This is a genomic window from Streptosporangium heterodermiicola (genome assembly GCF_051390675.1).
GTDB lineage: Bacteria > Actinomycetota > Actinomycetes > Streptosporangiales > Streptosporangiaceae > Streptosporangium.
The window spans coordinates 1-80,843 of the sequence record NZ_JBPJSR010000031.1; the positions used below are offsets into that span (position 1 = coordinate 1).

At 70.8% G+C, this 80,843-nt stretch carries 72 protein-coding genes; 29 read left to right on the forward strand and 43 right to left on the reverse strand.

Annotated elements, in window-relative coordinates; genetic code table 11:
* Together ACSC1Q_RS38665 and ACSC1Q_RS38670 are read left to right on the forward strand one after the other, a co-directional pair.
* The coding region (locus ACSC1Q_RS38665) for a biotin/lipoyl-containing protein (RefSeq protein WP_436763703.1) at positions 1-727 on the forward strand (727 nt) is incomplete at its 5' end.
* Positions 728-944: 217 nt separating this feature from the next.
* Positions 945-2,282, forward strand: coding sequence for a hypothetical protein (locus ACSC1Q_RS38670; protein ID WP_436763704.1), 1,338 nt, complete (start codon positions 945-947; stop codon positions 2,280-2,282).
* A gap of 181 nt (positions 2,283-2,463) precedes the next feature.
* Here ACSC1Q_RS38670 and ACSC1Q_RS38675 read toward each other — a convergent pair whose 3' ends face one another.
* The 3 genes from ACSC1Q_RS38675 to ACSC1Q_RS38685 all read right to left on the reverse strand — a co-directional run bounded on the left by ACSC1Q_RS38675 (position 2,464) and on the right by ACSC1Q_RS38685 (position 7,873).
* Complete coding sequence (locus ACSC1Q_RS38675) at positions 2,464-3,453, reverse strand: LacI family DNA-binding transcriptional regulator (protein ID WP_436763705.1); 990 nt, start codon at positions 3,451-3,453, stop codon at positions 2,464-2,466.
* Between the two features lie 11 nt (positions 3,454-3,464).
* Entirely contained in the window at positions 3,465-6,356 is a 2,892-nt protein-coding gene (locus tag ACSC1Q_RS38680; RefSeq protein WP_436763706.1) for a glycoside hydrolase family 3 C-terminal domain-containing protein, read from the reverse strand.
* 311 nt (positions 6,357-6,667) lie between these two features.
* Positions 6,668-7,873: an ROK family protein gene (locus tag ACSC1Q_RS38685; protein ID WP_436763707.1), complete on the reverse strand. Its 1,206-nt coding sequence runs from the start codon at positions 7,871-7,873 to the stop codon at positions 6,668-6,670.
* A gap of 212 nt (positions 7,874-8,085) precedes the next feature.
* On the opposite strand from ACSC1Q_RS38685, the gene ACSC1Q_RS38690 reads away from it, so the two are divergent.
* The 5 genes from ACSC1Q_RS38690 (at position 8,086) to ACSC1Q_RS38710 (ending at position 14,856) form a co-directional block, all read left to right on the forward strand.
* Positions 8,086-9,780: an extracellular solute-binding protein gene (locus tag ACSC1Q_RS38690; RefSeq protein WP_436763708.1), complete on the forward strand. Its 1,695-nt coding sequence runs from the start codon at positions 8,086-8,088 to the stop codon at positions 9,778-9,780.
* A gap of 112 nt (positions 9,781-9,892) precedes the next feature.
* Positions 9,893-10,876: an ABC transporter permease gene (locus ACSC1Q_RS38695; RefSeq protein ID WP_436763771.1), complete on the forward strand. Its 984-nt coding sequence runs from the start codon at positions 9,893-9,895 to the stop codon at positions 10,874-10,876.
* Positions 10,873-11,772, forward strand: a complete 900-nt coding sequence (locus tag ACSC1Q_RS38700; protein WP_436763709.1) for a carbohydrate ABC transporter permease — start codon at positions 10,873-10,875, stop codon at positions 11,770-11,772. Before ACSC1Q_RS38695 ends, ACSC1Q_RS38700 begins: the two co-directional genes overlap by 4 nt.
* Before the next feature lie 116 nt (positions 11,773-11,888).
* The gene (locus tag ACSC1Q_RS38705; protein ID WP_436763710.1) at positions 11,889-13,622 is read left to right on the forward strand and encodes a GmrSD restriction endonuclease domain-containing protein; all 1,734 of its coding nucleotides are present in this window, start codon (positions 11,889-11,891) and stop codon (positions 13,620-13,622) included.
* Positions 13,609-14,856 carry a type II toxin-antitoxin system HipA family toxin gene (locus ACSC1Q_RS38710; RefSeq protein ID WP_436763711.1) on the forward strand — a complete coding sequence of 416 codons (1,248 nt, stop codon included), beginning with the start codon at positions 13,609-13,611 and terminating at the stop codon, positions 14,854-14,856. The genes ACSC1Q_RS38705 and ACSC1Q_RS38710 overlap by 14 nt, the downstream gene beginning before the upstream one ends.
* 52 nt (positions 14,857-14,908) lie before the next feature.
* Here ACSC1Q_RS38710 and ACSC1Q_RS38715 read toward each other — a convergent pair whose 3' ends face one another.
* A complete protein-coding gene (locus ACSC1Q_RS38715) occupies positions 14,909-15,775 on the reverse strand; it encodes an aldo/keto reductase (RefSeq protein ID WP_436763712.1) in 867 nt (288 codons plus the stop codon).
* A gap of 296 nt (positions 15,776-16,071) precedes the next feature.
* Between ACSC1Q_RS38715 and ACSC1Q_RS38720 the strand changes: the two genes are divergently transcribed.
* Both ACSC1Q_RS38720 and ACSC1Q_RS38725 read left to right on the forward strand, forming a co-directional pair.
* Positions 16,072-17,187, forward strand: a complete 1,116-nt coding sequence (locus ACSC1Q_RS38720; protein WP_436763713.1) for a WD40/YVTN/BNR-like repeat-containing protein — start codon at positions 16,072-16,074, stop codon at positions 17,185-17,187.
* An 8-nt stretch (positions 17,188-17,195) separates the two neighbouring features.
* Positions 17,196-17,480: a MoaD/ThiS family protein gene (locus ACSC1Q_RS38725; protein WP_436763714.1), complete on the forward strand. Its 285-nt coding sequence runs from the start codon at positions 17,196-17,198 to the stop codon at positions 17,478-17,480.
* A gap of 55 nt (positions 17,481-17,535) precedes the next feature.
* On the opposite strand, the gene ACSC1Q_RS38730 is transcribed toward ACSC1Q_RS38725, so the two are convergent.
* The gene (locus ACSC1Q_RS38730) at positions 17,536-18,198 is read right to left on the reverse strand and encodes a TetR/AcrR family transcriptional regulator (protein ID WP_436763715.1); all 663 of its coding nucleotides are present in this window, start codon (positions 18,196-18,198) and stop codon (positions 17,536-17,538) included.
* 126 nt (positions 18,199-18,324) lie between these two features.
* Here ACSC1Q_RS38730 and ACSC1Q_RS38735 point away from each other — a divergent pair, with 126 nt between their 5' ends.
* Positions 18,325-19,446, forward strand: a complete 1,122-nt coding sequence (locus ACSC1Q_RS38735) for an FAD-dependent monooxygenase (RefSeq protein WP_436763716.1) — start codon at positions 18,325-18,327, stop codon at positions 19,444-19,446.
* 491 nt (positions 19,447-19,937) lie between these two features.
* Here ACSC1Q_RS38735 and ACSC1Q_RS38740 read toward each other — a convergent pair whose 3' ends face one another.
* From ACSC1Q_RS38740 to ACSC1Q_RS38750, 3 genes are all read right to left on the reverse strand, one after another.
* Positions 19,938-20,915 carry a 5'-nucleotidase C-terminal domain-containing protein gene (locus ACSC1Q_RS38740; RefSeq protein ID WP_436763717.1) on the reverse strand — a complete coding sequence of 326 codons (978 nt, stop codon included), beginning with the start codon at positions 20,913-20,915 and terminating at the stop codon, positions 19,938-19,940.
* A 319-nt stretch (positions 20,916-21,234) separates the two neighbouring features.
* Positions 21,235-21,705 carry a carbohydrate-binding protein gene (locus ACSC1Q_RS38745; protein WP_436763718.1) on the reverse strand — a complete coding sequence of 157 codons (471 nt, stop codon included), beginning with the start codon at positions 21,703-21,705 and terminating at the stop codon, positions 21,235-21,237.
* A 6-nt stretch (positions 21,706-21,711) separates the two neighbouring features.
* Positions 21,712-24,006 (reverse strand): TIM-barrel domain-containing protein, encoded by a 2,295-nt coding sequence (locus ACSC1Q_RS38750; protein ID WP_436763719.1) that lies wholly within the window; start codon positions 24,004-24,006, stop codon positions 21,712-21,714.
* A 174-nt stretch (positions 24,007-24,180) separates the two neighbouring features.
* Between ACSC1Q_RS38750 and ACSC1Q_RS38755 the strand changes: the two genes are divergently transcribed.
* Positions 24,181-26,166, forward strand: coding sequence for a beta-galactosidase (locus ACSC1Q_RS38755; protein ID WP_436763720.1), 1,986 nt, complete (start codon positions 24,181-24,183; stop codon positions 26,164-26,166).
* Positions 26,167-26,746: 580 nt separating this feature from the next.
* Here ACSC1Q_RS38755 and ACSC1Q_RS38760 read toward each other — a convergent pair.
* From ACSC1Q_RS38760 to ACSC1Q_RS38770, 3 genes are all read right to left on the reverse strand, one after another.
* Positions 26,747-27,052: a hypothetical protein gene (locus ACSC1Q_RS38760; protein WP_436763721.1), complete on the reverse strand. Its 306-nt coding sequence runs from the start codon at positions 27,050-27,052 to the stop codon at positions 26,747-26,749.
* Between the two features lie 378 nt (positions 27,053-27,430).
* Positions 27,431-27,583: a hypothetical protein gene (locus tag ACSC1Q_RS38765; RefSeq protein ID WP_436763722.1), complete on the reverse strand. Its 153-nt coding sequence runs from the start codon at positions 27,581-27,583 to the stop codon at positions 27,431-27,433.
* Positions 27,584-27,595: 12 nt separating this feature from the next.
* Entirely contained in the window at positions 27,596-27,865 is a 270-nt protein-coding gene (locus tag ACSC1Q_RS38770) for a hypothetical protein (RefSeq protein WP_436763723.1), read from the reverse strand.
* Between the two features lie 35 nt (positions 27,866-27,900).
* Here ACSC1Q_RS38770 and ACSC1Q_RS38775 point away from each other — a divergent pair, with 35 nt between their 5' ends.
* Entirely contained in the window at positions 27,901-28,299 is a 399-nt protein-coding gene (locus ACSC1Q_RS38775; protein ID WP_436763724.1) for a hypothetical protein, read from the forward strand.
* 28 nt (positions 28,300-28,327) lie between these two features.
* Positions 28,328-28,636 carry a 4a-hydroxytetrahydrobiopterin dehydratase gene (locus ACSC1Q_RS38780; RefSeq protein WP_436763725.1) on the forward strand — a complete coding sequence of 103 codons (309 nt, stop codon included), beginning with the start codon at positions 28,328-28,330 and terminating at the stop codon, positions 28,634-28,636.
* 199 nt (positions 28,637-28,835) lie between these two features.
* Here the strand turns inward: ACSC1Q_RS38780 and ACSC1Q_RS38785 are convergent, their stop codons facing one another.
* The gene (locus ACSC1Q_RS38785; protein ID WP_436763726.1) at positions 28,836-29,156 is read right to left on the reverse strand and encodes a type II toxin-antitoxin system Phd/YefM family antitoxin; all 321 of its coding nucleotides are present in this window, start codon (positions 29,154-29,156) and stop codon (positions 28,836-28,838) included.
* 169 nt (positions 29,157-29,325) lie between these two features.
* Between ACSC1Q_RS38785 and ACSC1Q_RS38790 the strand changes: the two genes are divergently transcribed.
* The 3 genes from ACSC1Q_RS38790 (at position 29,326) to ACSC1Q_RS38800 (ending at position 31,848) form a co-directional block, all read left to right on the forward strand.
* Positions 29,326-29,724: a VOC family protein gene (locus tag ACSC1Q_RS38790; protein ID WP_436763727.1), complete on the forward strand. Its 399-nt coding sequence runs from the start codon at positions 29,326-29,328 to the stop codon at positions 29,722-29,724.
* Positions 29,725-29,768: 44 nt separating this feature from the next.
* Positions 29,769-30,521, forward strand: a complete 753-nt coding sequence (locus ACSC1Q_RS38795) for a VOC family protein (protein ID WP_436763728.1) — start codon at positions 29,769-29,771, stop codon at positions 30,519-30,521.
* 130 nt (positions 30,522-30,651) lie between these two features.
* Positions 30,652-31,848 (forward strand): pentapeptide repeat-containing protein, encoded by a 1,197-nt coding sequence (locus ACSC1Q_RS38800; RefSeq protein WP_436763729.1) that lies wholly within the window; start codon positions 30,652-30,654, stop codon positions 31,846-31,848.
* Between the two features lie 62 nt (positions 31,849-31,910).
* On the opposite strand, the gene ACSC1Q_RS38805 is transcribed toward ACSC1Q_RS38800, so the two are convergent.
* On the reverse strand, positions 31,911-32,411 hold the full coding sequence (locus ACSC1Q_RS38805; protein ID WP_436763730.1) for a winged helix-turn-helix transcriptional regulator: 501 nt from the start codon (positions 32,409-32,411) through the stop codon (positions 31,911-31,913).
* Between the two features lie 110 nt (positions 32,412-32,521).
* Between ACSC1Q_RS38805 and ACSC1Q_RS38810 the strand changes: the two genes are divergently transcribed.
* Together ACSC1Q_RS38810 and ACSC1Q_RS38815 are read left to right on the forward strand one after the other, a co-directional pair.
* A complete protein-coding gene (locus ACSC1Q_RS38810; RefSeq protein ID WP_436763731.1) occupies positions 32,522-32,803 on the forward strand; it encodes an SDR family oxidoreductase in 282 nt (93 codons plus the stop codon).
* A gap of 141 nt (positions 32,804-32,944) precedes the next feature.
* Entirely contained in the window at positions 32,945-33,277 is a 333-nt protein-coding gene (locus ACSC1Q_RS38815) for a nuclear transport factor 2 family protein (protein WP_436763732.1), read from the forward strand.
* A 25-nt stretch (positions 33,278-33,302) separates the two neighbouring features.
* On the opposite strand, the gene ACSC1Q_RS38820 is transcribed toward ACSC1Q_RS38815, so the two are convergent.
* Entirely contained in the window at positions 33,303-34,697 is a 1,395-nt protein-coding gene (locus ACSC1Q_RS38820; RefSeq protein ID WP_350975440.1) for an NAD(P)H-quinone dehydrogenase, read from the reverse strand.
* A gap of 153 nt (positions 34,698-34,850) precedes the next feature.
* Here ACSC1Q_RS38820 and ACSC1Q_RS38825 point away from each other — a divergent pair, with 153 nt between their 5' ends.
* The 4 genes from ACSC1Q_RS38825 to ACSC1Q_RS38840 all read left to right on the forward strand — a co-directional run bounded on the left by ACSC1Q_RS38825 (position 34,851) and on the right by ACSC1Q_RS38840 (position 39,323).
* A complete protein-coding gene (locus tag ACSC1Q_RS38825; protein WP_344750057.1) occupies positions 34,851-35,303 on the forward strand; it encodes a gamma-glutamylcyclotransferase family protein in 453 nt (150 codons plus the stop codon).
* A gap of 117 nt (positions 35,304-35,420) precedes the next feature.
* Positions 35,421-36,665, forward strand: a complete 1,245-nt coding sequence (gene chrA / locus ACSC1Q_RS38830) for a chromate efflux transporter (protein WP_436763733.1) — start codon at positions 35,421-35,423, stop codon at positions 36,663-36,665.
* Positions 36,666-36,757: 92 nt separating this feature from the next.
* Entirely contained in the window at positions 36,758-37,561 is an 804-nt protein-coding gene (locus ACSC1Q_RS38835) for a purine-nucleoside phosphorylase (protein WP_436763734.1), read from the forward strand.
* Positions 37,562-37,679: 118 nt separating this feature from the next.
* A complete protein-coding gene (locus ACSC1Q_RS38840) occupies positions 37,680-39,323 on the forward strand; it encodes a phospho-sugar mutase (protein ID WP_436763735.1) in 1,644 nt (547 codons plus the stop codon).
* Positions 39,324-39,354: 31 nt separating this feature from the next.
* Here ACSC1Q_RS38840 and ACSC1Q_RS38845 read toward each other — a convergent pair whose 3' ends face one another.
* The 5 genes from ACSC1Q_RS38845 to ACSC1Q_RS38865 form a co-directional block, all read right to left on the reverse strand.
* Complete coding sequence (locus ACSC1Q_RS38845) at positions 39,355-40,116, reverse strand: hypothetical protein (protein WP_436763736.1); 762 nt, start codon at positions 40,114-40,116, stop codon at positions 39,355-39,357.
* Between the two features lie 39 nt (positions 40,117-40,155).
* Positions 40,156-41,235: an adenosine deaminase gene (locus tag ACSC1Q_RS38850; RefSeq protein ID WP_436763737.1), complete on the reverse strand. Its 1,080-nt coding sequence runs from the start codon at positions 41,233-41,235 to the stop codon at positions 40,156-40,158.
* Between the two features lie 216 nt (positions 41,236-41,451).
* Positions 41,452-41,808: a cupin domain-containing protein gene (locus tag ACSC1Q_RS38855; protein ID WP_436763738.1), complete on the reverse strand. Its 357-nt coding sequence runs from the start codon at positions 41,806-41,808 to the stop codon at positions 41,452-41,454.
* A gap of 78 nt (positions 41,809-41,886) precedes the next feature.
* On the reverse strand, positions 41,887-42,507 hold the full coding sequence (locus ACSC1Q_RS38860) for an AMIN-like domain-containing (lipo)protein (protein WP_436763739.1): 621 nt from the start codon (positions 42,505-42,507) through the stop codon (positions 41,887-41,889).
* Positions 42,508-42,745: 238 nt separating this feature from the next.
* Positions 42,746-44,269: an MFS transporter gene (locus ACSC1Q_RS38865; protein ID WP_436763740.1), complete on the reverse strand. Its 1,524-nt coding sequence runs from the start codon at positions 44,267-44,269 to the stop codon at positions 42,746-42,748.
* Between the two features lie 87 nt (positions 44,270-44,356).
* On the opposite strand from ACSC1Q_RS38865, the gene ACSC1Q_RS38870 reads away from it, so the two are divergent.
* Positions 44,357-44,767, forward strand: a complete 411-nt coding sequence (locus ACSC1Q_RS38870) for a MarR family winged helix-turn-helix transcriptional regulator (protein WP_436763741.1) — start codon at positions 44,357-44,359, stop codon at positions 44,765-44,767.
* Between the two features lie 165 nt (positions 44,768-44,932).
* On the opposite strand, the gene ACSC1Q_RS38875 is transcribed toward ACSC1Q_RS38870, so the two are convergent.
* The 7 genes from ACSC1Q_RS38875 to ACSC1Q_RS38905 all read right to left on the reverse strand — a co-directional run bounded on the left by ACSC1Q_RS38875 (position 44,933) and on the right by ACSC1Q_RS38905 (position 53,626).
* Positions 44,933-46,213, reverse strand: coding sequence for a thymidine phosphorylase (locus tag ACSC1Q_RS38875; protein WP_436763742.1), 1,281 nt, complete (start codon positions 46,211-46,213; stop codon positions 44,933-44,935).
* Between the two features lie 2 nt (positions 46,214-46,215).
* On the reverse strand, positions 46,216-46,635 hold the full coding sequence (locus ACSC1Q_RS38880; RefSeq protein WP_436763743.1) for a cytidine deaminase: 420 nt from the start codon (positions 46,633-46,635) through the stop codon (positions 46,216-46,218).
* Positions 46,636-46,731: 96 nt separating this feature from the next.
* Positions 46,732-48,012 carry an ABC transporter permease gene (locus ACSC1Q_RS38885; protein WP_436763744.1) on the reverse strand — a complete coding sequence of 427 codons (1,281 nt, stop codon included), beginning with the start codon at positions 48,010-48,012 and terminating at the stop codon, positions 46,732-46,734.
* On the reverse strand, positions 48,009-49,157 hold the full coding sequence (locus ACSC1Q_RS38890) for an ABC transporter permease (protein ID WP_436763745.1): 1,149 nt from the start codon (positions 49,155-49,157) through the stop codon (positions 48,009-48,011). The genes ACSC1Q_RS38885 and ACSC1Q_RS38890 overlap by 4 nt, the downstream gene beginning before the upstream one ends.
* A gap of 37 nt (positions 49,158-49,194) precedes the next feature.
* The gene (locus ACSC1Q_RS38895; RefSeq protein ID WP_436763746.1) at positions 49,195-50,808 is read right to left on the reverse strand and encodes an ABC transporter ATP-binding protein; all 1,614 of its coding nucleotides are present in this window, start codon (positions 50,806-50,808) and stop codon (positions 49,195-49,197) included.
* A gap of 12 nt (positions 50,809-50,820) precedes the next feature.
* Positions 50,821-51,900, reverse strand: coding sequence for a BMP family lipoprotein (locus ACSC1Q_RS38900; protein WP_436763747.1), 1,080 nt, complete (start codon positions 51,898-51,900; stop codon positions 50,821-50,823).
* Between the two features lie 484 nt (positions 51,901-52,384).
* On the reverse strand, positions 52,385-53,626 hold the full coding sequence (locus tag ACSC1Q_RS38905; RefSeq protein ID WP_436763748.1) for a M20 family metallopeptidase: 1,242 nt from the start codon (positions 53,624-53,626) through the stop codon (positions 52,385-52,387).
* Positions 53,627-54,162: 536 nt separating this feature from the next.
* Between ACSC1Q_RS38905 and ACSC1Q_RS38910 the strand changes: the two genes are divergently transcribed.
* Positions 54,163-55,596, forward strand: coding sequence for a peptide ligase PGM1-related protein (locus tag ACSC1Q_RS38910; RefSeq protein WP_436763749.1), 1,434 nt, complete (start codon positions 54,163-54,165; stop codon positions 55,594-55,596).
* On the opposite strand, the gene ACSC1Q_RS38915 is transcribed toward ACSC1Q_RS38910, so the two are convergent.
* Positions 55,555-55,755, reverse strand: coding sequence for an SCO4848 family membrane protein (locus ACSC1Q_RS38915; RefSeq protein WP_436763750.1), 201 nt, complete (start codon positions 55,753-55,755; stop codon positions 55,555-55,557). The two genes, ACSC1Q_RS38910 and ACSC1Q_RS38915, sit on opposite strands and share 42 nt — an antisense overlap.
* Before the next feature lie 105 nt (positions 55,756-55,860).
* Here ACSC1Q_RS38915 and ACSC1Q_RS38920 point away from each other — a divergent pair, with 105 nt between their 5' ends.
* Positions 55,861-57,159 (forward strand): D-alanyl-D-alanine carboxypeptidase family protein, encoded by a 1,299-nt coding sequence (locus ACSC1Q_RS38920; RefSeq protein ID WP_436763751.1) that lies wholly within the window; start codon positions 55,861-55,863, stop codon positions 57,157-57,159.
* A 168-nt stretch (positions 57,160-57,327) separates the two neighbouring features.
* On the opposite strand, the gene ACSC1Q_RS38925 is transcribed toward ACSC1Q_RS38920, so the two are convergent.
* The 5 genes from ACSC1Q_RS38925 to ACSC1Q_RS38945 form a co-directional block, all read right to left on the reverse strand.
* A complete protein-coding gene (locus ACSC1Q_RS38925) occupies positions 57,328-58,467 on the reverse strand; it encodes a hypothetical protein (RefSeq protein ID WP_436763752.1) in 1,140 nt (379 codons plus the stop codon).
* 157 nt (positions 58,468-58,624) lie between these two features.
* On the reverse strand, positions 58,625-58,987 hold the full coding sequence (locus ACSC1Q_RS38930; RefSeq protein WP_436763753.1) for a PadR family transcriptional regulator: 363 nt from the start codon (positions 58,985-58,987) through the stop codon (positions 58,625-58,627).
* A gap of 124 nt (positions 58,988-59,111) precedes the next feature.
* A complete protein-coding gene (locus ACSC1Q_RS38935; RefSeq protein ID WP_436763754.1) occupies positions 59,112-59,984 on the reverse strand; it encodes a YihY/virulence factor BrkB family protein in 873 nt (290 codons plus the stop codon).
* A 312-nt stretch (positions 59,985-60,296) separates the two neighbouring features.
* Entirely contained in the window at positions 60,297-61,301 is a 1,005-nt protein-coding gene (gene trpS, locus ACSC1Q_RS38940; RefSeq protein WP_436763755.1) for a tryptophan--tRNA ligase, read from the reverse strand.
* Between the two features lie 103 nt (positions 61,302-61,404).
* Entirely contained in the window at positions 61,405-62,718 is a 1,314-nt protein-coding gene (locus tag ACSC1Q_RS38945) for a hemolysin family protein (RefSeq protein ID WP_436763756.1), read from the reverse strand.
* Between the two features lie 122 nt (positions 62,719-62,840).
* On the opposite strand from ACSC1Q_RS38945, the gene galE reads away from it, so the two are divergent.
* On the forward strand, positions 62,841-63,800 hold the full coding sequence (gene galE, locus ACSC1Q_RS38950; protein WP_436763757.1) for a UDP-glucose 4-epimerase GalE: 960 nt from the start codon (positions 62,841-62,843) through the stop codon (positions 63,798-63,800).
* Positions 63,801-63,887: 87 nt separating this feature from the next.
* On the opposite strand, the gene ACSC1Q_RS38955 is transcribed toward galE, so the two are convergent.
* From ACSC1Q_RS38955 to ACSC1Q_RS38965, 3 genes are all read right to left on the reverse strand, one after another.
* Positions 63,888-64,727, reverse strand: coding sequence for a hypothetical protein (locus tag ACSC1Q_RS38955; RefSeq protein ID WP_436763758.1), 840 nt, complete (start codon positions 64,725-64,727; stop codon positions 63,888-63,890).
* 278 nt (positions 64,728-65,005) lie between these two features.
* A complete protein-coding gene (locus tag ACSC1Q_RS38960; RefSeq protein ID WP_436763772.1) occupies positions 65,006-65,983 on the reverse strand; it encodes a malate dehydrogenase in 978 nt (325 codons plus the stop codon).
* A 609-nt stretch (positions 65,984-66,592) separates the two neighbouring features.
* Positions 66,593-68,965: a bifunctional serine/threonine-protein kinase/glutamate ABC transporter substrate-binding protein gene (locus ACSC1Q_RS38965; RefSeq protein ID WP_436763759.1), complete on the reverse strand. Its 2,373-nt coding sequence runs from the start codon at positions 68,963-68,965 to the stop codon at positions 66,593-66,595.
* Positions 68,966-69,210: 245 nt separating this feature from the next.
* Here ACSC1Q_RS38965 and ACSC1Q_RS38970 point away from each other — a divergent pair, with 245 nt between their 5' ends.
* Positions 69,211-70,821 (forward strand): SigE family RNA polymerase sigma factor, encoded by a 1,611-nt coding sequence (locus ACSC1Q_RS38970; protein ID WP_436763760.1) that lies wholly within the window; start codon positions 69,211-69,213, stop codon positions 70,819-70,821.
* A 222-nt stretch (positions 70,822-71,043) separates the two neighbouring features.
* Here the strand turns inward: ACSC1Q_RS38970 and ACSC1Q_RS38975 are convergent, their stop codons facing one another.
* From ACSC1Q_RS38975 to ACSC1Q_RS38985, 3 genes are all read right to left on the reverse strand, one after another.
* The gene (locus ACSC1Q_RS38975; RefSeq protein ID WP_436763761.1) at positions 71,044-72,258 is read right to left on the reverse strand and encodes an NADP-dependent isocitrate dehydrogenase; all 1,215 of its coding nucleotides are present in this window, start codon (positions 72,256-72,258) and stop codon (positions 71,044-71,046) included.
* Positions 72,259-72,374: 116 nt separating this feature from the next.
* Positions 72,375-72,662, reverse strand: a complete 288-nt coding sequence (locus tag ACSC1Q_RS38980; RefSeq protein WP_436763762.1) for a DUF3017 domain-containing protein — start codon at positions 72,660-72,662, stop codon at positions 72,375-72,377.
* 34 nt (positions 72,663-72,696) lie between these two features.
* Positions 72,697-73,818 carry a citrate/2-methylcitrate synthase gene (locus ACSC1Q_RS38985; RefSeq protein ID WP_436763763.1) on the reverse strand — a complete coding sequence of 374 codons (1,122 nt, stop codon included), beginning with the start codon at positions 73,816-73,818 and terminating at the stop codon, positions 72,697-72,699.
* 181 nt (positions 73,819-73,999) lie between these two features.
* Between ACSC1Q_RS38985 and ACSC1Q_RS38990 the strand changes: the two genes are divergently transcribed.
* Entirely contained in the window at positions 74,000-74,662 is a 663-nt protein-coding gene (locus ACSC1Q_RS38990; RefSeq protein WP_436763764.1) for an FHA domain-containing protein, read from the forward strand.
* A gap of 69 nt (positions 74,663-74,731) precedes the next feature.
* Here ACSC1Q_RS38990 and ACSC1Q_RS38995 read toward each other — a convergent pair whose 3' ends face one another.
* The 4 genes from ACSC1Q_RS38995 to purN all read right to left on the reverse strand — a co-directional run bounded on the left by ACSC1Q_RS38995 (position 74,732) and on the right by purN (position 78,235).
* A complete protein-coding gene (locus tag ACSC1Q_RS38995) occupies positions 74,732-75,592 on the reverse strand; it encodes a bifunctional methylenetetrahydrofolate dehydrogenase/methenyltetrahydrofolate cyclohydrolase (protein WP_436763765.1) in 861 nt (286 codons plus the stop codon).
* Between the two features lie 86 nt (positions 75,593-75,678).
* A complete protein-coding gene (locus tag ACSC1Q_RS39000; RefSeq protein ID WP_436763766.1) occupies positions 75,679-75,861 on the reverse strand; it encodes a hypothetical protein in 183 nt (60 codons plus the stop codon).
* Between the two features lie 162 nt (positions 75,862-76,023).
* Positions 76,024-77,568, reverse strand: a complete 1,545-nt coding sequence (purH, locus tag ACSC1Q_RS39005) for a bifunctional phosphoribosylaminoimidazolecarboxamide formyltransferase/IMP cyclohydrolase (RefSeq protein ID WP_436763767.1) — start codon at positions 77,566-77,568, stop codon at positions 76,024-76,026.
* 46 nt (positions 77,569-77,614) lie between these two features.
* Positions 77,615-78,235 carry a phosphoribosylglycinamide formyltransferase gene (gene purN, locus ACSC1Q_RS39010; RefSeq protein WP_436763768.1) on the reverse strand — a complete coding sequence of 207 codons (621 nt, stop codon included), beginning with the start codon at positions 78,233-78,235 and terminating at the stop codon, positions 77,615-77,617.
* 79 nt (positions 78,236-78,314) lie between these two features.
* On the opposite strand from purN, the gene ACSC1Q_RS39015 reads away from it, so the two are divergent.
* On the forward strand, positions 78,315-78,725 hold the full coding sequence (locus ACSC1Q_RS39015; protein ID WP_436763769.1) for a hypothetical protein: 411 nt from the start codon (positions 78,315-78,317) through the stop codon (positions 78,723-78,725).
* A 74-nt stretch (positions 78,726-78,799) separates the two neighbouring features.
* Here the strand turns inward: ACSC1Q_RS39015 and ACSC1Q_RS39020 are convergent, their stop codons facing one another.
* Complete coding sequence (locus ACSC1Q_RS39020; protein WP_436763770.1) at positions 78,800-80,461, reverse strand: cell division protein PerM; 1,662 nt, start codon at positions 80,459-80,461, stop codon at positions 78,800-78,802.
* Positions 80,462-80,843 lie beyond the last annotated feature (382 nt).

The window sequence follows — 80,843 nt, forward strand, 5'->3', positions numbered from 1 at the left end:
GCGCATGAGCGCGCCCTCGGGGCCCGGGGTGCGCCTGGACGCCGGGTACGAGGCGGGCATGACCGTCCCGCAGTCCTTCGACTCGCTGATCGCCAAGCTGGTGGTGACCGGGGCGACCCGGGCGCAGGCCCTGGAGCGCTCGCGCAGGGCGCTGGCCGAGTTCGAGATCGACGGCATGCCGACCGTGCTGCCCTTCCACCGGGCCGTGGTGTCCGACCCCGCGTTCACCTCCGAACCCTTCACCGTCCACACCCGGTGGATCGAGACCGAGTTCGACAACACGATCACGCCGTACGAGGGAGAGCCCGGCCCGGCCGGGGAGCCGGGCGAGCGGGAGCGGATCACCGTCGAGGTGGGCGGCAAGCGGCTGGAGGTGGTGCTTCCCCCGGGATTCGCCGCCGGGAGCGCCGGAAATGCCGGGAGTGCCGGAAGCCCCGGAGGTACCGGCGCGGGCAGCGCCTCGAAGGCGCCGCGCCGGGGCGGCGGGGTGGCCAGGAAGGCCGCGAGCGGCGACTCCCTGGTCAGCCCGATGCAGGGCACGATCGTCAAGGTCGTGGTCGCCGACGGCGACACCGTCGCGGCCGGTGACACGATCGTCGTGCTGGAGGCGATGAAGATGGAGCAGCCCCTCGCCGCCCACAAGGCGGGCACCGTCACGGGACTGGCCGCGTCGGTCGGCCAGAGCATCACCTCGGGCGCCACGATCTGCGAGATCAAGGACGCCTGAGCGCGCCCGCGGGCCGGTACGAGGCCGGTACGAGGGTCGAGTATCCGGGAGCCCCGGGTCGGGGACGTTCGCGGTCTCCGCGCGGGCTGGCCGGTACGGCGATCGGATACCGGGTGCCGGAGAGGCGCCTGATGCGGGCCGCGAGGGGATACGGTCGAGGGGTAGGGAACTCTGCCGTCCACTCATTCGTCTTTCAGGACGAAGGAGGCTTTCTGCCGTGACCATCACAAAAGCCGCGCCAGGTCGTTTCGGTGCCACGATCATGGCATTGTTCGCCGGGCTACTGGCCATGTTCATGATCGCCCCGGCGGCCCACGCCGCGGCGCCTGATCCCAGCGCGATCGTCTCGGAGCTGAAGGACGGGGACAACTTCTACGTTGATCCCGCGGCGGGGCTGCCCCCCAACGCCGTCGACGCCATGCGCGGCGCGGCCGACCAGACTTCCTCCGTCTACGTGGCGCTGCTGCCCGAGGGCTCGATCAGCAGCCAGTCCCAGGCGAGGACCCTGCTGAGCTCGCTCCTCAAGGGCGTCGGGTCCAAGTCCACCGTCCTGGTGATGAGCGGCAAGACCCCGTTCGGCGTCACCAACATCAGGGGCGTCGACGTCGACGAGCTGCTCGGGCGGGCCAAGACCACCAGCAGCCCGACCGACAACGTGATCAACTTCGTCAAGCTGGCCGACGAGGCGGCCGTCGGCGCCGGTGCCCCGTCCGGCTCCTCCAGTTCCTCCAGCGGCTCCAGCGGAGGCATCCTGGTCGGCATCCTGGTGCTGGCCCTCGCCGGCGGCGCGGGCATCTTCCTCTACTCCCGCAAGAAGAAGAGGCAGCGCGAGGAGCGCGAGGCCGCCGAGCTGGCCGCGGTCAAGCAGACCGTGGACGAGGACGTCACCAAGTTCGGTGAGGAGATCACCGACCTCGACACCGACGTCAAGCTGCTCAACGACGGCGCCGACCACCAGCAGGACTGGCAGCGCGCCCTCGACTCCTACGAGCGGGCCAAGGTGGAACTCGCGGCGGTCAAGCGCCCCGACGAGTTCCGCGGTGTGACCACCGCGCTGGAGGAGGGCCGCTACGCCCTCGCCTGCGTGAAGGCGCGCGTCAACCACCAGCCGCTGCCCGAGCGGCGCTCCCCGTGCTTCTTCAACCCGCAGCACGGCCCCTCCGCCCGCGACGTGCGCTGGGCCCCGCCCGGTGGCGCGCTGCGCGACGTGCCCGCCTGCGCGGCCGACGCCGAGGCCGTCGAGCGCGGCTTCGAGCCGCAGACGCGCGAGGTCATGGTCAACGGCCAGCGCCGCCCGTACTACGACGCGGGACCGGCCTACCAGCCCTACGCCTACGGCTACTACGGCGGCTTCGGCGACGTCATGACCGGCATGCTCGTCGGCACGATGATGGGCAGCATGATGAGCGGTGGCTTCGGTTACGGCGGCTACGGCGGCGGCGGCGAGAGCTCCGGTGACTTCGGCGGCGGAGGCGACTTCGGCGGCGGAGGCTGGGGTGACTTCGGCGGCGGAGGCGACTTCGGCGGCGGAGACTTCGGCGGGGGCGACTGGTAGCCGTTCTCAGCGGGACGACCAGCAAGACAGGCAAGGCGGCCGTAGCCTTCCGCGACCGAACAGCCGGCGGGACAGGCAAGGCCGAACGGAGCGTGACGCCGACGGGCGCGCTTCCCCGGAAAGGGGGGCGCGCCCGTCGGCGTTCCGGACCTCTTCGGGGAACCCGGCGGGAGACTCGCGGTCAGGTGCTGTCGCGGACGGTGAGTCTCGGCTGGAGCAGGGTGCCGTCGGGGACGGCGCGGCCCTCAAGCTTCTCCATGAGCAGCCGGACCGCCTGGCGGCCCACCTCCTCGGCCGGGATCAGCACCGAGGTGAGCGGCGGGCTGGCGCGTTCCGCGATGTCGCCGGGGCAGATGGCCACCACGGCGATGTCGCCGGGCACCCGCCTGCCGTACTGGCGCAGCGCCCCCAGCACGTGGCCGACCGCGGCCTCGTTGTGCACGACCAGCCCGGACAGGCCCGGCCTGGCGTCGAGGAGACCGGCGATCGCGGCGGACACCTGGTCGAAGTTCTCCTCGCACGGCAGGGCCGTCCCGGTCAGTCCGGCCTCGACCACGGCCGCGGCGAAGCCCTCCCTGGTACGGCGGGCGAAGCCGGTGCCCCGCTCGTAGACGACTGAGGGGGCGCCGAGCAGCGCGACCTCCCGGTGCCCGCGCTCGGCCAGGTGTTCCACGCAGAGCGCGCCCGCCCGCGCGAAGTCGAGGTCGACGCAGGTCAGGCCGGACGGGTCGGCGGGGAACCCGATCAGCACGCTGGGCTCGGCGAGCTCCCTGAGCAGCGGTACCCGGCCGTCGTGGAGCTCCACGTCCATCACCACCAGCCCGTCGACCAGCGCGCTCGCCGCCGCCCTGCGGAGCCCGTCGGAGCCCTCGTCGGCGGTGAGCAGCAGCACGTCGTGGTCGTAACGCCGCGCGGCGGTGACCACCGAGGTGGCGAACTGCATCAGCACCGGGACGTGCACCCCGGCCCGCAGGGGCAGGACCAGCGCGATGACGTTGGCGCGCTTGCTGGCCAGGGCCCTCGCCCCGGCGTTGGGGTGGTATCCCAGGACCCGCACGCTGTCGAGCACCCGGCGCCGGGTGTCGGCCGAGATGGCGCGCTTCCCGCTGAGCACGTACGACACCGTGCTCACCGCGACCCCGGCGTGCCGGGCGACCTCGCTGATGGTCACCGCCCGCCCGCTCACCCGGTCTCGCCGAAGCTCGGTGAAGCGCCGACGCCAGGCGAGGCGCCGAAGCCCGGTGAAGCGCCAACGCTCAGTGAAGCGCCAACGCCCGGTGAAGCACCGACGCCAGGTGAGGCGTCGAAGCTCAGGGAGGCGACGGTGATCCCCGCGTTCTCGAACACCACATAAAGATCGTGGACTCCCCTCGCCGCCGCAAGCCCGGTACGCACCTCGGTGAGGTCGTGACGGCCCGCGCGGGGGACGGGAAGGTCGCCGACGACGGGCCCGTAGAGGGGGTCGTCCAGGCGCAGGGTGAGCACCCCGCCCTCCTCCCCGGTGGCGACGGCGGCGCAGGAGGCGGCCCCGTCCCCCAGGTCGACCGAGCGGAACACGATCCAGGCCCCCTCGGCGGTGGAGCGCACGGCGTCGCCGGAGACCCTGGCCGCGTCCACGAACGTCACCGAGTCGTACTCGTCGTGGTCCACGGCGGCGATCGGGCCCGCGAGGGCGTCGCGCGGCGGGACCCGCTCGCCGTCGACGTGGAAGGGGGCGCACAGCCGGATGTCCCGCGAGGAGCCGCCGACCATGAGCTTGTGGGGCGCGTCCTCGACGACGAACCGGCTCCTGGTGACGTCCCAGAAGGCCAGTTCCGCGACGTCGAGGCCCCAGTCGACCCGGGTGCTCTCGCCGGGGGCGAGGCGCACCTTGACGAAGCCGCGCAGGCGGCGCAGCGCCTGCTTGACCCGGGAGCTCCGCTGGCGGGTGTAGATCTGGACGACCTCCACCCCCTCGCGGGAACCGGTGTTGGTGACGGTGACCGAGGCGGTGAGCGTGCCGCCTTGCACCGAGACGGCCAGGTCGGCGTAGTCGAAGGTGGTGTAGCCGAGGCCGTGGCCGAAGGGGTAGAGCGGGGTTCCCCTGAAGTACTGGTAGGTCGCGTCCGAGGCGATGATGTCGTAGTCGAGCAGGTCGGGCAGCTCGCACGCCGAGCGGTACCAGGTCTGGGTGAGCCTCCCCTCGGGGTCGGCGTCGCCGAACAGCACCTCGGCCAGCGCGTGCCCGTACTCCTGGCCCCCGTGCGAGGACCACAGCACCGCGGGCGGGTCGTCGCCGTCCCAGGTCACCGGGTAGCCGCTGCTGATCACCATCACGGTTCTCCGGTTGGCCTCGCGCACCGCCCTGACCACGGCCTGCTGCGCGGCGGGCAGCGCGAGGTCGAGGCGGTCCTCGGTCTCCCTGCCGTTGACCAGCGGGTGGTCGCCGACGACCACCACGGCCACGTCCGCGGTCGCGGCGAGCGTGGCGGCGGCCTCGGCTCCGCTCACCACCCGCTCCACGGTGAGCCAGGCGGCGGCGTCGGCGTCGTCGGCCAGGCGGAAGACCTCGCCGTCCAGGGCGAGGTAGCGGCCGGTGGAGATGTGCCGGAGCGCGAGCGCGCCACGGGGCCGGTCCTCGGTACGGAAGGTCTGGCGCACCTCCCAGCCGTTGGGGCCCGGCTGGTCGTTGACCAGCACCCCGTCGTCGTCGACGGACAGGTGGCGCCCGGTCGCCACGGCCCGCAGGGCGTAGCAGCCGCCGCCCCAGTCGAACAGGTCGAACAGGCCGGGCTCGTCGCCGACCCCGAGCGGCCCCCCGTCGGGGTCGGCGACGACGTGACGGCCGTCCAGTCCCTCCACGGAGAGAGTGATCCGGTCCACGGCCTCGCAGAAGACGGTCTCGCACCGCTCGGCGAGCCCGGCGCGGGCGGTGACGGCGTACGGGAGGGTGCCGGAGTACCAGTCCTCCATGAGCGTGTCGCCGAGCTGGCCGATGACCGCGATCCTGCGCACCGAGGCGTCCAGCGGCAGGACGCCGTCGTTGCGCAGCAGCACGATCGAGCGCCGGGCGGCCTCGCGGGCCAGGCTCTGGTGCTCCGGGCAGTTGACGACCGCCTCGGTGATGTCGTCGTACGGGGTGGCGGGGTCGAACTCGCCCAGCCGGAAGCGGACGGACAGCGTGTGCCTTACGGCGGCGTCGACGTCCGCCTCGGTGAGCAGGCCGCGCTCCAGCGCGGCGCGGAGGTGGCCGAGGGTGGCCTCGGGCCGGTCGTCGTCCTGGGTGAAGCTGTCGAGCCCGGCCCTGACCGCGTGGGCGTACGCCTCGGGGAGGTCGTCGTGGTAGCCCTGCAGGCCGGTGAGGTTGGCGGGCGCGTACGCGTCGCTGACCACGAGGAGGTCGTCGGGCGCCCAGGCTCGCAGCACCTCGGCGATGAGCGGGCTGAGGTGGGCCGGGCGGCCGTTGACCAGGTTGTAGGAGGGCATCACCGCGACCGCCGCGCCGCTCTCCAGGGCGGGCCGGTAGGCCGGGAGCTCGTACTCGCGCAGCACCCGGGGCGGCAGGTCGCTGGAGGTGACGCAGCGGTCGGTCTCGTTGTTGTAGCCGAGGAAGTGCTTGAGGGTGGGCGCGGTCTTCAGCACCGTGGGATCGCTCCCACGAAGGCCGGAGGCGTACGCCGTCGCCATGACACCGGTCAGCCACGGGTCCTCGGAGTAGCCCTCCTCGTTGCGGCCCCAGCGCGGGTCGCGCAGCGGGTTGACGACCGGGGCCCAGACGTTGAGCCCCGCCCCCGACGGGTCCTTGTGGTGGAAGGCGAGGACCTCGTCGCTCGTGGCCTCGCCGACCCGCCGGACGAGGTCGGGGTCCCAGGTGCTGGCCAGCCCGACCGCCTGCGGGAACACCGTCGCCGGGCCGAGCCAGGCGAGGCCGTGCAGCGCCTCGGTGCCGGTACGGAACGGGCCGAGCCCGAGGCGCTCCACCGGCCGCTGGTACTGGTGCAGCAGCCCGATCTTCTCCTCCAGGGTGAGCCGGTCCCGCAGGTCCGCGACGCGCCGCGCGAGGGGGAGTTCCGGGTCACGGAACGGTTCGTTCATCGGGGACCATCCCTTTGAGAGCCCTTTGGGAGCGTCGAAGCGCTTCGATGAAGGGTGCACTCCCGTGCGGTCAAGGTCAAGAGGCGGGCGGCAAACGATTGCGCTCCGCCCGGGGCCCGGAACGGAAGCTCCCTGCGAGTGCCCCGGACGGCCCGGGATCCGGACGGGAGATCCGCCGCGAACGCCGTGAATCTAGCTGAAAACAACGTGAATCCAGGGCGATGACCACGGAACCGTTCACCCGGACGGCGTCCCCAGCGCGGATCACAGGACTCGCGACAGGCGTCCGGAGGCGAGCACCCGAGCGCGGATCACGAGACCCGTGGCAGGCGCCCGGAGTCGATGGAGTCGAGCACCCGGGCGGCGCCCCCCAGCGCCGCCGCCCCGTACCCGAGCGTGGAGGCCACGACCCGGCAGCCCCCGGCCTCCGGGGCGATCGTGCGCCCCCGGGTCTCGGCCTCCACCGAGGGCAGCAGCCACGGCGCGAGCGGCACGTAGTAACCGCCCAGGATGACCACCTCGGGGTTGAGCAGGTTCGTCATCAGGGCCACGCCCTTGCCGAGGTTGTGGCCCACGGAGGTCAGGAGGGCGAGCGTGCGCGCGTCGCCCGCGCGGGCCAGCCGTACCACCTCGTCGAGCTCGACCTCGACCTCGGCGGGCGAGATCGCGGCGTGCTCCAGCACGGCGCCGATCCCGGCGACGGCCTCCAGGCAGCCCAGGCGCCCGCAGCGGCACTCGGCGCCGAAGGGGTCGAGCTGGATGTGGCCGATCTCGCCGCCGTACCCCTGGCCGCCGCGGCGCAGCCGCCCGTCGAGGATGACCCCGGCCCCGACGCCGATCTCGCCGGTGAGGTAGACCAGGTTGGCGGTCCCGGCGTACGGGCCGAAGCGGTGCTCGGCCAGCGCCGCCAGGTTGGCGTCGTTGTCGACCTGGACGGGGAAGCCCGGGTCGCGCAGGGCCTTGGTGAGGTCGCCGCAGAGGTCGGCGTCGCGCCAGCCGAGGTTGGGCGCGATGCGCACGGTGCCGTCGGTGCCGACCAGCCCCGGCACGCCCACGGTCAGCCCCAGGACCTGGCGCTCCTCCTTGGCCATCCGGGTCACGACGCGGCGGACGATCCCCGCGACGGTGGCCATCGCCTGGCCCGCCGTGCCGGCCGCTCCGGGGAAGGACCTGCGCCACGACAGCAGCCTCTCCCCCGACAGGTCCACCGCGACCGCGGTGATGTAGTCGACGTTCACCTCGATGCCGATCGCCGCGTACGGCGAGCCGTCGAGCACGAGCATCGTGGCGGGGCGGCCGACGCGGTTCTCCGTCAGGCCGGTCTCCCTGACCAGGCGGCGGTCGATCAGATCGGCGACCAGGCTCGACACGGTCGCCTTGTTGAGACCGGTCGACGCCGCGATGTCGGCCCGCGAGCACGGCGCGTGCTCGCGCACGAACCTCAGCACGACGGCGAGGTTGGTGGCCCGCACGTCGGCGAAGTCGGCCGGCCGCGGGTCAGTCGTAGATGTGATCAAGGTGAGTCCCGCTCCCGCTCGGCCAGGCTGGCCCCATCATGCCCCATCGTTCACCGATCCGTGACCGCTCCCCGGCGCCCCGCGATCGGCGGTCCCTTGTGGCGGCGGCCACCCTCGACTAATTTGTTTGGTCGAAAGACTAACTAATTCTACCCCGGAGCCGTTCCCCACGACACCCCGGACCCGTCTCGAGACAACGAAGGGAGCGCCCTGTGAAGGATCTTCCCCCGGGCGCGATGACCAGCCGCCGTGGATTCCTCGGGCTGGTGGGACTGAGCGCCGCGACGGTCGCGGGCGGCGGCCTGCTGGGCGCGTGTTCCGCGCCGACCGGCCCCCGGCCCGGTGGCGGGGGCGCCACGGCCGCCGCGGCGGACAAGCTGACGTCCCTCACCCCCACCTACACCGCCTTCCCCGGTATCAAGCCCGATATTCCCGGCACGGTCTCCACCCTGCCGGGGGTCCCCGACGTCAGCGGCGGCTTCACCGCCTACCCGGCCAGCCCCACCGCCGCGCTCACCCGGAAGGCGGGCAGGGGCGGCACCTACAAGGCCATGACCCCGCTGTGGGGCCCGCCGCCGCCCGGCCTGGCGAGCAACTCCTACTTCCAGGCCGTCAACGCCGACATCGGCGCGACCGTGGAGTTCCAGATCACCGACGGCAACGTCTACGGCGACAAGGCCATCGCCAGGCTCGCCGCCGGGGAGATCCCGGAGATCATGGTCATCCCGAGCTGGGAGATCGACAAGATGGCGGACTTCAACACCGCCGTCGACAAGGCCTTCGAGGACCTCACCCCGTACCTGCGGGGCGACAAGGTCAAGCCCTACCCTCTGCTGGCCGCGCTGCCGACGGCCGCGTGGCAGTGGTCGGTCTGGAACGACAAGCTCATGGCGGTGCCGTTCCCGACCGAGCCGTACCCCTTCGCGCTGCTCTACCGCAAGGACCTGTTCGAGAAGAACGGCTGGAACGCCAGCCCCGGGAGCGCCGACGAGCTGTTCGAGCTGGGCAAGGAGATCACCGACGCCAAGGCCAAGCGCTGGGCGTTCGGCAGCATCCACGAGATGATGTGGCCGACCTTCCGCGTCCCGCAGGACTGGCGGTACGAGGGCGGCAAGCTCGTCCACAAGTACGAGACCCCCGAGTTCGAGCTGATGCTGGAGTTCATGCGGAAGGTCTTCGCGGAGGGGCTGGTCCACCCGAGCGTCGCCGGGAGCAAGGGCGCCAACGAGAAGGAGCTGATCGGGGCCGGGCAGATCCTGGTCTACCGCGACGGGCTGGGCGGCTGGAAGGAGCTCCTGCAGCAGCACCGCGGCAAGGACCCCGGCTTCAGCCTGGGCGCCTTCCCGATCTTCGCCCACGACGGCGGCAAGCCGCTGATGTACCACGGCAACGCGGCGGGCATCTTCACCTTCGTCAGGAAGGGCCTGCCGAAGGAGAAGGTGGAGGAGATCCTCTCCATCCTCAACTGGTGCGCGGCGCCGTACGGGACCAAGGAGTACGAGCTCGCCAACTACGGCGTGGAGGGCAAGCACTTCACCCGGGACGCGAACAACGTCCCGCGGGCGAACGACCTCAGCCGCAAGGAGGTCGCCTACACCTACGGCTTCCTGGGCGGGCGCCCGCTGTACGTGGACTGGCCCTGGGCCGACGCGGTGAAGGCCAACGTCGAGTGGCAGAACGCGAGCTTCCCGTTCCTGGAGAAGGGCCCGTTCGACGGGATCAGGATCCAGCGGCCGTCGAAGTACTCCGGGCTGCAGGTCCCCACCGAGGACAAGTTCACCGACGTCATGCGCGGCCGGCGGCCGGTGAGCGACGCCAAGCAGATCGCCACGGAGTGGCGGCGGGACGGCGGGGACGAGGCCCGCGACTTCTACCTGAAGGTCCTGCGGGACAACGGCCGTGCTTAGGAATCCCGCCGGAACCGAGCCCGACCCCGACGACCCGGCCTCACCCGGGGACCGTCGGGAAAGCGGCCGGGGCTCGTCCGGGGATCATGGAAAAACCGGGCCGGCGGGTGACCTGACCTCACCCGCCGGCGCCGGCACCTCCAAGGATGTCCGTAAAAGGGGTCCGAGGACAAGGCGGGCGCGCCACCAACCCTTCAAGGCTCGCCTGAAACGTGACTGGCAGCTGCTGCTCATGGCCCTTCCCGCGATCGGGCTGCTCGTCCTGTTCCACTACGTCCCGCTGCTCGGCAACGTGATCGCGTTCCAGGACTACTCGCCGTACGTGGGCATCGGGGACAGCCCGTGGGTGGGGTTCGCCAACTTCCACTGGCTGGTGTTCGACGCGAGCTTCTGGGACGCGACGCTCAACACCCTGACGATCACCGCGTTCCAGCTGGTCTTCTACTTCCCCGTACCGATCATGCTGGCCGTGCTCCTGGACAGCGTGGCGCGGCCCCGGCTGCGCCTGTTCATCCAGGGCATCGTCTACATGCCGCACTTCTTCTCGTGGGTGCTGGTGGTCACGCTGTTCCAGCAGATGTTCGGGGGCGCGGGCCTGCTCTCGCAGGTGCTGCGGGACCACGGGTACGACGGAATCGACATCATGACAAATCCAGATACGTTCATCGCGCTGGTGACGGCGGAGACCGTCTGGAAGGACGCCGGCTGGGGAACGATCATCTTCCTGGCCGCGCTGGCGGCCATCAACCAGAACCTCTACGAGGCCGCCGCCGTCGACGGCGCGAGCCGCTGGCGGCGGCTGTGGCACATCACCCTGCCGGGCCTGCGCCCGGTCATCGTGCTGCTGCTGATCCTGCGCCTCGGCGACGCGCTGAACGTCGGCTTCGAGCAGTTCTTCCTGCAGCGCGACGCGGTCGGCAGGGACGCCGCCGAGGTGCTGGACACGTTCGTGTACTGGCGCACGCTGCTGACCGGCGAGTGGAGCTACGGCGCGGCGGCCGGCCTGGTGAAGGGCCTGGTGGGACTGGTGCTGATCCTGGTGGCCAACAGGGTCGCCCATCGATTCGGCGAGCAGGGGATCTACAAACGATCATGACGACTCCTCCCCCCTGGGCCGAGCGGCCCAGCCGCGTCGGCGGGCTCCTCAAGGGGCTCGCCCTCGCGCTCATCGTCGCGTGCGTGCTCTTCCCCATCTACATGGTCGTGCTGACCAGCCTGTCCACCCAGGAGGCGGTGACGGAGGCCGGTGGCCTGGTCACCGTGCCGGGCGGGCTGTCCTTCGCCGCGTACGAGGAACTGTTCTCCGGCGGCGTGGTGACCCGGTCGGTCGTGGTCAGCCTCGGCGTGACCGTCGTCGGCACGGCGATCAGCCTCACCGTCACCGTGCTGGCCGCCTACGGACTGTCGCGGCCGGGGTCGCTGCTGCACCGGCCGATGCTCTTCCTGATCCTGCTGACGTTCCTGTTCGGCCCGGGGATGATCCCGAACTACCTGCTGGTCAGCTCGCTGGGGCTGATCGACACGTACTGGTCGCTGATCCTGCCCGGCGCGGTCACCGCGTTCAACCTCGTGGTGATGCGGGCGTTCTTCATGAACATCCCCGAGGAGGTGAGCGACAGCGCCCGCATCGACGGCGCGAGCGAGTTCCGCATCCTGCGCACCATCGTGCTGCCCATGTCGAAGGGCGTCACCGCCGTCATCGGCATGTTCTACGCGGTCGGCTACTGGAACTCGTTCTTCAACGCCGTCCTCTACCTGAACGACAACGCCAAGTGGCCGCTGCAGGTGGTGCTGCGGCAGTACGTGCTGCAGGGCCAGTCACTGATCGCCGGCCAGACCGGCGTCGGCACCGTCGCCGGACAGGCCCCGCCACCGAGCCTCGCCATCCAGATGGCCATCATCGTCGTCGCGCTGCTCCCGGTGCTGTTCGTCTACCCGTTCGTCCAGCGGCACTTCACCAAGGGGGTGATCATCGGCGCGGTGAAGGGCTGAGCGGCGGGTACTCCGCCCGGCGGTCGGCTCGCGGCCCGGCACGCCTGTTTAATGGGAATCCGGTTGAACCCGGCAGCCGTCCTCGCAAGCATGGGATCCCGACGACAGGAGACGCGATGAGCACCGGGCTGGACACCCGTCCCAGCGCCACGACATACGACGTGGAGAAACTGATCGGCATGGCCTGGCGCGGCCAGATCCGGGTGCCCCACTTCCAGCGCGACTTCCGGTGGGGACGCGAGGACGTCATCCGGCTCTTCGACAGCATCGTCAAGGGCTACCCGGTGGGCAGCCTCCTGCTGTGGATCCGGCCCGCCTCGAAGCAGGCGCTCACGCTCGGAGCCCTGCGCATCGAGGCCCCCCGCCTGGACCAGTCCCTGTGGGTCGTGGACGGCCAGCAGCGGATCACCAGCCTGGCCAACGCCCTGCACGAGGACGGCGCCCGGGATCCGCGCTTCGCACTCTCCTACGACCTGCGGAACGAGCGCTTCGTGCCCCGGCCCTCGGCCGAGGACCCGCACGTCATCCCGCTGCCCACCCTGTTCGATCTCCGCAGGGTGCTGCGGTGGTTCACCGTCTACCCGGAGGTCCCCGCCGACCTGCAGGACCTGGCGTTCAATCTGACCGCGATCCTCCGCCAGTACCCCATGCCCGCCTACCAGGTGGAGCAGGAGAACGCCGAGGTCCTCCGGGACATCTTCGACCGGATGAACAACTACGGGAAGCGTCTCAGCAAGGCGGAGATCTTCTCCGCGCTCTTCGCGGGGGAGGAGTCGAAGCAGGACAAGACGCTCACCATCGACGTGATCGCCGCACATATCGACGAGCAGTTCAATTTCGGCCGAATCGACAGCGACACGGTTCTCCGTATGATTCTCGCCAGGCGGGGCCCCAATCCGGAGCGGGAGATCCGGACGGAGTTCGACGACGAGAATCGCCGGGAGGTGGTGGAGTTTCCCGGCGAAGACCGCGACACGGCCTTCCAGGCGGGAGAGGAGGCTCTCGGGCGAGCGATCAGCTTCCTGCAGAACGACGCGGGGGTGCCCCATTTCAGCCTGCTCGCCTACCGCTATCTCCTGATCGTGCTCACTCGCGTGTTCGGCCATTTCCCCAACCCGGACCCCGCCAACCGGAGGCTGCTGCGCCGCTGGTACTGGCGGGCGGCGCTGCTCGGACCGGAGATCTTCAAGGGCAGCAGCACCGGGGCGAGGCGGGCACTCTGTGCCAAGATCCAGCCGGACGACCTCACGGGATCGGTCCAGAATCTTCTGAACGCTCTGGACCGTCCGGTACCGCGCCTGCCGGAACTCCGCAGATTCAGGACGAACGAGGCAGCCACCAAGATCGCTTTGTGCTCCTGGTGGGCACTGGAGCCGCGAGACCCCACCACGGGAGAACCGAGCGAGCGGGCCCGGCTCGCCGAGTGCCTCACCGACCGGCCCACCGCCGCCGACGCGGTGCGCTACGTGGTTCCCAACCGGCTGGTGCCCGAGAAGCACCGGTTGTGGGCGGCCAATCGCGTCCTGCTGCCGTTCATGGAACAGGAGGCGGGCAAGACCGTCGGCGCCGTCCTGGCGGATCCGCCGCTCACCATGGACGAGAACACCTGGCTCCGGGGCCTCGACTCCCATCTGATCACTCCGGAGATGGTCACACTGCTGCGGGACGGTCACGTCGTCACCTTCCTCCAGCTACGCCAGGAGCGGTTGCTCTCCAACCTGGAGGGCTTCCTGCAGCGCATGTGCGAGTGGGGATTCGAGAACACCCCCCCGCTCGACGAGTTGCTGCTCGAAGACCTCCCCGGCGACGAGCAGGCTCTTTCCGACGAGGAGTCCCATGCCGCCGGTTGAGTCGCGCCATGCCGTCGTGCTGGGTGACGATCGCGTCGGCACACTGCACCAGCGGGGCGACCACACCCGGTTCGTGTTCTCGGAGGACTATCTCCTCGACCCCGGCCGCGCGATCCTCGGGCTCGGTTTCGAGCAGAACCTGACCGGCAGGCACTCCGCCGCGCTCCGCCTTCCGGCGTGGTTCTCCAACCTCCTGCCCGAAGGGGTGCTCCGCGACTGGATCGCGGCCGACCGGAGCGTCTCCGCCGACCGGGAGATGGAGTTGCTCGCCCAGGTCGGCCACGATCTTCCCGGCGCGGTCCGAGTGCTTCCCTGCGACGACGAGGACCATATTCTCGACGACTCCAGCTGGGGCTTCGAAGACGGAAAAGGGCAGCGCGCACAAGACGACTCTCATCCCGAGATGCGCTTCTCCCTCGCGGGCGTGGCGCTGAAGTTCTCCATGCTCGCCGAGAACGACCGGCTCACCCTGCCCGCCTTCGGACAGGGGGGCGACTGGATCGTCAAGCTGCCCGACCGTGCCTACGCGGACGTTCCCCGCAACGAGTACGCGATGATGTCGCTGGCCGCCGCGGCGGGAATCGACGTACCCGAGGTGCGCCTGTACCGCCGTGACGAGCTGGACACGCTGCCGTCGCGGGTCTGGCCCGGCGGGGAGACGATGGCGTACGCCGTGCGCCGGTTCGACCGGGACGACAAGCGCCGGGCCGTCCACATCGAGGATCTCGCCCAGGTGCGCGGCGTGTACCCGAACGAGAAATACCTCGGCAACTACGAAACGGTGGCCGCGCTGGTCCATCGCCGCCACGACGTGACGGCCCTGCGGGAGTTCGCCCGGCGGCTCGCGTTCACGGTGCTGATCTCCAACGGGGACGCGCACCTGAAGAACTGGTCCCTCATCTACCGGGATCCACGAGCCCCGACCCTTTCCCCCGCGTACGACCTCGTCTGCACGAGGGCGTACATGGGGGACGGAGAGACCCTCGGCATGAAGTTCGCGGGTTCCCGGCGCTTCGACGCGGTCAACATCCGCACCTTCGAACGGCTGGAGCGGCGTCTCCACGCGGAGGGCGCGGGATTGGGCGACGTCGTCACGGAGTTGGTCGACCGCGTGCGCTCGGCGTGGCCCTCCTGCGCGGAGCTTCTCTCCGAGGCTCCGCGGATTCGTGAATCCGTGTCCGGCAGCATCGAAACCCGCAGCCGGACACTGCTCTCCCTCAGAAAGGGCACCTGAACGGGGCCGCCCCCGGTAGCGGGTCCGCGGAGGCCGGTCCCGTTCTTCTCGCTCAGGCTCCCCTGGTCAGGGCGTCGAACTCGGCGTCGGTCAGCTGGACGGTCGCGGCGGCGACGTTGTCCTCCAGGTGGGCGACCGACGAGGTGCCGGGGATGGGCAGCATCGCCGGGGAGCGGCGCAGCAGCCAGGCCAGCGCGAGCTGCGACGGGGTGGCGCCGTGCTCCTTGGCCGCCGCGGCGAGCGGGCCGCCCTCCGCCGCGAGCTTGCCGGTCGCGAGCGGGAACCACGGGATGAAGGCGATGCCGTTGGCCTCGGAGTACTCAAGCAGGGACTCGGCGTCGCGGTGCGCGAGGTTGTAGAGGTTCTGCACCGAGACGATCGTCGCGGACTTCCCCGCCTCCTCGACGTCCTCGACGCCGACCTCGCTGAGGCCGATGTGCCGGATCTTGCCCTCCCTCTGCATCAGCGCGAGCTCGCCGACCTGGTCGGCGACGGGGACGGCCGGGTCGATGCGGTGCAGCTGCAACAGGTCGATCCGCTCGACGCCGAGGTGGCGCAGGCTCAGCTCGACCTGCTGGCGCAGGTACTCGGGGCGGCCCACCGGCGTCCAGAGCCCGGGGCCCTGCCGGGTGAACCCCGCCTTGGTCGCGATGACCACGTCGTCGGCGTAGGGGCGCAGCGCCTTCTTGATGAGAAGCTCGGCGACGAACGGGCCGTAGGAGTCGGCGGTGTCGATGAAGTTCACGCCGAGCTCGACGGCCCTGCGCAGGACGCGGACCGCCTCCTCGGGGTCGCGCGGGTCTCCCCACACGCCCTCGCCGGTGAGCTGCATCGTCCCGTAACCCAGGCGGTTGACGGTGAGGTCTCCCCCGATGGTGAACCGGCCCGACGCTTCGGCGGGACGAGTCGTGGTCGTCATGATGTCCTCCCGGGACTAGGCCTGATGTTCATGATTCGCAACAGCCTGGCGATGGGGCCGATTCCCCTCTTCAACGCCCGTACTCGCGAATCTTCTGACACGTGTTCGCGCAGCGGCCCGGACGAGGGCGCGTCGCCGTGGCGTGCCGCGATTTTGTCGGGGGGCTGTCGTAGCGTCGGTGGCCACGGCCGTGGCGGACATGTCGTGGACGCAATCGGCTCCGGGCCCGGTCGGACGATCGGGAATGTGACCGCGGTGCCGGCCCAGATCGGCCGCCGGCTCGGAAAGGAACGCCGATGAGTGGTGTACGAGTGCTGGTGGGCACGCGCAAGGGCGCGTTCATCCTGACCTCTGACGGAAAGCGCGAGCGGTGGGACGTCAGCGGCCCCCACTTCGGGGGCTGGGAGATCTATCACCTCGCCGGATCTCCCGCCGACCCGTCCCGCCTCTACATGTCGCAGTCCGGCGGCTGGTTCGGGCAGGTGATCCAGCGGTCCGACGACGGCGGCGCGACGTGGGAGGCGGTCGGTAACCGGTTCCAGTACGACGGCGTCCCCGGCACCCACCAGTGGTATGACGGCACGCCGCACCCGTGGGAGTTCACCCGGGTCTGGCACCTTGAGCCCTCGCTCACCGATCCGGACACGGTGTACGCCGGGGTCGAGGACGCCGCCCTGTTCCGCTCGGTCGACGGCGGGCGGAGCTGGCAGGAGCTCGCCGGGCTGCGCGAGCACCGCTCGGGACCTTCCTGGCAGCCGGGGGCCGGCGGGATGTGCCTGCACACGATCGTCCCCGACCCGAGCGATCCCGCCCGCGTCACCGTGGCGATCTCGGCGGCGGGCGTGTTCAGGACCGACGACGCCGGCAAGAGCTGGCAGCCCGCGAACCGCGGCCTGCGGTCCGAGGGCATTCCCGACCAGGACGCCGAGGTCGGCCACTGCGTCCACCACATCGCGGCGCACCCGTCACGGCCTGACGTGCTCTTCATGCAGAAGCACTGGGACGTCATGCGGAGCGACGACGCCGGCGACTCCTGGTACGAGATCAGCGGTGACCTGCCCAGCGACTTCGGGTTCCCGATCGCCGTGCACGCGCACGAGCCCGACACCGTCTACGTCGTGCCGATCAAGAGCGACTCGGAGCACTATCCGCCCGAGGGAAAACTGCGGGTGTACCGCAGCCGGACGGGCGGAGACGAGTGGGAGCCGCTCACCAGGGGGCTGCCGCAGAGCCACTGCTACGTCAACGTGCTGCGTGACGCGATGGCCGTCGACACGCTGGATTCGTGCGGCGTCTACTTCGGCACCACCGGCGGGCAGGTGTACGCCTCGGCCGACGCCGGTGACAGCTGGGCGCCCATCGTCCGGGACCTTCCGGCCGTGCTGTCCGTCGAAGTGCAGACGCTGCCGTGATCCGCGTGGTGCTTCCGGCGCATCTGCGCAACCTCGCGAGCACCGGAGGCGAGGTGGAGCTCCACGTTCAGGGGCAGGCCACGCAGCGCTCGGTCCTCGACGCGCTTGAGGCCCGCTACCCGGTGCTGCGCGGGACGATCCGCGACCACGACACCCAGCGGCGTCGCCCGTTCGTGCGGTTCTTCGCCTGCGAGCGGGACCTGTCCCACGAGCCACCGGACACCCCGCTGCCCGAGCCGGTCGCGACGGGGGCCGAGCCGTTCATGGTCGTGGGGGCGATGGCGGGCGGGTAACCACGACGGGAACGAGCGGCTCGGGCGGCGGGGTGTCCGGCCGCTCGTGAACGGCTCAGGCCGTGTCGCGCGGCGGGCGGTCCGGTCGTCCGGCCGACGTCTCCAGCCACGGTCCGGCCGACGCCCGCAGCCACGGGGTGAGCGCCACGTCGGTCGCCCGGCGGACGGCCGCCTGCACCTCGGCCGGGTCCCCGATCCGGTCGGGGTCGTCGAGCAGCACCTGCAGCGCGCTCGTGACCGCGCCGACGAACGCCCCGGTGAGCGCCGCCGCGCTCACCTCGTCGAGCCGCTCGGGAAACGCCGAGGCCAGATGCCCGGCGATCTCGCGCTGCGCGTCGAACTGCATCTGGAGCGCCCGCCCGCGCACCACCGGCACGGTCCGCACCAACCTCAGCCGCAGCGCGGCGAGCCGGCTCGCCATGTCGTCGTTGTCGTCGCCGACCTTGCGCAGCGCGCGCAGCAGCACCTCGGCCGGTCCGTCGTCCGGGCCGCGTGACGCGATGGCCTCGATCGCCGCGCGCACCCGCGCGTCGCTCTCCGGGAACAGCAACTCCTCCTTGCTGGCGAAGTAGCTGAAGAACGTGCGGGTGCCGATGTCGGCGGCGGCGGCGATGTCGGCGATGGTCGTCTCGTCGTAGCCGTCGCGCTCGAACAGCTCCGTCGCGGCGTCGATGAGGGTCTGGCGGGTGCGGGCCCGCTTGCGGTCACGAAGGGACACGCGACCCAGCGTACGGCACCCGGCGCGGACAGACATCCGGCGCAAGACAGCACTCGGCGCTTATATGCACTCGACGCTGATGGGCACTCATTGCAAATCTGCACCGAGTGCGGTTATGGTGTGGGCATGTCCCCTCGCAGCGTGCTGATCTCCGGCGGCGGCATCGCCGGCCCCACCCTGGCCTACTGGCTGGCCCGTCACGGGCTACGTCCCACCGTCGTGGAGCGGGCGCAGGGCCTGCGCTCCAGCGGCAATCCCGTCGACGTGCGCGGCCCCGCCCTGCCCGTGGCCGAGGAGATGGGCCTCATGCCCCGCCTGCGCGAGCTCGCCACCCGGGCGACCGCGATGAGCGTCGTCGACGCCTCCGGACGGCGGATCGCCCGCGTGGCCCTGCCCGCCACCCGCAGCGCCGCCGGCAACCGGGAGGTCGAGCTCCCGCGCGGCGACCTGGCCGCCGCCCTTCACGAGACCGTCCGTGACGACGCCGAGTTCCTGTTCGACGACACGATCGTCACCCTGCGGCAGGACGAGCACGGCGTCGACGTCACCTTCGACCGCGCCGGGCCGCGCCGCTTCGACCTCGTCGTCGGCGCCGACGGGCTCCACTCCGCGGTGCGGCGGCTGGCGTTCGGCCCGGAGTCCGGCTTCGTACGGCACATGGGCGTCTACGTCGCGACCCTGCCCCTCGGCGGCCCGGTCGACCACCCGCACGACGTGCTCATGTACAACACCCCCGGCAGGATGGTCTCCATCCACCCGTCACGGGGCGACGCCGTGGCCGCCTTCATCTTCCGCGGCCCGGCGATCGACGGCTTCGATCACCGCGACACCGAGCAGCACAGGCGGATCGTCACCGAGGCCTACGCGGGCGCCGGTTGGCGGGTGCCGGAGCTGCTCGAACGGCTCCGGAAGACCGAGGACCTGTACTTCGACTCGGTCAGCCACGTGCGCCTGCCCACCTGGGCGCGGGGCCGCGTCGCGCTGCTCGGCGACGCGGCGTCGTGCGTGTCGCTGTTCGGCGACGGTTCCAGCCTCGCCATCGCCGGTGCCCACACCCTCGCCAAGGCGCTCGCCGCGCGACCGGCCGACCACGCGGAGGCGTTCCGCCACTACGAGGCCGGGCACCGCACCCTGGTCGACCCGAAGCAGCGCGGCATCGGCCGGGCCACGGCACTGCTCATCCCCAAAACGCGGCTCGGAATCGCCACCCGCAACCTCGCCGCACGCGCCTGGCCCGGCCGGCGGTGACACCCTGGAAGAGCGCCTCGCGGCATCGGCTTCAGGCGCCGCGTCCGGCCACGAACTCTCCGAAAGCCAGGATCCGAAGCTCCATTCTCATCGAGCATTTCTCAACTTGACGGCGCAGGCCGCCTGCCCTCCGGTTGAGTTTCGTGCGATTCAGGTTTGGCCGGATATCTTCGGGCCGCCCACCGGCCACCGGTTCCAGGACGCGTCCGGCGAGCGTTGGCGCCATAGGGCACAGGCACGGACCGGCCGCCTGGACCCACCGCGTCCGACGAATGACAGAACTGTTCGATTTTCTCCGGGCCCTCGGCGTTCTCCGGCACACCGGGAACGCCTGCGACTCCAATGCGGAGGCGTCGATCCGGGAGCGGTGGCGTGAAAGGCTTTTCTTTCATCCGGGGGAATGCTTCAGCCGGTCGCCGGGCGGAACGAGTTCCGCCCGGCGACCGGCCCTGTTATCCGGTGTTATGTTCGTCCAGCCGATTTCACGGCACTCATCGAACGGTGACGCGGTCTCCCGCCGGAGCGTTCACCGGCGAGTTCTTCACGAGATAGGACGCCAGTGCCGCCATGTCGTCCGGGCCGCCGTGATAGACGCTGGTGGTCCCCTCCCATCTCGGGAAACCCTGCCAGCCACCCATCAGGATGTAGTTGGCCGCGATCTTGATCACCTGGGTGTCGGTCACCGGGACACCGTTCAGCGTCATCTCCGTGACGGCCCCACCCTCCAGCGTGTAGCGGAGCGCGGCCGAGGGGGTGAGCACCCAGCCCTGCGGGTTCGGATACGCCAGGATGTTCTTGAGCTGCGCGCCGGTCATCGCGTGCACGTCCACGGCGAGCCCCGCCGACTGGGTGGCCCACAGTTCCTCGGAGGTGACCGGCCCCGCGTCCAGGTCCGTGTGGAACCCGTACCTGCTGACCAGGGCGACCTCCGCGCCGGAGAGGGCCTGGACGGCGTCCACGTAGGCGTCGGCGACCAGCTCGGCCAGCGGGCCGCCGGAGGCCGTCAGGCCGATGTTCCCCGTGGTCTCGCCGAACGTCTCGTCCTCGCCCGGCGACCCGCACTTGAAGTAGTGGAGGACGTTGGACACGAGACCGTCCGGCTGCTTGATCTCGATCTGAACCGACGTCTCCGCCGTCTCCCAGTCCCAGGTGAACGTCTGCAGGACGGCGGTGAACGCGCCACCGTGGCCGGCCGGCGCCTTGACGCTCCGCCACTTCTCGGTGCCGACGACGCGGTACCGGACGAGCTGCACGTCGTCGGGGAGCCCCTCGAAGGAACCGTGGATCCTGAAGGTCACCGGGCACTTCGACGCGGTGGTCCGCTCGAAGAGGATGGTGGCCTTCCCCACGGGATTCCGAACCGGATCGTCCTGCGCGAGCGCGGCGGAACCCGTACCGAAAACGGCCTGCCCCGGTGCGGCGTGCGCCGCCGGGACAAAGGCACCCGCCACCATGACGACAACGGCCATCAGCCCTCCGATTCGAGGCCCGACCCTGCTGAACAATTTCACAGAACTCCCGTTCGCCGATCCGTGACAAGGAATAAAGGGTCGCCCCTCGTTCCTTTTGACGAGCAGATGCTAACCGGACCGGCCGACAATTCTGCGACAGATGTGCTCGCCCGACGGGCACGGAGAAAACCATCGGGAACGGACTCATGAAAAAGACCGGAAAAACGGGGTCCGGGAGATTCTTCCGCTCACGCGGCGGGAAGTCACCACGCACGCCGAACGGCCCGCCCCCGGCGGGAGAGGGGCGGGCCGCGGGAGAGGTGCGGTCAGTGGGTGGTCAGCGGGTGAAGGTCACGTCCTTGATCCGCAGGCTGCCACGGAAGACCAGGTAGACGTCCTGCCCACCCCGTACAACGGAGACGGGGGCGGTGGCCGTGGCCCACGCGCAGGTCCCGCCGGTGGCGGGTACCGGCACGGTCCCGGCGAGCCTGCCGGTCGGGGAGCCGAGGCGGACCTCGACGGAGGAGGCGGCGGTGGCCGCGCCCCCGAGCCGCACGCCGGTGACCCCGGCACGGAGGTCGGCGTCCTCGAAGGAGATCCACTCGCCCGCCGAGGCCCCGACCGCGTCGCCGCGTACCTTGGTCTCGTTGACCAGCTCGACGCCCGCGTAGTCGTCGAAGTCGGCGGCGCGGGTGGTCCGGGTGAGATCGCGGGCCGGGACGCGCTCGCCGTCCACCCGTATGGTCGCGCGCTGCCGGATCGCGTCCGAGGCCGAGCCGACCATGACGTCGTGGGTGGACGGCTCCACCGCGAATCAGACGGTGGCGATGACGACCGGGACGCCCGGGCCCACCGGTTCGACGCCCGCGATCCGCGCGCTCCCCGAGACGGTCACCCGCAGGCCCTCCCCGTCGGGGATCGCGATGATCGTGGTGTCCCCGTCGAGGTCGGAGACGGTGGTACGGACCTCACGGGCCTCGGCGCCGTACGCGACCAGGGTGATCTCCCCGAACGGCCCGTCCCCGACGGTCCCGTCCGGGTCGGCGAGCACCGGGACGAGGGCGCCGCGCCGGGCGAACAGCGGGACGCGGTCCAGCGGCGTGGCGGCCGTGACGTACCGGCCGCCGGGCAGGATCTCGCCCGTCCAGTGGTCCACCCACTCCCCTTCCGGCAGGTAGACCCTCCTGACCTGCTCCGGCGAGGTCATTGGCGCCACCAGCAGGTCGCGGCCGAGGAGGTACTGCAGGTCGGCCTGCCAGGCCACCGGGTCGTCCGGGTGGTCCACGCACAGCGCCCGCATCATCGGCGCCCCGGTCCTGGCGGCCTCGACGGCCGCCGTGTAGATGTACGGCATGAGCCGGTAGCGCAGCCGCAGCGCCTCGACCGCCGCCGCCTCGACCTCGGGGAACTCCCACGGCTCCCGGCTGGTGGTGCCGTGCAGGCGCAGCAGCGGGGAGAGCGCGCCGAACTGGGTCCATCTGACGTACAGGTCGTCGGTGGGGCGACCGGTGAACCCGCCCGCGTCGTGGCTCCAGAACGGGACGCCGGACAGCCCGTGCGCCAGCCCGCCGCGCAGCGTGCTGCCCATCGCGGCGTAGCTGGTGTAGGTGTCGCCGCTCCACTGCGCCGAGTGCCGCTGCCCGCCGAGGAACGACGAGCGCGCCCACACCATGCCGTGCCCGGCGACCTCCCGGGTCACCTCGGAGACGGCGTCGTTGAACAGCAGCGTGTAGACGTTGTGCAGGTCGGTGCCCGACATGCCGTTGGCCGCGACCGCGTCGTGCGGCACGCCCTCGGCGAAGTCGGTCTTGAAGACCTGGACGCCCTGTTCGAGCAGCGGGCGCAGCAGTCCCTTGAACCACTCCACGGCGGCGGGGTTGGTGAAGTCGACGATGCCGCAGGCCGGGTAGGAGCCGTGCCAGCAGTCGGCCACGTACACCTCACCGTCCATCTTTTTAAGGAAATATCCGTTTTCGGCGGCGGGGAGGAAGGCCGGGCTGAGGTGGGAGACGTACGGGTTCATCCACAGGCAGACCTTGAAGCCCATCGCGTCCAGCTCGGCGAGCATCCCGGTGGGGTCGGGAAAGCCCTCCGCGTCCCAGCGCATGTCCGACCAGTGCCCGTCCGTCTGCCAGTACGTGTCCAGGTGGAGCACGTCGCACGGGATCCCCCGCTCGCGGATCCGCCGCGCCCTCGCCATCACCCGCTCCTGGGTGTCGACGAAGAACCCCGAGGAGATCCAGGTGCCGAACGCCCACTTCGGCGGGAGCAGCGGACGGCAGGTCAGCAGGTCGTACCGGCCGAGCACCTCCGCAGGGGTGGGCCCGGCGATCACGTAGTAGTCGATCAGGTCGTCCGGCACCACGATCTGCACGCAGCTGTGCGTCGACTGGCACACGTCGAACTCCACCGGCGTCCCGCTGTCCACCAGCACGCCGTAACCCCTGCTGGACAGATAGAACGGGATGTTCTTGTACGCCCGCTGCGACTCGGCGCCGAAGGCGTCGAAGTTCCACATCACCGGCCGCTGGCCGCGCTTGTCGAGCCGGGTGAACGACTCCCCGAACCCGCCGAACGCCTCGTCGGCGGGGGCCGCGAAGCTCTCGTGGTATCCGGCCACCGCGCCGTCCACGCTGGAGCGGCCGAACGGCAGCGTGCGCAACCGGCCGCTGATGTCGGTGTGCCCCCGGTCCTGCTCCAGCAGCGGCGCCCCGCCCGCGTCGGTGAACCTCAGGTGCCAGGGTGACAGAGTGATCTCCGCGCGGAGCGAGCCCGCGTCGAGCAGGATCGTCCCGTCGCGGCTCTCCACCCGCGCCCCGGCGAACGTGCCCGGCGTGACCATGGAGATCGCGGCGGCCGACCTGGTCCGCGCGTCCGCGTCCTCCCCGAGCCTGACCCGGATCACACCCTCGCCCGCCACACCCACCTGGACCAGCAGCGTCTCCTCGGCCGAGGTCACCGCCTTCAGGATCACCCCGGCCGCGTCGGATGCCACCGGCTCCGCAGAGATCAGCACCGACAGGCCCTCCTCGCCGTGCGAGCGGACGGGCAGCTCCGGCGGATCGGCGACGAAGTACTCGTGCGCGACCAACGGGGGGCGGTAGGGCATGGGAACTCCAGCGCTCGGGCTTCCTTTGCTGAATTAGTTTTACGTCCAAACCAACAAACGTCAATGCCCCCACCTGCCGCGACCCGCCCGCGCCCGCCCCCGGCGTAGTCCCCTTGAACGGGACCGGCGACCCGTGATAATTAGTTTAGTTTCCAGCCAAATAAGGGAGGGGCCGTGGACTGGCCTGGGCGGTTCGGCGGGCTGTGCTACGGCGGGGACTACAACCCCGAGCAGTGGCCGGAGGAGGTCTGGAAGGAGGACGTCGCGCTGATGCGGCGGGCCGGGGTGAACCTGGTCAGCGTCGGCGTGTTCTCCTGGGCCCGGCTGGAGCCGTCACCCGGCGTCCACGACTTCGGGTGGCTCGACCGCGTCCTCGACCTGCTGCACGACGGCGGGATCGGGGTCAACCTGGCCACCCCGACCGCCTCCCCGCCCCCCTGGTTCGGCCTGGCCCACCCCGACGCCCTCACCGTCACCCCCGGCGGCACCCGGCTCACCCACGGCAGCCGCGACACCTACTGCGTGCACGCCCCCGCCTACCGCGCCGCCTCCGCCCGCATCGCCCGCACCCTCGCCGAGCGCTACCGCGACCACCCCGCGCTCGCCATGTGGCACGTCCACAACGAGTACGGCACCACCTGCCACTGCGAGCACGCCGCCTCGGCCTTCAGGACCTGGCTGCGCGAGCGGCACGGCACCCTGGACGCGCTGAACGACGCCTGGACCACCTCGTTCTGGAGCCAGCACTACTCCGCGTGGGAGCAGATCACCCCGCCGCGCGCCACCCAGTACCTGCCCAACCCCTCCCAGGTCCTCGACTTCCGCCGGTTCGTCTCCGACGCGATGCTCGACCACTTCCGCGAGCAGAGAACCGTGCTGCGCGAGCTCACCCCTGACATCCCGGTCACCACGAACTTCGTCCTCGGCGACTGGGTGCCGGTGAACCACCGCCACTGGGCGGCCGAGGCCGACCTCGTCGCGATCGACCACTACCCGTCGTCCGACCCGCCCGCCGAGACCGCCTTCGCCGCCGACCTGGCCAGAGGCTGGGCCTCGTCCCCGGCAGGCCCGGCAGGTGCCCCGGAGCACGTCCCCGGCCCACCCTCTGGAAAACCCTGGCTGCTGATGGAACAGGCGGTGGTCACCTACACCGGCCCCCGGATGCTCGCCAAACGCCCCGGTGAGATCACCAGGCTGAGCCTGTCGCACATCGCGCGGGGCTCGCGAGGGGCCATGTTCTTCCAGTGGCGGGCCTCCCGGGGCGGCGCCGAACTCTGGTACGGCGGCATGGTCCCGCACTCCGGACCCGACTCACGGATCTTCCGCGAGATCTGCGACCTGGGCGCGCTCCTGCCCTCCCTGACGGACGCCTGCGCGGCCCCCGTCGAGGCCGGGGCCGCGATCCTCTGGGACGCCGAGGCGGGCTGGGCACTCCAGTCCCCCGGCCTGCCGTCCACCGAGCTGAACTACGCCGAGACCGTACGCCGGGCCCACCGGGTGCTCTACCGGCACGGCGTCACCGCCGACCTCGTCCACCCCTCGGCCGACCTGTCTGCGTACCCGCTCGTGCTCGTCCCCGCCCTGTATCTCATCTCGGACGCCGACGCCGACAACCTGCGCCACCACGTCTCCGGAGGCGGCACCCTCGTGGTCTCCTACCTCAGCGGCGTCGCCGACGAACACGCCCGCGTCCGCCTGGGCGGCTATCCAGGCGCCCTCCGCGACCTGCTCGGCATCCGCGTCGAGGAGTTCCACCCCCTGCCTCCCGGCGTCGCCCTCAGCCTGTCCGCCCCGGACAACCAGCTAGGTACCGGAACGTTCTGGAGCGAGCACCTCCACCTCGAAGGCGCAGAGGCCCTGGCCGTCTACACCGGCCCCCACACCTCCGGCACCCCGCACGCCTTCCACACCCCGCTCGCCGGACAACCCGCCATCACCCGCCACCGCTACGGCTCCGGCACCGCCCTCTACATCTCCACCCAGCTCTCCGACACCGCGTACGCCCACCTGCTGGGCCTGCACCCCACCCCCGTGGAACTCGTCCGACGCGGCGAGTGGCTCTTCGCCATCAACCACGACGACGAGGAACACGAGGTGCAGGGCCTACGCCTGCCGCCGGGCGATTTCTCCGTACGACTACATGGCAACTCGAAGCCTTGATCGTTGCGATCTCACCTGCTCCGAAGGGACGGTACTGCCTGCTCAAGGCCTCAGGCGTAGGCGGCCTTCTCAGTCAGATTGCGATCCTCACCGACCCCGGAGGGACGGTGCTGGGCGTTCTTGACCTGGGACGTTAGCCATTTCCCAAGGGGAGAAGCGTCTGACGAGTCGGATTGATACTGGTTTGCGGTTCGGAACAGGTCGCGTGTCGCGGGCGTACCAAGGGTTCCTAGATCGTCAAAGGGGCTACGGAGCGGTGGCCTGCTCCAGGCGCAGATGTCCAGCATTATCTAGCGCCTGGCCCCAGAGGGGCGACACATATCGAGCAAGAGACCCTGCCCAAGCATGCCATTTATCAACCGGCCAGGCAGGTTCAGGCGCTTGGTATGGAAAACATACGCGGTGCCCCCGTCTCCCTCCGAAGGCGGGGGCACCGCCGCGACCAGTGTTCGACGACGCCATGCCCGGGGCGTTGTCCGGTCGCGTTCAGCCCCGCGAACGGCCCCTGGTTGCGCACCACCGCTCGCGGGAGTTGGGCGTGTCAGCACGAGGAGGCGTGCTCTTCGTGCCGACACGCTGCTCAGGGCGGGTTCACCGAATCGGCGTAGTGCTCACCAAGCCGCTCGGCGATCCTGGCCGCGACCTGCGCCAGGTCATCTACCGACGCGTGGTCGGCAGGCTCCTCCTGGTAGGCCGTACCCCAGCAGAAAAAGGTCCCGGCGCGGTCGGCCCACACGGTCAGCTTGGCGCTGATCACGAGGCGGGGTTGGCCCTCGTCGTAGGAGATCGCAGGATAGATGCGGTGGGTGTGCAGCTCGGTCCGCAGGCGCTGCAGTGCGGTGACGGCGGCGGAGCGCCAGGTGGCCGCGTTCAACCGGTCACTCACAGGCGTGCCATAGGACGGAATCACAGCCGAGTCCCTTCGTCTGGGTGAGGGCATGGACTCAAGATTCGTTGTGGTCGGTCCGGCGGATGGCCGGGGTGGGCGGGAGTTCGTTCCGGCGGCCCTGGGAGTGGTCGGCTCAGGTGATCGGCAGCGGTCCGTGCGGGCGCCGTGGCGCTGTCGGGCCCAGTTCGCCGCAGGTCGAGTTCCACCTGTCGCATCCGGTCCCACAGTTCAGCGGCACTGCCTGCGTGGACGGTACGAAAGCACGCTGGATCCCTGCACTCCCACGCTTCGAACCGCCGATACCGCAGGCTCCACCAGACCAGCCATCCATACGCGTAGGTCTGCAACTGCTCGGCGGCCAGCGCCGCGTCGGCGTCAACGAGGGACGACATGCTCGGCCAGCATCACATCGGCCGGCAACGGCAACTCGCCGCCCAGCAACGTGGTGACAGGGCGGGCCCGCAGGATCTCGTAATGCGCGGCGAGCCGTTCGGCGGCCGTACCCGGCTCCACGGCAGAACTGAGCACCGAAGCACCCGACTAGGTGCGGGCTTCGCCGCCTTCGCCGGATGGCTGTATCAGGACGCGGGTGTGACCGAACAGGCGGCCTTGTGGCTCAACGTCAACCTGGAGATGGCGCATCGCGCTCAGGACGTCCAGCTGATCAGCCATGCCCTCACGAACAAGGCGATGCTGGCCACTGATCTCGGTGATACCTCCACCGTGATCGACCTTACCGCTGCCGCCTTGTCGAACCGGAACAGGCTCATGCCCAAGACGCAGGTGCTCGCTCTGCAGCAGGGTGCCCACGGGTATGCGCTGGCATCGGACCCCGCTGCGACGCGTTGCTGGATGAGGCCGCGGCACTCATCGACGACGACCGCATGTGGGGAAACGCCTGCCGAACGCCCAACTACGTGGAGATCCAACGAGCCACCTGCTACGGGCGACTCGGGCTCAACGTTGAAGCCGTCGCCCTCTGGGATCAGATCCTTCCGTCCATACCGGCCACGGCCCGCCGTGACATCGGAGTGTTCCTGGCTCGGCAGGGTGTAGCCCTCGCCGCGGTCCCCGAGCCTGAACGAGCGACAGAGGTGACCAAGAAGGCGATCGAGCTTCTGCGTCAGACCGGCTCGGTGCGCCAGCGTGCGGAACTGGCCGCCATACCGACCCGAATGGATGCGTGGGTGGATACCGATACAGGGCAGGAGGTGACTGAGATGCTGGCGAGAGTCACACAGTAGGAAACTTGAGAGATGGGAGGTGGTAGGCATGGGTCTTCGTGATCCTCTGTCCGCCGAGGAGGTCGCGCGACGCTTGGCATCGAGCGGCTGGTCCGGCGACACCCGTCAGATCAGCAAGAGCTACTCGATCGATTACGACAGCGCGATGCGAGCTGTCGCGGAAATCGCCCAGGTAGCCATCGAGCTGGAACATCGTCCCGACATCGATATCCGCTGGGATTTCCTACAGATCACCATGACCACCCACACCGCGGGCGACGTCGTGACCGAGCTGGACTTCCTTCTCGTAGCCCGGATCAACGAGATCGTCGAAAAGCATGGAGCCGCAACAGCCTGAAACGCATGCCTAGCGACACGGTGCAGACCGGTGAGCGGTGGCGACCACGTCCGCCTCACCCGGCCACCGACCTCAGATCACCTGAAAAGAAGAGCGAAGATCGGCAGATCCACCACATCCCTGGCGGCGGATCCACCGCTGCGAAACCCAGAACCCCTTCCACTGCGAATGTTGGTGTCGAGCAACCCGTGAGTGAAGGTCATTCCTCGTCCTCCGCGAACTCGCCTCTGCCGTAGGCACGATCGTATGAGTCGTGGAGGCCGTCGTTGACGTGGTGATCCGTGTCCTCGCGATGCTTTCGGTCGTCCATGTACGGCATGCCGCGAGACACGGCGGCGAACTCGGCCCGCGAGACGGTCCCGCGTCGGCGGCGGACGGGAACCAGATCGCCGATGTGGTGACCGTCGCGTGTGACGGCGTACCGCTCACCGCGTTCCAGTCCGTCCATGATCTCCGCTGACCGGTCGCGCGGATCGCGCTGGGAGATCTGGTGGGAATGGTCAGGCTCAGGAGTGCTCACTCATCGACTTTGATTCTGCGTGCTACCGGGCAACCGGGCGTCGCCCCTGATCCGTTGGCTCTGCCCTGAAGAGCGGTAGCCCATGAAGGGGTCTACAGCCGTCGTCTGACCCATCTCGGATGGGCTCAAGAAGCTTCGCCCCTACGGATCATCGGCAAGACTTGCGATCATGGAGATGTGGATCGAGCTGGTGGCGGTCGTCGTGGAGGACTACGACCGGGCCATCGAGTTCTTCACCGAGGCCCTGGGCTTCGAGCTGGCCGAGGACTCGCCGTCGTCGACGAACGACGGCCGCCCGAAGCGGTGGGTCGTCGTCCGGCCGCCGGGAGGTGGGACCGGCATCCTCCTCGCCCGTGCGGACGGCGAGCGCCAGGCCGCCGTCGTCGGGGGGCAGTTCGCCGGGCGGGTGGGGCTCTTCCTGCGGGTGGACGACTTCGACGCCGCGTACGCGCGGATGGTCGCGTCCGGCGTCGAGTTCGTGACCGCGCCGCGCACCGAGCCGTACGGGCGGATCGCCGTCTTCCTGGACATCTCCGGTAATCGGTGGGACCTGCTCGGCCCGGCCTGAACACGGACGTCATGTCGGGGGAGCGGGTGCGTAGGATCGCCCGCATGGCGCTGCGACCTGTTCAGGTGAACATCAAGGCTCTGGACGCCCCGGCGGTCGGCCGGTTCTGGGCGGAGGCGCTCGGCTGGAGTGCCCACAGCCCCGGCGTGACCACCTACGTCGGACCCGCCGGCGACCCCGGCGGCGGCCTCGTCTGGCCGGACCCGGTCGTCGTCGGCGTCGACGTCGTTCCCGTCCCGGAACCCAAGACGACGACGAAGAACCGTGTGCACCTCGATCTCGCCACCACCTCTGCGGCCCATCAGGCGGAGCTGGTCGCGCGCCTCCAGGCTCTCGGCGCGACGCCCGTCGACGTGGGTCAGGGCGACGTGCCGTGGACGGTTCTGGCCGACCCGGAGGGCAACGAGTTCTGCGTGCTGGAGCCTCGGGAGGTCTACCGGGACACCGGGCCGATCGCCGCGGTGGTGGTCGACTGCGCGGATCCGCGGGCGATGGCCCGGTTCTGGGGCGAGGCGATCGACTGGACCCTGCACGAGGCGACCGGCGACCAGGCGGTGTTGCGCTCCGCCAAGGGGGTCGGCCCGTATCTGGAACTCCTCCGTACGCCCGGCGGGAAGACCGTGCCGGACCGCGTTCATCTTGACCTGTTGCCGTACCCCGGCGACGACAAGGCGGCGGAGGTGGCCCGGTTGCGGGCCCTCGGCGCCACCGACCTCGACCTCGGTCAGGGCGACGTCCCGTGGACGTGCCTGGCCGACCCGGAGGGCCACGAGTTCTGCGTCCTCGCGCCGCCCTGACGCGCGTCTTGACGACGGCACAGGTCGACCTCGGTGACGGAAGAGCGCCTGACGGAAAAGGTGCAAGCGAGTATCTAGCGTGATGCAATGGTCCGCTGACACGATCGGGGCTGCTTTGAAGGAGGCTCCCGTGCGTCGTTCCATCCCCCTGGCTCTCATCGTCGCGATCTTCGCGCTGTCGGGGACAGTGATCTCTCCCGCCCAGGCCGCGGCCAGGCCGTGCAAGCCCGGTCAGGGTGTCAACCTGCGTGGCAAGGACTTCACCCGGGGTGCCCAGCTCCCGATCAGCCTGCGTTGCGCCGACCTGACCAAGGCCAAGCTGGACGGCGTGGAGCTGCTCCAGAAGGACCTCACCGGAGCGATCCTGCGCGGTGCCTCGCTCAAGCAGGCCAACCTCACCCAGGCCACGCTGAAGTACGCCGATCTGCGGAGTGCCGACTTCACCGAGGCCGACCTGGGACAGATGCACGCCGACCACGCCGACATGCGGGGCGCGATCCTGATCGACGCCGAGGCGGGGCAGGCGGAGTTCCCGCACGTGAACCTGACCGGGGCGACCCTGACCAGGGCCGAGCTGACCCAGGTCGACTTCACCAACGCCAAGCTGATCGACGCCGACCTGGAGGAGAGCACCCCCGGCCAGCTCAAGGCGCGCAAGGCCGACTTCACCCGGGCCAAGATGCGCGAGGCCAAGATGAGCCAGGCGAACCTGCGCAACGCGACGTTCAAGGACGCCGACGTGAGCGAGGCCGAGTTCACCCAGGCCGAGCTGGACGGCGCCGACTTCACCGGCGCGCTGGTGGAGGGCGCGTCCTTCGTCCAGGCCGACGACGTCGACCTCACCGGTTCCAAGGGCAAGCCCACCGGCATCACCGTCGCGGTGCCGACCTCGCTGCCCGATCTCGACATCTTCGGGACCGGGGAGACGGACGCCCCGGAGGCCGAGGCCGGTCCGGGGAGCGGCCCGTCCGTGGGGCTGGTCATGGTCGTGCTCAGCGCCGTGGGCCTGGCGCTGACCGTGGTGGCCTGGGGAGTTAGCGCCCAGCGGCGGACCCGGCGCAACGCCCGGTTCGTCCTGATGCGGCGCGGCGCCGAGGAGGACATCACCCGGCTGGGCGAGGGGATCGACCAGCTCGACTACGAGTTCCAGGTGAGCGGGCGCGGCGGCATGACCGCCGACCGCGACTGGCGCCTCGCGCTCGACGCCTACGAGGCGGCCAAGCAGGCTCTGCTGGTCGCCCGCCGCCCGGAGGAGCTGCACTTCGTGGCCCGCGCCGTCCGGGACGGCGGAGCCGCCCTGGACCGCCTCCGCTCCCGCGTGCACTGACAGGGCCAAAGGACGGGGCCGAGGGCCGGCGACCGTTCCCACAAGTACGCGAGGCCTGAAGGTCAGCGCCCGTTCCCGGAAGTACGGAGGTAGCGGGCGCGCATGGTCTCGCTCGCGACGGGACCGGCGGCGAAGACGAACTCCTCGCTGGAGTCGAGGCGACGGCCGGTGGCGGCGTCGACGACGGCGGGTTCGACCTCCTGGCCGGTGGCGGCGTCGACGAGGATCATGGCACGCTGCGACGGGTCGAGCCGGGAGTTGCCCCAGGCGGCCAGGGCGACGATCACCGGGCGCAGGGACCGGCCCAGCTCGGTCAGGACGTACTCGTGGCGGGTGGGGTTGCTCTGGTACGCACGGCGCTCCAGCAGCCCGTCGGCGACGAGGGTCTTGAGACGGCTGGTCAGCATGCTGGAGGAGATGCCCAGGTTCTCCTGGAACTCGTCGAAGCGGGTGTAGCCGTCGAAGGCGTCGTGCAGGATCAGCAGCGTCCACCACTCCCCGACGTGAGCCACCGTCGTCGACAGCGGGCATTCACGATCTTCCAGTCTGATCCGGCTCGCCACCGTGACCCCTCTCCGGATAGTTACTGCTAAAGTCGAAGTGACTCACTCCTATTTTAGCAGCAACTGGGGGTGCGGGCCTCGCCATGCCCGTACCCGGGACGGAGCACACCGTGGAGACCTTCATCGGCGACTCGCTCGGCGGAAGGCGCGCCCTGGTCACCGGCGGTACCAAGGGCACGGGCGCCGCCATCGCCAGGCGGCTAACGCGGGCCGGCATCGACAGGCGGGCCGCGCCGGAAAAGCTGATGGACTCCCTCGGAGGGATCCCCCTCGGCCGCCCCACCTTCCCGGAGGAGGTCGCCGAGCTCGCCGCGTTCCTCGTCTCCGACCGCGCCGCCTCCATCGTCGGCGCCGAACACGTCATCGACGGCGGCACCCTGCCGACCGTCTGACCCCGCTCACCGATCCACCGTCTGGCCCCATTCATCGGCCCGGCCGTCTGAGCCCGCTCACCGATCCACCACCTGGCCCCGCTCATCGGCCCGGCCGATCTCCCACCGATCTCACACACCGACACGGAAGGAAACATCCCCATGTCCGACGTACCCACCATCCCGAGCACCGTCCGCCGCTACTTCGAGCTGGCCGCCCTGCCCGACCAGGACGCCTACTTCGCGCTGTTCGAGGACGACGCGACCGTGGAGGACGAGGGCGCCGAGCATCACGGCATCGCCGCGATCCGCGCCTGGCGCACGAGTGTGCCCGATGTCACCTACACCGTCACCGGTGTCGATCTCACCGGCGACGGCGCCACCCTCGCCACCGCGGACATCTCCGGCGACTTCCCCGGCAGCCCGGTGACCCTGCGTTTCCGTTTCGAGTACGGCGACGACGGGCGCGTCCGCGTCCTTCGCATCCGTCCCTGACGGCGAGGTCACCCGGACGAACGGGTCAGATGCCGCTGGGGGTCATCGGCTGCATGAGGCGGCGGGCGGCCTCGGTGACGGAGCCGGACAGGGAGGGGTAGACCGCGAAGGTGTGGGCGATCTGGTCGACCGTCAGCCGCTGCTGTACGGCGACCGAGACCGCCAGGATCAGCTCCGACGCGCGGGGGGCGACCACCACACCGCCCAGGATGATTCCGGTGTTGGGGCGGCAGAACAGCTTCACGAAGCCGTCGTTGAAGCCCTGCATCTTGGCGCGGGCGTTGGTGGCCAGCGGCAGCTTGACGATGTTGGCCTCGATCTCGCCGTTCTCGATCGCCCGCTCGGCGATGCCCACGGCGGCGATCTCCGGGTCGGTGAAGATGGCGGAGGCGACGGTGGCCAGGCGGAGCGGGTGCACGGCCTCGCCGAGGGCGTGCCAGACGGCGATCCGGCCCTGCATCGCGGCGACCGAGGCGAGCATCAGCACCCCGGTGCAGTCTCCGGCCGCGTAGACGCCGGGCGCGGAGGTGCGGGAGACCTTGTCGACCTGGATGAAACCGCCCTTGTCGAGGGTGACCCCGGCCTCCTCAAGGCCAATCCCCGCGGTGTTGGGGACCATGCCGACCGTCATGAGGCAGTGGCTGCCCTCTGCGGTCCGGCCGTCCTCCAGGGTGACGACCACGCCGTCCGGGGTGCGCTTGACGGACTCGGCGCGGGAACGGCCCATCACGTTCATGCCCCGGCGCCGGTAGACCTCTTCGAGGACCTCGGCGGCGTCGGCGTCCTCGTTCGGCATCATGCGGTCGCGGGAGGAGACGAGCGTGACCTCCGAGCCCAGCGAGCGGTAGGCGCCCGCGAACTCCGCGCCCGTGACGCCGGAGCCGACCACGATGAGGTGCTCGGGCAGCTCCTCCAGGTCGTACAGCTGGCGCCAGGTGAGGATGCGCTCGCCGTCGGGCTCGGCGCCGGTCAGGATGCGCGGGGTCGCGCCGGTCGCCACGATGACGACGTCCGCGCGGATCGTCCGGTCTCCGGCCCTGACCACCTGCGGGTCGACGAGCCGTCCCGGGGCCTTGATCACCTCGACGCCCTCCGCCGCGAGCCGGGCGGCGATGTCGGCGGACTGCGCGCGGGCGAGATCCTTGACACGCCTGTTCACCAGCGGCATGTCGGCGATGACACCGCCGACGTCGCCGTCGGGGCCGCCGGTGTAGTGGACCCCCAGCATGCTGGCGTCGAGGAGCGCCTGCTTGCGCACCGAGGTGGCGATCAGCGTCTTGGACGGCACGCAGTCTGTGAGAACGCAGGCCCCTCCGGGGCCGTCCTGTTCGACCACGGTGACCTGCGCTCCCAGTTGGGCGGCGACCAGCGCCGCCTCGTATCCGCCGGGACCGCCACCGATGATCACTATCCTCGTCACATGGCCCATTCTCCCGCATGATGGAACCGGACCTCGCTCGGCATCCCTCTTAAACCACGAAACCCCCACAAAACCATCGGGATTCCACGGGACATCGGCGTGGCTTCGAAGCTGGGTGAGCGTCTCGCGGATCTTGGATTAGTGTTTGTCTCCGTGCCTGTCTACGCCGCTTACGGCAGCAACATGGACCCGAAGCAGATGGCCCAGCGGGCCCCTCACTCCCCGATCAGGGGGACGGGCTGGCTCCAGGGCTGGCGCCTGACCTTCGGCGGTAACGACCTGGGCTGGGAGGGCGCGCTCGCCTCCATCGTCGAGGATGCCGCCGACCAGGTTTTCGTCGTCCTCTACGACGTCCCCGAGTGGGACGAGAGCTCCCTCGACCAGTGGGAGGGCGCGGCCCGGGGCCTCTACCACAAGGTAAAGCTCCGGGTGCAGACCATGGAGGGCGAGGTCGTGGCGTGGTTCTACGTGCTCGACGGGTACGAGGGCGGGCTGCCCTCGGCCCGCTACCTCGGCATCCTGGCCGAGGCCGCCGAGCGCGCGGGTGCCCCCGACGACTACGTCAGGGAGCTGCGCGGCCGTCCCTGCACCTCCCTGGGGAGCTGAGGGCGACCTTCCCCGTGTCCGGTCAAGGCGTCATCGGCCGCACGCGAGCCCGCGCGGCACGTGGCGTTAACCAGCACGCCACCCCGCCTTCACCTGGAAAAATGCCATGATTCCAGGATGAGGGACGCACCTGTCGACGGCGGGGAGACCGGGCGCGGGTCCTCCCTGCGCGAGGTGACCTGGCTGTTCCTGCGGCTGGGCGTCATCGCCTTCGGCGGTCCGGCGGCGCACATCGCGATGATGCACGACGAGGTGGTACGGCGGCGCGGCTGGCTGACCGAGCAGCGCTTCCTCGACCTGGTCGGCGCGACCAACCTCATCCCCGGCCCCTCCTCCACGGAGCTGGCCATCCACCTCGGCCACGAGCGCGCCCGGTGGCGCGGCCTGGTGTCGGCCGGAGTCTGCTTCATCCTGCCCGCCGCGCTCATGGTCGGCGCGCTGGCGGCCCTGTACGTCCGCTACGGCCGCACCCCCGAGGTCACCGGGATCCTGTACGGCATCAGGCCGGTCGTCGTCGCGATCATCGCGTGGGCCCTGTTCTCCCTGGTCCGTACCGCGCTGAGGACCAGATATCTGTGGCTCCTGGCCGCAGGGGTCCTGACGGCCTACCTGCTCGGCGTGAACGAGCTGCTCCTGCTCGCCGCCGGGGGCCTGCTGACCATGGTCGCGCGGATGATCTCCGCCCGGCGTTCCCGCCCGCGCGGGCCCGGAGGGGAACCGCCCGGGAACGCCGGAGACGCTGGGAACACCGGGGACGCCGGGGACGGCTCGCGGACCGCGCGGGCGCTGCTGGCCGCGCCGCTGGCCCTGGCCGGTGGCCAGGACCCCGACCAGCTGCTCCGCCTCTTCCTCACCATGCTCAAGATCGGAGCCGTCCTGTACGGGAGCGGCTACGTCCTGCTCGCCTTCCTGGAGGGCGACTTCGTCGAGCGGCTCGGCTGGCTCACCGCCACCCAGCTCGCCGACGCCGTCTCGATCGGCCAGTTCACCCCGGGCCCGGTGTTCACCACGGCCACCTTCGTCGGCTACCTGGTCGCCGGAGCCCCGGGGGCCGTCCTCGCCACGGTGGCGATCTTCCTGCCGAGTTTCCTGCTGGTCGGGCTGCTCACCAGGATCACCGACCGGATCAGGTCGAGGGCCTGGTCGAGCGCGTTGCTCGACGGGGTGAACGCCGCCGCGCTGGCGCTGATGGCCGGAGTCGCGCTCCAGCTCGGCCGTACCTCCCTCGTCGATCCGCTCACCTGGGCGCTGACGGCCGGAACGCTGCTGGCGCTGTGGCGGACGAAGCTGAACTCGGCGTGGCTGATCGCGGCGGGGGCGGCGGTGGGTCTGATCTCGGTGATCGCCACCCGGCTCGGTTGACGGTTCGGTTCCACCGCCCCGGGCGGCCGTACCCTCCGTCGAGCAGGAGACACGGCGTGGCGCGAAGACGGATGACCGGTACGCTCAGTGACGTGACCAATGACCCTTACGCACTCGCCAACGACGCCGCGGACGCGCTGAGAAGCGCCGTCGGCGTGGATTCCTTCGACGTCGCGCTGGTGATGGGGTCCGGCTGGGTCCCGGCCGCCGACGCGATCGGCGAGACGGTCGCCGAGATCCCGGTGACCGACCTGCCCGGCTTCGCGCCACCCGCCGTGCAGGGCCACGCGGGCCGGATCCGTGCCGTGCGGACCGAGTCGGGCAAGAACGTACTGATCTTCCTCGGCCGCACCCATCTCTACGAGGGCCGCGGCGTGGAGCCGGTCGTGCACGGCGTACGGACCGCGATCAGGGCCGGGGCGGGCACGGTCGTGCTGACCAACGCCGCCGGGGGCCTGCGCCCCGAGACCCAGGAGGTCGGCGAGGCGGTACTGATCAGTGACCACATCAACCTGACCGGTGCGAGCCCGATCACCGGCGCCACCTTCGTCGACCTCACCGACGTCTACACCCCGCGCCTGCGCGCGCTGGCCCGCGAGGCCGACCCCTCCCTGGCCGAGGGCGTCTACGTGGCCTTCCGCGGCCCGACGTACGAGACCCCGGCCGAGGTCCGCATGTGCCGCGTCCTCGGCGGCGACATGGTGGGCATGTCCACCGTGCTGGAGGCCATCGCGGCCCGCGAGGGCGGCGCCGAGGTGCTGGGCATCTCCCTGGTCACCAACCCGGGTGCCGGGCTGGTGGGCGAGCCGCTCAACCACGAGGAGGTGCTGGAGGTCGGCCGGGCCACCGCCACGCGCATGGGCGGCCTGCTCGCCAAGGTCGTCGGCAAGCTGTAGGACGGCGGGCGACGTCCGGCTTTCGAGAATCACCCTGGTTGCAGGGATCAAAGGGATCAAAGGGATCAACAGGAGGCGGGCCCGGCGAGCGGACGGGCCCCCGCCCCGAGAGGTGACGATGAGCAGCGATCTCGCAGGGCTCGCCCGTTCCTGGCTGGCCCAGGACCCCGACCCCGACACGCGCGCCGAGCTGGCGAAGCTGCTGGAGAGCGGCGACGGCGACGCGCTGCGCGAGCGGTTCGGGTCCAGGCTGGAGTTCGGCACCGCCGGGCTCCGGGGCGAGCTGGGCGCCGGGCCCAACCGGATGAACCGGGTGACGGTCATGCGCGCCGCGGCCGGGCTGGCCCGCGTCCTCGGTCCCGGCAGGCATGTCGTGATCGGCTACGACGCCCGGCACAAGTCGGACGCCTTCGCCCGCGACACCGCGGCCGTGCTCACCGGGGCCGGGCTGCGCGCCTCGGTCCTCCCCGGGCCGCTGCCCACCCCCGTGCTGGCCTTCGCCGTCCGCCACCTCGGCGCCGACGCGGGCGTGACCGTCACCGCCAGCCACAACCCGCCCCGCGACAACGGCTACAAGGTCTACTGGGGCGACGGCTCCCAGATCGTGCCACCGGTGGACGCGGAGATCTCCGCCGCCATCGACGCGACGGGGCCGGTCTCCGAGCTGCCCCTCGGCTCCCCCGGTGACCCCTCCTGGAACGAGCTGGACGACGGCGTCGTGGCCGCCTACCTGGAGGCGGTGACCGCGCTCCCGATCGGCGACGCACGCGAGCTGCGGGTGGCGTACACCCCGCTGCACGGCGTGGGCGGCGACACCCTGGCCAGGGCCTTCGTCGCCGCCGGGTTCGACGCGCCCGCGACCGTCGGGGCGCAGGCCGAGCCCGACCCCGACTTCCCCACCGTCGCCTTCCCCAACCCGGAGGAGCCCGGCGCGATGGACCTCGCGCTGGAGCTCGCGGAACGGGTCGGCGCCGATCTGATCCTGGCCAACGACCCCGACGCGGACCGCTGCGCGGTGGGCGTGCCACTGCCCGGCGGCGGCTACCGGATGCTGACCGGCGACGAGGTGGGCGCCCTGCTGGGCGAGCACGTGATCCGGCGGACCTCGGGCGACGGCCGTCTGGTGGCGACCACCATCGTGTCCTCGTCCCTGCTCGGCAAGATCGCGGCCGGGTACGGGGTGCGCTACGCCGAGACCCTGACCGGCTTCAAGTGGATCATGAAGGCCGGTGCGGGCCTGCTGTTCGGGTACGAGGAGGCGCTGGGCTACAGCGTCGGATCCGACCTGGGGCTGCCCGTGCACGACAAGGACGGCATCGGTGCGGCGCTGGTCGTGGCCGGGATCGCCGCGCGGGCCAAGCTGGAGGGGCGCGGCCTGCTCGACCTCCTGGACGACCTGGCACGCCGTCACGGCCTGCACGCCACGTCCCAGCTGTCGTTCCGGGTGGCCGACCTGTCGCTGATCACCGGGGCGATGGCCCGCCTGCGGGCCACGCCGCCCGCGCGGCTCGGCGGTCGCGAGGTCGAGACGGCCGACGACCTGAGCCTCGGCGCGGGCGGGCTGCCGCCCACCGACGGCCTCCGCTACCACCTGGCCGGGGGCGCCCGGGTCGTCGTCCGCCCCTCGGGTACCGAGCCCAAGCTCAAGTGCTACCTGGAGGTCGTGGTCCCGGTGACCGGCGAGGTCTCCGCCGCCCGTGCGCGGGCCGTACGGGATCTCGACGCCCTGAAGGCCGACCTGACCGAGGCGCTCGGCCTCTGACCGTCAGGCCGGAAACCGTCGGCTGTCAGACTCAGACGAGGAAGGCGGCGACCACCAGCAGGACCGTCACCGCGAATGCCGCCAGGGCACTCGGCGCCCAGGTCACCTTGAGCCCGCCGGTCACCGCCCCGGCGTCGGTTCCCGTACCGGTGTCGCTTCCCGTACCGGTGCCGGTAGCGGTTCCGGCCTCGGGCTCCGCCCCGGTCACCGCCGAAGCCCCGGTCACCGCTGAAGCGTCGGCCGTCGCCGAAGTCCCGGACGCCTTCCTGGTCTCGGCCAGCGCGGCCGCGCGCCTGGCGGCTTCCGCGCGTTCGGTGATCTGCTCGGCCACCCAGTCGGCGTGGGTCTTTCCCGCCAGCGCCTCGGCCGCGGCCTGCTCGCCCTTCGGGCGGACCGGCTCGGTCCTGAAACGGCCCCGCGCGGACGTGGGCCGCCCCCTGCGCGCCGCCGCCGCCCGCTCCCTGGCCGAGGCCTGCGGCACCCAGCAGCGGACCTTCTCAGCACCGGAGACGATCGTGACCGAGTGGGAGACCGTGACCTCGTCCACGTCCCGCCAGGCCACGAAGGCGTTCCTCAGCGGGTTGCGGACCAGGACGCCCTCCTCGGACAGGATGACCGCCGGGCGCAGGCAGGTGACGAGGACCAGCGCGGTCAGCGCCCCCAGCACCGCCGCGGCGACCATCGACGCCTGCCCGCTGTAGCGGACGATCAGATCGACCGCGTTGAACGCGGCGAAGGCCATCCAGACCCAGCCGACGACCGTCGCGAGGGTGGAGCGGAACACCTGCTTCATCGGAAAAGGCTCACTTCACTCGTACGAGCCCGTTCACGCCTACGCCTGCCACTTGAGGCGCGCGAAACCGGGCTTGATGACACCGTTGATGAGCGACAGGCGCTCGTCGAACGGCAGGAACGCGGACTTCATGGCGTTGACGGTGAACCACAGCATGTCGTCCCAGCCGTAGCCGAACGCCTCCGACAACTTGGCGAACTCCTCGGAGACGGACGTACCGCTCATCAGCCGGTTGTCGGTGTTGACCGTGACCCGGAAGTTCAGGCGGCGCAGCAGGCCGATCGGGTGCTCGGCGATGGAGGCCGCCGCGCCGGTCTGCAGGTTGGAAGTCGGGCACATCTCCAGCGGGATGCGCTTGTCCCGGACGTAGGCCGCCAGACGGCCCAGCTTGGGCTCCCCGTCGTCCTGGACGGCGATGTCGTCGATGATCCGTACGCCGTGACCGAGCCGGTCGGCGCCGCACCACTGGATCGCCTGCCAGATCGACGGCAGGCCGAACGCCTCGCCCGCGTGGATGGTGAAGTGGGCGTTCTCCCGCTGGAGGTATTCGAAGGCGTCCAGGTGGCGGGTGGGAGGGTAGCCCGCCTCCGCTCCGGCGATGTCGAACCCGGCCACCCCGGCGTCGCGGTAGCGGACCGCGAGTTCGGCGATCTCCATGGACCTGGCCTGGTGGCGCATCGCGGTGAGCAGCGTGCCCACCCGGATGCCACGGCCCGCGGAACCGGTGCTGAAGCCCTCCTGCACGGCCTCGATGACCTCTTCGAGGCTCAGGCCCGCGGAGGTGTGCTGCTCGGGCGCGTAACGCACCTCGGCGTAGACGACGCCGTCGTCCGCCAGGTCCTCCGCGCACTCGGCGGCGACCCTGACCAGCGCCTCGCGCGTCTGCATGACGCCGACCGTGTGATCGAAGGTCTCCAGGTAGCGCTCCAGCGAGCCGGAGTCGGCGGACTCCCTGAACCAGGCGCGCAGGCTCTCCGTCTCGGTCGCGGGCAGCCTGTCGTAGCCCGTCTCGCGGGCCAGGTCGATGATGGTCTCCGGCCGCAGGCCACCGTCGAGATGATCGTGGAGCAACACCTTCGGAGCCAGGCGGATCTGCTCGAAAGTGGGTAGCTGACTCATTTCGCAACCTTACCGTCAGTAGCCTGACCGGCCGGCCCGCGCGGAGACGCCGCCACGGCCCGGCCTCGGGATGTTCACACGGGTGTCCCCTCCCGGGGGACGTCGCGCCGATCCCGGCACGGAGACGCCGGGATCGGCGCGCGACGAGCCGTCACCGGTCGTCGCAGGCCGTGACTCGCCGTTCCGTCACGCGCCGTCCTGTCACGCGCCGTTCCGTCACTCGTCGTCGCGGTTGACGGTCTCCGGGGAGAAGGCGGGCAGGCAGACGGCGACGTACTCGGCACCGTCGGGGCCGGAGCTGTAGCGGATCCGCTCCCCCGGCTCGCACACGAACACCTGCCCCACGCCGACCTCGGTGGCGCCTCCGTCGTGCTCCACGATGACGGTGCCCTTGAGTACCAGCGTGTACTCGGTGAACTCCGGTGTCTGGGCGGGCTCGTCCCACCCGGCCGGGGCCTTCATGTGCGCGATCGAGATCCCGGCGTCACCGGTGTTGGCCAGACCGACGTATTCGTCGATCGTCTTGCCCCCCGGAACGGGAATCCGTGTCGCGCTATCGATTTTGCGTACCATCGGACCAGTCTGTCACCGGTCTCAAGCCGTGACGCCTCTCCGCCCCCTGCGCCTTCGGTACGTGACCTCGGTACGCGGTCAGTGCGCGATGTCGACGACCAGCCGGTACGGGTTCCTCTGCTCCAGCACCCGGAACGGCGCCTTGCGGTCGAGGACGACGCCCACGCTCACCACGCCCTCGAAGTCGCCCGTCCTGACCACGTTCTGGACGTTGCCCAGCTTGGTCTGGAAGATCGGCCCGCCTGTCCAGGTGGGTTTGCCCGCCTCGGTGTGCGCGACGGCCGGGGTGATCGTCAGCTGCAGGTAGGCCCCGCCCTTGACGTCGACCTGATCTCCCGAGCCGTCCTGGACGAGCTTTGGCACCCACCGCGCGGTGTAGCCGGGCAGGTCGCCCTTGATGTCGATCACCACCCGGTCGAACCCCTTGTGCTTCCCGAACCGGGCTCCGGTGACGGTCGGCTGGGTGTCGACGGCACGGTCGACCTTGACCTCCCTGGTGCTCGTCGGCGGAAGCAGCCCGGCCGCGACGGCGGAGGGAGTGGAGGGCGCGGGGGGCGTGGGGGACGGTGTGGTCGTCACCGGATCCGCCGGGGACGCTGGGGGCGCCGAGGACGGGGTCGCGGTCTGTGTGGCCGAGCCACAGCCGACCGCCAGCAGGAACGGGGAGAGGAGCGCGAGGGAAACGAGGGTGCGGTTCATGTGAGCCTCCTGCCCCGTTAGATGCTCAGGTCTCCGGAGAGGTTCACCCCCGGCCGTCCGCGTGCGCCCTGGCCGGATCGTGACACCTCGCCGAGGGGGGAGTCAAGCACCCGGGTCGTGGCGGGGAGGGCCGCGAGTCGCGGCGGAGAGGGCCGTGGGGAGTGCGGGGATTCGCGCCCCCGTCCCTGTCCCCGTGTGGGACGGGGGCGCGAGTGGTGCCCGCTGAAGCCGACCCGCCCTAGACGGTCTCCGGCACCTTCGCCCCCTCCCCCTCGGCGGGCGCGCGGCGGGCGCGGAGGCCGGTGAGGGCGACCAGCAGGCCGACCACGGCGAGGATCCCCGAGACCGTGATCGCGGCACGGAAGGTGCCGATGGGGTCGGCCCCCGTACCCGAGGTGAGGACCGCCGTCACGACGGCCAGCACGACCGCCCCGCCGACCTGCCCCGAGGTGTTGAGCAGCCCCGAGGCCAGGCCCTGCTCGTCGTCGGCCACCCCGTTGGTGGCCTGGATGTTCAACGAGGGGAAGGACAGGGCGAACGCGATGCCCAGCAGGACCATGCCGGGGATGATCAGCGTTGCCAGGCTGGGCTCGCCGTTGATCCGGAGGAAGAACGCGTACCCGGCGGCGAGGGCCGCCGAGCCGATCACGATCAGCCTGGCGGTGCCGAACCGGTCGGCCAGCTTGCCCATCCTGGTGGAGGTCACCGCCACCAGGAGTCCGGCGGGCAGGAAGGCGAGCGCGGTCTCCAGGGCCGACCAGCGCAGGAAGTTCTGGAAGTACTGCATGGCGACGAACTGGAACCCGACGTAGGAGCCGAACAGGATCACGAGTCCCAGGTTCGCGCGGACGATGGGGCCGGAGCGCAGGATGCCGAGGCGTACCAGCGGGTGCTTGACGCGCTGTTCGGTGAGGACGAAGACGGCCAGCAGCAGGGCGGCTCCCAGCAGCGAGGCGATCGTGCGCGGCGAGCCCCAGCCCGCGCCGGGCGCCTCCACCACGGCGTAGACGAGCAGCAGCATGGAACCGGTGATCGTGACGGCGCCGATGAGGTCGTGACCGCCCTCGGCGCGCTCCTCCCGCTGCTTGGGAAGGAACCTCAGGGCCGCGACCAGCGCGATGATCGCGACGGGGACCGGCATGAGGAACGTCCAGCGCCAGCCGAGCTCGGTCAGGAATCCGGAGATGACCAGGCCCAGGGAGAACCCGCTGGCGCCTGAGGCGGTGAAGACGCTGAGAGCCCTGTTGCGGGCAGGTCCCTCGGCGAAGGTCGTGGTGATGATGGAGAGCGCGGCGGGCGCGGTGAAGGCCGCGCTGACGCCCTTGACGAAGCGGGCCGCGATCAGGAGCGTGCCGTCGTTGACGAGGCCGCCGAGGAGCGAGGCCACGGCGAAGACCGCGAGGGCGACCAGGAAGACCCTGCGACGCCCGAGCAGGTCGGCGGTCCGGCCGCCGAGGAGGAGCAGCCCGCCGTAGCCGAGCACGTAGCCGCTGACGACCCACTGCAGGGAGGACGTGGACAGCCCCAGGTCCGCCTGGATGGACGGCAGGGCGACTCCCACCATCGAGACGTCGAGCGCGTCGAGGAAGATCACGGCGCAGAGCACGGTGAGCGCGGCCCACAGGCCCGCGCCCCAGCGCTCGCCGGGCGGCGCGACGGGCGCCACCGGCGGTGCCGGAGAAACGGGCGCGGCGGAGGGAGCAGGCGAAACAGATGCGACCGACGGATCAGGAGGAGCCGTCGAGGTCGGTGAAGGGGTCATGTCGTCCGACAATACATGCAAGCACATCTAATGCAAAAGCATTTAATTCCTGTGCATTTAATGTTCACGCATGGTACGATCCGCGGCATGAACGAGGAGGACCCGGTCCACGCGTGGCGTGAGGTGCTCGCCAAGCACGCCACGACCGCCTGCGCGCTGGAACGCGAACTCTCCGAACGACACCGGCTCGGCATGAGCGAGTTCGAGGTCCTGGAGCGGATGGTCGAGGGCGGCCAGGGCAAATACCGGGTTCAGGAGATCGCCGACGCGGTCCATCTGAGCCAGAGCGCCTGCTCCCGGCTGATCGCCCGCCTGGAGAAGGCGGGCCTGGTGACCCGCCGCATCTGCGAGGACGACCGGCGCGGCATCTTCGTCGGCATCACCGAGGACGGCCGCGAGCGCCACGCGACCGCCCTGCCCACCCACCGCGCCGTGATCTGCGAGATCTTCGGCTCACCGGCCCGTGAGGCGGACCGGGCCGGCGTCCCGGCCCGCTGAGCACATCGAGAGGCGAACCGGGAGGGCGTCCCGCCCGCGAGACACATCGGAAGGCGGACCAGGCGAGCGTCCCGGACCCGCCGAACGCGTCAGGAGAGCGTCCCCGACCGCGAAACGACCAGACCGAACCGGGTCAGATCGGGTCGAATCGGGAAGGCGCCGACGTCAGGCGGTGACGCGGTCGATCACCAGGGGCAGCAGGTCCGGGCCAGCGGTCTCGCCGACGGTGTAGGCGCCTTCCAGGGCGGCGAGCGCCCGCTCGAAGCGCACGGTCTCGTCGGCGTGCAGCGTCATCAGCGGCTGCCCCGCGCGGACCAGGTCCCCCGGCTTGGCGTGCAGCACGATGCCCGCGCCGAACGACACCGGGTCCTCCTTGCGCGCCCGGCCCGCGCCGAGCCGCCAGGCCGCCAGGCCCACGCCGTACGCGTCGAGCCTGGACAGCACGCCCGACGAGGGCACGGTGATCTCCATCGTCTCGGCGGCCCTGGGCAACAGGGCGTCGGGGTCGCCGCCCTGGGCGGCGATCATCCGGCGCCAGGCGTCCATCGCCGAACCGTCCGCGAGGGCGCGCTCGGGATCCTTGCCCCCGGACAGGCCCGCCGCCCGGAGCATCTCCCGCGCCAGCCGCACGGTCAGCTCGACCACGTCGGCGGGCCCGCCTCCGGCGAGCACCTCGACCGACTCGGTGACCTCCAGGGCGTTGCCCACGGCCCGGCCCAGCGGCCGGTCCATCGCGGTCAGCAGCGCGACCGTGTTGACCCCGGCGTCGGTGCCGAGCTCGACCATGGTCGTGGCCAGCTCGCGGGCCTGCTCCACGGTCTTCATGAAGGCCCCGGAACCGACCTTGACGTCCAGGACGAGCGCGCCGGTGCCCTCCGCGATCTTCTTCGACATGATCGAGGAGGCGATCAGCGGGATCGCCTCGACGGTGCCGGTGACGTCGCGGAGCGCGTACAGCTTCTTGTCGGCGGGGGCGAGGCCGTCTCCGGCCGCGCAGATGACCGCTCCGGCCTTGCCGAGCACGTCGAGCATCCCGCCGCTGGACAGGGACGCCTGCCAGCCGGGGATGGACTCCAGCTTGTCCAGGGTGCCGCCGGTGTGGCCGAGTCCCCTGCCGGACAGCTGGGGCACGTACCCCCCGCACGCGGCGACCAGCGGCGCCAGCGGCAGCGTGATCTTGTCACCGACGCCGCCGGTGGAGTGCTTGTCGGTGGTGGCCCCCGGCAGCGACGACCAGTCCATCCTGGACCCGGAGCGGATCATGGCCTGGGTCCATTCGGCGATCTCCCGCCGGTTCATGCCGTTGAGCAGGATCGCCATCGCGAGCGCGGACATCTGCTCGTCGGCGACGACACCCTTGGTGTAGGCGTCGATCACCCAGTCGATCTGCTCCGCCGACAGCTCCCCGCCGTCCCTCTTGGTGACGATGACGTCGATGGCGTCCATGCTCAGGCCCCCCGGCTCAGGTCGTCGGGCCCGAAGGCGTAGGGGAGGATCTCCGCCATCGGCTTCGGGCCGTCGATGGTCTCCAGCAGCAACTCGGGGCCGCCGAACTCGTACAGAAGCTGGCGGCACCTGCCGCACGGCATGAGGAGCTCCTCGTGCCCGTCGACGCAGGTGAACGCGACGAGACGGCCGCCGCCCGTGGCCCGCAGCGAGGACACCAGGCCGCACTCGGCGCACAGCCCGAGGCCGTAGGAGGCGTTCTCGACGTTGCAGCCGGACACGATCCGCCCGTCGTCCACCAGCGCGGCGGCGCCGACGGGAAACTTGGAGTAGGGGGCGTAGGCGTGGCCCATGGCCCGCACGGCCTCGGCCTTCAACGCCGCCCAGTCGATGTCCGCTCCGGTGCCCGTCTCGGTGCTCATCCCGCCGCCCGTCTCGGCGCCTGTCCCGCTGCCAGTCTCACTGCCCGTCTCACCGCTCATCGAATCAGATCCGCTCGTGAGGTGCCGCGTGATGGTTCACTTGCCCTGTCCCCTGCGGTACGGCACGCCGACGGCGGCCGGTGCGCGGAGCCGCTGCGCCGCCAGCGACAGCACCAGCAGCGTGGTGATGTGCGGGGTGACCGAGGTGAACTCCGAGGGGATGGAGTCGGTCAGCGCGAACACCACGAACACGGCGACCGTCGCGACCCCGGTGATCAGCGCGGCCCGCGCCCGGTTCTGCCGTACGAGCTGGTACACCGCGACCGCGGCGAGCAGGATCGTCACCACGAGCAGCAGCGCGTGCACCGACTCGCCGCCCCTGCGCAGCTGGAGCGCGTCGGTGTAGCCGAACAGCAGGGCTCCGCCGGCCAGCCCTCCCGGCCGCCAGTTACCGAAGATCATCGCGGCGAGGCCGATGAAGCCGCGCCCGCCGGTCTGTCCCTCGCGGTAGGCGCTGGCGGCCACCTGCGCGAGGAACGCGCCGCCGATGCCCGCCAGGGCACCGGAGATGAGCACCGCGATGTACTTGTAGGTGTAGACGTTGACGCCCAGCGACTCCGCGGCCACCGGGCTCTCCCCGCAGGAGCGCAGGCGCAGGCCGAACGCCGTACGCCACAGCACGTAGTACGAGAGCGGGATGAGCAGGATCGCCAGGATCGTCAGCAGCGAGACGTTCGTGGTCAGGCCGCGCAGGATGCCCGCCACGTCCGACAGCAGGAACCACTGCTTGGCCTCCAGCGTCCTGAGCGGGTCACCGATCCACGGCACGCTCACCACACCGGGCTTGGGCACGGGAGGCGACTGGGAGTCGCCGCCGCCCGGCATCTCGGCGAAGGTGACCTTGGACAGGAACTGGGTGACGCCCTGGCCCAGGATGGTGATCGCGACACCGGAGATGATGTGGTCGACGCCGAACGTCACGGTGGCGATCGCGTGCAGCAGGCCGCCCAGGGCCCCGCCGATCGCGCCCGCGAGGACTCCGGCCCACGGGTTGCCGAACTGGAGCGCGCCCCAGGCGCCGCACCAGGTACCCATGATCATCATGCCTTCGAGGCCGATGTTGACCACCCCGGCCCGCTCGGCCCACAGGCCGCCGAGGGCGGCGAGGCCGATGGGGATGGCGAGCGCGATGGAGGCGTTGATCGCGCCCGCGGAGGTGAGGTCGACGGCGCCGGTGACGGTCCGCGTGAACGAGAGCAGCAGGACGAGCGCGCCGAGGGCGAGCAGCAGGACCCGCCAGGTGAGCCTGAACCTGCGGGCGGGGGTCTTCGGCTCCAGGAAGGGAGCCTCCGGGGTGGCGAGGGCGCCCTGGCTCATGCCGGCGTTCCTTCCCTGGTCGGGGTGGGGCTCGCCAGCTGGCGGCTCACCCGGCGCTGCTCGGCGGAGATCTGGTAGCGGTGCACCAGCTCGTAGGCGATGATCACCGAGAGCACGATCGTGCCCTGCATGATGGTGACGATGTCCGGGGAGATCTTCTGGATCTGCAGGATGCCCCCGGAGGTGTCGAGGAAGGCCCACAGCAGGGCGCCGAACGCGATGCCGACCGGGTGGTTGCGGCCGAGCAGCGCGATCGCGATGCCGACGAAGCCGAGGCCGGGGGGGAAGTCCAGGCTGTAGCTGTAGGAGGCGCCGAGCAGCTGCGGCATGCCGACCAGGCCCGCCATCCCGCCGGACAGGACCATCGAGATGAGGATCATCCGCTTGACGTTGACGCCGCTCGCCACCGCGGCCGTCTCCGAGCGGCCGGTGGCGCGCAGGTCGAAGCCGAAGCGGGTCCGGTTGATCACCACGTGGTAGAGGACACCCATCACGACCGACAGGATGATCAGGCCGAACACCTTCGTCTGGGTGCCGGAGACGATCGCCAGACCGGGCACCTGGCCGGAGGGACCGATCGGGCTGGTGCCGATGTTGTTGCTGCCCGCGACCTCGACCGCGAGGCGTTCCTTGTTGAGCAGCCAGGCGCCGAGCGAGGTGGCGATGGCGTTCAGCATGATCGTGGAGATGACCTCGCTCACCCCCCGCCGTACCTTGAGCAGCGCGGCGATCGAGGCCCATCCGGCGCCGACCAGCACCGCGACGAACATGATCAGCGCGACGTGCAGCGGGGCGGGCAGGGTGACCGCGCCGCCGACGGCCGCTGCGGTGAGCGCCGCCAGGCGGTACTGGCCGTCGACGCCGATGTTGAAGAGGTTCATCCTGAACCCGATCGCCACCGCGAGCGCGGACAGGTAGAAGTACGTCGCGGCGTTCAGGGTGAGCACGATCGAGCGCGGCCGGATGGCGTACTCGCCCATGCTGACCAGCGTGTCGATCGGCGGGGCGCCGATGATCGTCAGGATGACCATGGTGATCAGCGCGGCGAACACGATGGCGACGAGCGGGGCGGCGAGCGAGAGCAGCCCCGTCGGCGAGACCCGTCCGAGCAGCCGGTCGGTGAAGGTGGATTTTTCCTGGCTCATCCGCGCGTCCCCGAGGGCGTGTGCGCTACGTGGGTGTTCATGCCGCCTCTCCAGCACCCGTCATGGCCGAACCGAGCTGCTCGGGTGTCACGTCCTTGGGATCCACCTCGGCGACGATCCGGCCGCGCAGGATCACCTTCAGGGTGTCCGACAGGCCGATGAGCTCGTCGAGGTCGGCCGAGATCAGCAGGACCGCGAGGCCCGCGGCGCGCGCCGCGCGCAGGTGGTCCCAGATCGCGGCCTGGGCGCCCACGTCGACGCCGCGCGTCGGGTGGGACGCGATCAGGAAGACGGGCTCCCCGCTCATCTCCCGGCCGACGATCAGTTTCTGCTGGTTGCCGCCGGACAGGGCCGCGGCGTCCACGTCGATGCCCGGGGTCCGGACGTCGTACGCCTCGACGATGCGCCGGGTGTCCTCGCGCGCTCCCGCGCGGTCGATCCAGGGACCTTTGACATTGGGCCGCCGGGTCTGGTGGCCGAGGATCCGGTTCTCCCAGAGCGGGGCCTCAAGCAGCAGGCCGTGGCGGTGGCGGTCCTCGGGGATGTAGCCGATCCCGGCCTCGCGGCGGCGCAGCGTCGTCCAGGCGGAGATGTCGTGCTCGCCGAGGTGGATCTCGCCCTCGGCGGCGCGCATGCCCATGATGGCCTCGACCAGCTCGGCCTGCCCGTTGCCCTCGACCCCGGCGATGCCGAGCACCTCGCCCTTGCGGATGTCGAAGGTGACGTCGTCCACGACGCGACGGTCCTCGGCCGAGTAGACGGTCAGGTCGCGCACCGACAGCGCCACCACGTCGGTGACGGTGGACTCGCGGGTCTCCGGGCTGGGCAGCTCGCTGCCGACCATCAGCTCGGCCAGCTGCCTGGCGGTCACGTCCCTGGGATCCACGCTGGCCACGGTCGTGCCGCGCCGGATGACGGTGATGGCGTCGGCGACCAGGAGCACCTCGTCCAGCTTGTGCGAGATGAAGATGATCGTCAGACCCTCGCGGACCAGCTCGCGCAGGTTGACGAAGAGCTCTTTGACCTCCTGCGGCACGAGCACCGCGGTCGGCTCGTCCAGGATGAGGATCCGGGCGCCCCGGTAGAGGACCTTCAGGATCTCCACCCGCTGGCGGGCGCCGACGCCCAGGTCCTCGACGGTGACGTCGGGGTCGATGCCGAGGCCGTACGAGTCGGAGATCTCCCGGATCCTCCTGCGCGCGGTGCCGAAGTCGAGGGCGACCCCGCCCTTGCGGGGCTCGCTGCCGAGGATCACGTTCTCCAGCACGGTCAGGTTGTCGGCCAGCATGAAGTGCTGATGGACCATGCCGATGCCCACGGCGATCGCCTCCGCGGGAGAGCGGAAGCTCACGTCCTCGCCGTTGACGCGGATGTGCCCCTCGTCCGGGCGCTGCATGCCGTACAGGATCTTCATGAGGGTGGACTTGCCCGCGCCGTTCTCGCCGACGATGGCGTGCACGTGCCCCTGTCGTACGGAAAGGGAGATGTCACGGTTGGCGACGACGCCGGGGAATCTTTTCGTGATCCCCTCAAGCTCGACGGCCGGTGCCGAGGTGCTGATGACGGCCTCCTCCGTACGGATGGCCCCGATACGGAACGTGGTGGTCAGAGTAGGACAAAGGGCCCGGGGGAAATGTCCGCCGGGCCCCATATTTGTACCAGGTTAGGAGGTCTTGTCCGGAACGGTGATCTCGCCGGAGATGATCTTCTGCTTGTACTCGTCGAGCTTGGTCTTGATGTCGTCGACCTGGCCACCGGTGGTGGAGTAGTCGACACCGTCGGCCTTGAGGTCGTAGACCGTGCTGCCCGACTTCACCGAGTTGGTGGTGAAGCCCTTCAGGAAGTCGAAGACGGCGACGTCGACCTTCTTGATCATGGAGCTCATGATGACGCCCTGCAGCTCGGGGGCGGCGGTCTTCGCCTGGTCGGAGTCGACGCCGATGGCGAGACCCTTGGCCGCCTTGGCCGCCTCGAACACGCCGCCACCGGAGCCGCCCGCGGCCTGGTAGACCACGTCGGCGCCCGCGTCGAACATGCCCTCGGCCGCGGTCTTGCCCTTGGCCGGGTCGCTGAAGCCGGTGAAGTCCGGCGGCTGGGTGAGGTACTTGACCTCGATCTTCACGTCCGACTTGACCGCCTTGGCGCCCGCGACGAACCCGGCCTCGAACTTGTTGATCAGCGGCACCTGGACGCCGCCGACGAAGCCCACGTGGTTCTTCTTGCTCTTCAGCGCCGCCGCGGCGCCGACCAGGAAGGAACCCTCCTGCTCGGCGAAGAGCAGGTTCGAGATGTTGGGCGCGGCGGCCGCCGCGTCGTCGACGATCGCGAACTTGACGTCGGGGAATTCGGTCGCGACCTTCTTGACCGGGTTGGAGTACGCGAAGCCCACGGCGATGATCGGGTTGAAGCCGCCGTCGGCGAGCAGGCGGAGCCGCTCCTCCTTGGCCGCCTCGGTCTCGCCGTTACCGGCCTCCAGCTCGCTGACCTCGGTCAGGCCCAGCTCGGCCTTGGCCTTGTCGAGGCCCGCCGCCGCGGAGTCGTTGAACGACTGGTCACCACGCCCGCCGATGTCGTACGCGAGACCGACCTTCGGTCCCGTCGCGGCCGGCGCCGCACTGCTGGCGGCCCCGCTCGGCGCAGCCGACGTGGTCGGTTCCTCGCTTCCACCACACGCGGCAGCTCCCATGAGCATGCTGCCCGCCAGTGCGGTCGCGGCCAGCTTGCCGAATCGGTTCTGAAGCAAGATGGACTCCCTTCGCGTTTCAGTGCACGCGCGAAGAGACGCACGGCAACCCTGCACGGAAGATAGTTGGTCCATCAGGGTTGACCAAACCAGCACACAAGTCCGCAACAGGTCCGTTATCCAGCTCACGCCACCTTGTGACCCAGGGAGCGGGGCGGGACTACTCGCCGGTAGCCCCGGAGGGCCGCCACAGCCTGGCATTGGTACACCTGTGCGGTGGTCGACGATCATTTTCGGAGGCCGTCGACCGGTTCCTCAGGATATGTCCGGACTTTTCAGCTGACTAGATGTCAGGACGCGCCAGTTGTCGGCTTTCCCGGTCATCGCTAGTCGCCGGCGTTCACGGGTGGTCGTCGGCTTTCCCGGTCATCGCTGGTCGTCGGCGTTCACGGGTGGTTGTCGGCTTTCCCGGTCATCGCTGGTCATCGACGCTTACGGGTGGTCGTCGGCTTTCCCGGTCATCGCTGGCTGTCGACGTTCGCGGCTAGTTGTCGGCGTTCACGGCCATGAGCGCCTCGCCCGCGACGGGACGCTGCCCCTCCCAGAGGGCCGTCAGCGCGGTCGCCGCGAGGAAACGCACCCCTGCGCCGATGGCGCTCTCGTCCACGTCGAAGGTGCCCTGGTGGATGTCGGCCAGGTGCGCCGACCCCGGCTCGCGGGTGCCGAGCCTGGCGAACGCGCCGGGAATGGACTCCAGGTACCAGCCGAAGTCCTCGCCGCCCAGGCTCTGCTCCGTCGGCACGGGAGCGCCCTCGCCGAGCACGCCCTCCGCGGCCTCGGCCAGCATCTGCACGCTGATCTTGTCGTTGACCACCGGCGGCACGCCGCGCACGTAGTCCATCTCCGCCTCGACGCCGTACGCGCCGGCGACCGACTCCAGCAGCGACTTGATCATGTCGGGGGCCGCGTGCCAGGCGGCCTCGTCCAGGCAGCGGACGGTGCCCTCGGCGACGCCGTCGTCCGGGATGGCGTTGGCCACCGAGCCCGCCTCGACCCGGCCCCAGACCAGGCTGAGCGAGGAGCGGGGGTCGACCCGGCGCGAGAGCGCGGCGGGCAGCTCGGTGAGGATCTTGGCGAGCGCGAAGACGAGGTCGGCGGTGAGGTGCGGCCTGGCGGTGTGCCCGCCGGGGCCGCTCACCCTGATCGTGACCTTGTCGCAGGCCGAGGTGATGGGGCCGGCCTTGAGGCCGACCTTGCCGACGTCCAGCCGGGGGTCGCAGTGCAGGCCGAAGATGCGGTCGACGCCGCTGATGCCGCCCGAGGCCATCACCTCCAGCGCGCCGCCGGGAAGCTCCTCTGCGGGCTGGAAGATCAGCCGGACCCGGCCGGGCAGCAGGCCGGCCTCGGCCTGCTGGGCGAGGAAGAGCGAGGTGCCGAGCAGGATCGCGGTGTGCACGTCGTGGCCGCAGGCGTGACACACGCCGGGGACCGTCGAGCTGTAGGAGACGTCCTTCTCGTCCGGCACGGGCAGCGCGTCGATGTCGGCCCGCAGCGCCACGGTCGGGCCGTCGCCGCTGCCGACGTCGCAGAGCAGGCCGGTGCCGCGCGGCAGTATCGAGGGGACCAGTCCCGCGGCGGTGAGGCGCTCGGCGACGCGCTGCGTCGTGCGGTATTCGGCGAACGCGAGCTCGGGATGCATGTGCAGGTCCCGGCGGAAGTTGATCAGCTCCTGCTCGCGGCCCGCGAGGAACGTGTCGAGCTCTCCCCGCAAATTACGCCCCCGCATTGCTCACCGTCCCATCCGCGCCGGCGGGCCTGGATCCTCGACGCACCGTGCCACTGCCCAGGATCGCGAAACCCATGAGGCAGTCTCGAAAAAAAGCGATCGCCGCACCGACGGGCCGGAGTGGGGTCTCACGGGCCGCATCAGCACGGACTGGTCGGTCGCCGACGCGAAAACGGCAGGCCGGTGACCCGGGGAAGCCGTCGCGTTGGCGATGACAACGACTTTATCCCTCCCCCCCAGCCCCTCGCCGACATCCAGGCCAAATGTTTTGTCACCCCGTGCCCCACTCGTACACCTTCTGACCCGGGAGGACCAGGAAAGATAGCCCAAATTGACTATGAGACGATGGTCAGGGCGAGGGACGGCCTCCGCGGGAGGCGGTAGCCCCCGGGCCATTTCCAAACGTCGCCGACCTGGCAATTTACGTGACCTCAGGTGCCGGTCATCGAACCCGGCGGAGTGATGTAAACAGGAATAATGCGTGTTTAACTCCTCACATGATCACTAACATCCCATTCGGGGAGAGGCAGTCGCGTTTGAGCATATTTGAACCGGACGAGGGCACCCTGGTGGTCCTTCCCTCGTTGTCGCTTCCCCAGGATGAGCTGCGCAGGATCACCGGCCCCCTTAGCTACGAGGAGCGGCTGCTGTTCCTCCTCCTCACCCTGAGGAAGCCGAACGTCGAGGTCGTCTACCTCACCTCGACGCCGGTGGACAGCGCGGTCGTGGACTACTACCTGAGCTTCCTCGACGATCCCGACGAGGCTCGCACGCGCCTGCAAATGATCAGTTTGGATGATCCCGACACGCACCCGCTCACCGAGGCGCTGCTGCGCCGCCCGGACGTGATCGCGCGCATCCGCGCCGCCATCGGCGGCCACCGGGAGGGCGACACCGCCTCCGGCACCGAGGACGATGGGAACGGCGGCGGCAGCGGCAGGGCCGCCTGGATGGTGCCGTTCGTGGTGAGCGAGTACGAGGAGCGCCTCGCCGGGGTGCTCTCCCTGCCGGTGTACGGCCCCGCCACCTCCCTGGCCCACCTGGGCTCCAAGAGCGGCGGGCGCACGATCGGCGGCGAGGCCGGGGTGCCGCTGGTCAGGGGCTTCGGCGACCTTCGCTCGCTGATCGAGGTGGAGCACGCCGCTCGCGCGCTGGGTCCCACGAGCAAGCTGATGGTGAAGCTCAACAACAGCTACTCGGGACTCGGCAACGCCATCGTGACCAAGGACGACCGGCCGCTCTCCTCCTGCCCCACGAGCTTCTCCGCGTCGGACGAGAGCTGGACGACGTTCGCCGAGAAGGTCGCCGAGCGGGGAGCGGTGATCGAGGAGTTCATCGAGGACCGGCCGCTGTACTCCCCCAGCGCGCTGGCGCGGATCACCCCCGGCGGCTCGTACGACGTGGTCGCCACCCACGAGCAGATCCTCGGCGGCCCCAACGGCGACGTCTACCAGGGCTGCACCTTCCCCGCCCGGCAGGAGTACCGGGCCGAGCTGGGCGCGCACGCCGAGCGGATCGCCAGGATCCTCGCGGGCCGCGGCGTGGTGGGGCTGTTCGGGATCGACTTCTTCGCCGTCAAGACCGACGGCGGCTACCGCACGCTGATGTGCGAGATCAACCTGCGCATCGGCGGCACCACCCACCCGTTCGGCGCCGCGATCCTGACCACCGGCGCGTCGTACGACCCGGAGACCGGCATGCTCGTGCACGCGGGCCGGCCGAAGCACTACGTGGCGACGGACAACTGCGCCTCGCCCGCCCTGCGGGGCCGCACTCCCGGTGAGGTGGTCAAGCTGGTCAACGACGGAGGCCTCGGCTTCGACCGCGAGAGCCGCACCGGGAACGTGCTGCACATGCTGGGCGGGATCCCCAAGTACGGCAAGCTCGGGTTCACCAGCATCGGCGACTCCGCGGAGGAGGCCGCCGAACTACACCGGAGGACGCTGGTCACGCTTCGCAAGACCGCGTAGGGCGATCGCGCCGAGCACGACCGCCAGCACGAGGTTGACGGCGATCAGGATTCCGTGGACCACGTAGAAGGCCGTTGGATGACCGTCCGCGAGATTGAAGCCAAGGGTGATCCATTCGAAGATCATGAAAGCGGCAAGGCCGATCAGAAAAGCGGCCATCTTTCGCGTTATTTGCATGAGGTCAGTATTCCGCCGAGTGGTTCGTACCTGGTCAGGGCACCTGTAACTCCATGCGAACCGGTACGAAGCTACCCTGAGATCATCATGGGGATCAAACACGTCGCGCCCGTCGGGGTGCTGCTCGCGGCGACCGCCCTCCTCGGCGCGCCCGCACAGGCCCGGGTCGCGGACGCGCCCACGACCGGCCGTCCTGACCTGCGCACAGGTGTCGGTTCGGCGGATTCGCGTACGGGCGCAGGTGTGCCGGATTCGCTTACGGGCGCCGGTGCGGCGGCTCCACGCGCGGGTGCCGACGCGCCGGGCTCGCGCACGGGCACCGGTTCGGCGGAGGGTCCGGGCGCGCGCCGCGAGCGCGAGCCGGTCGGCGGCTCCCGGCTCGGGGGGCGGGGCCTCGTCGTCCCCGCCGGTGTGAAGGCCCCTCCCAAGACGGCCGCGAAGTCGTACGTGATCGCCGACGCCGAGAGCGGTGAGGTGCTGGCCGCCAAGGACGCCCACGGGCGCTACCTTCCCGCGAGCACGCTGAAGGCGCTGACCGCCCTCACCCTGATCCCGAAGCTGGACAAGGACCGGAAGATCACGCCGAGCAGGCGCGCCGTGAACGAGGAGGGCAGCGCGGTCGGCCTGGTCCCCAAGCCCATCTACACCGTCGAGGACCTGTTCAAGGCGCTGATGCTCGTCTCGGGCAACGACTGCGCGATGGCGCTGGCCGAGGCCAACGGCGGCCTGGCCACGACCCTGTCGGACATGAACGCCGAGGCCAAGCGCCTGCAGGCGTTCGACACGGTGGCCAAGACCCCGAGCGGGCTGGACAAGCCGGGCCAGAGCAGCTCCGCCTACGACCTGGCGCTGATCGCCCGCGCCGGTCTGGCCAACGCCGACTTTCGGCGATATATCAGCACAAAGACCGATAAGTTTCCGGCTCCCAAGGGCTACTACGAGATCGGCAACCACAACAAGCTGCTCTGGCGCTACAAGGGCATGATCGGCGTCAAGAACGGCTGGACGTCCAAGGCCCTGGGCAGCTTCGTCGGCGCGGCCAAGCGCAACGGCCACACCGTCATCGTGTCGATCATGCGTCATGACGGCTACTTCTGGGAGGAGGTCGCCGACCTGCTCGACTGGGGCTTCGCCAACCGCGACAAGGTCACCTCGGTCGGAACGCTCGTCGACCCGGTCCCCGAGCCCGCCCCGCTGCCCACCGGACCCGCCGCCTCGGCGCCCCCCGCCGCTCCGGCCCCCGTCTCCGCGCAGGACCCGGCCGCGGCCTCCAGACCCGCCGACGAGGGCGTCCCGATCGGCTACTACGCCCTCGGCGCCGCCCTGCTCGGCGGCCTGGCCTGGCTGGCGTACGGCCTGCGCAGGCGCTCCCACCGGCCACGGTGATCCGCGCCGCGCCCGGGGCGTCCGCTCCGGGCACGGGTGGGGGTACGGGGTACCGCCCGCCCGCTCCGGACCGGACCGGGTGGACGGCTCCCCGGCGGCCCGCCCGTTCCCTGCCCGGTCACCCCTCGGCTGGTCCCCTCGGCGGCGCGCCCGTTCCCGGTGACCCGGTCACCCCTCGGCCGGTCCCTCGCGGCTCCCGGCCGGCGCGGCCGGCGCGGCCGGTAGGGTCCTGAGCCCCAGGACGGCGCTCCACGCGGCGAAGGCCAGGAGCACGGCCGCCTGGCCGAACATGGCGAGCGTGATGATCCGGCTCGTCTCGTCGGCGAAGCCGATGCCGACGTCGTAGTTCAGCCCGGCCAGACGGACGCCCAGCACCGGCATCGCCAGGATCGCCAGGGCGAGCGGCCACGACGGGGTGCGCCGGTCGGGCGCGTACGCGTGCACGCAGGCGTACGCGACGCCCGCGCCCAGGATAAGCACGCTCAACTGGCCGGGAAGGTCCAGCCACGGCCACATCCAGGCGGCGAGGGCGGGAGACGCGATCGCCTCGTACAGCGCGACGAGAGCGGCACCGGCGGCGAGGGGAGGCAGCAGGAGCCACAGCGACCTGCGCACGGGCCGCGCGTCCCGGTGGAAACCGGCCCACAGGGCCAGCACCGTGACCAGGGGCGGCAGCAGGCCGGCCGGCACACTCCAGGGGAAGACCGTCAGGCCGGAGAAGGAGGGCAGGCCGGAGAAGACGGGCAGGCCAGGGAAGGCGGTCAGGCCGGAGAGGACGGCCAGGACCATCTGGATCAGGCCCGGCACCTCCAGCACGAGCGCGAGAAGCGCCAGCGCCCTGGCGGCGCGCGGGCGCCCGGCGAGGAGCGCCGCGAGCGGGGCGAACCAGAGGGCGCCCGCGAGACCTCCCAGGATGGCGGCGAGCCGCTCGGGCGACCCCGTGGGCCCGGCCATCTGGGCGATCAGAGGCTCGGCCGTGCCGATCATCCCGTACGCGCGCAGGGTGCTCGTGGCGGCGAGGGCTCCGAGGAACGCCTGGAGGCCCAGCCCCAGCAGGGCCACGAGGCGGACCGTCTCTCCCCACGCGAGGGACCTCGGCGCCGGGTGGCCCGCTCCCCCGAGACGGACCCGGACCGCCAGCACGGCGACGCTGGCGATCTCCGACCAGCGAGGCCGGGGCCCGTCGTCGTCGGAGACATCCGGCGAGCCCTCCAGGAACACGGAGACCATCTCCTCCTCGCGCTCGGCGCGGTAGGAGGCGGGCAGCAGGCGCAGCCAGCGGCGATAGCGATCCTCCAGCAGACTCACCGGCGCGCCCCTCTCCCGATCACCCTCACACAGGACTTCACGCGGGACCTGCCGTGGAACTTCACCCTCGCCTTCACGCGGGACTTCGCGATCGCTCTCACGCGGAACCTCTCGCTCGTTTTCACGCAGGACTTCGCGCGGGACCTCCCACTCGCCCTCACGCGGGACCTCCGGCGGCGGTCGACCGGCCGTGCCGTGCATGCCGGGCGCGGAGCCGGTCGGCGGCGGTCCTCGCGTTCTCCGCGAGCCGGACGGCCTCGGCCTCCAGCGTCCGCGAACCGGAGTCGGTGAGCCGGTAGTAACGACGTAACCGCCCCTGCTGGACCTCCTCGCGGTCGAGGGCCACCAGCCCGTCACCCGCCAGCCGGTCGAGCACGCCGTAGAGCGTGCCGACCTTGAGCTGGACCCGCCCGCCCGACAGCCGCTCGACCTCCCGCACGATGCCGTAGCCGTGACACGGCTCGTCGACCAGCGCGGTGAGGATGAGGAACGCGGGCTCCGTCATCACCCTTGGAGTCATGCCTTGCAGCATATATCGGAAAGCAGGATATGCCGAGAGGGGATTTCACGCGACACCGAACGGTTCGGAGCAGGGCGGTTCAGAGGTGGGCAGTACGGGGTCGGACTGTTCGGCGGCGGGCGGTTCAGGCGCGGATGGCGGTGGCCGGGACCGGGGTGGGGTCGGGCGGAGGCCCAAGGGAGGCGGTCGCGGTCCAGGCGGCGGCATACATGATCACCCGGGCAGAGAAGTTGATCCAGACCAGCAGGCCGACCACGACGGCGAACACCCCGTAGACGGGGTTGTTCAGGGTGCCCGAGAGGATCAGCGCGGCGAGCTGCTTGAGCAGGGCGAAACCGGCCGCGCCGAGCAGGGCGCCGCGCAGCAGCACCCGCAAGGGCTGCCTGGAGCGGCCCAGCCCGCGCAGGATGACCAGGAAGACGACGACGTCGGTGAGCACGCTGACCGTGAGCCCGGCCAGCCAGATCGTGACGGTGGCCACCGGTGACCCCGACAGGCCGAACCATCCGGCCACCACCCCGCTGGCCTGGGTCGCGAAACCGGCGACCAGCACCGACGCCACCATCGTCGTGCCGACGATCACGAGCGCGGCCAGGTCCCTCAGCTTGGCCAGGGCGAAGTTGAGCGGCGCCTCGGTCGTCATGGAGATCTCGCGCAGCGCGCCGCGCAGGGCGTCGACCGCGCCGAGCCCGGCGTAGAGGAGCCCGAGCAGGCCGATGATCCCGGCGCTGGTCCGGGATCCGGCGATCTGCTTGATCGGCAGCTTGTCGGCGAGGCCGGGCAGGTAATGGTTGATCGCCGCCTGCAGGGTCACGATGGCGTCGGGCCTGACGGAGAGGAAGTAACCGAAGACCGCGAAGGCCAGCGCGACGATCGGGAAGAACGACAGGAAGGCGAAGTAGCTGACCGCTCCGGCGAGCCGGTCGCCGGACTGGATCTGGTAGCGCTGGAAGGTCCTGACCAGGTGGTCGAACCAGTGCCACCTGATCCGGGCCACGCCGAGCGTCCTCCCGAGTCGCTCACGGGCCGCTTGGAGACGTTCCAGCACGCTTTTCACGTGCGCCCCCTACCCAATCACCGCCGTCCCGATCGTGGACGGCGACGGAAAAGCAGCCGTGCGTGCACGGGAGACCACGGAGCGGACGGAAGACGGCCGGAGCCCGTACCGCGAAGGATCCTCCGGCCGTACGGGAAGCGTCGCGGCCCGGCTCCTCCGGCCGTACGGGAGCCGTACGGGAATCGGCCGGCCAGCCGTACGGGAAACGTCACGGCCCGGGCGGGAATCCCGTCCGGGCCGTGCGAGGGAGGATCACGAGGTGGGCAGGAACCCCACCCGGTCGCGCACCCTGGCCATGGTCTCGGCGGCCACCGCGCGGGCCCGGGCGGCCCCGACGGCGAGCATCCGGTCGAGCTCGGCCTCGTCGGCGAGCAGCTTCTCGGTGCGCTCGCGGATCGGGGTGAAGGTGTCGACCACGAGCTCGGCCACGTCCTTCTTGAACGTGCCGTACCCCTGCCCGGCGTAGCGGGCCTCCAGCTCGGGGATCGGGACGCCGCTCAGCGCGGACTGGATGCGCAGCAGGTTGGTGACGCCGGGCTTGTTCTCGTCGTCGGCGAGGACCTCGGAGCCGGTGTCGGTGACCGCGCGCATGATCTTCTTGCGGAGCGGCCCCGGCTGCTCCAGCAGGTCCAGGATGCCGGTGGGCGAGGAGGACGACTTCGACATCTTCGCCGTGGGCTCCTGGAGGTCGGTGATCTTCTCGACCCCCTTGACGATGTGCGGCTCCGGCAGCGTGAAGGTCTCGCCGAAGCGGTGGTTGAAGCGCTGCGCGAGGTCGCGGGTGAGCTCCAGGTGCTGCTTCTGGTCAGCGCCGACCGGCACCCGGTTGGCCTGGTAGAGCAGGATGTCGGCCGCCTGCAGGATCGGGTAGGTGAACAGCCCGACACTCGCCGAGCTCTCGCCGGCCTTGGCCGCCTTGTCCTTGAACTGGGTCATCCGCCCGGCCTCGCCCATGCCGGTGAGGCAGATCAGCACCCAGGCCAGCTCGGTGTGCTCACGGACGTGGCTCTGCACGAAGACCGTGGAACGCTCGGGGTCGAGACCCGCGGCGAAGAGCTGGGCCGCGGCGACCCTGGAGCGCCTGCGCAGCACTTCCGGCTGGTAGTCCACGGTGATCGCGTGCAGGTCGACGACGCAGTAGAAGGCGTCGTACCCCTCCTGCATGGCGACGTACTGCCTGATGGCACCGAGGTAGTTTCCCAGGTGGAAGGAGTCTGCGGTGGGCTGGATTCCCGACAGGACACGAGGACTGGCCATAACAGCCAATTCTGTCAGCTGCCGGGAGTGGTTGGCCCGCCGACCGCGGGCTCCGCTCGCGGCATCCCGTTCACGCGAAGCGCCTCCCCCGCGACCGGCCCCGTCAGCTGTCAGAAGTGGACGGCGCCTCCGGGCGCGGGGTGCTCCGTTTGATCCTCACCCGGGCGACCCTGCGCCCGTCCATGTCGGTGACCGTCAGGTCGAACCCCGGGATCTCCACCCGCTCCCCCAGCGCGGGAAGGTGGCCGAGCTCCGACATGACGAACCCGCCGAGGGTCTCGTACGGGCCGTCGGCGAGGCGGATCCCGCTCTCGGTCGCCACCTCGTCGAGATTGGCCAGCCCGTCGAGCTCGACCTCCCCCGCGGGCAGCGCGACGTGCTCGTCCGCGACGTCGTGCTCGTCGCGGATGTCGCCGATCAGCTCCTCGACGAGGTCCTCCAGGGTGACGATGCCCGCCGTGCCGCCGTACTCGTCGACCACGATCGCGAGGTGGTGCCCCTCCTTGCGCATCTCCGACAGCGTGGCCATCAGCCGCTTGCTGGTGGGGACCAGCTTGACCGGGCGGATCGGCACCAGCTCGCTGATCGGCTCGATGGACCCGGTCAGCACCGGGTCGAGCAGGTCGCGGATGTGGACGAAGCCCACGATGTCGTCGTAGGAGTCGCGGTAGACGGGGAAACGGGAGTGCGGCATGGCGGCGGCCAGGATCGCCGCCTCGGCCAGCCGCGTGTCGGCGGACATGAACTCCACCTCGGTGCGTGGCAGCATCACCTCGCGGAGCTGCCGCTTGCCCGCCGCGAACACCTCCCCGATCAGGTGGCGCTCGTCGGCGGTGAGCTCCTGGTGGCCCACCACCATGTCGCGCAGCTCCTCGGTGGAGATCTCCTCGCGGTCGGCGTCGGGATCGCCGCCGAGCAGCTTGACGACCCCGTCGGTGGACTTGGACAGCGCCCAGATGATCGGCCGCGACAGCGCGGCCATCCGGTCGAGGAACGGCGCGACCAGCAGGGAGATCCCCTCGGCACGCTGCCTGGCGATCCGTTTGGGGGCCAGCTCGCCGAGGACCAGCGAGGCGTACGAGATCGCCAGCGTCACCAGCACCAGGGAGAGCGGGGCGGTCACGGCCTCCGGCACCCCCCAGCCGGTCACCACGGGGATGAGGTCCTTGGCGAGGGTGTCGGCGCCGAAGGCCGCCGAGAGCATGGTCGCCACGGTGACGCCGATCTGCACGGCGGACAGGAAGCGGTTGGGGTCACGGGCGAGCTTGGCGGCCCGCGCCCCCCTGCGGCCCTGGGTGTCGAGCCGTCTGACCTGGCTCTCCCTGAGGGAGACCATGGCCATCTCCGCCGCGGCGAAGAATCCCCCGATCAGTACGAAGAGCATGACCAGGGCGATGTTCGCCAGGACGCTGTTCACGAGATCGTCTCCGTCATGGCGGTCGGCCGTTCCGGCGGTGGCCGATATTTGATGTGCCAGCATATGCTGGCGATAGACTTACAAAAGTAAACAAGTACAAACATCATCAAACAGGAGGCTCCGTGAAGCTGCTCGTCACCGGAGGCGCCGGATACATCGGCGGGGTCGTGGCGGCGCAACTCGTCGAGGCGGGCCACGAGGTCACCGTGCTGGACGACCTCTCCACCGGCCACGCCGACGCGGTGCCGCCGGGCGCCCGCTTCGTCGAGGGGTCGATCACCGATGCCGCCGACCTGCTGGTCGGCACCGACGCCGTGCTCCACTTCGCGGCGAAGTCCCTGGTCGGCGAGTCCGTGGAGCGGCCCGGCCTCTACTGGGCGCACAACCTCGGCGGCACCCTGGCCCTGCTCGACGCCATGCGGGGCGCCGGGGTGGGGCGGATCGTCTTCTCCTCCACCGCCGCGACGTACGGCGAGCCGGAGCGCTCCCCGATCGAGGAGACCGACCCGACCCGGCCGACCAACCCCTACGGCGCGTCCAAGCTCGCCGTCGACACCGCGCTGAGCGCGTTCGCCGGGCTGTACGGCCTCGCCGCGGTGAGCCTGCGCTACTTCAACGTGGGCGGCGCCTACACCGCGGGAGACGGCAGGGTCTACCGCGAACGTCACACCGTGGAGACCCACCTGATCCCTAACATCCTCGCCGTCGCGCTCGGCGGGCGCGAGTCGGTCAGCGTGTTCGGCACGGACTACCCCACTCCCGACGGCACATGCGTGCGCGACTACATCCACGTGGCCGACCTCGCCAGGGCCCACCTGCTGGCGCTGGACGCCTGCTCGCCGGGCGAGCACAGGATCTACAACCTGGGCAGCGGGACGGGCTTCTCGGTCCAGGAGGTGCTGTCGGTCTGCCGCGAGGTGACCGGCCACGAGATCCCGGCGATCGTGCGCGAGCGCCGCGCCGGTGACCCGGCCGTGCTGGTGGCCTCGTCGGAGAGGATCCGGCGCGAGCTCGGCTGGAAGCCCGAGCACCCGTCGGTCCGCGACGTCGTCGCCGACGCCTGGGCCGCCCTGCTCGGCTGACGCCACCCCGCCCCACCCGCCGCCCCGGCCGCGCCGCCGGCCTCGGAACCGTACGACCGGGGCCGGGCGCGGACCGGCCGGCCGCGCCTACCCCAGGCTGAGGCGGGCCGTGTTGTTGGCCGGGCGGCGGTCGCCCAGCCGGAGGGAGTAGACGGTCGCCTCGGCCCGTGGCGCGTGCGCGCGGGCCACGAAGGCGAGCATGAAGCTCACCCGCCGTCCCGCGCCGACCGTACGGAGCCTGCACCCGACGTAGGCGGGGTGGGAGTCGCACCGCGCGCCCCTCGCCGACATGAGGCGCGCCCCGCCGGTGTCGAAGAGGACCCCGGCGTCGTGGACGCGCCGCGGCCCGCGGTTGCGCACCACGGCGGCCACGGTGACCAGGCGGCCGGCACGCTTCGCGCGCGACAGCCTGACGGCCAGGTCCGTACCCTCGTCCACCTCGGTGAGCGTCTCGGAGGAGTTGTCCGTCTCGTCGTCGTCCACGACCTCCGAGGAGAGCTCGGCGCTCGCCCTCAGCGGGCCCCGCGCGCCGGACCTCACCATCCCGGTGATCGTCACCCCGCCGGTCTGACCGGCCAGGACGTCCGTCGGCGAGGGACAGACCACCTCTCCGGCCACGGCGCCGGGAAGGCACTCGGCGACGTTGACGCCGACCACCACCACCTGCTCCGGCAACCGTACGGTGAGCAGCGGGAGCACCGCGTCGCCGGGACCGTCGTTGCGCACCTCGGCCCGGTAGGTCAGCGGTTGTCCGGGCTGCGCGCGCTTCGGGGAGGCCGTCAGCCGCACCGACAGGTCGGCGCCGCCCCAGCCGTCGTCCTCCGGTGAGGCGAGCGCCCCCCGGGGTGCCGCCACGAGCGCGAGACAGATCACCCCGGTGACGATCCGCACCGCGGCGTGCCCCCTGAACACCGATCCCCCGACCACAAGTGATCATTGAACGCCGGGTCGCGCCGCCCCGCGATGATCGACACGCCGCCTTTTCCTCCGCCGCCCGTACGAGGAAAGAACCGGGGAGGCACGGAAGGCCGGGAACGCGAACGGGACCCCGGTGTGCCGGGGTCCCGTTCGCGTGGCGACTCGGATCAGACCGGATCAGAACGGCTCAGGTCGAAGCGGCTCGGGTCGAAGCGGCTCAGACTGGCTCAGGTCAGAGTGGCTCGCACCGAGGGGGTTCAGATCAGGGTCATTCGGCTCGACGCGGCTCAGATGAGACCGAGCTCCCGCACCGCGGAACGCTCCTCCTCCAGCTCGCGCACCGTGGCGTCGATGCGCTCGCGGGAGAAGGCGTCGATCTCCAGGCCCTGGATGATCTCCCACTTGCCGTCGCGCGAGCTGACCGGGAAGGACGAGATGAGCCCCTCCGACACGCCGTACGAACCGTCGGAGGGGATCGCGGCCGAGGTCCAGGCGGTGCCGTTGACCCAGTCGAAGACGTGGTCGATCGCCGCGTTGGCGGCGGAGGCGGCCGAGGACGCGCCCCTGGCCTCGATGATCGCGGCGCCGCGCTTGGCGACGGTGGGGATGAAGGTGTCGCGCAGCCAGGCCTCGTCGACCAGCTCGGCGGCGATCTTGCCGCCGACCTCGGCGTGGAAGAGGTCGGGGTACTGGGTGGCGGAGTGGTTGCCCCAGATGGTCATCTTCTTGATCTCGGTGACCGGGACCCCGAGCTTGGCGGCGAGCTGGGACAGCGCGCGGTTGTGGTCGAGGCGGGTCATCGCGGTGAAGCGCTCGGCCGGGACGTCCGGGGCGTGCTGCTGGGCGATGAGCGCGTTGGTGTTGGCCGGGTTGCCGACCGCCAGCACGCGGATGTCGCCGGCCGCGTGGTCGTTGATCGCCTTGCCCTGCGGGCCGAAGATGCCGCCGTTGGCCTGGAGGAGGTCGCCGCGCTCCATGCCCTTGCTACGGGGACGGGCGCCGACCAGCAGCGCGACGTTGGCGCCGTCGAACGCCACGTTCGGGTCGTCGGTGATCTCGATGCCGCTCAGCAGCGGGAACGCGCAGTCGTCGAGCTCCATCGCGGTGCCCTCGGCGGCCTTCACGGCCTGCGGGATCTCCAGGAGGCTCAGCGTGACCGGGACGTCGGCGCCCAGCAACTGGCCCGAGGCGATGCGGAAAAGCAGCGCGTAGCCGATCTGACCGGCGGCGCCGGTGACGGTGACCTTTACGGGAGTCTGGGCCATGACCTTCCCCCACTCGAAGGATGAATTGTGACGCTCGGATGCTACCCGTCCACGGTGGACGGCCGTCCGGCGAGTGCCCCGATCCGCCCTCCTGGCAGCAGGACCAGCGCGGCGAGCGCGATCAGCGCCCCGCTGACGGCGAGCCACGGGACGACCGTCGCGGTGGCCGCCGGCGACCATGCTGCCCGCCACCATCCTGAGCATGAGCGGGTAGATGCGCGGGCCGGACTCGGTGGCGATCGGTCTCATGGCCTCCTGCAAGTAGCGCGGCGGGAACACCACCCCGGCGTACAGGCAGAACGCGGTGAAGAACGACACCGTGTTGACCAGCGTGTACGTGCGGTTGCGGAGCAGCTCCAGCGGGATGATCGGCTGCTCGGCCCTCCGCTCGACCAGGACGAACGCCACCAGGAGCACGGCGGAGGCCAGGATGGGCCGGAGCACCGGCCCGCTGGTCCAGGTGTGGTCGTCCAGACCATTCTCGGTCAGGCCGACGAGCAGTACGCCGATCGCCGCGCTGAACACGGCCATGCCCAGGTAGTCGGGCCGGGCACCGCGCCCCCCGAGCGCGGGGCCCGGATCACTTCCCGGCACGGGCTTCCGGCGCGGCTAGGTGCAGGCGGCCATGGTCGGGGCGTCGTTCTCCCGGCCGGGGAACTCGACCCTGGAGAAGTGCTTGTCGAGCAGCGTGCGGATCGTGCCCTTCCGGTAGAGGTCGGCGATCGCCCCCTTGACGGCCTCGCAGGTGCGTGCGTCGCCGCGCTTGAGGGCCACCGCGTAACGCTCGTCGGTGAGCTTCAGGCCGAGCAGCTTGTAGCGGATGCTCTCCCGGTTGGCGAAACCGGCCAGCAGCAGGTCGTCGCCCGGGATCGCGTCGACCTGGCCGGCCTGCAGCATGTTGACGCACTCGGAGTATGTCTTCGCGGCGACCAGCGTGAGCTGCTCGACCTCGCCCTGCAGGACGGCCACGGCCGCGCTGGAGTCCGGCTGGCACATCCGGACGCCCTCCAGGCCCGCCAGGTTCGTGATCGGCGAGCCGTCCTTGACGAGGGCGTCGACGTGGGCGAGATAGTACGGCCCGGCGAAGGTGACGTCGTCCGTGTCGTTGATCGAGTATGTCGCCAGGACCAGGTCGATGTCGCCGTCCGCCAGCAGTTTCGGCCGGTCGGGGCGGGCGGTGGCCCGGAAGGTGACACCGCTCTCCGGCACTCCCAGCGCCTTGGCGATCTCCAGGGCGAGATCGATCTCGAAGCCGCTCCATCTGCTCTGGTTCCGCAGCGCGATACCGGGCAGGAAGTCACGCACGCCGATGACGAGCTTGCCTGTCTTGGCGGCCTTGTCCGCCACGGAGGTGAAGGCGGTGGGGACGAGTTTCTCCGGCTCGTCCTCAGGGGCGGCACCGGGCCACCAGCGGACCGCGGCGATCCCTCCGGCGACCAGCAGCAGCACGGCCACGGCGGCGGCGATCCAGCGCCCCCTGCTCGGGCGCCGCGGTGTCTCCGGGGCCCCGACGAGGGTCGTGGACGCCTGCCAGCTGGGCGGCGGCACCTCTCCTCCCCCGTGGCCCCCGTGCTCCGCGTACCCGGGGGGCGGTGGGTGGTTCCAGTAGTCGGGGGACGACGGGTGCTCGCGATACACCGGTGCCCGATGGTCCGGAGAGAGGTGGTCCGGGGGAGGCTGCCGTGGGGAACGCTGGTCCGGGAAGCGGTGGTCGGGGAAGGACGGGTGCTCCGTGGGAGTGGGGGTTGGGGCGGGGATGGGAGACGGGGTGTGCGACGGCCCGCCGTGGGCGGCGGGCGCGCGATGCTCGCCCTGGCCCGGCCCGGTCCCCTGGTGCACCCCCTGACCACTCTGGCCGCCCTGATCGCTGTGCCCGGTGTGGGGGCGCTGGTCGTGGACGGGCGGCCGGGCCCGGAATCCCGTGGACGGGAGGGGCTGGTCGCCCGAGACGCCGCCCGTCCTGGGCTTCGGGGTGCGCATGGGACTGGTGGCGTCGTGGTCACGGTCCTGATCGCCGTCGTCGGCGTGCTCGCCGTCCCGGCCCTGCTCACGGGACCGGAGCTCGTCACGAGATCGGAGCTCATCGCGAGATCGGAGCTCATCGCGGGACGGCTCGGGGACGGCGACCTTGGCGCCCTGGGTGAGGATCGCGGGCGAGGCGTTCACCGTCTCGGGATGGCCGAGCAGCCGGAGCAGGAGCTGGTCGGCCGAGGGCCGCGTGTCCGGTGACTTGGACAGCGCCGAGCCGACCACGCCGCGCAACGGCTCCGGCAGCGTGCCGAGGTCGACCTCGTGGTTGAGGATGCGGTTGAGCACCACGGCGATCGAGCCCCCGGCGAAGACCGTCTCGCCGGTCGCGGCGAACGCGATGGTCGCCCCCCAGGCGAAGACGTCGGTGTGCGGCCCGACGTCGGCGCCGGAGATCTGCTCCGGCGCCATGTACGCGGGGGTGCCGATGGCCCGGCTGGTGATCGTGCCGGTGGAGTCGAGGATGCGGGCGATGCCGAAGTCGACGACCCTCGGGCCGTCGGCGGCGATGAGCACGTTGTCCGGCTTGAAGTCGCGGTGCACGATCGAGGCGTGGTGGATCGCGGTGAGCGCGGTGGCCGTGCCGATCGCGAGCCGCTGGAGCGGGGAGCCCTTGAGGGGGCCGTCGGCCTCCACGACCTCGCGCAGCGACCTGCCCTCGATGTACTCGCTCGCGATGTAGGGGGTGTCGCCTTCGAGGTCGGCGTCCATCACGCCCGCCGTGCAGAACGAGGCGACCCGCTGGGCCGCCCTCGCCTCCCTGGCGAACCGGGACCTGGCGATGGCGTCGCCGGAGAACTTCACGTGCAGCAGCTTGATCGCCGCCCGCTCCCCCGCGGCGTTGATCCCCAGGTAGACGATGCCCTGCCCGCCCTCGCCGACCCGCCCGACGACACGGAACGGCCCGAGCTGGCGCGGCTCTCCCGCTTCCAGTGGCGCGATCTCCGGCATCATCGTCCCCACGGTCTCGTAATCTTCGACGTGGCAAACTTTACGGCGCCATGACCCGCCCTCTCCCCCTGTTATCCCGACGTGACCTCACATTTCCCCCGCCGACACCCTGCCTTCCGCCCAAGTCACGATAAAAAACGACAGACGCCATCACCCCCCAATCTCCGACATTCACCCCAATCTGGCGCTCCAGCCGCTTAGATCGCTACCGTTGTACGTCCCTCAGGCAAGCCGGAGCAAAAACTTCCATGCGCCGATATATCGGTTATCGCGAGTTCGTCCAGCGCGATCAGCGTTCCCTCGTCGGCACCGCCCTTCTCCTCACCGGCAGCCACGAGCAGGCCATCCGCCTCACCCTGCGCTCCTTCCACACCGTCGCCCTCTCCTGGCCGCCGCCGCTGTGGGAGAACCCCACCACGCACGCCCAGATCGCGCTCTACCGCCGCTTCCTCCAGCGGCCGAGCGCCGCCGGGCCGACGGCCCTGGTACGGATCCCGCCCCGGCAGCGGCTCCTCGTGGTCGCCTGCCTGCACGACGGCAGGTCCCGCGCGGACATGGCCTCCCTTCTCGGGCTCCCCGAGGAGACGGTGAAGTCGGAGATCGCCGAGGCGGTCGACACCCTCACCAAGGGCAGCGAGAGCCGTCTGATCACCAGGATGGCCAACGCCGCGGGCGAGGCCTCCGTCCCCGACCTCACCGTCCGTTCCATGCGTACGATCAGGCGGCGCCGCGCCAGGGGGGCCCTCCTCGCCGTGGCGGCGGCCCTCGTCCCGGTCGGCCTGATCGCCGCCTTCACCGTGTTCCAGCAGGGCGAGGTGTGGAACTCGGCGCTGGGCGAGCGCAACCGGCCGCACGCGGCACAGGCTCAGGAGCCCGTACGAGCGATCTCCAGCCCGGAACCGGACGGCTCGGGGACGGACGGCTCGGAGACGGGTGGCTCGGGGCGGGGCGGCGGGGAATCCGGCGCCGCCCCGGCACCGTGGCAGGCCCCGCGGACCTCCTCGGTGATCCGCTACGCGGTCCCCGGGCCGTGTCCCGACGCCCCCGTCGGGACACCCCCCGCGCGCGCCGGAGACGTCGCCTGCGCGGGCTGGACACTGACGATGGCCTCCGGCGGCCCCGAGAGCCCCGCTCCCGGCCCCTCCGGGTGCGAGGGCCGGGAACCCTGCGAGACGACCCTGAGCGTCCCCGACGCCGCCCAGCGCCTCGCGCACGGCGACGAGGGGGAGCGCCCGCGGCTCGCCCCCGCCATCAGCCTCGACGGCCGCCGCATCGCCTACCTGAGCGCGGCGGAGCGCCGTTACGTGGCCCACGACCTCGGCAGCGGCGTGAAGCGCTACCTGTCACCGGTCCTCGTCCCCGCCGACACCGAGAACGGCACCCAGGTGAGCGTCTCCCCCAGTGGCCGCCACTTCACCGTCACCCTCGGCGAGCGGCGGCTGCGGACCGACTTCACAACCGGCGCCCTGACATCTGTACCCGCAGGACAGATGCCTCCGGCGCAGCGGATCGCCACCTGGCTCCAGGAGAAGTACGGGACCTGGGCCGACTCCCCCGGCGGGCGGCACTCCGCCGCGATCGCCGCGGGGAAGGGCGAGGAGCCCCACAGCCTCCACGTCATCGACGCCGCGTCACGACGGGTCTTCAAGCGGCTCCCGCTCCCCGAGACGAAGCGGTCCGCCACGGCCGAGGTCGTGAGCTGGCTGAACAACCGCGAGGTGGTCGTGCGGATGAACGCCGAGACCGGGGGCGGCCTCCTCGGGTTCTACCGGGTGGACGCCGTCACCGGGCGGTCGCACCGCGTGCCCGGCCTCCCGGCGGACGCCCCGCTCGTCCTGGGGGCCGTGGCGGCGCCGTGACCGGCCGCCCGGTGCCGTACGGGGGCGCCGGGCCGGCCGTCGACAAACCCGTCCTCGGCGTGGGACGCCGGAAGGAAGGCCCGGCCCAGGGGCGATGACAGCCGTATTGGAAGCGGGGAACGGGAAAAGGGAAAAGGGCCGCCGTGGGGCGGCCCTTTCCCGTGGGGGGCGGCGCGGACCGGCTGCCGGCCCGGTGCCGTCGGACGACCGGCCAGAGGCCGGTCAGCCCACCTTCTTCTTCAGGTTCTCGTCCAGGGCCGCCAGGAAGTCCTGGGTGGTCAGCCACTTGGCGTCGCCGCCGACCAGCAGGGCGAGGTCCTTGGTCATCTGACCGCCCTCGACGGTCTCGACGCAGACCTGCTCCAGCTTCTCGGCGAAGTCGATCAGCGCGGGGGTGTTGTCGAGCGTGCCGCGGTGCTGCAGGCCCCGGGTCCACGCGAAGATCGAGGCGATCGGGTTCGTGGAGGTGGGGTTGCCCTTCTGGTGCTCGCGGTAGTGGCGGGTCACCGTGCCGTGGGCGGCCTCGGCCTCGACGGTCCGGCCGTCGGGGGTGAGCAGGACCGAGGTCATCAGGCCGAGCGAGCCGAAGCCCTGCGCGACGGTGTCGGACTGGACGTCGCCGTCGTAGTTCTTGGCGGCCCAGACGTATCCGCCCTCCCACTTGAGCGCCGCGGCGACCATGTCGTCGATGAGGCGGTGCTCGTAGGTGATCCCGGCGGCGTCGAAGTCGGCCTTGAACTCGGTCTCGAAGACCTCGGCGAAGATGTCCTTGAAGCGGCCGTCGTAGGCCTTCAGGATCGTGTTCTTCGTGGAGAGATAGACCGGGTAGCCGCGCGACAGGCCGTACCGCATGGAGGCGCGGGCGAAGTCGCGGATCGAGTCGTCCAGGTTGTACATCGCCAGCGCGATGCCGGGGCCGGGGAAGTCGTAGACGTCGAGCTCGATCGGCTCCGAGCCGTCCTTGGGGGTGTAGGTGAGGGTGAGGCTGCCCTCGCCGGGGACCTTCAGGTCGGTGGCGCGGTACTGGTCGCCGAACGCGTGACGGCCGATGATGATCGGCTTGGTCCAGCCGGGGACGAGCCTCGGCACGTTGGACATGATGATCGGCTCGCGGAAGATGACGCCGCCGAGGATGTTGCGGATGGTCCCGTTCGGGGACTTCCACATCTTCTTGAGGCCGAACTCCTCCACCCGAGCCTCGTCAGGGGTGATCGTGGCGCACTTGACGCCGACTCCGTACTGCTTGATCGCGTTCGCGGCGTCGATCGTCACCTGGTCGTCGGTGGCGTCGCGGTGCTCGATCCCGAGGTCGTAGTACTTCAGGTCGACGTCGAGGTAGGGAAGGATCAGCTGGTCCTTGATGAACTGCCAGATGATCCGGGTCATCTCGTCGCCGTCAAGCTCGACGACGGGGCCCTCTACCTTGATCTTGGGCATGCGTGTGGTTCCCCTTCTGAACTAAATTGGCCAGACAGTCCTTTTTGAGGCTCACTGGCCGTTGAGGCTATCGGACATGGTCGATCCCCTCGTGGCGCACCCGGCCATCCGACCTGTCACATGGGTATGTGGTCCTTGAACTCAAGGATGATCCCGGCCACCGCCAGCGTCACGCCGAGACCTCCGAGCGTGACGACGTCGGTGGCCTTGCGGCGGATGGCGAGCCGCCCGCCCCCGAACAGCCGGGCGAGCGCCCCCAGCGTCATGACGGCGCCCATCGCGATCCCGCCCCAGTAGGGCATGCCCAGCATCACGGCGAGGACCAGCGCGACGAGCGCTCCGGCCACCACCAGGGGGTAGGCCCCCCAACGTTCCCTGTTCGCCTCGACCGCTCGCGCGTTCACCGGCCCACCACCCGCTCTCGCCCCTGACGTCGGCTCATCGCTCGGAGATCGGCTTCCACTTCTGGTCGCGCTCGCCGATGTACTCGCTGTCCGGGCGGATCAGCCGGTTGTCGGCGTGCTGCTCGATGACGTGTGCGGTCCATCCTGACATGCGGCTGACGGAGAAGACCGGAGTGAACAGGTCCGTCGGGATGCCGAGATAGTGGTAGACGGTCGCCGCGTAGAAGTCGACGTTCGGGTAGAGGCCCTTCGTCTCGAAGACGACCTCCTCCATCTCCTTGGACATCCGGTAGTACGTGTCGTCGCCGGACGCCTCGCCGAGCTCCTGGGACATCTTGCGCAGGTGCGTGGCACGCGGGTCCTCGGTCTTGTAGACGCGGTGCCCGAAGCCCATGATCTTCTCTCCGGCGGCGAGCCTGTCCCGTACGGCCTGGGCCACCGAACCGGCGTCGAGCGACTCCAGGGTGCGCATGACCTGCTCGTTGGCACCGCCGTGCAGCGGGCCCTTGAGGGTGCCGATGGCCGCCACGACCGCCGAGTGCATGTCGGACAGGGTCGCGGCGCAGACGCGGGCGGCGAACGTGGAGGCGTTCATCGTGTGGTCGGCGTGCAGGACCAGGCAGGCGTCGAGGATCTCGACCTCGCGCTCACCGGGGGTACGGCCGGTGATCTGGAGCAGGAAGTTCGCCGCCACGCTCAGCTCGGGGTCGGGATCGGGGACGGCGGCCCCGGTCCTGGCCGCGTGGTAGCGGGCGACGAGGATCGGCTGCTGCGCGGTCAGCCTGGCGGCCTTGCGCAGGTTCGCCTCGGGCGCGTTGGTGTCCTTGTCGGGATCGTCGCCCCCGGCCAGCGAGACCAGCGTGCGCAGCGCCTCCATGGGGGCCTGCTTCTCCGCGATCTCCGGGATGTTGGCCTCGGCGAGCGTGCCGAGCGTGCGCCCCCGGACCAGTTCCTCACCGTACGCCGACAGTTGCTCCCGCGTGGGGAGGGTGCCGTACTGGAGCAGGTGGGCGGTCTCTTCGAAGGTGGTGCGGCCGGCCAGATCGTGGATGTCGTAGCCACGATAGAAGAGGCGACCGGCCTGACCGTCGATGTCACTGAGCGCTGTGGACGCGGCTACGACATCGGCGAGACCTTTGGTGGGCTTGTCCGCCATGAGTGTTTCCTCCGCTTATCTGTGTCCGAAGTCTACCTGTGAGCAGCGGAAACCCTCCCGAGAGGTACAGACCAATTTCACGCAGGATTCTCCTTCTGGCAAAGGCGATTCCCCATCACCTCGTTTGGGTAAGCCGGAGCTGTAGGAATAGTTACGGCGGGCTACCTGGGGAGGAACTGCCGTGGAGGGGCCGTTCATACGCATCGAGGACACAGGCGAGGTGGTCCCGTTGCGCCCCGAGATCACGACGATCGGACGTGGCCGGGGAGTGGACATCCGGCTCACCGATCCGAGTGTTTCCCGGCTGCACGCGGAATTCGTCCGGCGCGGACCCTACCTGTACGTCGTTGACCTGGGCCTGTCCCGCAACGGCACACGGGTCAACGGCCGGCCGATCGCCCGGAGGGTGCTTGACGACGGTGACGTGGTGTCCTTCGGCGCGGCACGAGGCAGGATCGGCGGAGTGCCACGCGAGGACTTCGCCCCGGAGGTCGAGCTCCGCCGCGCCGCGGCACCGGAGCTGACCAGGCGGGAGGTTGATGTCCTGACGTCGCTGTGCCGTCCGGCGCTGTCGGACGAGGCGTTCGTCGCACCGGCCACGGCCAGGGAGATAGCCGACGATCTGGTGGTGACGGAGGCGGCTGTCAAGCAGCACCTCCTGCGCCTGTACCAGAAGTTCCGCATCCCCGAGGGGACCAACCGGCGCACCAGGCTGGCGAACGAGGTCGTCGCCCTGGGGCTGGTCAGGCCCACCCCGGTGGTGCCGCCGCAGCGCGCGGCCGGTTCGCCGGAGCCGCAGACGGCGTCGTCGTCCACCACCACCGCGAACCGCAGGGCTTCCTAGCGGTTCACGGCGGCCTCTCAGCGGTTCTCGCAGTGGTTTCGCGGAGGACCGCGGGCCCCGCGAGCGGGATCAGCCCTGCTCGCGGGCACGCCTCTCGGCGGCCTCGACCACGTTGGTGAGCAGCATGGCCCGGGTCATCGGGCCCACGCCGCCGGGGTTGGGGGTGAGGAAGCCCGCGACGTCCTCGACGCCAGGGGCCACGTCACCGGCGATCTTCCCGTCGACCCGGGAGACACCGACGTCGAGCACCGCGGCGCCCGGCTTCACCATGTCGGCGGTGATCAGGTGCGGCACCCCGGCCGCGGCGACGACGATGTCGGCGCGACGGGTGTGGGCCGCGAGGTCCTGGGTGCCGGTGTGGCAGAGGGTGACGGTGGCGTTCTCGGAGCGGCGGGTCAGCAGCAGGCCGAGCGAGCGGCCCACGGTGATGCCGCGGCCGACCACGACGACCTCGGCCCCCTTGATCGGCACCCCGTACGCCTGCAGGAGCGTGACGATGCCGTACGGCGTGCAGGGCAGCGGCGCGTCGACCATGTGGACCAGGCGGCCCAGGTTGACCGGGTGGAGGCCGTCGGCGTCCTTCGCCGGGTCCATCCGCTCGATCAGCGCCTGCGTGTCGAGGTGGCGGGGCAGCGGGAGCTGGACGATGTAGCCGGTGCACTCGGCGGAGGCGTCGAGCTCGTCGACGACCCCCTCGACCTCGGCCTGGGTGGCGTCCTCCGGCAGGTCCCTGCGGATGGAGGAGATGCCCACCTCCGCGCAGTCGCGGTGCTTGCCCGCGACGTAGATCTGGCTGCCGGGATCGGCGCCCACCAGGACGGTGCCGAGCCCGGGGACGACGCCCCGCTCCCTCAGCGCGGCCACCCGCGCCGTGAGGTCTGCCCTGATCTTCGCCGCCGTGGCCTTGCCGTCGAGAATCCGCGCGCTCATGCGGACAACCCTCTCACGGGATCGGCCCTCACACGGGATCGGCTGGAGCGGTGGGCCCGCCGGGGTCCGCCGGGCTCCTCGGGGGATCAGCCGCGCTCGGCCTCCCGCGCTTCCCTCCGCTCGATGATCCTGCGGGTGAACGGGATCAGCTCCATGGCCCGCCCGCTGAGGTAGGCCGCGCCGAGCGCGATGATGATCATCATCCAAGGACTGACCCAGAAACCATGCATGATCACAAAGGCGTACAGGGCGTGGTCGAGCAGGGGCATAAGGGGATCTCCACCGCTGGGACGAAAGGGATGCTTCAGACTAACCGCAGGTCAAACCTTTTTCATCCAGCTGGTCCTGTCTAATCCGCCACTTTCTTATCTCCTGTGTGCGACCGCCACAGCCGTACGGCGGCCGCACGCAGGGGAACGGTTCGGTGAAGATCAGTGGAAGAAGTGACGGGTGCCGGTGAAGTAGAGGGTCACCCCGGCCGCCTCGGCCGCCGCGACGACCTCCTCGTCCCTGATCGAACCGCCCGGCTCCACGATCGCCTTCACTCCCGCGTCGATGAGGATCTGCGGGCCGTCGGCGAAGGGGAAGAACGCGTCGGAGGCCGCCGCGGCCCCCGAAGCGCGCTCGCCCGCCCGGGAGACCGCGAGCCGCGCCGAGTCGACCCGGTTGACCTGGCCCATGCCGACGCCCACGCTCGCGCCGTCCGAGGCGAGCAGGATCGCGTTGGACTTCACCGACCGGCACGCCTTCCAGGCGAAGGCGAGGTCGGCGAGGACCTCTGCGGGGGCGGCGGGCCCGGCCTTCAGCTCCCAGGTGGACGGGTCGTCGCCCGGCGCGTCGACCCGGTCAGCGGTCTGCACCAGCAGGCCGCCGTCGATCCGGCGGAACTCCGCCGGGTTGGACGGCCCCCCGAGGCAGGACAGCAGCCTGATGTTCTTCTTGGCGGTGAGCACCTCCAGCGCCTCCTCCGTGAAGGAGGGGGCCACCACGACCTCGGTGAACACCTCGGCGATCTGCCGGGCCAGCTCCCCGGTCACCTCCGCGTTGACCGCGATCACCCCGCCGTACGCGGAGACGGGGTCGCAGGCGTGCGCCTTGCGGTGCGCCTCGGCGACGTCGGCGCCGACCGCGATGCCGCACGGGTTCTGGTGCTTGATGATCGCCACGGCGGGGCCGTCGAAGTCCCAGGCGGCCCGCCAGGCGGCGTCGGCGTCGAGGTAGTTGTTGTAGGACATCTCCTTGCCGTGCAGCTGCTCGGCGTTGGCCAGGCCGTCCTTCTGCCCCGAGTACAGGGCCGCGCCCTGGTGCGGGTTCTCGCCGTAGCGCAGCGGCGACCGCAGCTCCCAGGCCGCGCCCATGTAACGCGGCCACGCGCCGTCCTCGGCGGCGTAGACGCTCGCGAACCAGGAGGCCACCGCGGTGTCGTACGAGGCCGTGTGGGCGTACGCGGCGGCGGCCAGGCGGCGGCGCTCGACGAGGGTGAAGCCGCCCGCGGCGACCGCGGCGAGCACGTCGCCGTAGGAGGCGGGGTCGACCACGACCGCGGCGGTGCCGTGGTTCTTGGCCCCGGCCCGGATCATCGCGGGACCGCCGATGTCGATCTGCTCCACGCACTCGGCGTCGGAGGCGCCGGAGGCCACGGTCTCCTGGAACGGGTAGAGGTTGACCACCACCAGCTCGAACGGCTCGATCTCCAGCTCTTCGAGCTGCTTGACGTGGGACGGGTTGCCGCTGTCGGCCAGCAGCCCGGCGTGCACGCGCGGGTGCAGCGTCTTGACCCGGCCGTCGAGGCACTCGGGGAAACCGGTCAGCGACTCGACAGGAGTGACGGGGACGCCGAAGGAGGCGATCCTCGCGGCGGTGCCCCCGGTGGAGACGATCTCCACACCCGCGGCGTCGAGCCCGCGGGCCAGCTCCTCCAGCCCGCTCTTGTCATACACCGCGATCAACGCGCGCCGGATGGCGATGCGGGTCACTTCGTGCTCCTCCTGGTTGGTTCCGGTTTTCTCCGAGGCGCCCGGCTCATCCGCCGGGTCGTCCGAATCGGACAGTCCTGCCGGTTACGGTCCAGCCCTCGCGGGCCATCCGGCCGACGGTGTCGACGAGCAGGTGACGCTCGACGGTCTTGATGCGCTCGTGCAGGGCCGCCTCGTCGTCGCCGTCCAGCACGGGCACGGCCTCCTGGGCGATGATCGGCCCGGTGTCGACACCCGCGTCGGCGAGCATCACGGTGCAGCCGGTGACGCGCACGCCGTACGAGAGCGCGTCGCGTACGCCGTGCGCGCCGGGGAAGGAGGGCAGCAGGGCGGGGTGGGTGTTGAGGACGGGGAAGGCCTCCAGCGTCGGCGCGCCGAGGATCTTCATGAACCCCGCGCACACCACGAGGTCCGGGCGGTGCACGGCGATGCGGGCGGCGAGTTTCTCGTCCCACTCCTCGCGGGTGGGGTGGTCGGCCAGCCTCTCCACGAAGGTCGGCACCCCCGCGCGCTCCGCGCGGGCCAGACCCTCGACACCGGCGCGGTCGGCACCCACGGCCACGATCCGGGCACCGTAGGTTTCGTCTGCCACGGCGTCCAGCAGGGCCTGTAGGTTGGTTCCGGAACCGGACACGAGAACCACAAGCCGAACGGCCTGGGATGACACCGACGCACTCCATTCGGACGGGGACTCACGCCGCTGCAAGGGTATCGGCCTGTCCGTACGAACGATGCAAGGAGGTCAGGTGACACTACCGGTCCAGACGCGGCCCGCCGAGAGCGCCGGTCGGAGGGCGCTGTGGCTCGCGGTCGCCGCGGCGGTGATGACGCTGGTGCTCCCCCTCGCGGGGATCGTCATGGCGATCTTCGCCCTCGTCACCTCGGTCCGTGCGATCGGGACGCTGCGCGCCATCCCCAAGCCGGCCGGCACCGCCGTGGTGGGCGTGGTGCTGTCGGCCGGGGCGTTGCTGATCTCGATCGCGGTGACGGCACTGCAGTTCTACTTCGGTGACGAGCTCGCCGCCTACACCGAGTGCGGCAGGGGCGCGGGCACCATCGCCTCGCAGAACGAGTGCGTGGAGCAGCTCGAACGGGCCATGGAGCAGAAGATGCCCTTCCTCCAGCCGGGCCAGGTGCAGTTCCCCTTCCCGCCCTGACGGGCTCCTTCCCGCTTCTCGGTCGCGGTCCCGGACAGCTTCCCGGTCGCGGTCTCAGGCGTAGGGCCGGGATCTCAGTCCCGGTCCCAGGCGTAGGGGTCGACGTAGATGACGTGGCCGCCCTTGTCGTCGGTCTCGTCGACGATGTCGCGACGAGGCGGGCGCGGCGGGTCGGGACGGCGGGCCTTCTGCGGGTTCTCCGCGGCGGCCGAGGCGTGCTCGTCCTCCCAGTCGTCCCTGATGACCGGGATCGGCTGGGTGTCGCACTCCGTGGCGTCCAGCCAGTAGCCGGGGAGCTTCTGCAGCTCCTCCGACTCGGCGAAGCCGACCTTCCCCGCCGCGGAGGCCGCCGCCTTGGCGATCTTGACGCCCGCCTTGCGCACCGGCGCGGTGGCCGTACCGACCTTGGCCGCAGCCTTGGTGACGGCCGTGTTGTGCCCACGGAAGATCAGCCACCAGTTGGCCAGCCCGGCGGCGATCCCCGCCGCGACGCCCACCTCCAGGGTGACCGAGAGCATCACCTCCCACCCCGCCGGGCCCAGCGCGGACAGCCGCGCGCCGCCGAGCGAGCCGCCGGAGAGCGCCGCGAGCAGGCCCGCCGTCGCCCCGGTCGCCAGCCCGCAGACGAACCCCCACAGCGGCGCCCCCTCGTACGAGGAGGAGGGTGAGATCCGGACGACCAGGATGCCCGCCACGGCCCCGGCCACGAACGGGACCGCGATCACGATCATCACCCAGGCCGGGGTCGGGCCCGCCTCGGGCAGCGCGCCCAGGATCGGCAGGCTCGGCACGGTGCCCAGCTGCACGCCCGTGGGCGCGACCAGCGTGCCGGTGCCGACCGCGAACCCGGGACCCGCGATGTAGGCCAGCCCCCAGATGACGGCGTTGAGCAGGTAGAGCCCCTGGACCAGCAGGAGCAGCAGCCCGCCGACGAACCCCGGCGCCAGGATCCCGGACAGCTCCTGGACCTGCCCGAAGTTGACCACGACGGCCCCGAGCACCATGACGGCACCCGCCACGAGCATGATCGCCAGCGCGGCGGACGTCCCGACCACGACCGAGCGCAGCCTCTCGGGCAGCAGGCGCAGCATCGACCGCCAGGGCCCGATCGTCCTGGCGACGGCCACGGAGCCCGCGATGAAGGCGAGCACCAGATGGCTGACCAGCACGTCGCCGAGGAAGGGCTGGGTGATCTCGTTCCTGGTGACCAGCGCGATCAGCCCGGCCAGCAGCGCGTACGGCGCCGCCAGCGAGATGCCCGCCTGCGCGATCAGGACCAGCTGCGCCCTGCGCCGGGCGTTGGACACCTCCTTCGGGGTGTTCTTGGGCAGCCTGGCGGGCAGCCGGAGCCGCAGGTCCGCGTCGCGGGCCATCCACATCCCCGCGCGGTACAGCAGGAAGGCGGGCAGGACCGTGAGCCCGAGCGGGAGCAGGCCCACCGAGCCGCCGGGTATCTCGAAGCCCGCGTGGTGCGCGGCCAGCCAGAGCTGCGACGCGGTGCGGAACACCGCGGGCAGGCCCGCGCCGAGCGCGCCGCGGGGGGCGGCGATCCAGCCGACCAGGGTGAGCGTGGTGAGCACCGCGAGCCCCACGCCGAGGGTCCACGCGGCGGCGAGCATCCCGGAGACGGGGAGCGGCCGGCGGACGTCGTCGTCGTCACCCGTGAGGCCGGGCAGGGGGATACGGCTGAGGACGTTGCGGGGAGCCGTCCGTAGCTGATCGAAAAGGGCCGTCACAGTAGTCGATGGTCTCAGGATCTTCGGTGCGGAAGGGACTCCCGCGCCCGCGTGTCGCGCACCGTGTGACGGGAGCCCCCTGTGGTATCCGGGCGTCGCCGGTACGGAAACCGCCCGTGACCTCTCCCTCGGCCGGAGACGTAACGGTGTCGGACACGGCGAAGGGCGCCCGGCGGGATGCCGGGCGCCCTTCGACGGTCCTCGACGCGGTGGGAGCGGCGCGCGATCCGGTGTCGAGCCCGCCACCGGATCGCGGAGCCGTGCCGCGTTCCGCTCACCCGGGGCCACGCCCCGGAGCACGCTCCGGGGTCGTGCGCCGCCGCGTTCGCCCGTCCGGGGCCGTGGCCCCGGAGCCGTGCGCTAGAGCGCCTCGACGACCTCG

Excerpts from the sequence above, each read along its gene's own strand:
- ACSC1Q_RS38680 (WP_436763706.1), bottom strand. The coding sequence starts at position 6,356 with ATGAACGAACCGTTCCGTGACCCGGAACTCCCCCTCGCGCGGCGCGTC.
- ACSC1Q_RS38700 (WP_436763709.1), top strand. The coding sequence starts at position 10,873 with ATGACGACTCCTCCCCCCTGGGCCGAGCGGCCCAGCCGCGTCGGCGGG.
- ACSC1Q_RS38705 (WP_436763710.1), top strand. The coding sequence starts at position 11,889 with ATGAGCACCGGGCTGGACACCCGTCCCAGCGCCACGACATACGACGTG.
- ACSC1Q_RS38710 (WP_436763711.1), top strand. The coding sequence starts at position 13,609 with ATGCCGCCGGTTGAGTCGCGCCATGCCGTCGTGCTGGGTGACGATCGC.
- ACSC1Q_RS38715 (WP_436763712.1), bottom strand. The coding sequence starts at position 15,775 with ATGACGACCACGACTCGTCCCGCCGAAGCGTCGGGCCGGTTCACCATC.
- ACSC1Q_RS38720 (WP_436763713.1), top strand. The coding sequence starts at position 16,072 with ATGAGTGGTGTACGAGTGCTGGTGGGCACGCGCAAGGGCGCGTTCATC.
- ACSC1Q_RS38735 (WP_436763716.1), top strand. The coding sequence starts at position 18,325 with ATGTCCCCTCGCAGCGTGCTGATCTCCGGCGGCGGCATCGCCGGCCCC.
- ACSC1Q_RS38740 (WP_436763717.1), bottom strand. The coding sequence starts at position 20,915 with ATGGCCGTTGTCGTCATGGTGGCGGGTGCCTTTGTCCCGGCGGCGCAC.
- ACSC1Q_RS38750 (WP_436763719.1), bottom strand. The coding sequence starts at position 24,006 with ATGCCCTACCGCCCCCCGTTGGTCGCGCACGAGTACTTCGTCGCCGAT.
- ACSC1Q_RS38780 (WP_436763725.1), top strand. The coding sequence starts at position 28,328 with ATGGGTCTTCGTGATCCTCTGTCCGCCGAGGAGGTCGCGCGACGCTTG.
- ACSC1Q_RS38790 (WP_436763727.1), top strand. The coding sequence starts at position 29,326 with ATGGAGATGTGGATCGAGCTGGTGGCGGTCGTCGTGGAGGACTACGAC.
- ACSC1Q_RS38795 (WP_436763728.1), top strand. The coding sequence starts at position 29,769 with ATGGCGCTGCGACCTGTTCAGGTGAACATCAAGGCTCTGGACGCCCCG.
- ACSC1Q_RS38815 (WP_436763732.1), top strand. The coding sequence starts at position 32,945 with ATGTCCGACGTACCCACCATCCCGAGCACCGTCCGCCGCTACTTCGAG.
- chrA (WP_436763733.1), top strand. The coding sequence starts at position 35,421 with ATGAGGGACGCACCTGTCGACGGCGGGGAGACCGGGCGCGGGTCCTCC.
- ACSC1Q_RS38840 (WP_436763735.1), top strand. The coding sequence starts at position 37,680 with ATGAGCAGCGATCTCGCAGGGCTCGCCCGTTCCTGGCTGGCCCAGGAC.
- ACSC1Q_RS38845 (WP_436763736.1), bottom strand. The coding sequence starts at position 40,116 with ATGAAGCAGGTGTTCCGCTCCACCCTCGCGACGGTCGTCGGCTGGGTC.
- ACSC1Q_RS38850 (WP_436763737.1), bottom strand. The coding sequence starts at position 41,235 with ATGAGTCAGCTACCCACTTTCGAGCAGATCCGCCTGGCTCCGAAGGTG.
- ACSC1Q_RS38855 (WP_436763738.1), bottom strand. The coding sequence starts at position 41,808 with ATGGTACGCAAAATCGATAGCGCGACACGGATTCCCGTTCCGGGGGGC.
- ACSC1Q_RS38860 (WP_436763739.1), bottom strand. The coding sequence starts at position 42,507 with ATGAACCGCACCCTCGTTTCCCTCGCGCTCCTCTCCCCGTTCCTGCTG.
- ACSC1Q_RS38865 (WP_436763740.1), bottom strand. The coding sequence starts at position 44,269 with ATGACCCCTTCACCGACCTCGACGGCTCCTCCTGATCCGTCGGTCGCA.
- ACSC1Q_RS38870 (WP_436763741.1), top strand. The coding sequence starts at position 44,357 with ATGAACGAGGAGGACCCGGTCCACGCGTGGCGTGAGGTGCTCGCCAAG.
- ACSC1Q_RS38875 (WP_436763742.1), bottom strand. The coding sequence starts at position 46,213 with ATGGACGCCATCGACGTCATCGTCACCAAGAGGGACGGCGGGGAGCTG.
- ACSC1Q_RS38880 (WP_436763743.1), bottom strand. The coding sequence starts at position 46,635 with ATGAGCACCGAGACGGGCACCGGAGCGGACATCGACTGGGCGGCGTTG.
- ACSC1Q_RS38885 (WP_436763744.1), bottom strand. The coding sequence starts at position 48,012 with ATGAGCCAGGGCGCCCTCGCCACCCCGGAGGCTCCCTTCCTGGAGCCG.
- ACSC1Q_RS38890 (WP_436763745.1), bottom strand. The coding sequence starts at position 49,157 with ATGAGCCAGGAAAAATCCACCTTCACCGACCGGCTGCTCGGACGGGTC.
- ACSC1Q_RS38895 (WP_436763746.1), bottom strand. The coding sequence starts at position 50,808 with ATGGGGCCCGGCGGACATTTCCCCCGGGCCCTTTGTCCTACTCTGACC.
- ACSC1Q_RS38905 (WP_436763748.1), bottom strand. The coding sequence starts at position 53,626 with ATGCGGGGGCGTAATTTGCGGGGAGAGCTCGACACGTTCCTCGCGGGC.
- ACSC1Q_RS38915 (WP_436763750.1), bottom strand. The coding sequence starts at position 55,755 with ATGGCCGCTTTTCTGATCGGCCTTGCCGCTTTCATGATCTTCGAATGG.
- ACSC1Q_RS38920 (WP_436763751.1), top strand. The coding sequence starts at position 55,861 with ATGGGGATCAAACACGTCGCGCCCGTCGGGGTGCTGCTCGCGGCGACC.
- ACSC1Q_RS38930 (WP_436763753.1), bottom strand. The coding sequence starts at position 58,987 with ATGACTCCAAGGGTGATGACGGAGCCCGCGTTCCTCATCCTCACCGCG.
- trpS (WP_436763755.1), bottom strand. The coding sequence starts at position 61,301 with ATGGCCAGTCCTCGTGTCCTGTCGGGAATCCAGCCCACCGCAGACTCC.
- ACSC1Q_RS38960 (WP_436763772.1), bottom strand. The coding sequence starts at position 65,983 with ATGGCCCAGACTCCCGTAAAGGTCACCGTCACCGGCGCCGCCGGTCAG.
- ACSC1Q_RS38965 (WP_436763759.1), bottom strand. The coding sequence starts at position 68,965 with ATGATGCCGGAGATCGCGCCACTGGAAGCGGGAGAGCCGCGCCAGCTC.
- ACSC1Q_RS38970 (WP_436763760.1), top strand. The coding sequence starts at position 69,211 with ATGCGCCGATATATCGGTTATCGCGAGTTCGTCCAGCGCGATCAGCGT.
- ACSC1Q_RS38975 (WP_436763761.1), bottom strand. The coding sequence starts at position 72,258 with ATGCCCAAGATCAAGGTAGAGGGCCCCGTCGTCGAGCTTGACGGCGAC.
- ACSC1Q_RS38985 (WP_436763763.1), bottom strand. The coding sequence starts at position 73,818 with ATGGCGGACAAGCCCACCAAAGGTCTCGCCGATGTCGTAGCCGCGTCC.
- ACSC1Q_RS38995 (WP_436763765.1), bottom strand. The coding sequence starts at position 75,592 with ATGAGCGCGCGGATTCTCGACGGCAAGGCCACGGCGGCGAAGATCAGG.
- ACSC1Q_RS39000 (WP_436763766.1), bottom strand. The coding sequence starts at position 75,861 with ATGCCCCTGCTCGACCACGCCCTGTACGCCTTTGTGATCATGCATGGT.